The following is a 114,786-nucleotide window of genomic DNA, read 5'->3' on the forward strand; positions in this document are numbered from 1 at the left end:
CACGGAGGTGTCAAGCCCACCAGAGTATGCGAGTACGATTTTTTCAGTCATTCAAAGTTCCTCCTCATTGTTTCTTCATCAGGTGACAATAAAACTCATTATGCACGGTTCAGGGTTGAATTGGTAGTCTCACTGCCAGTGGCGCGTCTTTTGGGGGGCAGCGAGCGCGTGTGTCAGGGCAAAAGCGTGACCGTTGACAGTTTGTAGGATTAGTTGAAGCGGCGTTCCACCAGCCCCAGCACCCGCGTCAGCAGGAAGGTCATCGCAAAGTAGATCAGGGCGACGATCATCATTGGGAAGAACGGCTGGAACGAGGCGCCTTGAACGGTGGAGCCTTCAAACATCAGCTCGGTGGCGCCGATAACGGACAGCACGGAGGATTCCTTGATATCCGTCACGAACTCGTTGCCCAGCGCCGGCCAGATGTTTTTGACCGCCTGAGGGAGCACCACGTACTGCAAGGTCTTGTTGGCGGACAGGCCCAGGCTGCGGGCGGCTTCCGTCTGGCCTTCCGGCACAGAGTTCAGCCCGGAGCGGATGATCTCGGCAACGTATGCGCCGGAGTTGATGCCCATAGCGATCGCGCCGGCGGTGAAGGCGGAGAGGCTGATGCCCAGCACCTGGGTGCCGAAGAAGACGATGAACGCTTGCACCATCAGTGGGGTGCCACGGATGAACTCGATGTAAACCACGGCGATGGCCTTGAGCACCCAGAGCTTGGAGCGGCGCATCAGGGCCAGGAAGGTCCCGAGCACGGTGCCGGCGATGACGGTCAGCAGCGCGAAGACGAAGGTGTTGATGGCCCCTTTGATGAAGAAGCTGCCGTACTTGGCCCAAAAGCCGGTGCTTTGGTTCTGCAGTGTGTACGCTTCATCGAGGTACTTGGCCCACTGCTTCTTGGCCTTCATGTCCTTGATCGTGGCGTTGACCTGCGCGGTCAGCGCGGTGTCCCCTTTTGGCAGGGCGACCACGGTCGGGGAGGCTTCGGTGGCGAAGTGCGGGTCGATCATCATCAGGCTCTTGTTCTTTTGGACGTAAGCGCCAGCGATGATGCTGGACATGACGCCGGCGTCCAGCTTGTTGTAGGACACTTGCGCGACCACGTCATTGGCCTTTTGGAGGCTCGTGATCTTGGCGCCTGGCAGCTGGGCCTTGGCGATGGCCTCCTGCGTGGTCTGTTTCTGGGCGCCGACCGTGGCGCCGGAGAAGTCGGCGACGTTCTTGTACTTGCTCTTGTCGCTCTTGCGGATGACCACGATCTGCTTTTCGTACATGTACGGCTCGGAGAAGTTGACCTGCTTGGCCCGCTCCGGTGTCTTGCTCATGCCGGAAATGACCATGTCGACCTTGCCCGTTTTGAGCGCGCCGATCAGCGCATCGAAGCCCATTTCCTTGATCTGCAGCTTCACGCCGGCGTCTTTGGCGATTTTCTTGGCCAGGGACACGTCTGCGCCGACGATCGTGTCGTCGCCGTTGACGGTTGCGTGGAATTCCAGTGGGGCGTAGTCGGCAGACAGCCCGACAGTCAGGTAGCCCCGCTGCTTGATGGTGGTCAAGCGGCTGCTGTCAGCCGCCTGAACGTGGTGCGATTGTGCGGTGCCGACCGTGATGAGCGCGGCCAGGGCGAACAGCCATTTAACGATTTTCTTCATACCCTGCAACTCCCTGCAATTGAATTTTTAATGAATATAAACCCAATCCAAAGAATATGCAAGCTTTATTATTAAATATGCAAAAAATATTCAGACTGCCAGCGGTCGAATGAACGGCCAGATCAACGTGACGAAGACGCTGCCATCCTTGATGTAGCTGGAATGCGTGGCGCTCGGCACGATGACCACCCGGGCGTTGCGAATGCCGCGCGCGATCTTGCGCGTTTCCCCCAGCCGGATCACATCGTGCTGCCCGGCGAGCACTAGCGTGGGCACGTGAATATTATGCAACTGGTGCGCGGTCAGGTGCGGGTGGCGTAGCATCAGCCGCAACAGCGGATCGTGCGTCTTCCAGTATTCGACCCAGGTGGCCCCGTAGACCAGGGGCCGCATCCCGGTCGGCGTCAGGTTGGCCCCGGCAACGATCAGGCGGCGCACCAGCGTCGGCCAGGTCGCCGCCACATAAAGCGCCGTGATGCCGCCATCGGAGAAGCCGGTGAGGATGACAGGCGGCAAGCCGAGCGCTGCAATGAAGGCCGCCACGTCTTGGGCCATCAGCCGGTAGTTGCGCGGCACCGCGCCGCTGCTTTGCCCGTGGCCGCGGGTGTCCAGCGCGTACACCGTGAAGTGTGGCGCCAGGCGCGTGACGGTCGCGGCCCACAGACTGGCATCTTCCCCGTTGCCGTGTAGCAACAGGAGCGGTTGGCCGTGACCGGCCTGCGTGTAATGAAGGGTGACCCCGTTGACGGACAGTTCCATAGCAATCGCCTCCACGGTTATTGTAACGCCGCGGCTGGCCGCGGTGCACGCCCGGTTTTGCCCCGCCCGCACAAAACCGCTATAATATATAGTAACTACGGACTAATGGAGGCCAACTATGGCAAAAAAGATCCTTGTGGTGGACGATGAGAAGCCGATCTCAGACATTGTCAAATTCAACTTGACGAAGGAAGGCTACGACGTGGTCACCGCGTATGACGGTGAGGAAGCGCTAGCCAAAGTGACCGATGAAAACCCCGATTTGATTCTGCTCGACTTGATGCTCCCTAAGATCGACGGCTTGGAGGTGGCGCGCCAGGTACGCAAAGCCCGCGACACGCCGATCATCATGCTGACGGCGAAGGACTCGGAAATCGATAAGGTGCTGGGCCTGGAGCTTGGGGCCGATGATTACGTGACCAAACCGTTTTCCAACCGCGAGCTGGTGGCGCGCGTCAAGGCGAACCTGCGGCGCTCCGGCACCGCTGCCCCGGCCCCTGAGGTCGACGACGAGAACAAGGAGCTGACGGTGGGCGACTTGACGATCCACCCGGACGCCTACACGGTGACCAAGCGCGGTGACAAAATCGAGCTGACGCACCGCGAATTCGAGCTGCTGCACTACCTGGCCCGGCACCTCGGCCAGGTGATGACCCGGGAGCACCTGCTTCAGACGGTGTGGGGCTACGATTACTTCGGCGATGTGCGCACGGTGGACGTGACCGTGCGCCGGTTGCGCGAAAAAATCGAAGACAACCCCTCGCATCCGGAGTGGCTGGTGACCCGCCGCGGCGTCGGTTACTACCTGAAGAACCCTGATCAAGAATAGCGGCCGTGATGCGCCGGTTCACGCGGCGGGAGTTTTAGCATGAATAAGAAGATCCGCTTCTTTCAATCGATTCACTTCAAGATTGCGCTTGTTTTCATTCTGTTGCTCCTGGTAACAGTGGAAATCATCGGCGCGTATTTTGTGCGCTCACTGGAGTCACAAAACATCGAGACCTTCAAGACCAGCATCAACATCGACCCGTACCTGCAGGAGAAGCTGGCCTCGGACCTGATGAGTGCCAACACGGAAGCCGCCAACAGCAGCATGAAGACGACCATCAGCCAGGCCGACGTGGCGAACACGGCGACCGTGATCGTCGTGGACGCCAAGGGCACCGTGCGGGCCAACAGTAACGTGAACAACCAAAACGATGTGGGCCAAAAATCCTCGTCCAGCAATGTCAAATCGGTGCTGTACAACGGTCAGCTCTTCGAGGGCTACGAGTACGGCGCCAGCACGGGGTCTCAGTACACCAAGGTGATCCCGATCAAGAATCCCAACGCCACCGGGGACGGGAACGCGGTGGTCGGGGCCGTGGCCATCACAGCCTCAATGGAGTCGGTGTACGCCAACATCAACAAGATCGTCAAGATTTTCCTGATCGCCAGTCTGGTGGCTGGGCTGTTGGGGACGCTGATCTCCATCGTGATCTCCCGGGCCATCACCCGGCCGATCGATGAGATGAAAAAGCAGGCGATCCGCATGGCGCGTGGGGACTACTCCGGCCAGGTACGGATCTACGGGCAAGACGAGCTGGGCCAGCTGGCCGTGGCGGTCAACAACCTCAGTGTGCGCGTGGAAGAGGCCCAAGAGGCCAGCGAGGCGGAGCGCCGCCGGCTGGACTCGGTGCTGGCCCACATGACCGACGGGGTGATCGCCACCGACCGGCGCGGCAATGTCATCATCATCAACGAGACCGCGCTCGACTTTTTGAACACGCGCAACGAGGACGTGATCGGGGTCTCGATCCTAAAACTGCTGACGATCGACAAGGACTACACGCTGCGCGACTTGCTGGAGAACCAAAAGGAGCTCTTGCTCGACTTTTCCGAACAGCTGGACCATGAGCTGATCCTGCGCGTGGACTTTAGCCTGATCCAACGGGAAACGGGCTTCATCAGTGGGCTGGTCGCGGTGCTGCACGATGTCACCGAGCAACAGAAAAACGAGCGCGAGCGCCGCGAGTTCGTGTCCAACGTGTCACATGAGCTGCGCACCCCGCTGACCTCCATGCGCTCCTACATCGAGGCGCTGACGGACGGGGCCTGGCAGGACCCGGAGATCGCGCCACAGTTTTTGAAGGTGACGCAGGAGGAAACGGACCGCATGATCCGCATGATCAACGACCTGCTCAGCCTGTCGCGCATGGACTCCGGCACCAGCAAGATCGAGCTGGAGTACGTCAACCTCAACGAGTTCTTCAACTACATCCTCGACCGCTTCGACATGATGCTCAAAACCGACAACGAACACGCCAGCGCGGACAACAACACGCACAAGTCCGGGCTGCTGCCAGGAGCCGAGAAGAAGCATTACACGATTCGCCGGGAGATCACCAAGCGCGACTTGTGGGTCGAAATCGACCAGGATAAGTTCATGCAGGTGATCGACAACATCATGAACAATGCGATCAAGTACTCCCCAGACGGTGGCGTCATCACGGCCCGCCTGCTGGAGACGCACAACCACGTGATCCTGTCCGTGTCCGACCAGGGGCTTGGGATCCCGCGCAAGGACATCAACAAGGTGTTCGACCGCTTCTACCGGGTGGACAAGGCGCGCTCTCGTCAGCAAGGCGGCACCGGCTTAGGTCTCGCGATTTCCAAGGAAGTCGTCGAAGCCTTGGGTGGCCGCATTTGGGTGGACTCACAGGAAAACAAGGGCAGCACCTTCTACATTTCGCTGCCATACGCCACCATCACGGACGCGGGAGGTGATTGGGATGAAGCTTAGCGGATGGATCCTGCGCGCCAGCCTGATCGCCATGGTCGCCTTGAGCCTGGTGTTCTCCTTTCTGATCTGGCAAAACCCGTCACGGCTGGGGCGCTCGGACACCAGCGTGGCGGTCAAAACGACCAAGGACCCGAACGCCGCGGCGCAGGTCAGCAACGTGTTTGCGCCGACCACGGCGTACTATCAGCACGACGGGACCAAAACGATGCTGTTTGACCCTGAAACCAGCGTGGCGGACACGCTGCGCACGGCGATGAAGGAGTGGCAGATCCAGCGCATTGGAGCGGCCAAGAAGCTGACCAGCAGTGCCTACACGGCGCTGTTGGCCACGGATCAGTCCCTGCAGCTGCGTTACACCGGTGCGATGGCGTTCAAGCAGTTCAACCAGACCTTTTTGACCCAGCCGCTAAAATCACCGGGGGCGGACTTCCAGTTCGATCGCCTGCTGGTGGACCTGAGCGCCACGACCACGCGCCTGCAATTCGTCAACGACAAGACGCGCGCCGTGCGCACGGCCACGCTTGCGCACGCCGACGTGGCCAAAGTGCAGGCGGTGGTGGCCAAAACAACGGCCAGCGGCTTTGCGGTCACTGAAATGCGGCTGGGTAATCGCCAGGTGGCGACCTTCAACGCGCCCATTCAGGTGCCGCCGTACACGTTTTTGCTCGACCAGCAAAGCGCCAACCACTTCGTCTCGCTGCTGCTGCCGGCCGATTCGGCCAGCTCCGTGGACACGCGTGAAATTGGCACGGAAACGGTGTACACACTGGGCGCGAGTCAACGCCTGAGCCTGGATACGGACACCGGGGGGATGCAGTACGAGAATGCCGCCAAGGCCACTGCGGGCAGCGGGCTGACCACGAGCCTCCGCACCGGCTACGCGAGCTTGAGCAAGCTGGCGTTGCAGGGGCTGGGTACGGTGCGCTACTTCGACACCCAAAGCGACACCGGCACCGTGACGTTTCGCGCCTGCGCGTTGGGCCTGCCGATTTTTAATGCGGATGGCTACGGTGCCATTACGACGACCAACACCGCGTCGGGGGAACAGATGGGCTTTTCGACCTACAACCTGACCGTGGCGATCCCGACCACGCAGAGCCCGGTGACGCTGCCGAGTACCGCCACGGTGTTCGACCAGCTGCGCCATGCGGGTTATGATGTCAACGGGCTGACCGACATGACGCTGGGGTACTACTGGAAGGCGCAAACAGCAGACAGCCAAGTCGTCTCGCTGACGCCGACCTATTTTGTCAAAATCAACGGGGAATACCGCCGTTACACCCAGTGGGTCGATCCCACCGATGAGACGGCCAAGGACACTGTCACGCCAAGCAACGGAAGCGGCACGCAAACACTGGAATAGGAGGTGGCGCGCGTGGATTTTCGCCGAATCGAAATGATTTTTCTGATCGTCTTCGTCGGGCTCAACATCTTCTTGGGGATGAGCTTCTTTCAAAGCCAGCAGGTGGACCTTGCGACCGCCAGCAGCGGCACCAGTGAGGTGGTGGCGGACATTAAGCGCGACCAGATCAAGCTCCCCAAGCTGAGCACAAAGACGCCGACCGGGGGATACTTGGCCAGTGTTGGCACCGTGAGCCTTGCGGGGGAGGCCAACCAGTTGCAGCACCAGTTCACCCGCTTTGCCACGGCCGACTACACGACCATGACCAGTACGCTGGATACCACCGTGACCGTCAGGCGCGCCAGCGCGGTGACCACACTGACCAAATGGCTTCAAAACGCCAAGAACGTGCTGCACGGAGACGAATACGTCTACGCAGAAGGACTGTCGGGCACCGACAGCTACGTGTTCGCGCAACGCGTGGCCGGCCGGGTCATCTACGACCCTCGGGCTCAGATCACCTTCACCGTGGCCAATGGCCGCCTGACCGGCTACACGCAGACCTACCTGAAGTCCTTGGACGTGCTGCGCGCGGACGTGGCGCTGTGCAGCGCACAGGACGCCGTCGTGACCCTGTACCGGGAAAACGAGATCCCTAACAGCGCGACCGTGCGCTGGACGCAGCTCGCCTACACGTACCTGCTGGACGCCAAGGGGGCCACAGTGTACATCCCCGCGTGGTTCGTTGGGGTGGAAAGCCAAGGCTCCAAAAACGTGACGGTCAAGAAGGTCAACGCGATCAACAAGACCGTCCTCAAGGCGCGCGAGTGAGCGTCAGGACCGATGATGAAAGAGGCATAACAAACATGACGGAAGATTTTGGGATGCGCGTCTCGGTGCTGGCGTCAAGCAGCTCCGGCAACGCGACTTACATTGAGACCCCCGGCCACAAGGTGCTGGTCGATGCCGGTTTTTCGGGCAAAAAAATGACCGAGCTGATGACCAGCATCGGCCGCGACCTCAAGGATGTGGACAGCCTGTTCATCACCCATGAGCACACCGACCACTGCAAGGGCGTCGGGGTGCTGGCACGGCGCTACCCGAACCTGACCGTCTACGCGGATCAGGGGACCTTCGACGCGCTCCCGGCCACGCTGGGCAAGCTGCCCAAAGACCGGCTCAAGGTGTTTGAAACCGGGACCACGCAGAGCCTGGGCGACTTGGACGTTGAAAGCTTCGGCGTCTCGCACGACGCCGCAGCCCCGCAGTTTTACCAGTTCCACCACGCGGGCAAGCGCTTTGCCATTCTGACCGACACCGGCTACGTGTCCGACCGCATCGCCGGCACGATCCGCGACGCCGATGCCTACGTGATGGAGTGCAACCACGACCTGGAGATGCTGCGCATGGGCCCGTACCCGTGGTCGTTAAAGCAGCGCATCCTGAGCGACGTCGGGCACTTGAGTAATGAGGACGGCGCCAACGCCATCATGGACATCATCGGCCTGCGCACCAAGCGCGTGTACCTCGGTCACCTGTCGCCGCACAACAACGTCAAAGCGCTGGCCCACATCACCGTTGCCAACATGCTCAAGGAGCAGGGCCTGGGCGTCGGCTACGACTTTGATATTTTCGACACCGACCCGGCCGTTGCCGACCCGCTGTTTACCGTGGGGGCATAAGGGCGGCAGGGGCCGAGATATAATTAACGGCCCAAGAATGAGCCACGACTATTCTAGGACAGTACGAGACGAAAAGCGACGCCCTAGCCGTATACGCAAGGCCTCCCACAAAACCTAAGTTCGGGTTTTGCAGGAGGCCTTGCGTATACTCTGGGCTAAAACCGCTTTTCGTCTCAGCCTCGTTTATTTCTCCCCAGAACCATTGATCTAGTGGGATTTGGTTTGATGTGGCCCGTAGGTACGGGTGCGTCACGCTAAAATCAGGAGTTATTCATACTTTCGTCAAATCCCCTTAGTATGATTGATATTGTAAGCAAGGGCATCTCTTGATCGAAAGGAATGGTCTAAGATGGATAACAATCAGACAAATAATTTTGAAGAAACGCCGATGACGTCACCCACGCCGGAAAGCCCGAAGCCGAAGCGGCGCGGGCTGAGCCAGCTGGTGACCGTGATCGCCGTGTCGGCGATCGTCGGCGGTGGGGTCGGCGGTGGGGTCGCGTACTGGGCTGGCAGCCGCAACAGCAGCGCCAACCTCGGCGTGACCACCACCACCCAAAAGGCCGGCACCACCCAAGTCTCCAATGTGTCCGTGAACCAGAGCTCCGCCTCACAGGAAGCCTTCGCCAAGGTCGAAAAGGCGGTCGTGTCCGTCGTCAACCTCCAGAATGCGCAGCGAACCAGCAGCGGGTTGGATTCTTTTGGGGACATTTTCGGTTACGGCAACGACTCGGACTCGGACTCGGACAACAGCCAGTCTTCTGGCTCCGGTTCCAGCAGCTCGGCTGACCTGCAAGAGTATAGCGAAGGCTCCGGGGTCATTTACCAGAAAAAGGACGGCAAGGCCTACATCGTGACGAACAACCACGTGGTGGCTGACTCCGATGCGCTTGAAGTCATCATGAGCGATGGCACCAAGGTCATCGCCAAGCTGGTCGGGACCGATGCCGAAACCGATCTCGCCGTGCTGTCCATTGACGGGAGCAAGGTGACCACCGTGGCCAGCTTCGGCGACTCCAGCAAGATCGCCGCGGGTCAAACGGTCATGGCGATCGGCTCCCCACTGGGCTCGCAGTACGCGACCAGTGTGACCCAGGGGATCATTTCCGCGACGAGCCGCACCGTTGACGTGACCGATGAAACCACCGGCCAGACCACCGGCCAAGCGACCGTCATCCAAACCGATGCCGCTATCAACTCGGGGAACTCCGGGGGTCCGCTGATCAACCTAGCCGGCCAGGTCATCGGCATCAACTCGATGAAGCTCTCCGGCACCAGCAACTCCGAAGCGACCATCGAAGGGATGGGCTTTGCGATCCCAAGTGATGAAGTCGTGTCCATCATCAACCAGCTGGTGACCAATGGGAAGGTCGTGCGTCCCGCGCTTGGCGTGACCGTGCGTGATCTTTCCACCATTTCCGCCACGCAGCAGTCGTCCATCCTGAAGATCCCAAGCAGCGTGACCAGTGGTGTCGTGGTGGCTGGCTTCACCGACACCTCGGTGGCCAAGAAGGCCGGCCTCAGCCAGTACGATGTGATCGTCGGCATCGACGACACCGACGTGGCCAGTGTGGCCGAGCTGCACACGGCACTGTACAAGCACGCGGTGGGCGACACCGTCAAGGTCACCTACTACCACCAGGGCACCAAGAAAACCGCTGACGTGAAGCTGACGCAGACTACGGAGCAGCTGACCACCAGCAACAGCAACACCACGAATTAACCGGAATGACCGAAGCGGCCGCCATGTGCGGCCGCTTTTTTGCTGGTGCGCAGGCACAGCATACGCACCCGCGCGTGACAATGCGCGCCGGACATTGGCCGCAACTTGGCCGCAAACGTTCAGGTCACCGGTGTCAATGTGGATAGTGAATGGGGACAAACGTCCTATGTAACTGTGGATAACTCTGTGGATACTGTTTATAAGTGGGCTGAGCGGCTGTGGTCAAACTTGTCCACAGCTGGGGAGAATGGTGTGAATAAAAAAGTTTGATTGCTCACCAAACACCTGTACCCACTGATGCGAAAGGGTTCTTAACGCTTTCGCTCGTGAAATACCGGAATCCCCAGTTGTGGATAAGCATGGGGGCGAAAAAAATCACTTGCATTTTTCGCGCACGAAATCTGGTGTCAAAAATAAATCTGACCACCAGCGGTTGGGGGTGGAAACCTCGTGGTGTGGATAACTTGTGGGGATAGCCTGTGGTTGGTGTGGTCAACTGGCGAAGGAGGTGGTCAAAAAGGGGCCTCAGTTGACACAGCCACGAAAAATCCCCTATAATAGACGTGTAGTTAATTGCACACAACTTAAACGGGAGGCGCGCTTATGGAGATTACGATTAAACCTGACGCAAAGCAGTACTTGGCCCAAAAGGTACCGGCGGGGGCCCAGATCCTTTTGGCCTTGGACGATGGTAGCAGCAAGTATTCGAAGCTCGGGGGCTCCTGTGCGATCGGGAACAAGTTCCAGCTGGTCATCACCGAAGCGGGCGACCCGGATTACGCCGAACCAATTGACAACGATGCGGGGTTGACCCTGACGACGGGCCAGCCGGAGCTGATGTACCTGGGGCACGGCCTGATCCTCGACTACCGCCTGGGGATGCTGGCGTTGCGCGATGACAGCGGCGTCCTCGATGGCGCTGTGACGGTCACGGAAGCGGCCCCACTGAGCGAAGAAGACAAGAAGCGGCGTGAAGAAATGACCACCCTGGGTGGGAAGATCTGCTAGCCACGCAGCAGCGCGGTTCATAACCTGATCGCGACCAGTAAAGGGTGTCCATGCGGGCGCCCTTTTTGCTTGCCGGCGAGGGGCCGTGGGCAGTGCGAGTGAGAAATTTTTAGCACTCTATTGACATTTTTCCTAGTTGTACAAATAAAAGTAGAGGTGTTGATTCAAAAGGATTTAAGGTTGTACAAACTAGCACAAATGTGTGTATTTAACCTTTCAAATTAACCGGTGGGAGGGTCAAAAAGGCAGTCAGTAGCCCAATAAATGGTATTTTGATTAGAAGAAACTTGACAGATAAAGATAAAGATAACAGTGAACGCAATGGCAGGCAGTGATGCGCAACGGCTCTGGGCTAGTCCTAGGGCCTTTTTGTTTCACACGAAACCTTTTTGACTTCGTGGTGTACAAAGGTGATGCACCATGGTACACTATCTTTGTTGAGAGATGCAGAAAGCCAACATAGGGGGAATCACAATGACAATCGCGAAGGGTAAGACCCGCATCAACGCAACGCTTCCTGACAGCCTCATACAGGCCCTGGACGCAGCTGTGGATGGTAAGCGGGACGCAATTGCAGAGTTGACTGGTAAGCGCACAGAGGGCTCATTCAGCCGCTCAGACCTGATTCAGCAGGCCCTAGAGAGCTACCTAGCCGATGGTAAAACCGGTCAAAAACGGTCATAGTCAATCAGAGCATCTACCAGCCGGTGGGTGCTTTTTTGTTGTCTCTGCACACTGGGTTTATACAGCCTAGAGTAGCCCTGTGAGGCTCTGAAAGCCCCGTAGCGGCGTTTTAACTAGTGGGTAGTGTGATTATGCCTAGATAGGTAGAACGGCTGAGAAAGAGACATGAGAGAGCTGTATAGACTTAGGATGCTAGTAGGTGTATTCCTCACCACAACCCACTTAGACCTCATACAATAGCCATAGGAGGCCCTGAGAGCCCCGTAGCGGCGTTTTAACTAGTGGGTAGTGTGATTATGCCAGACAGAGTTAAACCCACCAGAAAGAGACCTGAGGGGAAGTTAAGTGTGTCTAGTGAACAAATTCACAAGCCACAAGGGAGTCATCCGTAGAAGCCATTGGAGGGGTGTAGTGGGGTATCTCAGGGCAGTTGGTTAGCGTGAGGGTATCTGGCGTATGCCAGTGTAAAACACGCTGTAGGATGCCCTGAAGCCCTCTAAAGCACCTTGTAGGAAGCCTAGAAGCCTAAAGCATCTTGTGGCAGACGGTTAGCATATTATCCGGCTTTCAGCCGAAAAATTGATGCTATGAATACTGCCACACTGTGTTAGCCAGGTAAGGCGAATGGAATGAGCCTTATAGGCGCTGTGTTATGAGGTTGTAGAAAGCTAGTTGTGTAGAAGAACTAGCCTAGCTATCCGGCTTACGCCGGAACCTATAGGCTAAAGGGCTACACATTGTGTAAAGGGTAGGGTTTTTAAGCCTGTTAAGGCTAAAGGTCTTTGGCTCGGATTGGTCTTTAATCCGAGGGCCTCAAGGCGCCTAGCCTTGTGGACAGCCCCGGTCTTGGGCTGGACATAGCCTTTGAACTTGGTCTTAGGGTCTTTGAGGTAAGCCTATCCCTGTACAACTAGCAACTGCCTTTGCTTTGTACAGAATGACTAGCCAATGAGTACCGGCGTAAGCCGGGACGGTAAGGCTTACTTGCTGTACAAGGTCAAAACCAAGTGCAAGGTCAAGTGCTATGTCCAGCCAAAGACCGGCTGTCCACCAAGCTGTCCGCTTGGATGGCACCTCTGCGCTTCGCTACGAGGTTACAGTAAAACCTTTGAGGGTCTTTACAAAGCATCGTTCTGAGCCGCGAGGGGGTGAGCGTGAGCGAGCCCAGGAGTCTCAGTAATCACCTTTGAGCTAGTCTGTGAATGTTTACCCGTAGATACTAAGTACATAGTAGGTAGAAAACAGGGGGTAAAATCGCTGTATCCCTTGCGGCTCTAAGGCTCAAGCAGGGGGGAATCTTCAAGGAAGAGTGCCCCCGTTTTTTTCAGGGAGCCAAAAGAGGACTAAAACGCTCAATCCTTACATCCACGTGGGTTACAGCCATCTACAGGCGTAAACGTCAGAAATAGGGTTCAAAGGTGATATAATTAAAGTATAAGTAATTAGGCTATCAGCTTGACTTAATGGTAGCCTATTCTTTTTGTCTAAAAATGGGTTCTGTGACACTAATGATACAACTTGTAACTAAATGTACTCAAAAACTCAAAAACAGCGAAAATCGGGTTCTGTTAGCTAGATTATAGCTGTCCAAATAAATGAAAGCATAAAAAGGGAGTAACAAAATGAAGTACAAGAACCAAGAACTGCTACGCGATTGGCAACACAATGATGAGGCTATGCAAGAGCTCACACAGCACTCACCAAGTAAGACAGCCAAAAAGGCCACCATTACAGCCATCCTCACGTCCACCAATTCTGAGCGCCTGTTGGGGTGCAAGGTCAAGAAGGTGGATAGTGCAAAAATGGTGTCTTCTACTACAACTCCAACACCACTCATGGCCGCGCTGGTAGAGGCTATGGGAGACAACGTTGTAAGCCTTCCTCAGTTACTCTCTACCTATTATCCTAACGTACCCCAGCGCGAGGACTACATAGAAGCTCTGAAGTTGGGGCTGACAAACATGGTTGAGTTAGAAGCCATAACCAAGAGCCACCACCGGCCAAAACGCCTCACACCCGTTCAGAAACTCTTCTACGTGTTGAGTAAAGACGATTTTCGGCGTGATGATAAGAGGGTTTTTGCAGATGTCACAAGAGCGATTGCGTTAGCCGCCTTCAATCGGGTGTCAGGACAGCCGCTGGTCAAGTCAGCAGGCAGGGGCTTGTACATCACCCATGACACCATCCGGAACTGTATGCAGAGACCCGCTGTAGCTACCGCTGACCAGATAGCTAACAGCCTTGTCCTGCTCAGAATTGCTGGATATGTGCGCTTAGCTCAGCCAGAAGAGTGGACTGAAGCGGGAAAGTTGCTGGCAGTGTCTCACGACGCGGCTGGCAAGGCGGTTGTATCCCACCACATCTATGTGCTTGGAAACTTCAGTGCGGCGAACTGGTCACTGATTACACAAAACTTTAACTTGGATTTACATACTAGCATTGGTCGAACAATGCTTATCCAGTTTCTAGGAGCTGATACTGTTCACAACTACTTCCCCGACCTGAGCGGTGGGGTTAGCCAGCCGACAATCAACTTTATGCTCACGCGCTCAGGTGAATCAGCCAGCAACTTTCCCGTGATGACCCTGAAGGCCGCGACGGACACAGTGCAAGCAATTGATGGGGTCGCAAAGTCAACTGCTGGCAAGTATGTAGACCAAGTGTTGCTAGTGAAGCCCATTCAGATGGCCAAGATGTCAGCCCGGGAGGCCCGCGAGAACGGATACAATCTTGATGAATGGCAAGCAGGTTCACCCGCGGAAAAGCTGCTTTTTTCGACATCACAAGATGCTCTGCTGATGTGCATTGAACGACTGAAGCATGCAAACAAAAAGGGCGTTCGGGTGAGCCAACTGCTGGAAGACTAGCAAAATGTTAAGGAAATATTAAGAAATGTAAGAATTTAGCTAAAATAGAGAAAATCGGGTTCTGTTAGCTAGATTATTAGTGTCCGAATAAATGAATAGTAAAAAAGGAGATATTTAAGATGAAACAACAATATGCTGAAAAAGTGAAGAGTATGACTGGTGAACAATTCATGGATACGCTCAACTCCGCAAAAACAGCGAATGCAGGAACCGCCCTGCTCATGGCCCGCGGTTGTGACCGGTTCTTTGACCTCAACGATATGGCCTCTATCCCGTCTGACCAACGTGGTGGAGCATTCACACCTAGCTCTGATATGGGCTGGAAGCGTTGCCAGCCACCCTATGATAAATATTTTGCTTCCTACGACGGGAAAATCAAAGGACCTCAGGGCGGCGTATTGGCAACTAGCGTAAACAACGCAGGATACGAGCTAGTTGGCGCGATTGTCAACGGTAATACAACTAGCACTACTGTCCACCGCTTGGTCGCCAGTGCTTGGTTGCCTAACCCTTCAGGATTATCAGACGTTGACCATGTGAGTGGCGATAGAACTTTGAACCGCGCAGACGCATTGCGCTGGATTTCACATAAAGACAATCTCGCACAAGCTCATCGCATGAAGCAGATGGCGGGCAACAAGGGCGCTAAAAATCGGGGTGTGGCAGTTATGAAAATTGATGCAGATGGTACCCGCACTGAATACCGTTCTCTCTCCGCCGCGGGTAGAGACAACGGGTTGTCCGCTGTGAGCGTGACTGGGAACGCCCGACACACACTGAAACTGGATAAGCCGTTCCACTTTGAGTTTTTGGATACCACAAAATGAAAAAGGACTATGAAAATGGGGGTATATAAATATGAAAGAAACTAAAAAAGGAACACTCAGCGGCGGCTTTAGCACCTTCAAGCTGGCATACGCAGTCGGGTGGGTGCTGGTGCTACTCAAGCTGGCGGGGGTGCTCAAACTCAGCTGGATGTCGGTGGCGAACTACTTCATCCTACTAGCGTTTGTGTCAGCGATTCTGTTCACGCTGGCGGCGTTGGTCGCATTGGTGATTGTGAAAGTAGGCGAGAAACACGAATAGAGAAACGGTGGAAGCAATCACCTCGTTCAGACAGTTTTCAGTAGAAACACACCGCTTAGCGAACACTTTGCACCTTTCAGACCCAGACGCAAAGCACCTATTAATGACTGAGTTAGTAGAGCACCGCTTAAATGGCATGAGTGATGAGCAGATTCAAAAAGCCATTGCTGACAATGACCCAACGTTTTCTTGGCGGGTCACTTACGCGAAACGCGATTGCTTGCGAGCTTATTACAAGGCTAAACGACAACAGCAACAAGCCGCCAACGGACTGGTCACCATGGTACAAGACAGCTACTCCATCATCGACATGGATAGGGCCACAAGGACACAGGACGATGTACAAGCCGCCATTGAGTTGTTACCTCAGATATTCGCCAACCGGTCAACCTGTGCATGGGTAGAATCAGTTTTGCGGGTGGGGGCTGAAGAAACACAGGCACGGTATCACCAATCACGCCGCCAATTTTCGCAAAAAACAAATCGCGTATGCAGATACGCAAGTCAACATAGAAAGAAGTTAATCGGAATTATGAGCAATCGCCAAGACGAAACAGAACTAAAGGAACTAGAAGCACTGACGCAATGGGCCGCAATGATGGCTAACGAAGATGTAACAGACAAACAGATACAGCACTTCCTTGACCAACACGGCTCACTGGTTGCGGATATTGTAGATACTCCAAAAATCAAGCATCAAGGGAAATTAGTAGCCGACTGGGCAAACGCTGACCATGCCGACCAGTACGCATTTTGCAATATCATGGCCGCGCGAAAAGAACGGCTAGAACAGTATTTAGTTTTGAGATAAATGTAACCGCTTAATTCGGAGGAACGATGGAACTAAACAAAATCTATAATCAGGAAGCCTTGGCCGGTATGGCTGAGATTGAGGCGGGAACGGTTGACATGATATTGACTGACCTGCCCTATGGAACGACTAGGAACAACTGGGATAGCATTATCCCATTAGATGCTATGTGGCAACAGTTTAACCGTGTCATAAAGCCAAATGGGGCAATTGTTTTAACCTCACAACAGCCATTTACAACACGGTTAATTAGTAGCAATCCCAAGCGGTTTCGCTACGAATGGATATGGCAGAAGTCGATTGCGACAGGTTTTCTCAATGCGCGTAGAATGCCGCTAAAGAAGCACGAAAATGTATTAGTGTTCTATCAACGCCTACCAACATATAACCCACAATACACGATGGGAAAGCCATATATGACAAGAACTAACAAGGCATCTAGCAACTATGGACACATGAAACCAACAGCAACGATAGCAACGGATGGTAAGCGATACCCAGTAGACGTGTTGAATATAAAAAGTGAAACAGGATTACACCCAACACAAAAACCAGTAGGATTGATGGCTTACATGATTAATACATATACGAATGCAGGTGAGACGGTGCTGGATTGTTGCATGGGTAGCGGAACTACAGCAATAGCCGCGATACAGACTGGGCGTAACTTTATTGGCTTTGAGTTAAACAAAGACTACTGCGACGTAGCAAACAAGCGCATATCCACATATCAATCACAAAAGTAGACCAAGCAGAATAAAGGGAGAAAACAATATGAACACAGTAAACTTAATCGGATTTCTAGCTACTGACCCAAAAGCCTCAGGGGACGCCGCAACGTTCCTCTTGGCAGTACGCCGCAACTATGAATCAAAGGATGGGGAGACCGCAGACTTTATCAATTGCATTGGCTGGGGTGGCTTGGCTACTAACATCCTGAAGCACTTGCACAAGGGGAGCAAGATAGCTCTCACCGGTTCAATCAAGACCAGCCACTATACAGACGCCGGTGGGTTCAACAGACTGGGCTGGCAGGTAGTAGCAGAACAGGTGACCTTCCTAGACCCTAAGCCGCAGAGTAAGACACCAGACTTAGACCAGCACAACCAACAGCAGTACTACGTTGCACCAGCCCGCAATCCTAAGCCGGATTTTTCGCAGTACATCAAACAACCGGAACCCACCCGCAACACGATTGAGGTAACGCCTGAGGTGGCTGAAGCTATCAAGCAACTACAGCAACTGTCAAAACAGCAGAGGGTGTTCTAGTGAGCAACTACAAGAAGCTACTCCATATCTGTGGGGAGCCGGGTTGTCAGGTAGTCATACAGGGGGATAAGCAGTACTGCGACAAGCACCAAGCCAAGCATGACGCTCAGTGGCAGAAGCAGAAGCAAGAGTACCGTAAGAGCAAACTAGCTCAGGCTATCCGCCAACAACAGACTAAGCACTATGACCTGTACGACAGGGACAAGGAAGCCTCAGCATTCTATCACTCCAAGCAGTGGCGGGCAGTGCGGGATTATGTGTATAGCAGAGATGGGGCACAATGCCAATCCTGTGGCAATATCCTAGACAATCGCAAAGTGTGTGACCACTTGCACCCACTGAAGTACTCACCAGCAGAGAAACTCAGTACATCTAATCTGTGGGTACTCTGCTACAAGTGTCATACCCGCAAGACCACCATTGAGCAGAAGATAGCAGAGCAACCGAATGGCCCAACTAAACTACAGCACCTAGACAAAGAGTGGTGGCTACGAACTCTATCAGAACAGCAGGGCCAGACAATCACAATGAAAGAGTGGCGCAATGACAACAAGTGAACAACAGCTGAGCGATGCAATAGAACGTCTACCAAGGTGGCTAGCACTGTCACTTATTCAAGGATTACTGGACGCAACCACAACAAGAAAGGAACACAACAATGAACAACACTAACAACAAACACAAGGTACATGAGGTAGCAGGGTATCGCAAGGGTATGTCTAAGACAGCATTGTGGGCTGGCATCTGTGCGGCATTAGGTTTATTCATCGGGGGCTTAGCGCTTCCCATCGCGGCCTTGGTATTGGGTATCATTGCCCTCACAAAGCAACCTACTAGCCATGACAAGTACTGGGCTATCAGCTCTATTGTCCTCGCGGGTATCTCAGTCCTGGGGTTCCTGATGTAACTGGCGCACTCCATACGTTATAGATAGTGAGGGAAGCAATGGACATATACAGTAGCCATGAGAACCAACAGGAAGCACTAGACAACATGGTAGCCAAGCTACTGAAGCTGATGAGGCAGACACTCAACCAAGCGATTGAGCAAGGCAAAGACCAAGCCGCATTAGATGTGAGCACGTACCACAAGCTGGTAGTAGAGCAAGCGGTAGCAACATGGCGGGAAGAGTACCCACTAGATGAGATGACACTCTTCTATATCAATGACAAGCCAGACGGTATCATTCTAAGATGGTGGGAAGCGGTTACAATTAGATAACGAGCAGACGCGGGATTAGACGAAACAGACACGCTAGAAACGCCGGCGTATCAACGTTTACCCCGCCCCTATCTGTGAAGAAATAACCGCGCATACTAAAATGGCTTTCCGTCAAAAAATATGTAGATATGTAAATAATGACATAATGGCCACCCTAGACTAGCCGCAAAGCTTAATAGGGCGGCTTTTTGTCAGCTCAAAAACAGCTTAAAGGGGCGCAAAAATTGTACATATATAAACTGATAAACCGCATAAGAGCGGGCATTGTAGCAGTAGTAAAGACGATAGGGGGCGCAACATGGTAGGACGCAAGCCAAAACTAACAACTGACCCAAGTGATAGGGCCGACCAGCGGGCTAGAACAGCCGCATTGATGAATGCCACGAAGAGTTATGACTGCTTGCAAGAAAGGGCGCCTAAGCATCTATCTGGGGTAGCACGTAGTACTTGGGAAAGCCTTGTGCCACAGCTTAATCGCCAAGGATTAGTCAAGCAGATAGATAAGCAGATAGTGACAGCACTGTGTGAACAAGTGCAGCTAGAGCGCATGGCATGGATTGAGATACAGGAAAACGGCGTGGTGATTGATGGCCGAAAGAATCCCGCGTGTCAGGTGCTGGACTCAGCCACAGCTAAAGTTAAAAGTTTATCCGACAGTCTGGGATTGAACCCGCAAGCACGTGCAAGCCTGATTACTGTAGAGAACAACAACCATGACGACGAAGAAGTAGACATTATCAGCAAGCTGAAAGGGAAAAGTGGTGACAATGATTGGTAGACCTAGAACGAATTGACCTGACCCAAGAAGACAGCACAGATAACGCCAATCTGTCAGTCGCCATCGACGAAGCATACTTAGCACGTAAAAATGAAAGCGCATACACTGCAATCTTTGAGCGATACCGTGACCCAGCCACGCGGTATAGTTTTGCCATCCTAGAAGGCGATGTAGTAGCGGGCGTTGACATGAAGCTATCCGCTTTTCGCCACTTGCAGGACCTTACTAGAATTGGCAGTGAGGACTTTCCTTACAGCTACGATTTAGCCAAATGCCATGAGGTGCTCAATTTTGCCGCGCTTTGCCCTGACCCAGATGCTGGGAAGCCGCTACCACTAGCTCTATGGCAACAAGCTATCTTGTGCTGGTCTCAAGGTTGGCGCAAGGGAGACGAACGCCGTTTTCATCGTGTGATTTTTTCCGTGGCGCGTACCAATGGTAAGACCTACTTAACCTGTATCCTATTGGCATACCAGTATATCTTAGGTAGCTCAGGACGGTATAACCAAGATATGGCATACATTGCCCCTGTCACCCAACAAAGCAAGAAGGGGTGGCGATACGTCAAGCTTACCTTTTCGCGATTGATGGAACTTAGAGCCTTTGCCAAGCTCTTTGTATCTCAGCAAACCAAGGCGGGTGAAGACGTTGTGAAGTCTAAGAAGACTCAAAACCAGCTCTTAAGACTGTCAGATGAAAGTGGGCAGTTTGACTCATATCATTTCTCTTTCGCCGTTCATGATGAGGCGGGCGACGATAGCCGTGTAGGTCTTATCCGTGAAAATAACGGTAAGATTACTTCTGGTCAGGTGCAGACAACAGACAGTCAAATGTGGACTATCTCAACAGCTTACCCAGACGCCACCAGCTCAATGTATACAGACGAAAAGATGGTACGTGAAGCCATGTGTAAGGACTTTGAGCGTACCTTAGACGATGTGTTGATGTTGAACTTTGCCCAAGACAGCGACGATGAAGTAAACACCCCTGATACTTGGATTAAGTCTAATCCTATTCTGGGCTTGAAGGGTGACACCATGTTAGCCTCGATGGTGGCGGAACGTGATACCAAGAAGGCAGACGGGACAGTTAGCGAATTTATCAACAAGAACCTTAACCGCTGGCTCTCTGTGAAGGAAAACCGGTACCTGAATCCGCACGACATAGAGGCCGCCCAGACAGACACGCCACCTATCAACATCACAGGCCAACCCGTATACATAGGCTTTGACTTGTCTAAGCTGTCTGATGATACCGCAGTGGCCTTTGTCTACCCGTACCAAGTGAAGGGCCAAACTCATTACTACATACAACAGCACTCATGGATACCCACGAACAAGACTGGTGGCAACATCGCGACTAAGGAAAAGGGCGACGGTATCAACTACCGGCAGGCTCAGGAACTAGGCTTTGCGACTATCGCCAAAAACCGCTGGGGATACATAGATGAGGACAGCGTGCTAGACTACCTTCTGGACTATGTAGAGACTAACCAGCTACAGGTACGGTTCTTTGTCTTTGACCGGTGGGGCACCTCAGATGTGACAGACAAGCTGACCGAGCTAGAGCCATTCCCACTGATGCCACTCAAGCAGACTGCCGACAAGCTAGACAAGCCTACCCATGAGCTTCAGAAGGCTTTCCGGGAAGGAAGGGTACATACAGACAAGGACCCACTACTGGCCTACGCGCTGACCAACGCCGTACTGGTAGGGAGCTCCGCTGGTATCAAAGTAGACAAGGAACGCGCCACCGCCAAGATTGATGCCGTGGATGCGATTGTAGATGCCATGAGCCGCGCTGTGTATGAGTTCGCTGATTTTGACCCGGATGTAGAAGAGCCTAAGAGCCTGTTCGCTGGCTGGACAGAAGACCAGAAGCACGACTATTTCACCAACTACTCATTTTAGAGAGGCTGTGCTATACTGTGAGTATAGAAAAAGGGCAACGTGCGCCAACACGTCACCCCATGAGCGCACCGCCTAGGCGGCCAGCCTCAGTTATCAGTCTGCAAGGACTTCAAACCGTCTGCTTAAGCCGCTGGACGGTTATTTTTGTCCGTTGTTGTTGATGATAGCGACAACTAACATTGCAAAAGCAATCATTAGCGTCAACACTTCAAAAGTGCTCACCACTAAACCCCGTTCAATAAATTCACCATAGGCATCACCTCAAATGCAACCAAGGCTTAGCCACCGCGCGACTTGCTCAACACACATAGTACCATGCCTTAGACCCCTAGTGGGTCTATTTTTTTGCCCTAAAGGTCAGAATAGGTCAAAAACGGCGCAGTGAAGACGTTATAGATAGCGAAAGACAAAACAGCCAAGAATGAGGTGACAACTATAGATAAACTACTTAGAATCCCGGCGATGATTACAGCCGCTCTGCCCCTGTTGTTATTTTTAGCAGGCATTGTGGCCTTTATCGTGGCGGGGTACCTAGTCAACGCGATTGTAGGGACGCTGGTGCTTGGCGTGGCTTGCATGGTCATTGGATGGGTGTTGTCACCTACGGCATCAAAGGGGGTGACTAAATGACAATAATTAATCCCTTTGCGAGGTTTCAGACTAGAAGCCAAGTGATACCATCGACTAACTTTGCACCTTTTGTGGTGAGTGGCGGGAAGGTGATACCTAACAACATGGTAGACGCCCGCTTTGCTCTTCAGAACTCAGATGTGTTTGCAGTCATCAACCTGCTTAGCTCCGACATCGCGAGTGCCACCATGAGTGCACCGGAACCGTTCCTAACTCTGCTTAGACGGCCTAACAACCTCATCTCTGGATACAACTTCTGGCAGAGCGTCGCGGCTCAACTGCTTTTGAGTGGTAACGCCTATGTGGCCTGTGAGAGAGACGCAAGCAATATCCCAACGCGCCTAGAGCTTGCACCTGCTGGTCAGATAGTAACCACACTGGCCGACAGCAACGCGGACATCTCTTACACCGTCAACTGGGGCGATGAACGGGGTAAGCGGAACTATCCAAATGCAAACATGCTTCACTTTAGACTGCTGGCGACTGGCTCCAATGAGTCCAACTTATATGTGGGTATCAGCCCACTGCAATCACTGGCAGAGTCAATCAACATGCAGGACTTTAGCAACCGCCTCACCCTGAGCTCACTCAAGCACGCATTGAACCCAAGCACAGTCCTGACTGCGGCTGAAGGGGCGCTGTCCAAAGACGAAAAAGAGGGCATCCGCGCTGGATGGGAAGCCGCCAATGAAGGCGAGAACGCTGGTAGAGCCATTGTGCTGGACCAAGCCGTCACCATGTCCTCTGTCAGCATCAATGCGGATGTGGCTAAGTTCCTCTCCACGCTAGACTTTGGCAAGACTCAGATAGCCAAGGCCTTTGGGGTACCAGACAGCTACCTGAACGGCCAAGGGGACCAGCAGTCATCAATTGAGATGACCAAGAGCCTGTACGCTAACACCCTCCGCCGCTACACAATGCCTATTGAATCGGAACTGTTCGCCAAGTTTGGGGTGACTGTAGAGCTGGACCAGAGCGCCGCCGTCGATGCAGATAACACGACATTGGTAAGCCAGATACAAGACCTATCAACGGGTCAGAATCCGGTCTTGTCGGCGACTGATGCAATGGCAATGCTACGCAAGAGGGGGGTGCTTTAGACCATGCAGAACTTAGATGTAAGAACATACGCAACCACTATCACGCGTGATACCTCAGATGATGGGGTCATGAAGATTAGTGGCTACGGCGCTGTCTTTAATCAACCGGCGCAAGCAGATAGCTTTGTTGAGTATATGAGACCAGAAGCGCTGGACGGGGTAGACCTATCTGGCGTTTTGCTTTTGTACGCTCACGACAGCAAGAATATTCTGGCCCGGGCTGACTCAGGTAACTTGAGCCTGAAAGTGGACAAGCAGGGGCTGGCCTTCACCGCCACCTTGCCGGATACCACACTGGGCCACGATACATACAGCAACATTCAAGCGGGCAACATCAAGGGTTGCTCTATCGGGTTCTCCATTACACCGGGTGGCGACAGCTGGGAGCAATTAGACGGCAAGACCACCCACATCATCAACAAGATTGACAAGGTGGTAGAGGTGAGCTTAACGCCTATCCCGGCCTACACAGAAACATCTGTCACGGTGCAGAGAGACCTAGAACATTTTGAAAGTGAGGAACACGCATTGGCAGAACCAGATAAAGCTGAAGAACCTGAAAAGGTAGCAGAGGCTGAAACGCCGGAACCCGAAAAGGCCCCGGATGAGAAAGTGCCGGAAACACGCGACGCTGAACCAGAAGCACCAGCAGAGCCAAAGCCTGATGAGTTGCAAGAGCTCCGGGCTGAGGTCTCTTCACTGACCGCAAAAATGAAAGCGCTTGCTAAAAAGGCTGATAAAGAGGAAGCCCCGGAACAGCGCGACATCGAAAACATTGAAGACAAGGGAGATAACACAATGGCAAAGACCATCACTGAACTGGACGAAAAGTCTGTAGAACAACGCGACTTGGAAGCGTTCTTGAAGACTGGCAAGGTTGAACACCGCGACGCTGAAGGCTTTACATCTGCTGAAGGTGAAGCCGTACTGCCGCTGGAAGTCCTGAACGTACTCAAGCAACCAGAAGACCCGGCACAGCTTTCCGGCTACGCGAACAAGGTGGCTGTCTCCGCGGCTACTGGTAAGCTCCCAGTGCTCAAGCGTGCAACCGCTCAGCTGGCGACTGCTGAAGAACTCGCGGAAAACCCGCAGATTGCAAATGCTTCTATCGAAAAGGTGACCTATGACGTGGCTACCTACCGTGGTCAACTGCCTATCTCTATGGAAATGGCTCAAGACTATGGCGACATTACTTCACTGTTAGCTCAATATGTGCAGACGGTCAAGAACCAAACTGAACAACACAAGATTGGCGCTGTGTTGGCAAAGGCTACCCCAGTAGCCGCTAAGTCCATTGATGACATCAAGGATGCCTACAACACCGGCCTGACCAACTATGGTGCCGACCGCATGTTTGTAATCTCTGAAGCCCTGTTCGCTGAACTGGACAAGGCCAAGGACAATGATGGCCGCTACCTGCTCCAAGACTCTATCGCTTCTGCGACAGGCAAGAGCTTGCTTGGTGCCCCGGTTGTGATTGTACCGGACGATGTGCTGGGCAAGGCTGGCGATAAGGTCGGCTTTGTAGGCTCTGTGAAGGCGTTCGTTCTGGAAGCTATCCGCGCTAACGTAACGCTGAACTGGGCCCGTAATGAGCAGTTTGAACAAATCTTGGGCGTTGCTTTCCGCGCTGACTTCAAGGTAGCCGACAAGGACGCGGGTAAGTTCATCACTTACAATGCCACGCCCAGTGAAGCCTAGTGAGGAAACGACTACCAGCACCACGACATCAACGGTAGCTCCAACAACCACTAGCACCACATCGACCACCAAAGCCCCGACTACCAGCACTACCACCACGACTGCCGCACCTGATGAGGGCGCGAGTAAATAAGGTAGGTACCGCGGTAGTGGGACAGGCGGTCCTATAAACCGGTAGTAAGTACACCATCGCCTAACGAATGACAACAATACCGCGATTAGCGGGGCGGTGATGTAGAGAGGGGTAAGCAGATGGATACAGAAGCATTGGCGGCTGAACTCTTGAATGAACTCAACTTGGATGACGCAGAGCTGACCACCCTGCAAGCCCAGATTGAATCAGCGATTGACATCACCAAGCGGTCCGCGGGCCAAGTCGATGAGACTAACCCCACCGCGATTAAAGCAGTGAAGACAATCGCCACTCAGTTGTACTATGACCGCACTTTATCAGAAGGCCTAAGCCGGGGCGTCATGATGATGCTCACACATCTACAGGCAGGTGCTCAGTATGCAGATAAAGCCTAGTGAGATGACCCGAAAAGTGCAACTAGGGCATGTTGGCAACGTGGTAGTGGGTGGCGTAAACAGAGACAAGTTTATCTCCGACTACTCACTGCACTACAAGGCTCAGAAGCGCACTTTGTCTCAGCAGTACCAACTTGTTGGAACACGCTTGGACGAAACACAAACCATCATCACAAGACACGACGCGAGAACAGAGACGGCCAAGCAGGCCCAGATAGGCCTTACCACCTACGACATCATCGACGTGTCCCCGGATGACGGCGGCGACTACATCCGCTACGACTATATCACCATCAAGGCGGTGTCCGGTCATGGCTGATATGGATGAGGTGCTGGAACAGTACCTGAAGAGCATCAAGCAGATAGCTGAGATGTCTGTGAAAGACAAGACCAAGATAACCTCAGCTGGGGCCAAGGTCATGGCCGACAAGCTCAAGCGGGCTACTGCGGTCAACCACCCAAACTACGGCGAGGGCGGCAACTACGGCCACCTGTCTGATGATGTAGGCTGGCAGGCCAAGAACGTCGATGGCAAGAAAGACGGTACCAGTACGGCGGGCTATGGTGACAAAGCCTTTGTAGCGCGTTTCCTCAACGACGGCACAAAGTTTATCCGCGGTGACCACTATGTAGAAGACGCTAGACAATCCGCACAGGGTGATGTCCTGAAAGCAGAGGCGGCAGAGTACAAGAAGCTCATCAAAAAGATAGAGGGTGGTAGCAAGTGACGATAGTAGAAGAGGCTCAAAACCTTTTGGACACGGCCGGTATCTCTGGCATAGACGACACTTACACCTACAATATCCCGTACTCCGAAAGCCCAGACACCAAGGTGACCCAAGTGCTCATCACAGACAATGGGAGCTCCGCTGAGTCCTATGGTAACGATGACTTTCACGCCTTTACCGGTGAGATAGAGCTACAGATATGGTACGCGGCTGTGGATGGCATCGACTACGACGCTACAGAAATGGCGATACTCAAGGCCTTCACGGCTCAGCACTGGCAGGTATCAGGATGGCGGCGGCGTGTGACTGACCCGGATACCAAGCAACTCAGCAACACAACATACATACGCAAGACACAAAACCTTAGGGGGAACTAATACATGGCAGTAGTAGGCGTAAAGTTAGTAAAGCTCGCGCTGGTCGATGATGAACAAAAGATTATCGCTGGTGAAGACGGCCTGTCTGAATCGGGTATTTACGAGATTGACAATAAGGACTTGGGTACCAAGTCGGCCAACATCACAGGGCTGGCTGGTACCATCACCAAGATTTATGGGAACAACACGGCTCAGGACGTAACGACTGGCGCGGCGGCACCAACCGTGGCTCTGGATGTCAACAACCTTGACTTCCTCATCTCTCAGAAGCTGAAGGGCTTTACCAGCGATGGTAAGGGCGGCTGGACTGATGAAAAGAAGAAGCAACACGTCGCAATGCTTATCCAGACGCAATCAATCGACCGCCAGCACAATGTGTACTTTGGCTTTGGTAACGGCCTCTGGACTGAATCTGAAAAGAACTTGCAGACTGATGATGCGGATGAGCACCGCGTAGACGATGCTTCGACGTACACGGCTCTGGATTGCATCGCCTTTGGGCATGTACCGTACAAGTTGTACTCCGACTTTGAAGAGACCTTTGAGGAAAGCGCAATGCTGGGCGAGGTTTTCGGCGGCTATAAGGCTGAGCCAGTGAGTAGTCCCAAGTAGCACCACCACAACAACCAAGGCCCCAACTACGACTAGCACCACTACCACTACAAAGGCAGAGTAGCTCAGCCGCAATTCTGAGGTGACTTGGAACGCTCAGACGCATAACTGGTCATCTACTTGCACCACAGCGCGCCTGACAACATACCGTAAATGACTGCATACTTACTACATAAAGGGAGCAATACGATGAAACTACAAATTAAGCAACTGGGCACCAAGCACTACGAGGTGAAGACCTCTAACCGCAACATGCGGGCTATGTTCGCCTTACAGCTCACCATGGCTAAGGCGGGTGACATCGACGGCTTGGACCCTGAAGAGCAAGTACAGCGGTCATACGAGATGCTGAATCAGGTACTGGACTTTATCCAAGGTGCGCTGAACCTCTCCGACAAGGACGCGGCTAAGCTAGATGACCTTGAGTTTGACCAGACTGTAGAGATTGCCAATTATGTCATTGCGAGAATGATGGGCATGTCTGATGAGGACATCGACTTGGCGCAGAAAAGCGACCAAAAAAGCCAAGACTAGCCCCGCGGAACTGGCCTTTGCCTATCAAAACCAGCTAGAAGATTTTGACCTGATGGCCCAAGATACGCTGGTGAACCTGCATTACACGCCTGAGCAGTTTGATGATACCGACTACTACCGGCTTTTGCAGATTATGGGCGCACGCTCCAAGGAAGACCGGCCAGTAGACCCCGCACAGCTTTACTCACAACTTACCAAGGGATAGACGACACACCAAAGTCGCCTGTCCCTTTTTTTATACAAGAAAGGAAGACGACTAAATGGCAAAGACAATACAGGCTGAGATGTCTACCAAGATTGCTCTGGACCTTGTAGAGGCTACTAAGTCAGTCAACGGCTTAACCTCAGCTGTCAAGGCCAGCCAGAATGCGTGGAAAGCCCAAGAGGCCATGTTGCGGTCCTCTGGCGATGCGCTCAAGGCTAGTCAGGCCAGATACGAGGGCTTAGGGAAGTCGATTGATGCCCAGCAGAAGAAAATCGACCTACTCAAGAAGCGCCAGTCAGAACTGCAAGGCAATACCAAGGAAACAGCAGAAGCCTACCTGAAGTACCAGAAGGACATCGACAGCGCTACTAAGCAACTGTCATCCATGCAGGCTCAGCAAGAGCGGGCCAAGTCTGCCATGTCCTATCAAGAGTCAGGGCTGGCTAAGCTACAGCAAGGCTACAAGCAGATGGGGGCTGTGTCTAAGTCCTACGTGGAACGACTCCAAGCTGAGGGCAAGACCCAAGAAGCCAACCAAGCCAAGATGAGCGGCTACAAGTCGGCTCTGTCTAACCTGAGTCAGCAACTGAAACTGCAAGAGGCGGAACTGGACCGGGTTGCAAGCTCTACGGGTAAGACCAGCTCTGAGTATGCCAAGCAAAAGGTACGCGTGAACGAAACGGCCACGGCTATCGCCAAGGCCAAGAACAGCATGGATGACCTGAACGATGAGATGAAGAAGGCCAGCCCGTCACCGTTCACCCGCATTAAAACCGCACTCTCCGGCCTGACCAAAGAAGGCGAAAAGACTCAATCTGTCTTTAAGTCCGTGTTCTCCGCCAACATCCTGTCTAGTGTGGTCACATCCGCATGGACTCACCTATCAGGATGGATTAGCTCTGCTACTGAGTCTGCTAAGGAATACTCTTTAGCACAGCAGACGATGAACGCCACTTGGACCACCTTAACGGGTAACGCCAAGAGCGGTCAGCAGATGGTTGACATGACCAACCAGATGGCGATTGCGGCCAACAATGCCACGGACATGGTGGACGGGATGAACCAAAAATTCTACGCCATAGCCAAGAACGCGGATGTCACCAAGGGCTTAACCAACTCTGTTCTGACTCTGCAAGATGCCTTTGGGCAGAGTGACGCGGCTGTAGAAAACTTCAGTACTCAGTTTGCCCAGATGATGTCTAACGGTAAGGTCGGCGCGCAGGACATGATGTCCTTTGTAAATACCTTCCCAGTGCTCAGAACCAACCTGCTGAAGGCAGAGCAGGCGCTGACTCACAACCACAAGCTGACCATGGCCCAGATGAACGACCTGATGAGCCAAGGTAAAATCAGCTCCGCGACGATGCAGAAGGTTCTGACTGATACCGCCAAGGAATACGGGGCCGCAACAGAGAACTTTGGTAAAACCATCCCGGGCATGATTAGAACCGTCAAGTCCCAGATGCCCGTGCTTCTGTCAGCAATCACCACACCGCTCACTACGGCGGCAAACCCCATCATTGGTACCATCTCCAACTGGGTATCCGACAGCAAGACCAAGGCCATGTTTACGCAAGTGGGCAAGACCTTTGCAGACGGGCTGAACAAGACCATCGCGGCGTTCGGCGGGGGAAGCAACTCCGCCACTAGTATGGTTGACTACCTCAATGCCGGGGTGCAGAAGCTCAATGACTTTATCGCTCGTACCTTTGACTATCTCGCAAAGCACGCGAGTGACATCAAGGGCGTGGCTAGTGACACTTGGACTATTGCAAAGACACTGGCCAGTGGTGTCTGGGAAGCCTTTAAGGGTGTACTGAGCACGATTGGTGATCTGCTGGGCGTAACTGGCAAGAACGGCAAGGCCGCTACTGACCCGCTGAAGACCCTGCACAGTATTCTGGACTGGATGGTTCAGCACAAGGCCCAAGTGAAGCTCTTTGGTGAGGTGCTGGCTGGTATCTGGATGACTAGCAAGGTATTGGCCTTCAGCAAGGCGATTGGCTCTGTACTTGGTACCCTCAAGAGTCTGGGCGATACCAAGCTGGCTACTTCTATCGGCAACACGTTCTCCAAGTTCACCTCAGGCACTAGCTTTGGTGGCTTTGGTCAGTCTATCAAGTCTGCTGGTGGTATCAAAGGTCTCACTACAGCGGGAAAAGTTGGTAACGGGCTGGCTATTGCTGGTGGTGCAATCGACGCCGGTATGAGCATCTACCAAGGTACCCAAGACAAGAAGGGCTCTACCAAGCAGTATGAAGACTATGGCACGGGTATTGGGACTGCCTTAGGTACTGGTATCGGTGCATTCTTTGGTGGCCCGCTGGGAGCCGCGATTGGTGCCAAGATTGGCGGATTTATCGGTAAGTGGGGCGGCCTAGGCGCTAAGAAGTTCATGACTGGCTGGGACTCCATCAAGGGTAAGAAGCCTGAGGACTTTCTGGGTAAGGTTGGCTACGATGCCCACAAGGCCGTCAACGGTGTAACCAAGTGGTGGCGCGATGTCCAAAAGGCCGACGCCAAGCAACAGAAGGCATTGGCTAAGCAACAGAAAGCCCAAAACAAGGCGATGGAAAAGGCTTGGGATGACTTCTGGACAGACACTAAGAACGGCTGGAACAAGTACTGGGACGGCGTAGGCGAAAAGGTGTCTAAGGGTGCATCCAAGCTCAAGAAGGATGCGACTAACGCGGCTGACACCATCCATGACAACTGGACGGGGTTCTGGTCTAGCGCCAAGAGCGGCTGGAACAACACAATGTCTAGCATCTCAAGCGCCGTATCCAAGAAGATGTCTAGTGCAAGGAACGCCGCGGGTGATGGGGTGAACTGGATTGTAAGTAAGTTCGGCTCATTCAGCTCTATTGGCTCTACGGTCAGCAAGGCCTTTAGCTCTATTGTCTCCGCAATCTCGCACCCCATCGAAACAGCTAAGTCTCTGGTAGACAAGGGCGTGTCCGCCATTAAGCGCATGTTCTCCGGCCTGCACATCAGCATCCCACATATCGACCTACCGCACTTTTCAATCTCCGGTAGCTTCAACCCACTTAAAGGCCAACTGCCGCATGTGGGTATCAAGTGGTATGCGAATGGTGGCATTTTGGACCAAGCTACTCTGCTGGGCATGTCGGCTAACACCGCCCATGTTGCTGGTGAAGCAGGGCCAGAAATGGTTATGCCGTTGTCTCAGGCTAAGGCCTCACGGGCATGGCAGTTGCTGGGCCAAGCAGTCGAACGTATCAACAAAAACCAGAGCACTAACAACGTTATAGGTGTAGAGAACAATAACACTTTGCTGGCTGAAAAGCTGGATAACATCGCGACACTGCTATCTAACTTGGCCTTTGCGGTGACCGTAGACCTTGACGGGGACGCAGTAGCACAGAAGCAAGCGCCTAAGGTTAAAGCAATCATAGATAACAGTAACCGGTTCAAAGACTACTGGCAGACGATATAGGAGGGTTCTAATGGCCGGAATAAGTGTAAAGTATAACGGAATCGACTTAGCACAGTGGATGGTGATACTGGACGTGCAACGCGGCGTAGGGGCCGTGCACCTGAACACCATGCAGAAGGTGGGCAAGTCAGATGGGCAGATGTGGCAGTATTCAAGCCTTGATGCCCGTACCATCACAGTCACGGGTCAGGTTAATAACAGCAACTTGGCAGTAGTAAGACGGGAACTGGGGGCGGCTCTGGAACATGACGGGCCAGCCCCTTTGATTTTAGGTGATGATGAAAGCGTTTACTACAATGCGTTGGTAGATGGGCAAGCAAGTATTGCAGAGGACTGGCGCAGTGGTACCGTTACAATCTCTTTCATCGTGCCGGACGGGGTGGCTCACTCAGTCACCACCACCAGCTTTAACAACCATGGTATGGACGGGCTGATGGGCCAGACGGTCAAGGTGACGAACAAGGGGAGCTATGCGGCTTACCCGGTCATCACAGCCAAGATGATTGGTGATAATGGGGTAGTGTCTTTGGTCAATTCTGAGGGTGGTGCCTTGCAGTTCGGTAACCCTGAAGAGATTGATGGAACAGAGGAACAACGCTCTGAACGGGCGTATCACTATACCTTTGACAGTGCACCAACAGACGTTGTGCTGAATAAGGGGACAATTGCCTTTCCATACTATGGTGGGGATACAAGGAACCATAATGAGCAAACTGGGCCGTTTGATTACACCACCTACCCGGGTACAGCAACACCCGCAAGTATCCGCACCAAAGATATGTTTTGGTCAGGCCCTTCTATGAGTGGCTCTTTGAAAGCAAACTCATCTGGCAAACTGAACGGTAATTTTCAGTGGGTTAACCGCTTTATGTTTGCAACTAACAAGAACTCTGTGGGGCGCTGTGAGTTTAACCTGACTAAGGGTGATAAAGTTGTAGCCTCACTGCTACTGTATGATTATTCTCCTTCTGCCGACATGCTCATGTTTGAGGGCACTGTGAACGACCAACACCTGTTTTTGGATAACTTACCCCGCAACTACTACAAAAACGGCGAGTATGATTTTGTTATCACTAAAATGTGAAACCAAGTTAACTTTAGGCTGGACCGTGTTGGGCTTGGTGGCGGTGGTAGTGAAACCCGGATAGTAGAGGGTTTTGATGCCTCAGAAATAGATGGCTGGACTGTCTGGTTAACAGGGTTCTCTGATACCAATGGTTGGACGCTAAAGTGGGAAGACAGCTATTTTGACTGGATAAATGTTAACCACTGGAACAACATACCCAACAGATACAAGGATGGCGACACACTGAAGATTGACGTAGCAAACAGAGCCGTTTACCTAAACGATGTTGAAACACCCAACTTGCATACGGTTGGCAATGACTGGGAAGGTTTTGCTCTAGCCCCAGGTGACACGACTATTGACCTTATAAGCAGTAGTTGGGCGGATATGTACGACTGCACTGTAGAGTTGAGGGAGGCATATGTATAGTGGACTTCTATTTTACTGATAGACAGTATAACGTTTTAGGCGTGGCCTCTACGGATTCTACGTCACCTCGGCGGGTTGCCAATGAGACTGAGCAACAGAGCACAGAAGCGGCTACTGTGGCACTCTCAGGCACCCTCTACTTTACTCGTGACAACCTAACTCAAGCGCGGTCCATGGCGGCCACTGGTAACTACATTTTATATAGAGATGACCAAGACCAAGACCAGTTTCTAACCATCCTTGAAAGCCACCTCAATGCCAGTACTCAGTCCATCAGCTTTGCCGGTGACTCTGCTGGTAATGACTTGCGTAATGAAACTGTGAACAGCTACACCGCAAGCAAGGCCATGACATTTGCTGAATACTTTGCACTATTTGCTACAGATTCAGGTTGGGAGGTTGGTGTAAATGAAGCGGCAAACAATACCCGTACTTTAAGCTGGGAAGGGGAAGAAACCGCCTATGAACGGCTTTTGTCTACTGCTACTGAGTTTGGTGTAAAAGTAGAGTTTAGCTTTACCATTCATGGAACGGACCCCGTGAAGCGCTATGTCAACATCCGCAACTCCATTGGGACGGATAGCTTTGTAACCCTACGCGTGGGCAAGGAACTGAACTCCATCACGGTTGATACTGACATGTACGACATGTATAACGCTGTCTATGCAACTGGCGGCACACCTGATGGTAGTGATACTGCAATTACCTTGAAAGGCTACAAGTGGACTGACCCTGAAGGCCGCTACATCTTAACAAGTGATGGTAGTTTACGAGATACTGAGTCTGTTAAAACGTGGTCAAGACTCAGAAGCAATGACAACCCAACACCGACAGACAGCTACCTTAACCATGTTAAGAACTATGAGGCTGTGACGCAAGATACACTCTTGCAGAGCGCCTTGGCTGACCTGAAGAAGTATAACCATCCGGCGGTCAACTACACCTTGGATGTGGCGAGACTGCCTAATAACGTGCATAAGGGCGATACCATCCACATTGAGGATGCAGAGCTGGGCTTATATCTCTCTGGTACCGTTCTGGACATCTCTAAGAGCTACAGCGAAAACAGCACCACGGCTACGGTGGGGGATTACAAGATTGAACCCAATAAAGTGGCCGCAAGCCTTAAAAACCTAGCAACCAACCTGAAAGCCTCAACTGCTAAAACAGATAAGGCTTTTTCTTATGCCTCTCAGGTGGGCGAGACAGCGGAACAGGCCATGACAGCGGCGGATGACGCCACAAAGAAGGCTGATGCGGCTCAGACAGCGGCGGATAATGCTCAGAATACCGCAGATACAGCTAACACTAATGCTGATAAGGCGCAGGACACTGCCAATGATGCTAAGAATACGGCTGATGACGCAAAGGACACTGCTAATAGCGCGGCGGCTGATGCAGATGAGGCCAAAAAGCAGGCGCAAGTGGCGACAGACTCGGCTGAAGCACTAGCCAATACTGTTAATACCATCAAGCCGGTTGTAGAGCAGGCTCAGGCAGATATAGCGGATGCAAAAGCCAACGCAGATACGGCTCTAGCCAATGCTCAGACGGCTATTGCTAACTCAGAGGGTAACAGCACTGCTATTGATACGGTTAGCAAGTCAGTTACTGACCTTACTGATGGTTTAGCGCTAAAGGCTGATAAAACCGGTGTAGATACCCTTAGTCAGACTGTGAAAGCACAGGGCACAACCCTGTCAGCAAACACTGAGGCTATTGAAGCTAAGGCCGAAAAGTCAGAAGTTGACGCACTGAACGATACTGTGACGGCTCAGCAGACCAGCATTAATGAAAATGCAGAGGCTATCAAGCTAAAGGCTGACCAGACTTCCATAGATGACCTAGGGTCTAGGGTAGACAACGCAGAACAGCAGATTACACCGGATGCTATCACCAACACTGTGCTTGGTTCTGAAGACTTCACCAGCTTTCAGGCGGCCAACGAGGAAGACAAGGCGGCTTTGCAGGATGCACTGGACGGTGTGGCGGATGACCAGCAGGTGTCTTTGCAACGTTTAGCCCAAGTTGAGCAGACGGCGGGGGCAGTGAAAACTACTGTATCTACCATGGCCTCTAAGGTTGATGACATGCAGACAGTCACTACGAACGTTGCTAACTATATGCAGTTCGACAGCAACGGGTTGAGCTTGGGGAAGTCAGACTCGCCACTAACTGTCACCGTTGATAACAAGCAACTCACATTCAAAGACGGTGGGAAGCAGGTGGCCTACGTCAACGGCCAAAAGATGTATATCTCTGACCTGCAAGTGCTGAACTCAATCAAACTTGGCTACCACAAAATCAGTAAATACAGCTCAGACGGCGAAACAACAGCAATCACGTTCGTGGGTGAGTAGGAAGGAAGTTTATAAATGGCATTATCAGGTTCTTATAGCTATGCGGTCACTGCTTCTGACACCATCGTAGTGGACTGGTCAGCTACTCAAAACATTGCGGCTAACCAGTCAAAGGTTACTGTCCATGTTAATCTGGTTCGTGGCTCTTATGGCCGGATTGACGCGCATAACGCACAGGCCGACTTATGGATTACTGGGGGTCACTGGACTAATGCCAGCGCGGTAATTGGCGGGGGAAACAACACCACAACTCTGCTGATTGCGGTAGACCAGACCATTAACCATAACGCTGATGGGACTGCATCATTCACCATTGGCTTTACCCAAGTGTTCAACATCAAATTTTCTGGCAGGTACATCGGGACGGTCAACCCCGGTGATAGAACTTTCACCCTGAACACTATCCCACGTGCCAGCTCATTTTCCTCTATCAGCAACATCACGCTAGGGCAGAACATTACTGTCAACATTGCTAACCATGCAAACTTTAGCCACAACATCGAAATGAAGTTGAATGGCACAACGATTCAGGGGTGGCAGGGGCTAGGCGGCGGGGTGAACACCCTCACACTGAATGATGTCGCAACTAACGCTCTGACTGCGGCTTTGGCTAACACAACCTCAGTTCCTATTTCATGGATTATGAGCACTAACTCGGGGAGTACCATGATAGGCGGGATTGCTAGTAGTAATTCTACGGTCTCTCTACCAGCTTCTGAGCTAACTCCCACGGTGGGCACCCTGACCATCGCAGAGGCTAACGCCACGGCGGCTAAGCAGTTCAAGGCAGGGAGTTACATTCAGGGTATCTCCCAGCTCAAGTTCACGGTGTCGGGTAGCTCCGCCACTCACGGTGCGACCATCAAGACCACTGCCATTAGCTTTGAGGGGTCAAACTACGAGAATGGTGCTACCAGTTCGGCTATCAGTACTTCTGGTGCGGTCAAGGCTACGGCTACTGTGACTGACTCACGTGGGGTCCAAGCCTCTACCTCAGTTACCATCAACGTCACAGCCTATCAAGCCCCACAGATTACCACAGCAATTGCTATGCGTAGTAACGCCAATGGGGGCTTTGTATCAGATGGACAGTATTGCACGGTTATTTACAAAGCATCATCTACAAACTTGCCACTAGCAAACGGAAAGAATGCAGTCAAGGTAGCCATTGATAGCCAACTGGCAAACGCTTCAAACTGGACGAACATTGAGACTATCCCTTATACAGGCACTTCCGCAGAGGATACCAAGGTTCTAGGCTCAGACTACGATGGAACCAAGCAGTATAACGTGCGACTTGTAGTCACAGATGCAGTAGGCGGTTCAACTCAAGTTGTTGTCACTCTTGATGTGGCCCACGTTCTGATGTCGTGGGGCAAGACCCAAGTTGGTATTGGGAAGGTGGCACAGCACGGCACTCTTGACATTCTGGGCGACACCTACATGGACGGCGAACTGAATGTCAACGGTAAAATCAGCTTGGCTGGTCCACTAGAAATGCAGGGACAACTCAGCCTATCTAGCCAAGATGGGGAAACGACATATACCGGTGTGCTTACGGCACAACTACTTGAGCAGTTAGACAACACAGAGAAAAAGGCTTGGGAAGGCGGTATCTATCCTTGGCACAGTGACAAAGCAATCATGTCCATACCACTCAGCAAGACGCTAACTGGTTGGCTACTTGTGTGGGACTACTATAAGGGCGGTATTGGGCAGAACGACAAGTACAACTACACGATTCTGCCAAAAGCCGCGCGGCAACTTCCTGTGGGCAGGATAGACGTTCCTCTGGGCATGAATAACGTCGGTAACATGGTGAAGGTTCTTTGGTTCTCTGACACAAATATTGAGGGCGATGACAAGAACGGCACAGACTTGAACGCTCAAGCTATACTGTGTCGTGTCTTTGCAATCTAGGAGGTAGCTATGGAAAAAGAAAAACTGGCCGTGCTGATGAACCTTGACACAGCGGGCTACATCATGGGATACCAGCAAGAGTTCTGGGATGGTGACACGTGGCAGACACCTTTTGATACCACTAACACTGTACTCCTGCCTCAGTCTGAAATAGACAAGATTTCTCTGGGGGCGACCAAGCTGGTTGACGGGCACTTGGTAGTTGACAAGGACAAACAAGCAGAACTTGAAGCCCAACAGCCAAGTATAGACGAGCCAGTAGACTATGGCGCAAAGATTGCCGACCTAGAAGCACAGCTTAAACAGGCTAACGATGCAACCTTGGAGCTGGCGGACATGATGCTAGGGGGTGACAGCGATGCAACTACCAGCACTGACTAGGATGTATGCAGACGCAGTACGAGCGGGTGAACGTACCTTGGACAAAGTACCCCCACGTATCAGACAAGATGTACAAACATTGTTGGAGAGTGAGGGAGAAGATGACACAGTGGATAGCAGTAATTAGTGCTGGCGTTGGCGCGCTTGGCACTATTTTTGTCGCCAAAATCAAACACGGCGACCATGAGGATGTCTACGCTGACCACACCGCAGAACTGTTCGACCGGCTGGATAAAATCACCCAAGAGCGCGATGAGCTCAAGGCTCAGGTGATTGCACTTCAGGGCAAGGTAGATGAGCAGACGCGGCAGATTGAGGCGTTGACTACGCAGATGAAAGCACTGACCAAGACAGTGAAGGGAGCAGAACATGAACAACTGGACTGAGTTAATCGTGAGCATTGCAGTGGCCGTTATCCCCGTCATTGGGGCGTTTGTCTCTAAGAGGCTAGTAGGCAATAAGCAGGCGGTCTCCCTCATCCAAGCTATTGAGCCACTGGCTCAGGCGGCGGTGACTGCGGCGGAACAGATGGGGGTTACTGACCAGTTGACCGGGGCCGCTAAGAAGTCAGGGGCGGTGCAGTCTGTGATGACTTCACTGGCTAAACTGGGGTTCACCAAGGCAGATGAGCAGATGGTAGGCGATGCGGTCGAAAAGGCGTTCGCTGACCTCAAGACCCAACTACATAGCACATATGGAAAGGACGGCAAGAATGAAGAAGACAAGTAAGCTAATGGTGGTACTGGCTGGGGCTGTGATGGCTCTGGCCTTTTCTACCTCAAGTATCGTATCCGCGGCTACTAGGGAGTATGGCGTTGACTGGTCCAAGTATCAGGGCAACTATGGTAAGTACGGCACGGCCAAGGACAAATTTGTGATTGCCCAAGTCGGGGGCACCTATAATGGGTACTATGTTGACCAAGCTACATACAATACCCAAGTGTCCTCTGCGATTGCGGCGGGTAAGTACGCGCATACCTACATCTGGTACCAAGTCGGCGGTAACACCACGGTGGCTAAGGCCGCGATGGACCGCTTTTTACCCCGCGTGCAGACGCCAAAGGGTTCTATTGTAGCGCTGGACTATGAGGCCGGTGCTTCAGGTGACAAGCAGGCGAACACGAACACTATCATCTACGGGTTGAACCGGGTCAAGGCGGCAGGCTACACACCTGTGCTGTACTCCGGTAAGTACTATCTGAATGACAACACTTACTACTCGCAGATTAACAAGGCCTTCCCCAACTCCCTCTGGATTGCAGGGTACCCGCTGAATGGGGTCCAAACAGAAGCCCCATTTAAGTACTTTCCAAGCTATGATGGTATCGCTATCTGGCAGTTCACCAGCTCATATGGCTCTGCGGGGCTAGATGGCAACGTGGACTTGCTGGGCATCACTCACAAGGGCTACGACGGCTCCCACAAGACAGATACGGGCAAGGTGGTTGTGACCCCAAACACATCTACTCCGGCTACCTCAGCAGGGCAGGCGGCCAACCACACGGCTAAGGCTGACATTAAGGCTGGTACCACGGTCAAGGTCAATCTGTCTGCTAGTCGATGGGCTACGGGGCAGAGTATCCCAAGTTACATCAAGGGTAAGACCTACACCGTGCGCCAAGTCTCAGGTGACCGCGTTCTGTTGGATGGGGTCATGAGCTGGGCCAAGAAGACTGATGTAGAGATTCTAGCCACCAGCACCGCTCAACCGGTGTCTAGCTTTGACTACGCCCAACGGGGCCTCTACCGGCCAAGCGTCACGGTCAATGTGCGCACCGGGGCAGGTACTCAGTACAAGGTAACCGGCCACCTTGGCTATGGTGACCACATCACCTATAACCATGTCTACGTCAAGAACGGCATGGTATGGGCACGGTACCAGAGCTACACTGGCGTCCGCTATGTCGCACTTGGTGTGATGGGTGGCAAGGCGTATGGGACACGCTCTGTATACTAGTCTCATTAGGGCCTCAGCAGATGCTGGGGTCTTTTTTTCGTGCCAAAATGATACCGCCTTTATGCTATTATAAATGCAGTGATAATAAGGGGGGACTGCACTTGGCAAAGTTCGCAGATGATTTCTACAGTAACATGGATGGGCAAGAACTGGACAAGTTGAAGCGAGTTATAGAATTGCTAGAGGAAAATGAAACCAGTGATACCCGGCAACTCCATGAAGGAAAAGAGCTAGAATGGCATTTTGCCCTGTGCAAGCCAATCCAAACATCTTTTACGCAAAAGAAGTATTCACGAGCAGTATTTATAAATGATTATTATTCCGCATATTTTCCGGCGTCAAGTAAACTAATTGATGAAAATGGGAAAGTAGACAAACTTGATAAGGTTATAATGGTTCCACACTCTGACTTAATGGAAAAAGGATACAGTGAAGGCCTTGGCAATTCAGTTACTATAACGTACCATCCATTTACTGTAACGTACAATCCAGTTGTACATATAATTAACAATCCAGTTCTGCGGGTTGATGAGCCCGGTGGTTACTCACGTGAAAATGTTAGGCGCGCTGTGGCTTACGTTGCCACCCGTCGCGATGAAGCTGAAAAGGTACAGGAGCAGAAGCAAGCAGAGGAACAGGCGGCGCAAGAACAGAAGCAGGCAGAGGAACAGAAAGCAATCACTGACCGCCGTAGTCGATTAAATGCCGCACCCGTTCAACCTGAGGAGGAGCCAGATATGGGAGAAGAACCCCGCACACGAGTAGGACGCAATGCTGGTGTACAACAGCATCGCCATGAACGCGTTGAGCAAGTAGAGGAGACCGTACAAGCCCCTGTAGAACCTGAACCAGCCCCAAGAAAGGCGCGCACCACTTCTGGTAACGCTAAGTTTTCGTTTGATACGGCTAAGTACATCATCAGTGTAAACACCATCCCGGATGGCTTTGTATTTCTGAAGCCTGCTTACTATGCGTATTCTGCAACCATGTCTTTAGGCTCTGTCTTTGGAAACGCGGGCAATGGATATGCCAAGGCGTACAACGCGGTACTGGCAGGCATTCAGGCTGAAATAGATAAAGGTGAGTTTGATGCCCTATTCAATATGCGGGTTATCACCAAAGACACCTCTGATTCTACTGAGTATGATTGTGTCATCTATGGGGACGCCTGCATAGTTGCTGAGTAGGGCAAAATAATAGACCTCAACCTTAGGCTGGGGCCTATTTTTGTCTACTCATTTTGCTGGTACTGTGACGGATACCATCTGCACAATTAGCCCCGGGTTGGCGGTCTTGACCTCTTCAAAGCTAGAAGGTGTTGGGTACTCCACATAGTCTGGTAGGGCGACTGCTAGGGCATTAGGGGCCGCCGTTAAGGCCTCTTCTAGTGTTGCGCCTTGGCTCACCGTGTCTGGGACATCCGGGAAGGTCACTGTATACTGTCCATCATTGTCTGCGTTGTCGAACACTGCCGGATACATCAGAGTTGCCGTGCTGTGCTTTTTCAGGGCGTGTAAACCCCAGATGCCAAGTCCCATTGCACCAACGCCAAACACAGTACCAAGTACAGCACCGCCACCAATGAGGCCTGCCACCACAGCACCGGGGCCACCAAGACTCTTCACTAAGTCACCTTTACCATAAAGCCCAAGGTTGTCTATTGGGTTATGTGCCATTTCTTTCACCTCATACCTTTTTGACTATACTATACAACGCCTGAGGCATCCATAGGATAGGGCTAAGGACTGAACTTGGAAAGCACACGCCACCACCCCTAAGACGCTCACACGGCTCTCTCAGGACGCTACAGGCCTATCACAGTGCCACCCCGGGGCTTGTGTAATTGCTGATAGTTACCCCCTTGCCAAAAAGGCAAACTGTGGGGGCTCATTGCCCCATTGCATACACAGCCCGTTATAGCAGATGGCGCTAAGCTCACCCGCAAACAGCACTCAATCTCTACCACAATTCTGCCCGTGGTACCACTGGTGGGAGTTTGAGGTTTATCTATCGTTAGAAGTGCGGTCGAACTCATGAAAACACCGCGATTACACCAAGTGGCTGAGCGTACCCCGTGACGTTTCCGCCACCAGAATGTCCACCCCTACAGTTTAGCTTTATAGTCGCAAGGCCGTAGACGCCAAGGTATGACGATGTAGCGGGTGACTGGTCTACTACACCGGCCCACTTTGATTGCGGCGGCTGGGCGGGCCATACGTTAACTAGACGATAATACCGGCACGTTGCATATACCGGAAACATAGCAATCCATGATATACTGTGGCTGTATCTTGGCTGATACACTGCATATCTACCTATTGGCGTAGGTGGGTTGCTTACAGATATTCAGTTATCTGGGCTACTTGGCGTTGGCGCGCTGAGTAGCTTTTTTGTCATCTTCTGCAAACTGTAGGAAGGCCCCGGCGGTGAAGGCAATCAAGAAGGTCAGGACTAAGGCGCATACAGTCTGCTGATGGGTGAGGAACCATAGTAGCAGGTCAAGCATTGGTATCACCTCGCATAACCTGTGTGAAGGCCTCAGGGTCTCCCAGTCCCGCATACCCTTCCTGAATGAGGCGAGTGCCTTGGATGAGGCGGGCTAAGGATAGGCTATCAACCACAGCCACGTTGGCGGGCGCACCCGGGGTATCCCATCTAACTTCTGCGCTCACGCCCAGCTCTGCGGCTAGGTCTCTCAGGCTCTGAGTCAAGCAGTCGGGTAGGTTGTCGCCGTTTGCATCTCTCAGGTCAGCTGGTAGGCTGTGGGTCAAGATGGCTAAGCCGGTGATGTAGTCGGCTACTGCGTTCTCATTAATCATGTGTTTGTCCTTTCTGTGGGTTGAGGCAGGTTGTGGTGCATTTATGCAGAAGCATTTAGGGTAGTGGTACGGCCACTGCCTGCCAGCGTGTGATTTTAGTAACTGTGTTGCATCAAGAACCCATCTAAGTCTGATTTACGGAACCGCGCTTGGGTGTTCACCTTGCTATACGCAAGACCCTGCTTAATCCAGTTGGACAGCGTGGTACGGCTGACACCAACGTACTCTGCCGCCAGCTTCCCATCCATCCATTCTGGATATTGCTTGGGGGCATCGCCCATGTGTTTCACTGCTTCCTGCATCAGCTCAGTCAGGTTATCAACCAACTGTTGCTGGTACTCTTCAGACAGTAGCGAGCTCAATGTGTTTTGTGCTACTTGAGTCATACATTCACCTCTTTCTTTTGTACAAGTTATGTGCTACCATCAACTTATACAAAAAGCATAACACGACTTTTTAGGAAGGTCAATACAAAACTTGGACATAATATGTACAAACTCAATGGGAGGTGTAGAATTGAGTGAAACTGGCGAACTAATCCGGTCCATGCGGGTAGCTAGACGCCTGAGCCAAAAGGACTTAGCTAACTTTTCTGGCGTGTCCTATTCATCTATTGTTGCCTACGAAAACAACAAGCGGGAGCCTAAGCGGCAAGCGCTAGATGCTATTATGTGGGCTCTCAACCAGTATGAAGAGACCAAGGGGCCTAAGATTAGTAGGCAAACAATACCCAAGCTAGACAGCACAGAAAAGCCAAAAATTGTAAGAGTGGTTGACCTAGCTTCAGATGATGTTGCTTATAGTTGGAAAGGGAAGGCCCTGACTGACCCGCAAGTAGCCACCGTGCGCGCCGTGGTGAAGTCATTAGTAGAACCACCGGAAAGCACTAACTAGCACCAAGCCATTAGATTTACCCAAGTCACTGCCTGCCAGCGTAGACAAGGGAGAAAATAAAATGGCAACTATTAAAGCATACACAACGAAAGACGGGAGCACTCAGTACTACTTTAAGATTTACAAAGGGGTGAACCCTGCAACAGGCAAGAAGGAAACAACCACCCGCCGGGGATTCAGCACTGAAAAGGCCGCACGCATGGCGGCTACTAAGATGCAGTCTGACATTGACGAACACAAGAACGTGCGCGAGCCCTCTAAGCTGACATTTAAGTATGTGGCAGAAAAGTATTGGGAAGAGCGCAAGCTAAACATGCGTGAGTCTACTAAGATTGATAGAAGGCTGGCAATCGAACAATACGTGTACCCATCTATTGGTCAGATGCGCATTGGCTACATCCGGCGGGAAGACATTGTAAAAGCCATAACCGGCTGGAAAAAGCGTTCTGAGTACCTAGCGAACGACGCACTGGGCTTCACCCGGGCCGTGTTCAAGTTTGCGATTGCATCACAGCTGGCTAAGGTAGACCCCACCAAAGGGCTGTCTGCACCAATCCCTCATCGCAAGGGACAGGATGAAGACCTTTTCTGGGACAAGGACCAGATGGATAAGTTCTTCAGTTGCATTGACCGTGATACCAACTTAAAGGACTACGCGATTTTCCGCACCTTGGCATACACGGGGTTACGGCATGGTGAGCTAATTGCCTTGCAGTGGGGTGATGTGGACTTGGTAGCTTGTGCTATCAAGGTGACCAAAACCCTGTCTAACAGTAGAGAGGTCAAAGGTGGCAAGATTGAACCACCTAAGACCCCAGCTGGTAACCGGGTGGTCCCATTAGATGGGGAGACTGTAAAGGTACTGAAGGACTGGAAAGAGCTACAGGCAAAAGAGCTCATCATCAAGGGCTGGAAAAATGAAGGCACTAAGCAGTATGTCTTTAATGGGCGACAAAACAAGCACATTGCTAAGGCCACCATCCCGTACCGCCTCAAGAAGATTATTGATGACAACAAGCTAAAGCCTGCTATCTCAATCCACAAGTTCCGACACAGCTATATCAGTAACATGCTTATCTCTGGCGCGAGTGTAAGCACCGTACAGCATCTGGTAGGCCATGAGTCCCCTGAGATTACACTGAGGGTCTACGCGCATATCAGTAAAGATGTAAAGACAGAGGCCGCGGATGCCTTTGCTAAGTACATGAAAGGCGATGAGCCGAAAACACCTGCTGGGAAGTCAGAAGGACGGTCAGCTGAAACCGCTCCCCAGCCGTCTAAGCCACGTAAGCCTCTCAAAACGCCGTCAGACCGGCCTGTACTTGAGTTCTACTAGCCGGTGGTAGAGAGGTGCAATTTTTCGTTAGCACTCGATTGACACGAGTGCTAAAAGCGACTACCATGTATTATGTAAACAAGGAAGGGCCAAGCGCCCCGAGTGAAAGGAAGTTATCGAGATGGCAACTGATATGATGCAACGCAGTGACTGGTTTGCGGATCCGTTCTTTGGTGCGTTCGGGCAGCCGTTTTTCACGGGGGCTCACGGCGCCAATGATCTGACCAGTGACATTGAGGAATCCACCACGGCGTATGTCGCGCGCATTGAGGTGCCTGGTCACACGAAGCAGGACGTGGCGCTGACTTACCACGACAATGTGCTGACCGTGGCCGTGAAGGCGACCGCTGCCCCGAAAGGCACGGCGCTGTTAGCTGAGCGCACGCATGACCCGCGTAGCCGCAGGTTCCGGTTACCGAACGTGGCCGCCAATGACATCAGCGCGACGCTTGAAAACGGGGTGCTGACCGTGACGCTGCCGAAGCTGACCGGCGCGGCCGGTGGTGACCACCAGATCGCCATCGACTGAGCGTCTGAGTTGCGTGGCGCGCTCGCACCTTGCTAGCATGAAGAAGGTAATTGTCACAGTTGTGAACCGCGCGTGCCTGCGCGGCGTGTCGGAAGGCGCGGCGGCCCAGGGCTGCCGTGTGGGAATGATAAGGAGGAATTGACGATGGCAAATGACTTAATGAATCGCAATGACTGGCTGACGGACCCGTTCTTTGGCATGCGGCACCTGAACGACCTGTTTGCCCCGGAGACGCGGGACAAGGTGCTCAAGACGGACATCAAGGAGACGGCGCATGATTACATCGCCAAGGTCGATGTGCCTGGCATTCAGAAAAATGATATTCAGCTGAACTACCAGGACAACATCTTGTCGATCAGCGTGCGCAAGGACGACTTCAGCGACCATGAGGACAAGGACGGCAACCTGCTGATGAGCGAGCGGCACTACGGCACGATGAGCCGCAGTTACCGCTTGCCAAACGTGGACGAGGCCAACATCAAGGCGGCGTACACGGATGGCGTGTTGACCATCACGCTGCCGAAGCTGACCGACCAGGCGAAGAATCCGCACACGATCGATATTGATTAGCCCGTTGTGACCGACGGACCAGCATCCCTTTGGGGGACGGCTGGTCCGTTTTTTTGCCTCGAATTAGGACACAGGCAAAACCAGTCGTTGCGGGAGGCGGCCGAGGCTAACCGCCGCACCACTCAAAACGGGATGAGAAGCACACTTGATGCGCCTGTGGGGGCTTTGATTCGGCTGAATATTATATAAATAATATTTAATTCGATTGGTGATTGCTGAATTTAAGATAAGGTTTCACGTGAAACGGTGGCTTCAATGATTAATGTGAAAACGAATCACTTTACTTTAATCGTCTCCTAATGTAGAGTAACGCTAATCTACTTTAGGAGGCGTAACTTATGCGTGCAAAACGATATGGATTAGCGAGTCTGATGCTCCTGGTTGCCATACTTCTGGTGGCCTGTGGCGGCCAAGGCAGTTCAACGGCGCAACCCAGCAGCACCTGGCGCCGAATGGCGGCGGATGTGCTGAGCACGATGGATCCGTCGCTGAACACGGACACGATCGGTGGGCAAACGCTGGTCGATACGATGGAGGGGCTGTACCGTTACAAAGGGCAGCGGCTGGCCAATGGGTTGGCCACCAGTGTGGACGTGAACGCAGCGGGGACGACCTACACGTTTCACCTGCGCAAGTCCACTTGGTCTGACGGCACGGCGGTGACGGCCAGCGACTTTGTGTTCGGCTGGAAGCGGACGGTGGATCCCGCCACCAAGTCCGAATACGCGTACCTGTTCTCGGGGATCCAAAACGCGGATGAAATCATGGCGGGGCAGGCCCCGGCGTCAAGCCTCGGCGTCAGTGCGCCGAACGCGACTACGCTGACGGTCACCCTTGCCCACGCGATCCCGTATTTTCAGAAGATGCTTGTGAACCCCGCCTTCTTCCCGCAAAGTGAAGCGGCGGTGAAGCGGTACGGGAAGACCTATGGGACAAAGGCCACCGCGATTTTGACGAACGGGCCGTACACGCTGAAGAAGTGGACCGGCACAGAGAACACGTGGACCGAGGTGCGCAATCCGAAGTTTTGGGATGCCAAGAACGTGCACCTGCAGACGATCACAACGCAGGTGGTGAAGGATTCCAGTACGGCGCTGAACCTGTACAACACTAGCAAGCTGGATGATGTGTCGCTGACGGGGCAACAGGCCGCCAGCGCGAAGACGAACAAGGATTTTCACGCGCAGAAGCAGTCGTCGGTGTTCTACCTTGAATTGAATCAAAAGAAGGTCGCGGCGTTCGCCAATGTCAAGCTGCGCCAGGCCATTTCGATGGCGATCGACCGGCAGTCCTTTATCACCAAGGTGCTGGGGGACAGCTCGCTGCCCGCCACCGCGCTGACGTCCTCCGGGCTGGCGACGGCGCCGGGCAACGGCAACGATTTTGTGCAAGCTGCTTCGGCCGGGGTGACCCAGTACACGGCCTTTGACCTGGCCCGCGCGAAGACGCTGTGGGCGGCCGGGCTGAAGGAGCTGGGGCAGACCAGCGTGACCGTTGAGCTGCTGAGCGACGACACCTCAGCAGCCAAGGCCACGGCGGAGTACCTTCAGAGTGCGCTGCAGGAGTTGCCTGGCATGACGGTGACGATCGCGTCGGTGCCGTTCAAGACGCGCTTGGCACGGTCGCAGGCGCGCGACTTTGAACTTGTGATGGGCGGCTGGGGGGCTGACTTCCCAGACCCGATCACCTTCCTTGACCTGTACGTGACCGGGCAAAGCTACAACAACGGCCAGTGGTCTAACGCGCAGTACGATGCCGCCATTGCGGCCTCGAAAACCACGGATGCCACCGATCCGGCGAAGCGGTGGGCCGACCTTGTGGCCGCGCAGAAGATCCTGACGGAACAGATGGGGCTTGTGCCGCTGTATCAGCGGGTGCAGGCGCACTTGACCAACCCCAAGCTCAAAGGCTTGCAATATAGTCCCACGGGCACCTATAACTACATTGGCGCCACCGTGACCGATTAACCAACTGACATGCCACGAACGAAAGGAAAGGTGGGATCTTGATGGGGCGTTATCTCCTCAAACGGCTTGGCTACCTGGTTTTGACCCTGTTTATCGTCGCGAGCCTCACCTTCTTTTTGATGAAGGGCCTGCCCGGGACGCCGTTCAATAACCCCAAGCTGCCCGCAGAACAGATTGCTTTGCTCAAAACGCAGTACGGACTGGATCAGCCAGTGTGGCGGCAGTACCTTCAATACCTCGGCGGGCTGATGCGCGGCGACTTCGGGACGTCCTACCAGTTCGTGGGGCAACCCGTCAGCTACCTGATCGCCAGCCGGCTGGGGCCGTCGCTGCAGATCGGGCTGCAGGCGATGATCGTGGGGACGAGTCTCGGCATCTTGCTGGGCGCCATCGCCGCGATTCGCCAGAACACTTGGGTGGACGCGGTGGCCACGATTTTTGCCATCATCGGGCGCTCGATCCCGAACTTCGTGTTTGCGGCGCTACTGCAATTCTTGCTGGCGTACCAGATGCACCTGTTCCCGGTGGCACTGTGGGATGACGGCTGGGCGTCCAGTATCTTGCCGACGCTTGCGCTGGCGATGGCGCCGTTGGCCAACACCGCGCGCTTCATGCGCACGGAGATGGTCGATGTGCTGAACACGGATTACATTGAGCTGGCGCGGGCCAAGGGCGATTCGCAGTGGCAGGCCGTGGCGCGCCACGCGCTGCGCAACTCGCTGATCCCGATCGTGACCATCATCGGTCCGATGACCGTCGACCTGATGACCGGCTCGCTGGTGGTGGAAAACGTGTTTGCGATCCCCGGGATCGGCGAGCAATTCGTCAAGTCGATCACGACCAACGACTATCCGGTGATCATGGGCCTGACCCTCATGTACAGTTTTGCCCTGACCGTGGTGATCTTGATCGTCGACATCCTCTACGGTCTGATCGATCCGCGCATTCGCTTGACTGGGGAGGTGGCCTGATGACCGCGACAAAGCTTGGCCCGGACGCGTTCAAGCCCGTCCGCGTGGCCGCAACGGAAAAGGAAAAAATCGCGGCGCCCACCCTGACGTTTACGCAGGACGCACTGCGGCGGTTGCGCCAGAACAAAGCGGCGCTGCTGTCGCTGTGGGTGTTGCTGGTGATCGTGGTGCTGGCTGTGGTCACGCAGTGGTGGTCGCCGGCCGACCCCAACGCGCAGAACCTGGCGTACGCCTACCTGCCCCCCAAGTGGGGGCAGTGGCACATCCCGGGGTTTGACGGGCGCCTGAACGGGGTGGACCTGTACGCGCAAAATCGGGTGCCCAAGGCCGTTTACTTTTTGCTGGGCACCGATGAGTACGGGCGTGACCTGCTGTCCCGCATCTTCGTGGGGACGCGCGTCTCGCTTCAGATCGGCTTCATCGCCACATTCTTTGATCTGGTGATCGGGGTCAGCTACGGGCTGTTGTCCGGCTGGCTAGGCGGGCGCGTCGACCTTTTGATGCAGCGCGTGATCGAGATCATCTCAAGTGTGCCGAGCCTGGTCGTGGTGATCCTGATGCTGCTGGTGTTCCGCCCGGGGATGCTGTCCATTATCCTCGCGATCGCCGTGACCGGCTGGATCACAATGGCGCGGCTGGTGCGCGCGCAGACGTTACAGCTCAAGCGCCTGGAGTACGTGCTGGCGGCGCAAACACTCGGGGAGCCCGGCTTGGCGATCGCGTGGCGGCACCTGCTGCCTAACCTCAGTTCCACGGTCATCATTCAGACGATGTTCACGATTCCCACCGCGATTTTCTTCGAGGCGTTTCTCAGCTACATCGGGATCGGGATCCCGGCCCCGGCGGCCAGCCTCGGGACACTGCTCGCCAACGGCCAGCAGTCGCTGCAAACGCAGCCGTACCTGCTGATTTTTCCCGGTATCGTGATCGTGGTGCTGATGCTGGCATTCAATCTGCTGGGAGACGGCCTACGCGACGCGTTTGATCCGCGCACGGACCGCTGAGCGGCAGGGGTGAAAAGGGAGGAATTGCGATGACACCACTTTTAACGGTCGATCAGTTGACCATCGATTTTCAGACCTTTGCGGGGCCTGTGCATGCGGTGCGAGGGGTCAGCTTTGACTTGGCGCCGGGCGAAACGCTGGCGATCGTGGGCGAATCCGGCTCCGGCAAGTCGGTGACGGTGCGCGCGCTCATGGGGCTGTTGGCCGCCAATGCGACGGTGGTGGCCGGCCAGATCCACCTCGGGACGACGGATGTGCTGCGGCAGTCGGCGCAGGCCTTCAACGCCATGCGTGGCAATGAGGTCGCCATGATTTTTCAAGACCCCATGACCAGCCTGGACCCGACCATGCCGATCGGCAAACAGGTCGCAGAGCCTTTGCGCTTGCACCACAAGATCTCGCGCAAGGCCGCCTTGGCGGAGGCGGTGCGGGTGCTGGAGCTGGTCGGCATTCACGATGCCGCCCGCCGGCTGAAGGACTACCCGCACCAGTTCTCAGGGGGGCAGCGGCAGCGGATCGTGATCGCGATCGCCATCATCAACCGGCCGAAGGTGCTGATCGCCGATGAACCGACCACCGCACTGGATGTGACGATCCAGGCGCAGATCATTCAGTTGCTCAAGGCCATTCAGGAGAAGCTGGACACGGCCATCATTTTCATCACCCATGACCTCGGGGTGGTGGCTGGGATCGCAGACCGCGTGGCGGTGATGTACGCCGGGCGCATCGTTGAGTACGGGACGGTGGATGAGCTCTTCTACCACCCGCAGCACCCCTACACCTGGGGGTTGCTGGAGGCGATGCCGACGCTTAACACGAAGTCGAAGCGGCTGTTCGCCATTCCGGGCACGCCGCCGGATCTGCTGGCGCCGCCGGTGGGGGATGCCTTTGCACCGCGCAATCCGTACGCCATGGCGATCGACTTGGTCGAAGCACCGCCGTTTTTCCCGGTGTCCGAGACGCACGCGGCGGCCACGTGGCTGCTGCATCCGGACGCCCCTGCGGTCACCCCGCCGCCGGAGATCCAGCGCCGGTACGCGCAGTGGGCAGCGCACGAGTTGGGAGGGGACGCGAATGACTGAGCCAACTGTGCTGGTGGCAGTGCGCCACCTCGTGCAGACCTTCAACGCCGGTCGGGCGGATGAGGTGCGCGCGATCCAAGATATCAGTTTTGACCTGTATGAAGGCGAGACGCTGGGGCTGGTCGGCGAGTCCGGTTCGGGCAAAACCACCACCGGCCGCAGCCTGATCCGCCTGTATCAGCCGACCGGCGGGACGATCCAGTTCGCAGGTCAAGACATCGCGGGCCTGCGCGAAGGTAGTGCGGCGATGCGCGCGTTTCGGCGCCAGGCCCAGATGATTTTTCAGGATCCTTACGCGAGCCTGGACCCGCGCATGAAAGTCGCCGACATCATCGCGGAGGGGCTGGACAGTTACCACTTGGTGCCCGATCGCGCCGCGCGCACGGCCCGCATCAATGAACTGCTGGCGATGGTGGGGTTGAACGCCGACCACGCGACGCGCTACCCGCATGAATTTTCCGGGGGCAGCGTCAGCGCATCGGCATTGCCCGCGCCCTGGCGCTGGCGCCGAAGTTCATCATTGCGGATGAGCCGATCTCGGCCCTGGATGTGTCGATTCAGGCGCAGGTGGTCAATTTGCTCAAGGACATTCAGGCCAAGCAGGGGCTCACCTTCCTGTTCATCGCGCACGACCTGTCGATGGTCAAGTACATTTCGGATCGCATCGCCGTGATGCACGACGGGCGCATCGTGGAGCTGGCCGCGGCGGAAGAACTCTATGCGCACCCGCTGCACCCGTACACGCAGGGGCTACTGGCGGCCATTCCGGTGCCGGACCCGGCCCACGAGCGCACGCGGCCGGCCCCGCCAACCGCCCCCATTGCCGATGATCAGCCGCGCGAAATGGTCGAAGTCAGGCCGCGGCACTTTGTCCTGGCCACGGCGGCAGAGGCCGCGGCGTACAGGGCGGACGCGTAGCCAACGACACATCTCTAAGCAAGCGCCGACACGCACCAATCCGACATCGGGTTGGTGCGTGCCGGCGCTTTTTGGGTTGTGAGGGCCCGCGCGCGCTTTTGCCCGCGCACAGCCTGACGAATACGGTATAGTTAAGGGAGCACGATAATGGAGGCATGAATGTGAAACAAGTGACGCCGCGGCAGTCGGTTCAACTGCCCAAGGACGTGTGCGACCAGCTGGGGCTGACGGCGGGGACGCCGATGCAGTTGGTGGTGAAAAATAACGGGTTAGTGATCCGCCCGGAACCCGCGGTGCGGCTGCGCAACCGGCGGCTGTTCATGCTGTGGCCGCTGGCGGTCGCGGTGCTGATGACGCTCGGGGTGTATGTGTACTGGGTGCTCCAGGGGGCGACCAGCATGAGCCTGACCGGGGGCACGGACTCGGTGGCGAGCTTCGTGATCGGCTGCGGGTTGCTGGCTGGGGTGGCGCTGTTTGCCGGCTTTTTCATCAAAACGCGGCATGACCCGGACAACCAGTTTTCCCCGCGCATCTACTGGCGGAACTTCCCGGTCATTCTCGTGGCCTTCACCGTGATTCTCGGGGTCGCGCTGCTCGGGCTGTTCTGGGTGTTCGGTCAGATGTTTCCCGGCGCGCGGTTTGACCTGGTGACAGCCAGCCTACTGTTCTTGGTGTTCACGCTCCTGACCAACGCTTTCATGGTGACCGCGGCGTTATCGATCAACGGGGCGACGCTGAGCACACTGCTGACGATCGTGGTCATTGCCGGGGTGGTCATTTCGATGGCCGCCAACGGGGAGCGGCGCTGGTGGCAGTACAACCTAAGTTTCTTGGGCACCCGCATGGCCAGCAACGCGTGGTCGTTCAACCTGACGCTGATGATGTCGGCGCTGTTGATGATTGCGCTGGTCGACTACCTGTTCGTGCAGCTGCATGAACAATACCCGCGTAACTGGCGGCTGACGACGTTGCGCTGGTTGTTGATCCTGGTGGCGGTTGACCTTGGGCTGGTGGGGGTGTTCCCCAACGACGCGGCTTCGCACGCCTTGCACGATGAGGCCGCGGGGATGCTGGTCACACTCATCACGCTCCTGATCATCGGCGTGCGCTGGCTGTTGCCCGGGGTCACCCGGGAATTTCTTGCCGGGTCATACGTCGTGGCGGTGGCGCTGTTGCTGCTGAACTTCGGCTTTCGGCTGTTTCGCTACCCGTCGTTGACCGCGTTTGAAATCCAGGGCTTTGCGCTAGCGTTCGGCTGGTTGCTGCTGCTGTTCAGCCGCATTCGCGCGCTGGCGGCGGAAGGAACCGCGGCTTGGCCGATCACGATCACCCACGGGATTGACGGCTCAGATTAGAATGGTTATAATTAAAAGATAAGAGCTGAGGAAAGGTGGGATTCTGATGCGAGATTATCGTCGCTTGTGGGAGGTTTTGACGGTGGGGGCCGTGGCGCTGCTGTGCGCATTTGGCCTCCAGCAACCCCTGTGGGCCCAAGGCATCATCACGGTGATGGGGGCCTTGATCGCGCTGTTGATGTTTCTCGATATGATCCAAACGCTGCGGGCGGGGTCGTTTGGCGTGGACCTGCTGGCCATCACGGCGGTGGTGGCGACGCTGGCCGTGGGAGAATATTGGGCGGCGCTGATCGTGCTGCTAATGCTGACCGGGGGTGATGCGCTGGAGGACTACGCGGCGCATGTGGCCAACCGCGATCTGAAGCAGTTGCTCGACAACACGCCAACAACGGCGCACCGATTGGTTGGCGAGCAGCTGGTCAGTGTGGCGGTCGAAACCGTGGCAGTGGGCGAGACTATCGTGGTCAAGCCCGGGGAGCTGGTGCCGGTGGACGGCGTGGTCGTGGCCGGTGAAAGCCTTGTCGATGAAGCCAGCCTGACCGGCGAATCCCGCCCGGTCGCCAAGCAGCCGGGTAGTGACCTGATGAGTGGGACGGTCAATGGCGACGCGGCCCTGACCGTGCGCGTCAGTCAAACGGCCGCCGACAGCCAGTACCAGGGGATCGTGCGGCTGGTGCAGGAGTCCGAAGCCCGGCCGGCCCATTTTGTTCGCATGGCCGACCGTTACGCCGTGCCGTTCACCTTGGTGGCCTATGCGATCGCCGGCGCGGCCTGGGCGCTGTCCGGCGACCCCGTGCGGCTGGCAGAGGTGCTGGTGGTCGCCAGTCCCTGTCCACTGATCTTGGCCGCCCCGGTGGCACTGGTGTCGGGCATGAGCCGTACCAGCCGCGCCGGCATCATCGTCAAGTCCGGCACTGCCATCGAGAAGCTGGCGACCGCGCGCACCGTGGCGTTCGACAAAACCGGCACCATTACCCAAGGTGTGCTGGCTGTGGATCAGGTGCAGCCGGTGGCCGGACGCACGCCCGAGGCGCTGTTGCAGCTGGCGGCCAGCGCGGAGCAGCAGTCCACACACATTTTGGCCCGCTCGCTGGTGACGGCGGTGGGCGCCCAAAAGCTACTGCCGGCCACGGCGGTGCAGGAGGCCACGAGCTTCGGTGTGTCGGCCACGGTGGCAGGTCTTGCCGTGCGCGTCGGCAAGGCCAGCTACGTGGGGGCCCCAGCGCCAGTCGACGCGACCGCTGTTTACGTCAGCGTGGCCGATCAGTACGCCGGCGTCATCACCTTCACCGACCGCACCCGCCCTGAAGCGGCGCGGACGATTCAGACGCTGCACGCGCTGGGGGTGCAAGACACGCTGATGATTTCCGGTGACGCGCAGCCGATCGCGGCCCAGGTCGCCCAAGCAGTCGGGATCGACCACGTCTACGCTGAGCAGCTGCCGGCGGACAAAATCGCCGTGCTCGACGGCCTGCAACCCGCTGCCCGGCCCGTCATCATGGTTGGCGACGGGGTCAACGACGCGCCGTCCTTAGCGGTGGCCGACGTCGGCATCGCGATGGGCGCGCACGGTGCCACCGCCGCCTCCGAGTCCGCCGATGCGGTGGTGCTACGCGATGACCTGACCAAGGTCGCCAGCGCCGTCTTGATCGCCCAGGACACCATGCGCATCGCCAAGGAAGCGGTGTGGATCGGCATTCTCATCTGCACGGGACTGATGCTGATCGCGAGCTTCGGGGTGATCCCGGCCATCATCGGCGCGATGTTCCAAGAAGTCGTCGATACCGTCTCCATCCTTTATGCGCTACGGGCGCGCAAGGGGCGGCGGGACGCGACGCTAGCCTGAGCAGTCATCCGGTGACACCAAAAACAGGTGCTTCCTGCCCTTGTGGCAACGGAAGCACCTGTTTTTTGCGGGCCGATCACCCCAGATCTGCCCCATTGGAGGCAAACACCTGCTTGAACCACCCGAAGGACTTCTTCGGGATGCGGGCCAGGTCGCGGACTTCGCTGTTGGTGCGGTTGACGTACACAGCCCCGTAGCGCTTGTCCATGTTGCCGCTAGAGGCGGGGATGTCGATCAGACCCCAGCCGAGGTAGCCGAGGACGGTGACGCCGTCTTCGAAGATCGCGTCCTTCATCGCCTGGATGTGCTGGCGGTGGTAGTCGATGCGGTAGTCGTCTTGGATCTGCTCGGTGGTGTCTGGCTCGCGGACACCGATCCCGTTTTCGATCGGGAACAGCGGCAGGCCGTACGCGTTGTAGACCTTGGTCATGATGTCGCGAAAACCGCGCGGGTCGATGTTCCAATTCCATTCATTGTAGCGGGTGTAGATGTTGCGCGTGTTGCCGTAGTCGAGGTAGCGCAGGGGGCTGGTGTTGACCGGCACAAGGCCGGAATCGATCAGGTCGCTGCGGTAGTACGAGAAGGCGATGTAGTCGCTGTACAGGTCATCGAACGCGGCCTGATCGGCTTCGGTGAAGTCCATGTCGATCTTGTGGTTGGCCAGGTAGGTCAGCACTTCGTTGGAGTAGTGGCCGCGCACGAACACATCCAGCAGGTTGCGGTTCATGAACTCGTCGAGCTGGCGGGCGTACTGGTTGTCCAGCGGATTGCTGGTGGCTGGGTACACTTCCTCGTAGGCGAGCATGCCGCCAATTTTGGCCTCGGTGTGGGCATGCAGGTAGTTGGCGACTTGCGCGTGCGCGCTCATCACGTGGTTGGTGATGGTGAAGATCTCGGCGTCGGATTCGCCGCCTTCCAGGCACCCGGCGTAGACGCGTGAGTAGCTGGTCGAGTAGAGGTTCTGCTCGTTGAAGGTGAGCCAGTACGGCACGAGGTCGGCAAACTCATCCACCATGCGCTTGCCGAAGCGCACGAAGGCGTCGACTACGTGGCGGCTGAGGAAGCCGTTGTATTTTTCCGCCAAGGCCAGCGGCATGTCAAAGTGGTACAGACAGATCATCGGCGTGATGCCGCGGGCGATCAGCGCCTTGATCTGGCCGCGGTAAAAGTCGATGCCAGCCTGATTGAAATCGCCGTCACCGGTGGGGCACACGCGGCTCCAGCCGATCTGGAACCGGTAGCAGGTCATGCCCATCTGCTGCATCAGGTCGTAGTCTTCTTCATAGCGGTGGTACTCGTCAATGGTGGTCGACCAGTCCATGTTGTTCGGGCCGGCCGGGCGCGGGTCGTACACCGATGGGCCGCGGCCGCCCTCTTTTTGACCGCCCTCGGTCTGCATACTGGATGTGGAATTGCCCCATAGGAACCCGGTTGGTAGTGCTTGACTCATTGCGTCTCCTCCTAGTCGTAAGCGTTCACATTTTGACCCTGAGATCAGTTGCTGCTGAGGTGGGCCGAGTGGAAGTAAAAACTGAAGCCTGGGTAGGCGTAAACCGAGCGCGAGAAGTTGAAAATCACGTTGTTGCGCATGTAGTTGATCTGCGCCAAGGACAGCATGGCGGTGCCGGGCTTCAGGTCCATCAGGTCGGCCTTATCGGGGCCGAGCGTGACCAGGGACATGAAGTCGTCACTGGAGTATGGGTCGATGTCGTAGGTGTCCTTGAGAAAGTCGAACACGGAGGTCTCCAGCGCCTCGGTGGACAAGAACGGGACCACATCGCGCATGTAGTACGCCTCTTCCAGACAGTATAGCGTCCCGTTGAGGTAGCGCAGGCGGATGATCCGCCACAGGTCCTCATCGGGAGAGATCTTCATGGTTTGCGCCAGCGGTATCTCTGCGGCATTGACCTTATCGAAGGTGACCACCTTCGACTGCAGGGGCCCGTGTTTGACCAGCGACTTGCCCGCGCCGATGGACAAATTGACCGTCATCTTGCCCTGCAGCTGCAATTCGTTGACGTAGTAGCCGCTGCCCTGGACGCGGCGCAACAGCCCATGTTGGTACACCACGTCGATCGCCCGCCGAATGGTGTTGCGACTGACCTGGTACTGAGTCATCAATTGCTGCTCCGTGGGCAGCTTGGTTGTGAACTGCCCCGCCTCGATGGCCTGGATCAGTTCCTCTGCGATTTCGTGATACATACGCGCCCCTCCACAAAATTCCTAATCACAGGTACTTGTTTTATTGGTACCCACGTATTATTATAGCATTGTAATGAAAGCGGTTAAACATCGCCGCGAAAAAAATATTTGAGCCAAGGGAGAGGTTAATTATGGCAGAAAAGACGATTATGCTTGTGTGCTCCGCGGGGATGTCCACGAGTCTCTTAGTATCAAAGATGCAAAAGGCTGCCGCCGCTGATGGCGTTGACGCTGAAATTTTTGCAACCGCTTCATCCGATGCTGACCACATGCTGGCCGAAAAGCACCCGGATATCTTAATGCTCGGCCCTCAAGTGCGCTACATGCTCAGCCAGTTCCAGAAGAAAGTTGAGATCCCAGTTGAAGTCATCAACATGCAGGACTACGGCATGATGAACGGCGAAAAGGTGCTGAAAGAAGCCCTGACCTCGATCGAAAAGGCTGAAGGCTAACACCCAAAAACTGCGACTGACGCATTAATCTAAAGGAGTAATCATGGCTGAAGAAGAAGAACAGAACATGGAAACCATCATGGGGCTCATCATTAACGGCGGGAACGCCAAGAGCTCCGCGTTCGAGGCGATCGCCGCCGCCAAGGAAGGCGACTTCGACAAGGCTGACGCCAAGCTGAAGGAAGCGGACGGCTTCTTGGTTGAAGCACACAACTCGCAGACCAAGATGCTGACGGCTGAAGCCAACGGCGACCACGCCAAGGTCACGTTGCTGATGGTTCACTCGCAAGACCACTTGATGACCAGCTTGACGTTCCGCGACCTCGCAGGCGAGATCGTTGACCTCTACAAGCGCCTGGCCGAAAAGTAACTTGCCACACATTGCCGGGGCAGTCGCTGCCCCGGCTTTTGTTTTGACTGGGGCTCGTGGCGCTCAGCGGGGCCGAATCTCCGGCTCTGGCAGGCCAGGGCTGGGGGTGCCCGGGGACAGTGGGCGCCGTGGGCTCGGGCGTGGAACGGAGTGGCGCCACCTCCAACACCATAACCCGGTGTTTTCGGCTAGAATTGATGCCGAGTGTTCGCTTCGCTCGCGTACTCGTCATCAATTCTGCGCGCATCAGCTTGCGCTGATGCCTTCACCCCTGACGCCCAGCCCACTCTGCCCACTGTCCCCGGGCACGCCCCGACGTAACTGATACCAGTCACTCGTGCCTGTCGCTGTGACGTTATGCTGCGATAAGCGTGCCAATGTCACTCCGACACCATGTATGATTTGAGACACGGAGATGAGGATTTGTGGCATACTGAGACACTGTCTCGTGGGCGTTGTGGTGTTCTCCGGCCGGGCCGCATCGTAGGCGGCGGCAGGTCAGGGCTCAGCCACGAAATTCTTGTTAGCGGCTTGCCGCTTACAAGAAGGCCGAGCTTGAAGACGGCGCGCACTTGGCGCTGGCTTCAAGTCGTGCCCGTAGCGTTCCAGCCCTGACCTGCCAGAGCCGAAGATTCGGCCCGGCCGGAGCACGACCCCAACCGTGCAATGCGGTGGGGGGATTTAGTATGATGAATGAAGAGGCAAAAGCCGCTGGTGTGCCGGGGGGCGCGCGGCGGTAAAATGAGAAGGAGCGTTAGACAATGACAAAAGGATATCAGATGCCAGACGGATTTTTGTGGGGCGGCGCCACGGCGGCGCACCAGGTGGAAGGCGGCTGGCAGGAAGGCGGCAAGGGCCTGTCCATCGCCGACGTGATGCGCGCCGGGTCCAAGGACGTGAAACGCGTCGAGGATCCCGCCGTGTTGCCCGGGCAAGTGTACCCGAACCACTGGGGCGTGGAATTTTACACGCACTACAAGGAAGACATCAAGCTGTTTGCCGAAATGGGCTTCAAGTGCTTCCGCCTATCCATTGCGTGGACGCGGATCTTCCCGAACGGCGACGAGGCGACCCCGAACGAGGCCGGTTTGGCGTTTTACGATGACGTGTTCGACACGTGCTTGGCGTATGGGATCCAGCCGATCGTCACGCTGTCGCACTTTGAGTTGCCGCTGAAGCTGGTGACCGAGTACGGGGGCTTCCGCAATCGGCAAGTGGTGGACTTTTTCACCAAATTCGCTGAGGTCTGCTTCCGGCGCTATCACGACAAGGTGCGCTACTGGATGACGTTCAACGAGATCAACAACCAGACGAACTGGCACGATTCGCATCCCCTGCTGCAAAATTCCGGGCTCGTGCTTGACGACTCGGATAACTGGGAAGAAGCGATGTTCCAGGCCGCGCACCTGGAGTTGGTGGCCAGCGCGCAGGCGGTGCAGATCGCGCACGCCATCGACCCGAATCTGATGGTTGGGGACATGATCGCCATGGGCCCGATCTACCCGCTGACCGCCAAGCCCAAAGACGTGATGATGGCCGAGCGGGCGATGCGCTACCGCTACTACTACGGGGATGTGCACGCCTTGGGGGCCTACCCAGTATGGCTGGAACGCTACTGGGCCAAGAAGGACATCCACGTGGACGTGACCGACGCGGACCGCGCCATTTTGAAGGCGGGCGCCGTGGATTACGTCGGCTTCAGCTACTACAACTCAAGCGTCGTCGAGTTCAAGGACGATAACCCGGACATGGACTACGACGAATCCGTCTCCACCGTCCGCAACCCGTACGTGCCGCGCTCCGACTGGGGCTGGCAGATCGACCCAGTCGGCCTGCGCTACGCCATGAACTGGATGCAGGCGCGCTGGCACAAGCCGATGTTCATCGTTGAAAACGGCTTTGGCGCCTACGACAAGGTGGAAGCCGATGGCAGCGTCCACGACGATTACCGCATCGACTACCTGAGCGACCATGTGCTGCAAATGGAAAAAGCGGTGGTGGAAGACGGTTGCGACCTGATCGGTTACACCCCGTGGAGCGCGATCGACATCGTCAGTGCCTCCACCGGTGAGATGAAGAAGCGCTACGGCTTGATCTTCGTCGATGCCAACGATGAAGGCGAAGGGAGCTTCGCCCGCAGTCGCAAGGACTCGTTCTACTGGTACCAAAAAGTGATTCAAAGCAACGGGGAAATCCTGTAACGCGCAAAAGCTGCCGTGTCTCTGAGACGCGGCAGTTTTTTTGACTTGGGGCGTTATGAACGCGAGGGCGGCGTCGGTTTGCCGCGGCGCAAGTACAGCAGCAGGAAAACGAAGAGCCCGGCTGTGGCCAAGAAAACCAGGTGGTAACCCGCGATGGTGGTGTGGGTGCGGTTGACCATCAGCGTGGCCAGGACGCCTAGGCTGGTGATCATGAAGCTTTGTCCCAGCGTGCGGCACAGGGTGATGAAGCCTGAGACGGTGCCAAGGTTGGTCGCATCGGCGAAGCGCTGCGCTTCGATGACGCTGATGGTGACGCCGGTTCCGAGGCTGAACCCGAGGACGCTTGAAAGCGCGAGGAGGGCCCAGTAGGGAGTGCTTGGGGGCAGCATGCTGAGCAGCAGAAACACCCCGAGCCCGAGGCGCAGGCTGGCCCGCAGCAGGGGCAGGCGCCCGACCCGCGCCGCAAGCTGGGTGGCAACGGCCGCGCTGAGGATAAACAGTAGCGAGGACGGTAACAGGGCCAGGCCCGCTGCGGTGGCGGTGAGGTGCCGCTCGGTTTGCACCCAAAGCGGCAGGTAGACTTGAAAGCCGATCAGCGCCCCGTTGATCAGCAAAATGCAGCTGGTGTATTGGCGAAACGCGGGGTGGTGCAGCAGCGCCACCGGCATGACGGCGTGGGCTTGGCGCTGTTGGGTTCGAGCGAACCAGACCAGGCCACCGAGGCCGAGGCCGATGAGCAGGAGGCCCGTCAGCGGTTGCGTGCCGAGCCCCTGAACGCCGCTGAGCAGAACGAACAGCCCAAGCGTCAGGCCGGCAAACTGCCGCAGCACTTGGGTATCCATGGCTTGCGCAGGCTGGGGGTCCTGGTAGGCGAACTGAATGATGTCGAGCACCAACACAATGAGCGGTACGTTGAGGAAAAACAGCCAGTGCCACGAGAAGCGCTGGAGGATCAGCCCGCCTAGTAGCGGCGCGACCAGGGAGGCCAGCCCCCAGGCGGAGTTGTTGAGGCCCATGAGGCGACCCCGCGCTTGCAGGGAAAAGCACTCCCCGATCAAGGCGAACACCATGGGCATGATGGCGCCGGCGCCCGCGCCTTGAACGACGCGGGCGCTCAGGAGGACGCCACCGTTTTGCGCCAGTCCGCAGGCCACGGTGCCGATGAGAAACAGCAGCAGGCCACCTTGGAACAGGCGCTTCTTGCCCCAAGCATCCGACAGGTGTCCCGCGATCGGTGTCACGAGGGCGCTGGCGAATAGGTAGGTGGCAAATAGCAGGGACGTGACGCGCCGCTCCCCCAGCCCAATGGCGATCGCGTGCGTAGCGGTGACGACGATGGTGGATTCAATGGCGGTGATAAGCGTTGCGAGGTACAAGGCAACGACTAGCCAGCCGCGGCGTTGTGAATTCATACGGTGACCTCCAAGATTAGATTTGACAGCAGTCAGTATATCGGTTATTATTTGCTTGCGCAAGCAAATAAATTAATTAAAGAGGTGGCGCATGACGACAGGTGCGAATGACATTGATTTTTTGAAGGACTTGCCGGCGCTCAGCCGGCGGTATGTGCAGATCCTGGACCAGACCCTGGCGCGGTATGACCTGTCGGGGAGCTTGTACTACTACTTGATCAAGCTGCACGAGTTTGGCGATCTGCCGCAGGAGCGGCTGGTGCAGCTGACCGGCGTGAACGCCAGTAACGTGACGCGCGCGGTTCAACGCCTCACGGGCTTGGGCTACCTGACCAAAAAGGCCAACCCCAAAGATCGGCGGGGCTTCGTGTTGTCGCTGACGCCACAGGGCACGACGCTGTATCCTGTGGTGCTGGAGTGCCTCCAGACGGCGCAGGCGCAGTTCCTTGCCCCGCTGACAGCGGCCGAGCGGCAGCAGTTTCAACTGATTCTTCAGCGGCTGGCCCAATAACCAAAGGAGTTGACACAGATGAAACAGGAGGATGTCATGCGGGCATTAGTCCCCTTTCCAGCAGATTTTCGGTTAGTGACGCAGACGCAGGAGCGCCGCAATGATCAGCTTGTGACGATTTTTCGGTTTCAGGCTGACGGTGTGTACCAGTACAACGGGCCGCGCATCATTGGCGTATTTTACCGCGAGCGCCTCCTCAGTCTCAAAAATCTGACGCACGTGCCCCAAGCGGCGCACCTGAGCCAGACGCAGGCGCGGACGCAAGCGACTCAGGTAATGACGACCGTTGATGCGGCGTACGCCCGGGGGCTGAACTTTATGCGGATCGAGTCGCAGCGGCGGGACTTTATCACCGCCGCCGGTCAGTCGGTTGCGTTTCCCGTGTACTGGGTCAAGTTTGGCCACCAAAACGGCAGCTACAACTGGGTCACACTGGGCCTGGACGGCACGCTGGTGGAGATGGAGTGCGAGTCGCGGTGGGACTATTTTGGCGGTCGCCGCGCCACCGAAATGTGGGATAACGATGATTGGGTGCTGGCGCGCAACGGAGCCGGGCCGCAGCTGGACCCACCGAATGCGCGCGCTTAAGAAAGGCGGTGCGCAGTGGCACAGATGACACATGAAGCGTTGGTGCGGCAGCTCGGGGCGTTGCGCCAGCGACTGACGCAGCTTGAAGACGTGGACTATATGACGGCGTACTACAAAGGCTACAGTGCCAGCGGCGATGATCTCGCCGCGGTGCAGGCCGAAATCGAAACGGTGACGGCGCGAATCGCGCGCCTAGAAGCACGGTTAGCCGCCATTGATTGGGCCGACTGAGACGCGCCGGGCCGGTGACCGCCCAAGCATGGCCGGGGGCCTTGGCGGGCGAAGTGAGTGATCTGGTTTGACACCGGTTTCAGTCCTTGTTAAAATAACACTGCGTTGAGATGTGATTGCCACGGGTAAGCATGCGCAGGCGCATTGACATAAGAACGGTATAAGGTGTTATCAAGAGATTGAGCATGACTTATCCACGCCAGATCATTGACGGGGACAAGTCTTTTTTTTGCGTTAAGGGGTCGCGTCAGGGTGGTGCGCCGCGTGAGCGCCAGTGCGTCATGAGCGTGCACCGCCACCCAGACACGCGCGACCCGAACAGGAGGTGTTCGAGCTGATTATCAAACGCGTTCTGAACAGTAATGCCGCCATTGTGACGAATCCGGATGGGCTGGATGTGTTGGTTATGGGCGCCGGCGTCGCGTTTGGCCGGCGGCGCGGTCAAGAACTGGCGATGGCCAAGGTGGAAAAAACGTTTGTCCTCAAGGATCGCGAGACGCTGAATCGGTTCACCAACCTGGTGATCGAGGTGCCGATGAGCGAGATCGAGGTGGCCGAGCGGGTCATCAACTACGCCAAGATCAAACTGGGCAAGCCGCTCAACGAGATCATCTACGTGAACCTGACGGATCATCTCAACATGGCCGTGAAGCGCGCCAAGGCGGCGATCGTGCTGGTCAACCCGCTGAAATGGGACATTGCGCGGGCCTACCCCGAGGAGTATGCCGTGGGGCGAAAGGCTGTCCAGGTGCTCAACGCAGCGGAGCAGATCAATCTGGGAGATGATGAGGCCGCGTTTATCGCGGAGCATTTTATCAATGCGGAAAGCGCACCCGGGCCGGATCAGCAGGTGGCCTGCGAGGCGGCGCAAATCGTCAGCCGCTGCGAGGCGCTGGTGAGGGATTACTTTCACACCGAGTTTGACGAGAATTCGTTGAATTACCACCGTTTCATCACGCACCTGCACTTCTTCGCCCTGCGTATCCTCCAACGGCAGCATTACGATGAGGAAGATGAGGCCGTGCTGGCGGTGGTCCAACGCCGTGCGCCCAAGGCGTACGCGTGCACCAAAGAAATCGCGCGCTTTGTGGCGGACCGGTACGAGTTCACCATCAGTAGTGCGGAGCGGCTGGCGTTGACGCTGCACATCAGCCGCTTAGTCAAAAATTTATGAGTTGTTGGGGTGTTATCACTTGGAGCATGACCCAGTTCGCGTGTTTGTCGCGGACTGGGTCTTTTTAGTTGAAAGGGGCAGTTCAAAAATGAGTGTAAAAACGTCGAGTCAGCAGATCTACGATGCCGTGGGCGGGGCGGGCAACATTACGCGCCTGACTCACTGCGTCACGCGGCTTCGGTTCTAGCTGCGCAACGAGCGGCAAGTGTCGGACGCACAAGTGCAGGCGATTCCCGGGGTCGTCGGCGTCAACCGGCAATCGGGCCAGTATCAAGTCATTATCGGCAACGCGGTGTCGGATTATTACCGCGAGATCATGAAGTTGGGGGACCTCGCCCCGGCGAGTGCGGCGACCGCTGCACAGCCGGTGACCGGGAACCTGCTGGATCGCTTCACCAACTTCATCTCGGCCTGCATGTCGCCGTTGATTCCGGCGCTGATCGGCGGCGGGATGATCAAGGTGCTCCTGATCGTGTTGACCGGGCTGAATTGGCTTGCCGCCAGTAGCCAAACCTACACGGTGTTGAGCGTGCTGGGGGACGCCCCGTTTTACTTCCTGCCGATCGAATTAGCCATCACGGCGGCAAAGTACTTCCGGGTCAATCAGATGATGGCGGTAATGATGGCCGGGATCATGATTCACCCGAGCCTGATCGCGCTGGTCGGTGCGGGGCGGCCCATCCATGTTATGGGGCTGCCCATGACCGCCGCGAATTACGCCAGCTCGGTGATCCCGATCCTGTTGGTGGTTTGGTTCATGCAACCCTTTGAGGGGCTGCTGGACCGTGCGGTGCCCGCGAGTCTCAAAAGTATTCTGAAGCCGCTCGTGGAGATTTTTGTGGTGGCACTGGTGGCGTTGTTCATCATTGGCTCGCTGGGGACCTGGGCCGGGCAGGGACTCTCGTTTGTGGTGCGCTTTGCACAAGCACGGGCGGCCTGGCTCGCGATGCCGCTTTTGGCTGCAGGGATGCCCCTGATCGTGATGACAGGGATGCACTGGGCGTTCGCACCGCTTTTCTTGGCTGCCTCGGTGGCGACGCCAGACGCCTTGATCATGCCCGCCATGCTGGCCTCCAACCTGGCGCAGGGGGCGGCAAGCCTCGCGGTTGCGCTGCGCACCAAGCACGCGGACACGCGGCAGGTGGCCACGGCAGCGGCCGTTTCCGCACTTGTCGCTGGCGTCACGGAGCCGGCGATGTACGGGGTCACACTGAAGTATAAGCGGCCGATGATCGCGGCGATGATCGCCGGTGGGGTGGCCGGCCTGTATATGGGGCTGGTGCACCTGCGGGCGTTCGCGTTTGCGGTCCCATCGCTGATTTCCCTTCCGCAGTTCATGAATGCGCGCGTGCCGAGCAACCTGATCAACGCGGGCATCGTGGCCGCCATCGCCATCGTCTTATCGTTTGGGCTGACGCTTTTGTTTGGCGGCGACCAGGTGGCGGATGAAACGCCTGCCTCAGCGACGCCAGCGGCTTCGTCGACGCCGGCCGCGCCAGCAGCGGCGGTGACCCCAGAAGCGCCGCTGGTCTCGGCGACGCCGGTGACCGCCACCGGTGCGGCGCGCGTGACGCCCCCAGTGGAGGTGTACGGGCCGATGAGCGGGACGGTGGTGCCCTTGAATGAGGTGGCCGACCCGGCGTTCCAAACCGGCATGATCGGGGCCGGGGTGGCGGTGGTGCCCAGCGATGGGCAAGTGGTCGCCCCGTTTGACGGGGTGGTCGAGATGGTGTTTGAAACAAAGCACGCCATCGGCCTCAAGGGCGATAACGGCGTTGAGCTCTTGATTCACATTGGCCTCGACACGGTTGAGCTTAACGGCGCGCCGTTTCAGGCGTTTGTGCACCAGGGCCAGCGCGTGGCGCGCGGCGATCTGCTGATCCAGGCGGACTTGGCCGCGATTCGCGCCGCGGGTCGTGATGTCACCACGCCGATCATCGTGACGAACACCAAGGCTTTTGCCGCGATCAGCCCGACCACGAAGCGGCAGGTCACCCCCAACGATGTCTTGCTGACACTGGGTTAGCGAAAGGAGTGCGTATGTCAATTTTTCCCGAACAGTTCCTTTGGGGTGGCGCAACGGCCGCCAACCAGATCGAAGGGGCCTACCTAGAAGACGGCAAGGGCCTATCAGTTGCCGATGTCTTCCCCGGCGGCCCGCACCGGCTGGCGCTCATCAATGCGCCGCAGTTTGATTGGGCCATCAACCGAGGGAAGTACGATTACCCAAATCAGCGCGGCATCGATTTTTACCACTACTATGCGACGGACATTGCGCTTTTGGCGGAGATGGGGTTCAAGTGCTACCGCTTCTCCATCGCGTGGAGCCGCATTTTCCCCAACGGGGATGACGCCACACCGAACGAGGCGGGGCTGGCGTTTTATGACCGGGTGATCGATGAGTGCTTGAAGTACGGCATTCAGCCGGTGGTGACGATGAGCCACTACGAGATGCCGCTACACCTGGTCACGGTGTATGGCGGTTGGAAAAACCGGCAGCTGATCGACTTCTTTGAAAACTACGCGCGCACCATCCTGACGCGCTACGCCGACCGCGTGCGCTACTGGATGACGTTCAATGAGATCAACGCAGCCCTGCATTTTCCGGCGATGAGTCAGGGGCTCCCTAAGCGGCCTGGGGCAAGCGGAATGCGCGCCATTTACCAGGCGTGGCACAATCAGTTCGTGGCGGCGGCCCGGGCCACGGCGCTGGGCCACGCGCTGCGCGAGGACTTGCAGATCGGGTGCATGATTTTGTACGCCACGACCTATGCCTATGACGCCAATCCGGTCAATCAGCTGATGGCGCTACAAGAGGACCAGGCCTTCAATTATTTCTGCAGCGATGTGCAGGTGCGGGGGGCCTATCCGAGCTACACCGCGGCAATGATGGCCCGTGGTGGGGTGGCCTTTGAAACCCTGGCGATCACCGCCGAGGACTTGGCCACCTTACGCGCCAATCCCGCGGACTACATCGGGTTTTCGTACTACATGTCGCGCACGCTGAGCAATCAGTGGATCGAGATGGCATCCGGCAATCTGGCGTCCGGGGTGCACAACCCGTTTTTGCAAGACTCGGACTGGGGCTGGCCGATCGACCCGACTGGGCTGCGCATTGCGCTGAATGCGCTTAACGACCGCTACCAAAAACCCGTCTTCATTGTTGAAAATGGGCTCGGGGCAGTCGACCATCCGACCCCGGACCATGTGGTGGCGGATGACTACCGCATCAGCTACTTGAAGGCGCACATTCACGCGCTGGCGAGCGCGCTTCAAGACGGGGTGCAGGCCATCGGCTACACGCCGTGGGGCTGCATCGACTTGGTGTCGGCGTCAACGGGCCAGATGAGCAAGCGCTACGGGTTCATCTACGTGGCGCTGGATGACTTGGGTAAAGGCAGCGGACGCCGAGACCGAAAGGCGTCGTTTGAGTGGTACAAGCGCGTGATCGCGTCTAACGGCGAAGTGCTGTAAGTCGCGGCTCTGGCGGCAACGCGCATGAAAGGAGGGGGCGCCCGCGTGTACGGGACAATTTTCAAACAAATTCGGTTGGATCATCACCTCACCCAACGCGAGGTGGCCGCGGGGCTGGTGTCCGGCGCGGCGCTGTCACGTTTTGAGCGCGGGCAGGCGGACCTGCCGTTGGGCCTGCTGAGTCAGCTGCTGCGCCGGATGGGGGTCACCCTGCCGGAATACATCGCGATGACGGACCAGTCGGCGAGCGCGCAGACGCAATTCGCGGCGCAGCTGGACCAGCGCTACCGGGCGCGCGATGCGCCGGCGCTGGCGGCGCTGTGTCAGCGCGCACTGCATGATTACCACGTCACCCACGAGGCGCGCGATTTGGTGCGAGCGGCCTTTGCGGCGAGTCACTATTTTGATCTCACGGGCCAAGTGTTGCTCAAACCGGGAGACGTGGCGGCGCTGGTGGACAAGCTCGCCGCCGCCACCCACTGGTACTTGCCGGCCCTGCAGACCGTGGCCAACGTGGCCACCATCCTGCCGCCGACCCGGGCGCTGGCCATCGCCAAGCTGATCGTGGCGGATCTCCCTGCGATTCATGCCTTGGGGCGCGGGAGTTTTGAAGGGGCCGTTGACGCGCTGCTCAGCGTTCATCGGGCCTTGATCATCCGAGAGTTACCGCTAGCGGCGGTCAGCGAGAACTTGCTTCAAGCGCTCAGCCTGCCGCCGACTATGCTCACGTTGCGGCTGCGGCGCCGGTTCTTGAGCCTGCTATTCAGTTACGTTCAAGGGGACGCGCAGGCCGTGGCCCGGCTGGAACAGCTGCTCGAGCTACTGCGGCGCACCGATAACGCGGCTGTTGCCGACGAGCTGGCGATTGCGTTCACTCACATTCACCGGCGGCCAGGGCCAAAGGTGACCTAGCGCCAGCCGGTCCGCGTGCGGCGACTGAGCCCAGCACATTAGACAGCGCCCCTGCCATTCCTCACTTGGGGGTGACAGGGGCGCTGTCGGTTTGGCCTGAGCTGGACGCATCGTGGTGCGACCGCAGTCCCGGAAAAAAGCGTGGGGGTTACTGAGCTGAAAACCCACCCCCGCGGGGGTGCCACCAGCGGCTACAATGGTCGTGAAGTCGCACCGATGAACCTGACACCCAAAAAGGAGGCCCCAATGGCTGCCAACTTGTTAGCCCCCATCGTATTATGCGGGGCGATCGTGCTGATGATGGTGATCGCACTTGATGACCAACAGCCGCGCGCCCAACGCTGGCGCCCGGTTGAACTCATTGCGGTCATCGGCCTGGTGATCGGCTACGTCATTTTGATGCTGATCTGAGGGCTTGCCGCGGTGTGCCAAGGATCGACCGCGGCAAAAAAAGCGGTCACTGCGCGCGGCAGTGATCGCTCTTGGGTCGTGAAGGAGATCGTCGAAGCTGGTGCTTGGTGGGGCGGCACCCAGATATTCGTCAAACACGAAAGAATCGGAGGCATTCCGGCTGATGAACGCGCGCGGTGTCGCTGCGGTGGTGGCTTAGGCGCGGCAAGATGATGTGGGGTCACCCTGCCGGGCTGTTCAGTGCGGCACCACCGAGTGGCCTACCCGACGTGGGGGAAGGCGCCTGCAGGTCGCAACACCAAACACTTCAATCGCGTGGCAGGCACACGACGACGCAGCTGGTGGCGGGTCGACGATCCAAGGTCATCATAGCAGACCGCCGCGCCGGGCGAACCGGATTTACGTCGCTGCAAATTTGCCCGGACTTTTTCTTGCGCCGGTTGACGGTGGGGGAAAACAAGTTGACTCGATCGGGCGGGGGGCACCATCGCGTGCGGCGATTCGAAGTGGCGTAGGTGACAGGGGGTTAGAATGGCCAACAAGCGACCAATATGCCTATAATGTGGTGAAACCGCATTCATACAGACGGCGGTAGCGCCCGGCAGACGCGGCAAAGTGAGGAAAATCAATGGGGCAAATCAACACAGCGTTTCACCACGCGCGGGTCGCCCGCGGGTTATCGTTGCAGGCGGTCGCGGGGGTGAAGAACGCCTCAGCGCTGAATCGATTCGAGACGGGGAAGACCACGCTGGGGACACAGCGCATGCTGGCGCTGATGGAGAGTCTGGGGCTGAACTTCTTAGATGTGCGCGGTTCGGCTGGCATTTTTTTGCCCCCGTGGCAGTTCACCTACGAGGCGATGCTGACGGCCCAACGCCGTGTGCAGCCGAGTCACGCTGCGGCGTTGGGGGCGGCGTATCTGACCGCGCCCACAGAGGTGCCAGCGCCCTTGGCAGACATGCTCCGCTGCCTGATCCTGGCGACGACGGGGGAACCGCTGACCGCGAGCCAGCAAGCACGGGTCGCAACGCACCTGGTCGAGATGACCGAGTGGTTTTACTTGGAGTTTCAACTTGTGCAACAGGTCGTGCCGCAATTAGACGACGTGAGAACCGAGCGGGTGTTGCAGGCGTTGCTCGCGGTGGCAACACCGGCGCGCTTGCATGATCCCCATTATCTGTACCGCGCTGAGTACTTCAAGGCGCTGGTCGTGATTCTTCGGCACGTGGTGCTTAGTGGGAATGAGCGGCTTTGGCAGCTGGCGTGGCCGCAACTCGCGGCAATTCAGATGAACGCGTCAGCAAACATGGCACTGATCTGGCAGAAAAAGGTGCTTCAGGCGGGGCACACGAGCGTCCAACAGGGGCAGCCAACCGCGGCATTGACGCAACTTTTAAGACTTCCGGCCGAGATCGGGGCACCGGCACTTGCGCAAGAATGGCAAGCGTGGGCGACGCAGATTGGAGGAGCAGATGGCACAGGACAAGTTGAATGACGCACTGCGCCAAGTTCGGCGGCTGCGGCACTTGCGCTTGGCAGATGTCGGGACGCCGCCGCTGTCAAGCGCGGCGGTGTCGCGATTCGAAAAACACGGGGCGCAGCTGGCGGGGGAGCAGCTACCGCAGCTGATCGAACGGCTGGGATTGAGCAGCCATGATCTGTCCGCGCTGCGTTTTGGGATGCAGGAGGCCGCGAGCCTGCGGGTGACGACCGCCGTTGCGCACGCACTGGCGGGAGAACAATTTGCCGAAGCCATGGCGGCGATCGATGATTACGAACACCGCGCCGCGGCGACCGAGGCCACGACCCCGTTACCCTTAGCGCCGATCCTTGCTCAGGCGCTTCGCGTGCGGGTGGCGCATCGTGCCCACCAGCCGGTAACGACCGGGATGCTGGCACCGGTGGTGGCACATCTGACCACCAGCACACCGTGGTACGACCTTGAGTACGAGATGTTCGCGTACACGGGTAGCGCCATGACCGAGCCGCAGGTGACCGCGTGCCTGACTGTGGCTGAGCAGGAAGTGGCAGCCAGTGAGTTGTACGCCCCGAGTTTTCTGTTTTGCGCGCGCAATCTTTTGGAGGCACAGCTGATGCACCTGCGTTGGTCGGCTGTCCCGCGGTTGATCGATGATCTGGCGGCGCTGGACTTACGCGAGCCGCAGGGCTTCGACCCCATGACGCTGGCGTTTACGCGCGCGCTGGCCGTGGCCACGGGCCAGTGGGCGGTTCAGCGGCGGCAGTCGTTGACCCCACGCCTCCAACAACTGCTTGAATGCCAACAGGCGTTTGATTCGCCGACACGGGTGACCTTGTACCACCGGCTGATCGAGGCCTGTCGCGCAGCGTTTCGGGAATCGGGGTCAATCGAATCGTGAATCACTGCTTGCTTTAGAGAATGCTTTTTGTTTTAATTGAGTCAGATATATATCGAAAAAAAGTCGGCCGACTTGATTCGGGATAGCAAAGATCAAATGAAATTGCAGATATGCAATGACTTTGGTCTAAAGAATCCCTGAGTTCCAAAAATCGGCCGACTTTTTATTGTTCTATCAATTCTTCCGTGTAAATTATAACGATAGGTGTGTTTTGGCTAGGCATGAGGCGATTGTTGCTGTGCATTGACGGCACGTTATAGCTATTCGCGTTCGCGGCTGATCGGGGGAGCCGCGCGGACCCGGCAGATGAAGCGGCGTCGGGTTCAAACTTGATTGTTGATTTTGAGGAGGAGAAAATATGATGACAAAAACTTTTGGGCTTAAGCGGACGCTTTACACGTCCATGACTGCTGTTGCGCTGCTTGGTGCTGGGGCAGCAGTTACCGCAGCAGGGGCTAACACTCAGCCACAGACCGTCAGCGCCGCTGAGAATACCCGCGTAGGGACCACGGCAGAAGGCACCCCGATTGTTAAGGGCTCTGATGGCTGGTACTATCCTGAGAACGACTTGAATGACGAATCTGACCGCTACGCTGTGGTAACTCTGATTATTGAAGATGAAAACGGTAAGACAGTGCAGACCACCAAGAAGGTTGTCTCCATTAACCGGGGTAACTACATCCCAATTGAGGGTGGTATCCCCAATCGTATCTTTAACAAGGAAGTTTCTATATCTTTTGATTATAAAGACGCTAATGCAAACGCCACCGACAGTGTGTGGTTTGAAAATATCTCCAAGGGTGATACCACTATTATCGCAACCCTTGCTAAGATTGACATGGGTGAAGACGCAGACCCGAACAGCGTCAATGAAGAGGTTCATGTTGACGTTCCTACCGAAGACACCGATGAAAGCGGCAACCCGATCAAGGGCAACACGGATCAGGGTGGTGATGACACTACCGCGCCTGGCACAGGCACAGGTGAAGAAACGACACCAATGGACCCTACGGAAGGTGGGTCTGAAGGCACTGACGTTACTCCTGGTGGGGACAGCGGGGAAGTAATCGCCCCGGAAGATAACACTGGCAAGGAAGACACCAAGGAGCCAGAAGAGACCACGGACACTGATGACGATGTAGATCAGACTGATGAAACCCCGGAGGTTACTACGACGACCTCTATCGATGTTGTAATTGTACAGGTTAAAGAAGACGGTACGCCCAATATTTTGGTAAGTCAGACGCTTGCTGGAGAACCTGGTAAGACGATCGATGTCGCTTCTCTCATCCCGGACGGCTATGTCGCGAATAATCCTGACCCTCTGGCAACGACGTTTATTTTCCCGGCACTTCATACGCCCGATGAAGGTCCCGCGATCCTCTACGTTCACAAGGTCGGTGATAAGGCGACAGACCCAGTGGATAACACCACTTCCACCCCAGAAGATACTTCTGACACCGATTCTTCCACAGGCGCCGAGGACGATAAAAACACCTCGAATGGCGACACAACGGGCACAGAGGAGCACCCCAACGGGACTGGCAACGTTAAGGGCGGCACACAGGGGCCTTCAACGGGCGCGGACAACAGCTCAGCCAAGACTAAGACTACCCCTAAGACCAACGGTGAAGCCAAGGACAAGCGAGCCTTACCATAAACGGGCGAGACCCGTTCTAGTCTTGGGATCGCCGGCATGGCGGTGCTCGCACTGACTGCGCTGCTAGGGATCAACTACAAAAAGCAACACAATTAAGCCGTCATCTCCTGGTTCCAGATTCTAGTGCACGCAAAGACGCGTTGAGCGCAAACTCAACGCGTCTTTGCGTGCTAACGATTCTGGTCACCCATTCCGACTGATCAGAAATAAGGTGTATCCGATAATGGCGAGGGGAAATAGGAACAGCAGCAGGCCGCTGTAAGGAATGTGCTGCCTGAACAGGAGCAGCAGCGTGTCAAGTACGGCCAGGCCGAGGTAGACGGAGACGGTCCCTTTCTTTTGCATCGGTTACTTCCTCCTGATATGAGGCAACTAGTCCGCTGCCCGGTGTGGCTTGAACGCCATGGTGGCGGCGACGGCCTGCTGCCAGCCGGCGTAGAGGTCCTCGCGGCGCGCGGCCGGCATGCTCGGCGTGAAGCGGCGGCCGATGGTGGCCAGGGCCTTGAGGTCATCAGGACTGTCCCAGAACCCGACGGCCAGGCCGGCGAGGAAGGCGGCGCCCATTGCGGTGGTTTCGAGGTTGGCGGCGCGCTCGATCGGCGTGTCGAGCAGGTCGGCCTGGAACTGCATGAGGTAGTTGTTGTTGGCCGCGCCGCCGTCCACGCGCAGGGCGGGGATCGCGATGCCGGTATCCTTGTACATCGTGTCCACAACGTCGCGGGTCTGGTAGGCCAGCGCCTGCAGGGTCGCTTTGACAAAATCATCCCGGGTCGTGCCGCGCGTCAGGCCAAAAACCGCGCCGCGCGCGTCAGCCGCCCAGTACGGCGCGCCGAGGCCCGTGAAGGCGGGTACCACGTAGACCTCGTCCTGGCTCTTGGAGCGCTCGGCCATTTCCTCCGAGTCGCTGGCGTGCACCAGCAGCTGCATCGCGTCGCGCAGCCACTGCATGGCGCTGCCGGAGACGAACACGGAGCCTTCCAGCGCGTAGGTGACCTTGCCGTTCAGCCCGTAGCCGATGGTGGTCAGCAGGTTGTTGGCGGACATCGTCGGCTTTTCCCCGGTGTTCATGACGATGAAGGAGCCGGTGCCGTAAGTGTTTTTGACCATGCCCGGCTCAAGCGCTAGCTGGCCGAACAACGCGGCCTGCTGGTCCCCGGCCATACCGGCGATCGGCACCGCGCTGCCGTAAAAATGGTAGCTAGCCGTGTAGCCATAGATCTCGGAATTGCTGCGCACCTCCGGCAGCATCACGCGGGGGATGTTCAGCAGTTTCAGAATGTCTGCGTCCCACTTCAGGTCGTGGATGTTGTACAGCATCGTGCGGCTGGCGTTGGTGTAGTCGGTGACATGGATCGCACCACCCGACAGCTTCCACGCCAGCCAGGTGTCGATCGTGCCGAACAGCAGCTCGCCGCGCTCGGCCCGTTCCTGCGCGCCGGGCACCTGGTCGAGTAGCCAGCGGATCTTGGTCGCGGAAAAATACGCATCGATCAAAAGGCCCGTTTTGGCGTGGATCAGGTCCTCATGGCCGGCCGCCTTCAAGTCCGCCGCGATGGCGTTGGTCTGGCGCGACTGCCACACGATGGCGTTGTGGATCGGCAGGCCGGTGTCCTTGTCCCAGATGAGGGTCGTTTCGCGCTGGTTGGTGATGCCGATGCCGGCGATCTGCTTGGGCTGCAGGCCGCTTTGGCTGAACACGCGCGCAATGGTGGCGAGGACCGCCTGCCAGATCTCGTTGGGGTCGTGCTCGACCCAGCCGGGTTGCGGGAAGTACTGCGTGAATTCCTGCTGCGCGTCGGCGCGGATGGTGCCGGCGTGGTCAATGATCAGCGCACGCGTCGAGGTGGTGCCTTCGTCAATGGCGAGGATGTAGTTGTCTGCCATAAGTCGCTCCTTGTGAAAACCGTTTGCTCTCATGTTAGCGCATTCAAGTAGTTGGAACAACCAAGTCTGACCAAAGCCGCAGCGCCTTTTCGGTCCCGCGGCCGAGGCTGGGGACCGTTTGCCTTGGTACGCTAGAGCAAAAGGGGGCTGGGGCGATGAAACGGTGGGGCATGAATCTGATCGGGCTAGTGGTGATCGTGGGGGCACTGTTGGCCGCCACGCCGTTGGTGACCCGCGACCAGACCACGCCAGGGGCTGCCATTTTGGATCAGCTCAACCCGCTGGTGCCCACGCGCACGGTGTACGTGCGCACGGACTGCCCCAGCGTCGAGTGGACGACCAACGCCCATGGCGGCCGCGACTACCGCTACCGGCTGGTGAGCTACACGGCCACCGGCGCCCGCCGGCGGCTACTGTTGACGGTCACGGACGCCCCGCTGGCCAAGAACCAGCTGTTGGCGGTGCGCGCCAAAGGGCAAACCGTGATCGGCTGGCACAAAACGACTTATGCGCACCTGCCGCGGGCGGTGCAGCATCGGTTGCGCTGACGCCGGTTTGGCAAAAGGAGCGGCAAAGACGTTAATGATGCGAACAAGATTGTTCGTATCGCGCTGAAGTTTGTTACCGTTGCAATAAGTGTAAATGGTATTCAGAGAAGAGCCCGAGCAGTGTAGCTTGGGTTTTTTTCGCGCCGCAGTGGATTGCAGAAGTGAGCGGTTGAATCGGTTTGAATTATACGTTCAACGCCAACTGTTTTGTTCATGTCACGCGCTTTCTCCAATGAATTCGAAAAATGTTATATTTTTACAAAAAAGGTAAGCGGTTACAATGCAGTCATGAAAGGAGTGAATTTAAGTGAAATATGGGAAACTTTTATTGACTGTCGGGGCAGGTCTACTTCTGGCGGGATCACTTGCTGCTTGTGGTGGGAAAACTGCTTCTAGTTCAGAAACTACGATCGATAAGAAAGAGCTTAAACCGTACGGGAAGTATTCTGAACCAGTAAGCTTTACGATTGGTAAGCAGACTCGTCCTCTAGATACGCTGTACAAGGGCGATACACTTAAGAATAACCCAGCAACACGGTACTTAAAGAAAGAAACTAATATTTCGGTGAAAACTGAGTGGACCACATCCGACTTTAACCAAAAAGTAGCCTTGGCGCTTTCGACAGGTGAGATTCCGGATGTGATGTCGGTTTATCAAGATCAATTCAATCAGCTTCTGGATAATGATCTGATTGAGGATTTGACAACGGTGTACAAGAAAGGTGCTTCGAAACGTGTTAAAGATGCTATTTCTTCGTATGATCAAGATCTTTTAGGGATTTCTAGTCGTGATGGCAAGTTAATGGCAATTCCGCAACCGTATCCCTACTTTGAGGAAAACATAACCTGGATTCGCAAGGATTGGTTAGATAAGCTTCACTTAGACACGCCAGAAACGTTGGCAGACTTGGAAAACGTTGCGAAGCAGTTTGTTGAAAAAGATGCTAGTGGCACGGGTAAGACATTAGGCATTACGCTTCGCAGTGATTTAAACGGTTTTGATGGAACACAGATGGATGCCGGAATCTTTTTTAACCAGTTTGGTGCGTTTCCACGGAGCTTTGTTAAAAAGGACGGCAAGGTGGTTTATGGCAGTATCGAGCCAGAAACAAAGGATGGGCTCGCAATGCTTCGTCGTTGGTATAAAGAGGGTATTATCGATAAAGAGTTTGCAACGCGCACCGACGATGAAAAAAAATCTGACTTAGCAGATCGCATGGGAATCTATGTTGGTCCATTCTGGGGCACTGACATGGTAAATTCTTACGACAAGGATAAGAACGCCAACTGGATAGCCGTAACTGGGCCGGTTAAGGAGAAAGGTGACAAGTTTATCACTACCCGGAACACGCCGGTATTCCGCTATATCGTTGTTCGCAAAGGCTTTAAGCACCCAGAAATGGTTATGCGCGCCATCAATTCGATGGTTGATTTTAACCAAGGCGTCGGTTCCGCAAAGGCTTACCGCAAAGCTGAGGCAAAGAAACATAATCAGACTGCATTGCCACTTAGCTGGGCACTTGCACCGATTGACGTTAACATCGAACGTTCTGACAAGACACCACTTGGTCTCGCAGACATTGAAAATGCGTTGAAGACAGGCGACACTTCCAAACTTTCCGACAAGAATGAAGCATCCTTTGCACATGTTCGCGATTATCCAAAGACTAAAGATAAGTCTGCACTTGAAGACTACTTGTATTACCATACTGGAATTCAAGCAGCAACCAACACCGATAAGATTAAGTTCGTTGATAAGGCCTACTATGGAGACACGCCATCGATGGTTAAGATGAACGCTAACTTGATTAAGTTGGAAAACGAGACTTTCATTAAGATCATCATGGGTCAAAGTCCGCTGAGTGATTTCGATAAATTTGTTACGCAGTGGAAGGCTCAAGGTGGGGACACAATTCTTAAAGAAGTTAACGCGGCTGTTGATAAAGGTGAAGTTCAGTAGGATGATTGCTTAATCACAGTTTTCTTAAGAAAGACGGAAAATGAATGTATCGCGCACTTATGATTGCTGACAAGACCTAGACGATACTCGTAGTCATAAATGGCGATAAGTAGGAAGAGTGGTTGAAGGCAAATTCAACCACTCTTTACTTATAGAGGTGATAGAAGATGAGCATTGCAAGATTTAATAGCAAGTACTTTTCCAAGCGTCAAATGCCGTACCACCTAATGATGCTCCCGGGTATGATACTTTTGTTTTTATTTAACATTCTGCCTATGTTCGGAATCATTATGGCCTTTCAGGACTTTGTGCCAGCTAAAGGATTCTTCGGGTCACCCTTTGTTGGGCTTGCCCACTTCAGATATATGTTTTCACTGCCAGATAGCTTCGCAATTTTTCGAAACACAATAGTCATCGCGTTTGGCAAGATCCTTCTCGGCATGATCGTCCCAGTCATCTTCGCTTTGTTATTGAATGAAGTGCGAGTAAAGAAATTTAAGGAGTTCGTTCAAACGATTGTCTATCTGCCAAACTTTCTGTCATGGGTTGTTCTCGGGTCCGTTTTCACGATGATCTTCTCGGGGTCTGGAATATTTAACAACTTTTTGGGCATGCTGGGGCTCAAGCCAGTGCTTCTGTTGGCCAGCAACAAGTGGTTCCAACCGCTAATAATTTTAACGGATGTGTGGAAGGGCTACGGATATGGGACGATTATTTATCTGGCGGCAATGACCAGTATTGATCCGTCCCTATACGAATCGGCGTCAATGGATGGCGCTAACCGTTGGAAGCAGGTACTGCATATTACGCTGCCTGGCATTCTTCCGATGATCATACTGGTGGGGACCTTAAACCTGGGCAATATCTTAAACGCTGGATTTGATCAGATTTACAACATGTACAATCCGATTGTTTATCAAACTGGCGATATCATTGATACCTATGTTTACCGTATGGGCTTACAAGGCGCGCAGTTCTCATTCGGGGCTGCGGTAGGTTTGTTGAAGTCTGTTATCAGCCTGTTGCTCATCGTCATTTCTTATAAATTGGCCGATAAGTTTGCAGATTACAAGCTGTTCTAGAAGGAGTGACAAGTATGGTTCAATCTAAATCTTTTGCCAATCGACTTGCAACGGCCTTGATTGTTATCGTGATGATCTTGGCTGTGGCATTGGCGTTAATGCCGATTATTAACACTATCGCAATCTCCTTTAGTACTGGGACGGCCGCTTCATCAGGTAAGGTGGCGTTTTGGCCTGTTGACTTTACGCTTTCTGCTTATCAGAAAATTTTGAAAGATGGGGCTTTCTGGAGCGCATTCATGGTCTCTATTGCGCGTGTCGTTATCGGTGGGGGCTTGAGCATCGCGTTAACTGTCCTGATGGCATTTCCAATGTCACGAAAGACTTCGCAGTTTGCTTCACGCAACATCTATATGTGGACTTTAGTCTTTGCAATGTTGTTCAACGGTGGGATGATTCCTACTTACATGGTTGTTTACAAGCTAGGACTGATCAACTCTTTTTGGTCCTTGGTATTGCCAACTGCAATCAATGTCATGAATATTATCCTGATGATGAATTTCTTCAAGGGTATTCCGTCCTCACTGGAAGAGGCTGCCGTTATTGACGGTGCCTCACCATATCGGATTTTGTTCTCAATTGTCCTTCCAATATCGTTACCCTCTATTGCGACTATTACGCTGTTTACTGTTGTCAATTACTGGAACGAGTTCTTCAACGGGTTGATTTACATTAATGATCAGACCAAAATTCCATTGCAAACCTACTTACAGCAGTTGGCGCTTCAGCAGCAGAATATGACGCAGTTATCTAAAGAGGAAATTATGGCCATGTCACAGATTTCCTCCCTATCTCTCAATTCAGCAAAGATTCTGGTTTCAATGATTCCGGTTTTGATCATCTATCCATTACTACAGAAATTCTTGGTCAAAGGGCTTGTCCTAGGCGCAGTAAAGGAGTGATGAAAGCGCTATACTTGTAATTGGATAAATGGTATGGGGTGAGCGGGAATGAAGAACGTGTTGCTGGTGGATGATAACAGATTCGAACGGACTGCGATTAAGAAGTTACTGAAGACAACGTACAACAACGTGACTGTGTTCGACACTGATTCGGGAAGTGAAGCGCTCGAAATTCTCAAGAGTAACCCAATTGCGGTTCTCGTGACAGACATCAAGATGCCATTAATCAACGGAATCGAGCTAATCAAGCGCGTTCGTGACTTAGATGATAGTCTTGCTATTTTGGTTATTAGCGGGTATGACGATTTTGATTATGCGCGCAAACTACTTCCGTATCATGTGGAGAACTATCTGCTCAAGCCAGTAAACATTTTGGAGTTGAAAGACTCCCTTGAATCAGTTCTGTCTGATAAGTCTGTTGAGGGCGAGGGTAATTCTGTAGTTGCGCAAGTGATTGATATTGTTAGGAATGAATACGCCAACAACCTAACCTTGGAAGAAATTTCCGAACGGGTTTACTTATCTCCCGCGTATCTTGGCGTGCAGTTCAAGAAAGCTACAGACAAGAGTTTCTCCCATTACTTAACCGATGTTCGATTGGAGCGTGCCGCGGAGCTATTAGCAAACAGTAACCTACGAATTGCTAATGTGGCTTCGTTCGTTGGTATTAATGACCCGTCATATTTTAACAAGATATTTAAAAAACACTATGACATGACTCCTGCTGCGTATCGACGCGAAAAGTGGGAGACTTCTGAACGATGAAAGCTGAAAAGTGGTGGCAGCAAAGCTCTCTGAGCGTGAAGTTGATTGTTTCGATGACGCTGGTGGCAGTGCCGGCCCTGATTCTTCTTGGGGTTATCTCATATGTTCAAGCTCGAAAAATAGACTATAATACGGAACAAAATTACATCCAAAGCACTGTCAGGCAGAACGTTGGATAGATCGAAGAAAAGATCAGTCGTGGCAACAGCGCGATCACGAGCCTGTCTCTTAACTCTGCGATTGCAACAGGCATGAGTCTCGGGAACGAAACGGCTGCTGATATTTATTCGAGATATTTGTTCTTTCGCGATGACTTTGATCCAACAACGGACACGCTGAGAGAAGCAAGCGGAAATATCGAATCAATCGATTTTTACACTAACTCGCCAATGGCAGGAAGTCGGAACAACATTCATCGATTGACAATGAATGGAGCACCGAAATTTCTCAAGGAATTTGGGTATACGTTGCGCCCGCGTTGGTTCAGCGATACTAGTTACGTATACGGGGCTCAAGCAATACCGCAAACAATTGCATCGGATTATTATACCGTGGTAGTAGTTTCTTACAATAAGACAAAGTTCTTTGAGTCACTAAGTGCAAGCGATAAAACACTAACAACGGAGATTCGTAGCGCAAATAAACGGCAGGTCTTTCAGGGGACTCGATGGGATGATATTGAGTTTACTAGGCAAAAGAGACAGTATGACATCTCAGGTACTGATTGGAGAATGGCAGTGCAGGTAAATGGCCGTAATCATCTGAGTAATCGAATTGTCTACTACACTACTTTTGGGATTGCTGTTAGCTTGATTACGGTTGGGTTGCTAACTAATTTCTTTATTCGAAAAATCAGTACTAGTTTCCATGATTTGCGCGATCGGATTCAAAGCGTAATTACGGGTAAGCAAGTTGACGTTTCTTTTAAGACTGATCAACAGGATGAGTTCGGTCAGTTGAGTAACGAAATCGGTACGATGTTAGCAACGCTTGATAGAATGACAACCAAAATATACAGAGCTGAGCTTGACCAGCAGAGCAGTAAGTACGATGCGCTGGTCAACCAGATTAATTCGCACTTTCTGTACAACACACTGTCAATGATTAACTGGCAGGCCATTGACAGTGGGGAGCCACAGATCAGTATAGCGGTACAGGAGTTGTCTAAGTTCTACCGCACAACGTTGAACCATGGTAAGAGTGCGACTACTTTAAGAAGCGAAATTGAAAATATTAAGGCATATATCACCCTGCAGCTGATGTTGGATGATCGCTTTCAGGTGTCTTATGACGTCGACTCAGATGTTATGGAGGCAACCGTTATAAACCTAATGATTCAGCCAATCGTTGAAAACGCGATTGAGCATGGTTTTGTGGAACGAAAAGTTGAGAATGAAATTGCAATTTCAGCACACCACGTCAAGGATAACCTAGTGATTCAGATTGTGGATAACGGCATTGGTATGGCGACAGTACTGCCTAAGCATATTCTGGAAAATGGCGAGAAGGGTTACGGATTGCGGAATGTTGATCAGCGCATCAAGTTTTATTTTGGTCATCAGTATGGCTTGAAAATTGAGACGCGTGTGGGGGTTGGTACGTCGGTAACTATTACGCTCCCGTACGGTGTTGGGAAGGGTTTTAAAGATGGATATGATACGTAGAGTTAATGAGTTGATGGAGGTAGTTCTAAAAATCCTTTTTATTCAATTATTGTTGGTTGCAACTAACATCCCCCTGTTCTTTTCGCTTGCGTTTGTGAGGCTAACAGCAGGGACACTTCTGGTGTTTGTGGCGCTTTCAGTTGGTGTTTTCCCAACATTGACCAGCATCTTCACGCTCCTGAGAGTGATGAAGAAAAGCGACACAGTGAAAGATTGGCTGCATATTTTTGGACAGTACTATGCGCGTGATTGGAAAAAAGCATGGAGTTTAGCTGTTAGTGGAACGGTACTACTGTTGGTTTTGACGTATGACTTTCTGTACGTGAACGCCCTTCACATTTCTTCAGTCTTCTTGTATGCCACGGCCATTGCGATTGTCATTCTGATTGGGCTGATGATGCTGTCGTCATACGTGCTGTCATTGTATGACCTGACACTGCGTAGTATTGTCTGGGATTCAGTCTACCTGTTTATTGGACATATTCCACGAATGGCGCTGATTGTGGCAGTGAACTTGGGAATCATTGCGTTGACAAAGGGGACTAACTGGCCGATTTTGCAGTTGACCTTTGTCGGTATTGACGTATTTTTTTCCTACTACCTATTAAAACCGCTGACGCATCAGAAATTTGTGGATGAGAAAGGGAGTGTGACGCATGATTAGAATTAACGTAAGTGGCGACTGTGAAGTTCTTCTTGGTAATTTGGACTTTCTTGCTGAACTCGGATTTGAAAATACTGCAGATGGAGCACCACTTGTTTTCCGCCGAACTGAGCATGGAGAGCTACGGATTGAACGTGATGAAAAAAGTTTGATTGAGTATAGCAACTCCGCCCATGTGATTCGCGCTCTTCTTGAATGGTCAAAACTAACAGTTGGCGAAACCAAACACATACCAGTAAATTTTGAACGAATCGGACCGATGCTTGATGTGTCACGAGATGCCGTAATGACACCAGACGCATTAAGGAACTTTTTACGCCGGCAGGCACGTCTGGGACTCGACACCTGCATGCTGTACATGGAAGATGTTTACGAAGTACCGGAGTATCCATACTTTGGCTATATGCGTGGGCGATACTCCATATCGGAATTACAAGCGCTGGATAACTATGCCGCAGGCCTTGGAATTGAACTGATACCGGCGATTCAGACGTTGGCGCATCTTTTATTGCCACTTAAATGGGGATTCGCTAAGAATATTAAAGATACGGATAATATTCTGCTGGTTGACGAAGAAGAGACTTATAAATTCATTGATCACCTGCTCGCTTCGATTGCTAAATCTTTCCACGGCCGAAAGATTCATATCGGCATGGATGAGGCGTGGACGCTGGGGTCAGGGAACTACTTACGGCGCAATGGATACCATACACAATTTGAGATTATGACTCGTCACTTAAGGCGTGTCCTCGCGCTAACCGACAAGTACAACTTTAAGCCAATGATTTGGAGTGATATGTTTTTCCGTGCGAACTCTGACACTGCTGACTATTATGATGAGAAGGTTGAATTCACGCAGGAAATGGTTGATCAAGTCCCGGATGTTGAGTTGACATATTGGGATTACTATCATCACGATACTAAGGACTATGAGCGGCTTTTGGTGCAACATCAGAAACTGTCAGATCGCATCTCCTTTGCGGGCGGTGTCTGGACCTGGAACGGATTGGCACCGAATTATGGGAAAACTCTTGCCACGACCGTTGCGGGACTTGAAGCTTGCAAGAAATATAGAATCACGGACATTTATGCGACGCTCTGGGGTGATGATGGACAAGAAACCTCGATTGATACAGCGTGGTATGGTTTAGCTCTGTTTGCACATTATCAGTTTAGCGATAATCCGACACTTGAGGGAGCAGCCAAAGATTTGTCTGATTTGCTGGGTGAGAATGCTGGAGATTACATAATTCTTTCTCAGTTTGACGAAATCCCGAATATTACCCCGGGGAATCCTGGTGCGGCCAGTCCAAGTAAGGCGTTGCTTTATCAAGATTTAATGATGCCGATGTTTGACGAAAATTTTAGAGGTATCGATCTTGTTACACACTATGGCCAACTGGCGGAAAAACTGCGCAAAACCGACAACGTTTCATTGATGTATCAGTTTTATATCAGACTAGCTGATTTTCTGACGAAAAAAATTCCTTTGAGTGGTGAGATTCGGCGCGCCTATGAGGCTCACGATACAGTTGCGATGGCCAGACAGATTGGCAAAATTCAAGAACTGATTGAGATGATTACTGATCTTAAAGTGAGTCATTGGCAACTATGGCGAAAGAACTACCGGTCCTTTGGCTGGGAAGTTCTTGACATTCGTTATGGGGCTTTGCGAAGTCGATACGAAACCACGATCTCTGTTCTTGATGAATGGATTGCAACTCTTTCTCGCACGATTGACACCCTAGACGAGAAGTTGTTGCCATACGATAACGGAATGGCGTTTGGAGATGATGTTGTCGCCAATGCCTATTTTGGCAAAATCATCACGCCAAGTGAACTATCAGGGGTTTAAGCGGGTAAGTGAGCATGAAGCTAAAGTATCTAGGAACAGGGGCAGCTGAACGTATCCCAGCACTTTTTTGTGATTGTGATGTATGCAAGAGCGCCCGTCTTTTAGGTGGTCGAGATATTCGCACACAACATCAATGCGTTTTGGGCGATGGAGATCTAATAATCGATTTTCCGGGGGACAGCTATCATCACATGTTGGAATATGATCTTTCATATAATAATTATCACGAGTTGCTGATCACACATTGGCACTCCGATCACTTCTATGGTGAGGACTTGGCCTATCGTATGGGTGGCTATGCCCAGGGACTATCCGACAAGTTGAATGTTTATGGAAATGCGTTTGTCTATGGCTTCTACGAACGGGCCTTTGCGTTAGAAGGAAGGCACGACAACGGCAGCCTTGACTATCACCTGCTCCATGCACACGTAAAGGCTAGTGTTGGCCGTTATGATGTATATCCGATTCCTGCGCAACATGGCCTGTTTCACGAGGATTGCTTCATTTTTGCAATTGCAGACCACCATACGGGCGAGAGTCTGCTGTATACACATGACACGGGGATGCTACCGGATCAGGAGTTTGAGTACCTGGACAGTATTGGTCTGGTATATGACCTTGTGTCATTGGATTGTACAGGTCAATGTAATCGTGATGGCGGTGCGGCACATATGTCATTATCCCAAAACGTGGTATTCGTCCAAAAGCTACGTAAACTGGGCTTGATTACAGGGCAGACCAAGCTAGTTGCGAGCCATTTTTCGCATAATGGTAATCTCACTTATCAGCAGATGGCTGAAGCGTCAGAAGAGTTTGGCATCATGACGGCGTATGATGGCTTGGAAATCGAAGTGCAGAGGCGAGTGAAATGAATATTAAGGTAGCAACGTTTAACCTTGCGGCGGGAGAGCATCCTGACTGCTCAGCAATAAATCGGCTATGTGTTGAAAGCGGAATTCAAATTCTCGGAGCGCAGGAGCTAGATCGCTTTAGTAGGCGTTTACCATTTGATATGCCCGCACTCGTTGCCGGCAGTAAATATCGAGTTGCATATGCGCCGGTGATGCCGCTGATGGGGGGCGAGTATGGCATTGCTTTGCTTGCTGATCAACAGCTCGAAGCACCATCCGTCTATCCGTACACCGTGTTCGGCGAGGAGCCAAGGGTGTTTCAGCATGCGAATTATGATAATGGAAGAGTGCGACTTTCTGTCTATAATACGCACCTTTCTTTTGAAACTATGGCGATCCGCCAGCAACAGGCCCGTGAGCTATTAACTGCTATTAGAGAAGACTCGGCGGCTAACATTGTTGTGTTTGGCGATTTTAATATGGATCAGTCGCATGATGAGTGGCAGGTATTTAACAAGAGCCTAACGCGGCTTAATGGTGGTGATGGCCAGTGGTTCAATAGCTTCGTAGGACGCGATGAAGCTATGAAAGTCTATGAAATTGACAATATTATGGTGTCTAGTAACATTCGTGTTGTTTCGCGGGAACTCGTTCCGACGCTATTATCTGATCACCGAATGTTCGCAGCAGAACTGGAAGTCCCGGAATACTAATACCGATAATGTTATCGGCGGAACACGATTTGGTCGCAGGTATGAGCGGCCATTTTTTGTTTGATGGGAGGAATAATAGTGAAGTTTGAAGTGAGAGACGCGTTCTTAGTAGATGGAGCGCCGACAAAGTTAATTTCTGGTGCCGTTCACTATTTTCGAATTGCCCCCTGCAAATGGTACCAAAGTCTGGCTAATCTCAAGGCAATGGGCGGAAACACGGTTGAGACGTATATCCCGTGGAATTTTCATGAGCCCAAGCGGAGTGTTTTTGACTTTAGTGGGTGGCACGACCTCAATCGATTCTTAATAGAAGCTGAGGAACTGGGCTTGATGGTTATTATTCGGCCTTCGCCCTACATTTGCGCAGAATGGGAATTCGGCGGGTTGCCAGCGTGGTTATTGCGGCGGCCAGTTCGTATTCGCACCACTGATATCAATTACATGGAAGCAGTGACAGCATATTATCAGCATCTGATGCCAATACTGGTGCCACACCAGGTAACACAAGGGGGTGGGGTCATCATGATGCAAGTTGAAAATGAGTATGGGTCTTATGGATCAGACCAGAAATATATCAAGGCGCTGACTAATCTGATGAGAGCGCAGGGCGTTGACGTACCGCTGTTCACGGCAGATGGTGGCTGGCAGGCAGCACTTGAAGCTGGTGGTGCGCCAGACCTGGGACTGATTCCAACGGTGAATTTTGGAAGTGAACCGGACCTTAACTTTGACGCATTGCAGACCTTTCATCGACGAAATCGACTTCGCTATCCACTGATGTGTATGGAGTTCTGGGACGGATGGTTCAATCAGTGGGGTAATTCCGTGATTCGACGCAGCCCTAAGGAAACCTTGGCCACCGTGAAGGCAGTCTTATCACGAGGTAGCATCAACTTCTATATGTTTCATGGTGGCACTAATTTTGGGTTCATGAACGGGGCAAATGACTCAACGGAAGATGGATACCAACCACAGGTCACTTCCTACGACTATGATGGCTTATTGACAGAGCAAGGTAACCCCACCCTAAAGTATCAAGTAATCAGAGACTACTTAGAAGAACAACTTCATAGGGAGCTTCCACAGCCGATTGTGTCTCAAGCTAGGGATTATGGGGTGCTTCGGCCAAAGCAGCGAACTAGTCTGTTTGCCAACTTGAACAACTTAACAGCTCCCCGGGTTTCTAATAGTCCGCTGACAATGACTGAGTTGGATCAAGATTATGGATGTGTTGTGTACCAACGGAGGGAACCTTTGGAGGAAAATACAGCACACTTTCAACTCATTGATACAGCGGATCGAGCCCAAGTCTTTCTTGATGGTACAAGAATCGCGATTAGAACACGTGCTAATATGGAAGATAGCTTTTTCTCGAGTGAATCTGTTGTGGGTAGACGTTTGACAGTTCTGGTGGAGAACACCGGACGAACGAATTACGGTCCGCGTATGGGCCAAGTTTATCAGTCTAAGGGTATGCGAGGTGGTATTAGGCAAAATCTAGCGTTTTTGTATGATTGGAATCAATATGTGCTTGATTTTAGGGATATTAGCAAACTAGATTATGACTTGCCTGAGGTCCCGGGGACACCAACTGTTACTAAGTTTGAGTTGTTTATTGATCAGCCGCAGGAAACCTTCATTAATATGACCAAGTGGGGGCGTGGTATTGTTTTGATAAATGGCCTTAACCTGGGCCGATTCTGGGATATTGGGCCGTATGTCACGCTATTTGCACCTGCCGACGTTTTTCAAATCGGTGTGAATCAGATCGAGGTGGTTCAGTTGGAAGGAAGGATGATTCAGAAGCTGCAGTTCTCGGAAAAGCCGGTGGAGATCTAACAAGCTACGATAATGTAGTGTGAGCGTCCCGCGATGTAGGGCCCGAGTAACCAATTGTTCGGTCAACTATTCAAAGATCCGCGGTCTCCTCTTGAGACTACGGATCTTTATTTCCACTAAAGTGTGTGCATACGTAATCCGTGTCACCTAGGTAGACGATGTGTCTAGAATGTGATGGGATTGAGTTCACCTTATATGCAAGAATGTATTGTGTGGCCCTTTTTAACTTGTTAAGTCACGTGGAATAGGTGCGCCCTTAAACAGACTAACCTCTTTTTGGCCGCCTCTGGTTGGTAATGCAACCATTGCGTAATGAAGGCTCTTGGCACCCTTAGCGATTTTCCTTTGGAGAGTCGCTAAGGGTGCCAAGAGCCTACGCCAACTTTATCTATACTATAATTACAGCAGGATGTTACAGGGCTTTTGCTCAAAGCAAGGTGATGAGATAAATTCGATCAAGTGCTCGCTTCTATCAGTAAGGAGGCATATGATAGGTCAGTACCAGTAAGCTTTTAGCTAATTGAGGTGCTGGCCATTGCTAGTAAAAACTTGTTTGAACCAGTTGAAGGATTTTTTCGGAATGCGTCGCAGATCTCGGACTTCTTGATTTGTACGGTTGACGTAGACGGCACCGTATCGCTTGTCCATGTTGCCGCTGGAACTTGGAATATCAATCAACCCCCAAGCTAAGTAACCAAGTACTTGGACGCCATCTTTAAAAATAGCGTCTTTCATAGATTGCAAATGCTGGCGATGATAGTCGATACGGTAGTCGTCCTGAATTTCCTCATCGGTATCTGGTTCGCGAATACCGAGACCATTCTCGATTGGGAACAGGGGCAGACCATAAGCGTTGTAGACTTTGGTGAGAATGTCGCGGAAGCCGATAGGGTCGACATTCCAGTGCCATTCATTAGATCTAGTATACGGGTTACGTACGTTGCCGAAGTCCAGGTAACGTAGGGGGCTAGTGTTAATAGGGACTAAACTGCTGTCGATTAAGTCGCTACGATAATAGGAGAAGGCGATGTAGTCACTGGTCAGTTGTGTAAAGGCAGCTTTGTCTTGTTCAGTTAAGTCTATATCGAGGCGGTTATTTTTCACGTAGGTCATCACTTCGTTGGAGTAGCGGCCACGAACGAATACATCCATTAGGTTTCGATTGGAAAATTCATCAATCTTGCGCGCATATTGGTTGTCAAGCGGGTTTGCCGTTGACGCATAGACTTCCTCATATGCAAGCATACCGCCAATCTTAGCTTTAGTGGTGTTGTGGAGATAGTTTGCAATTTGTGCGTGCGCACTCATTACGTGATTGGTGATGGTGAGAATTTCTTCGTCAGAAGTACCCCCTTCGAGGCAGCCGGCATAAATACGAGCATTACTTGTGGTATAGAGATTTTGCTCGTTGAACGTAATCCAGTACGGAACGATAGGAGCAAATTCGTCAACCATACGCTTGCCAAAGCGAACAAAGGCATCGACGACATGGCGGCTCAGAAATCCATTGTACTTCTGAGCCAAGGCCAGCGGCATATCGAAGTGATATAGGCAGATCATTGGTGTAATATCTCGATCTAGTAGCGCCTCGATCAGGTGTTGATAAAAAGCGATGCCTTCTGGGTTAAAGTTGCCGTCACCAGTGGGGCAGACGCGACTCCACCCAATTTGGAACCGATAGCAGGTGACGCCCATCTCGTGCATTAGGTCGAAGTCTTCTTCATAACGATGGTATTCGTCAATTGCGGTTGACCAGTCCATATTGCTTGGTCCAGCTGATCGTTGATCATAGATTGATGGTCCGCGACCGCCTAAGTTTTGACCACCTTCAGTTTGCATACTTGAAGTTGAGTTACCCCACAGAAAGGTCGTGGGAAGCTGATTGGTCATTGTGTTCCTCCTTAGGTGACATGGGTATTGGTAGGTGAGACAACGGCACTTCAGCGAACGTAAGCGCCGAAATGCCGAGGTTGGTGTAACAATCTATGGGATTTGGATAAACTTATTAGGGTGAAACTAACGAGATCGCCATCGTTGTAAGGCGTTCAGGGTAAACGTGTACAGTAAGATAAAGATTAAGCCGGCTAGAAATGACTGCCAACCGAATTGCCAGGCTCCAATAACGAGGACGGTAATATTAATTAGCTGAAGGCTAAATGAAACGCTGATATTTGGCCAGTGTTTGTTAACAATCAGAGCGAACACGTCAAGCCCAGCGGTTGAGGCGTGGTGGGAGATACAGAGGAAGTAACCTGCTCCAATTGCTAGACCGGCCAGGGGGAGAACCAGCCAAAGCGGGAGGTCAATGGCGGGTTGAAAGGTCTGTGCAACAGAAAACCAAATCATGTATGCAACGCTGGATACAATAGAGTTGAGAAAAGTGCGTGTGCCTAGCAGTAGTAAAGCTGCAAGCAGGCAGCTTAGTGTAATTGTGTTTGTCCAGAAGGTGGTAGACAACGGTGTAAGTCGGCCCATAATCATGCCACTGGCGGTAACGCCACCAGAGATAATGTTTGCCTTAACAAGGAGCCAAGAGTAGGCAAAGGCCGTGATGCCATTGCCTAGAGCGACCCATAAGATGTCGAGCGTCATTTCTTTATGTGAGTTTTTTTGTGTAATATTAGTCAAGCGTTGGCTCCTTGCTTTATGTCTAAGACGGACCGGATAACTTATAACGTATATAGGCTACCCTAAGTGACATATCAGGTATGCTTCATCAAGAATTAGAATTTTTCGTTGATGGTAGTGAAGTGGGATTAGCGAATGTAAAAGATTTAGTTCAGATGAGCTAAAGGGCTGCTTCTTCACTGTAGCCGTTGTAGTTTTTAGAAAAGGAAGTTTCCGGTAGACTGCGGTTAGTTACAAGCCAGGTAGTGCGTTCTTCACTGGATTGGAAGCCGTGCCAGTTACCCAAACCACCATGGTCGGTTGTGAGAATAATCAACCAGTCCTCTTTTTTATAGGACGGCCGGTTATAGATTGTTTGAAGGAGCTGGTAAGCAATTTCGTCAACATCTCGGAAGCCGTTGGTATAGCGATAATTCTTGTTGCCAAAGCCGGTAATGTGTCCGTTGGAATCTGCACCCTCAAGGGTACAGAAGACGATATCACGTTCCATATCGGATCCTTCAGTCAGCGCTTGTTTCATTGTGTTGTAGGTGTCCAAGTCGTCAGAACATTCAATATACTTCATCGGAATGTCTGGATTTTCTTCTAAGTAACTGATTTCATCAACATAGTTAACGTGGAAGTGATCTGGCCACGATGCTGTGAAGAGACTTTTTGATCCGTATTTTTCGGCTGCTCGTAACATGAAGGTCTTGACGTTAATGTTCTTGGACACTCCATTGTCGTTCATACCATGATCATTAGACCATTTCCCGGTTGTAATTGAGGCCCAACCTGGTGCAGTGCTGGTGTGTTGCTCGCTTGGGGTGCCTTTCAAGCCACCTGCATAGGATATGTAGAGCTCGGCGGAGTCTGCGAGTAGAGTACGAATGCCACTACATACGGAATCGGGGAAATGACCGCTAACGAAGCCACTTTGATCGTAAGGGTCCTCATTTGGGTGTGAGGCTAATAGGTTGACGAGAAGGTCTGCACGAGCGCCATCATAGCCAATGACAGCCACTTTTTTATTTTTTTCACCCGGTGTTGCCAAGAAGTTCATCACTTGATCGGAAACAACGGTCTGAGGAAGTGAAGTTTTAAGTGAGTTTTGCCAAAAGTGATAAGAATCGACTGCTGCAAGATATTGTGTGCCAGCAGAGTAGCTATCTTTATAGACTTCAATTTTTGATCGCAAAAGAAACCTCCTAGACTATTTATTGCGGATGTTGTATGCGCTTACGTTTGGAATTATAAGGAGTGTAGTTTCAAAAGTCTATGCGATTGAAAGAATGTCATATGAATTCGAAGATATTACCAGAACAAGTATTTTTATCAAACTCAAACTTATGGGACGTATAATTAATATCACTCTTAAACCTGGTGCACGTTCAGAAAGAAATCTGTTTAGAAACCTTCCGACTTTGGGAGAACCATCAAGAGAATTTTGGACAAGAGGAAATCGTCATCAGAGCGGGTATGTGCGTTGGTGCTAGGATTCATGCACTGTCCTCGCTAAGCGGATTCAGTACGACTGATACGTGCTAACTTTGCTTGCGCCGTGGGCCGCATTATGCGACACTAACCCCACTGACGAAAAAGGGGGTTGCGTGATGACAACGGATCATCTGGACGAACAATGGGACTTGTACGATGCCGCCCTTCAGGTGGTGGGCACGCAGCGGCGCGGGGATCCGATGCCGGCCGGCCGCTTCCACCTGACCGTGGCGGCGGTGCTGTTCGACGAAAACGGTCACGTCCTGCTTCAGCGGCGCAGTCGCGCTAAGCTGAACCACCCAGACGAGTGGGAGGTGTCTGCCGGCGGGTCCGCCTTGCGAGGGGAGGACGGCCTGGCCGCCATTCACCGCGAGGTGCAAGAGGAGCTCGGGCTGGCGCTGGCGTTCACCGCGGCTAATCGCTTCGCGCAGGTGTCGCACGCCACGTGGATCGAGCAATGGTTCGTGGCCACGGTGTCGACCGCCTTGCGCGCCACCGTTCACCGCCAAACCAGCGAGGTGCAGACAATTGAGTGGTTGCCGCTGGCGACGGCGCAGGCCCGCTTGCAGGCCCAGGGACATGCGGATTACGCGGCTCAGCTGGCGGCTGCGGCCGCGTGGCTGAAGTGATCCGACAAAACCAACGAGGCTGAGACAAAAAGCGGTTTTAGCCCAGAGCATAAGAGCGGCTCCCTGCAAAACCCGAACTTAGGTTTTGTAGGGAGCCGCTCTTATACGGCCTGCTCTGCTCGTTTGAACACAGTGAGTTACGAGCAGACATACGTTAGGAAAGGCGTCGCTTTTTGTTTCGTACTATCCCGGAATAGTTGTGATTCATTCTTGGACCGTTAATTATGTCTCAGACTCGTTGGTTTTTGGTGTGATCAAAGGTGTAGGAGGCTCAGTAGCAGCAGCGCGGTCCCGGTTTGCAACCCACCGACACCCAGCCCGTACAGCAGAAACTTGCGCCCCTGCTGCATGAACTTAGCGAAGTCCAGCCGCAAGCCGATGGCGGCCAGCGCGATGGTTTCGAACCAGCCGGAAACGCTGTGCGCCGCAGTGGCCAGCACGGCCGGCAGTGGCAGGAACGAGTTGGCGACGCACAGCAACAGGAAGCCGAGCACGTACCAGGGGATCGGCAGGCGGTGGTGGATCGGGGCGACTGACGCGGTGCCGCTGTGCTGGACCTTGCGGGTGAACAGGGTGACCACAACGACCAGCATGATGATGCGGGTGATCTTGAACAGCATGGCGTAGTTGACGGTGGCCTGGCTCAGCAGGCTGGCGCCGGCGACCACCTGGCCGACGGACTGCAGGGTGCCGCCGAGCAGGGCGCTTTTGGCCAGCAGGTTGTCGCCGAACACGGCGACGCCGAGGAAGGGCAGCGTCAGCATCATCACGGTGCCGAGCAGGTTGACAAGGGTGATGATCTCGCCTTTCTCCTCATCATCGGCGCCGATGGCCGGGGCGATGGCCCCGATCGCGCTGGACCCGCACACGGCGTTGCCCCCGGCCATCATCAGGCTGGCTTTTTCACCAAAGCCGAGGCGCCGGCCCAGCCAGTACGCGCCGGTGATCACCGCGGTCATCATCAGCAGGACGTACACGAGCCCGCGCCAGCCCATCTGGCCGATGGTCTGAAATGTGACGGTCAGCCCCAGCAGCACGACCGAGTACTCCAGCAGCCGGCTTTCGGCAAACTTGGTGCCCCGGTTGAGCCCCGGCGCCTTGGCGATGGTGTTGCCCAGCAGGATGCCCAGCAAAATGGCGAGCGTGGGCGCTCCGAGCTGCGGGAGCAGGCGCCCGAGGCCCTTGGCGAGCAGCGCAACGAGGAAGGCGAGGCCAAGCCCCGGGAGGCTGCGGCGAACCGCGTGGGTGTCAAAATTCATTGATCAGGCTCCTTCAAACAGAATAGTCTGAGTATACCGGAAGCCTGCAATCAATGGGATTGATTGCTATAATAATAGCGATTCGAAAACGTGATAATAAGGGGCTGTTCCACATGAAACACCTGGAGACATTCAAAATGGTCTACGAGACCCGCAGCTTCTCGCGCGCCGCCACGCTATTATTCATCGCCCAACCCACCGTGTCCGCGCAGATCAAGGCGCTGGAAACGGAGTTCGGTGTGACCTTGTTCGTGCGCAACGGCCGCGGGGCGCTAGGCGTGACGCCGGCGGCCACCCAGTTGTATGAGCAGGTGACCACGATGCTGGCGACGTGGGCCGAGCTGCACGCCACGCTGGACCAGACGCCAATGACGTCGCAGTGTCACATTGCGGCCTCCCACACGTTCGCCACTGCGCTGCTGCCCCAACTTTTGCCGCGGCTGTACCGCCAGTTCACGCACACGCGGTTTGTGGTCACCATGCAGAACTCGCAGGCTGTGGCGCAGGCGGTGCAGCGCCACGAGGCCGACCTCGGCGTGATCGAGAAGCCGCTGGCGGTCGGCGGCCTGACGCGAACGCCGCTGCAGGCCGACCAGCTGGTGCGCGTAGGAACGACGGGGCCGTGGCTGGTGCGCGAGCCCGACTCCGGGGTGGCGTATTACACCCGGCGGTATCTGGCCGAGCAAAACGAGCAGGGGCCGCAGCTCCTAGTGGCAAGCAATGCCATCATCGTGGCCTTGTTGCACCAAGGCTTTGGCCAGTCGATCGTGGCCAAGCGCACCGTGGTCGACCTGCCGTGTGAGGACCTCGGCCCACGGTACCGGCGGCAGTTTTTCCTGCTGACGCGGACCAACGATGCGGCGCACGCGACGCTTGCGCAGGCGGTCACCCGCTGGGCCACGGCCTAGTTGCTTGCCACGCCTGACCGAAGCTCGTATGCTTAAGGCAAAGGGGGCTGAATCATGAAACGACTCTTGAAGGGGCTCGCCGCACTTGTGGGCCTGCTTATCCTCGCGGTTGGCGGCTATGTCGCCTACCTATTCCTGAGCTATCACCGGTTGCCGGACGATCAGGCACTCAAGCCGGTGCACCACGCGGCCACGACCACGCTGGCGCCGAACACCACTTACACTGCCATGACCTACAACATCGGCTACGGGTCATACCCGCCGAGTTACAGCTTCTTCATGTCCGGCGGCAAGTACTCGCGGGCGTACAGCGCGGCCGCGGTGCGCGCGAGCCTGGCCGGGGTGGTCGCCACCACCGAACAGGTGGCGCCGGATGTGGCGTTTTATCAGGAAGTTGATGTGGCCAGCGACCGCGCGCGCCAGGTCAACGAGGTCAACCTGCTGGGGCAGGGATTGCCGCAGTACAGCCGCGTTTTTGGCCAAAACTATGACTCCGCGTACCTGTTTTACCCGTTCACTCGGCCGATCGGACGCGCGACCTCGGGCCTGATGACGCTGAGCCGCGCACAGGTGCTGAGCGCGCGGCGCTACCAGCTGGCGGTCGACTCGGATTACAACAAGCTGATGGACCTGGACCGCGCCTTCACCGTGACACGAACACCGGTGCAAAACGGCAAGCAGTTGGTGCTCGTCAACATCCACATGTCCGCCTTCACGCCGAACAAGGCCGTGCACGCCGCGCAGTTCAAGAAGCTGTTTGCGGCCATCGAAGCCGAGTACGCCAAGGGCAACTACGTGATGGTCGGCGGCGACTACAACCACCGGCTGCTGAAAAACGCGGCGCAGGTCTTCGACACCAAGGCGCAAAATGAAACCTGGACTCAGCCGTTTCCGTTCGCGGACCTGCCGGCCGGCTTCCACGTGCCGACCGCTGGCCTGGCCGCGGCCGCGGTGCCGTCCGCGCGTGAGCTGGACGCCCCGTACCGTAAGGGGAAGACCTTCGTGACCCTGATCGATGGCTTCATCCTGTCGCCGAACATCGAGGCCCACCAAGTCAAGGTGGTAGATACCGGCTTCACGTACTCCGACCATAACCCGGTGCGGTTGACGTTTAGTTTGAAGCCGTAACGCAAAAAAAGTCGCCAACTGGCGGCTTTTTGCGTGTTCATCCGGGCAGTGTGCTCAACACCGAGAGCCCGCGCTGAAAGTCTTCCCACGCGTACTGCGTGGCGACCTGAAACTCGCGCCAGTCGGCTGCCTGCGTCGCATTTTTCTACCCAAAGTCAACAGAAACATTGACGTGTAGCCATTTGTGTCGTTCTATTCTGGCATCGTCGTGGTTCCCTATTGGACCGTTAGTTATGGCCTGATTCCTGTTTTTCAAGGTCTGCTCCAACGATTGGTCATCACAACGCAAAAAGCCGCCGAAATCCGGCGGCTCAGATTGTCTTGCAATTAGTAAACAAAATCGAGGATCAGCCAGCCCATCACGCCCAGCACCAGCAGGCCGATGAGGTTGAGGCCGAAGAAGCCGAGGAAGAACTTGCCGGAGTGATGCCGGCCGAAGTTCGTGTATTCCTTGTAGACCAGCAGGTTGTTCATCGAGCCGATAATCGTGCCCAGCCCCCCGATGTTGGAGCCGAGGAACAAGGCGGCCGCGAGGTTGGTGAATTTCCCAATCAAAACGGTGGACGGCACATTGCTGATGACTTGGCTTGAGAGGATCGAGGTCAGGTAAACGGAGTGCTCGGTGCTCATCAGCCCGGAGATCAGGGTGACGACCCACGGGATCTGCTGCAGGACGCTGACGATCACGAAGAAGCCGGCGAAGGTCAAGACGATCGCGTAGTCCACCTTGCCCATGATCTTCGGCGAGAACGCGAAGGCCAGGGCCATCGCGGCGATCGCGCCGACCCATGAAGGCAGCACATCGAACACGCCGGCAAAGATCACCAGGGCCACGATGCACGTGATGATGGTCGGCCGCTTCTGAATGCGGATGTCGCGCACCGGCACAGTCGGGATCGGCTGCTTTTTGACAAACAGCGTGAACAGCACCAAGAGCAAGACACTCGCGACCAGCAGCGGAATCGACCAACTGAAGAACCGCGCACCGTTGATGTGGTAGTGGTTCATCAGGAAGATGTTGTGCGTGTTCCCGAACGGGGTGAACGCGCTCCCGAAGTTGGCGGCCATGCCGATCAGCGTGACCGGCAGGATCTCCGGCAGGTGATAGCGCTTGGCCACCCGCAGGTACAGCGGCACCAAGGTGATAACGGTGACGTCGTTGGTGAGAAACATCCCAGCGACGGTCGCCAGTGCCACGAACAACCACGTCAGCTCGCGCGTGTTTTCGGCGTGGCTGGTCAGCCGGTAGGCGAAGTAATCGAGGATATGTAGGTATTCAAAGATCTGGATAATCGTCATCATGGCCATGATGGACCACAATGTCGAGAAGTTGATGTCAGCGAGCCGCGGCTTGGCAAAGAACAGGCTGATCACTGCAATGGCAACCGTGATCTGCAGGACCCGGTCTTTTGCAATGTTTTTGATAACGGTCATATTCACACTCTCCACAGATGAGGCAACACTCCTATTTTGCGCCAAGGTGCGCGTGTTGACAACGGGTGCCGTGTAAAACTCTCGTAAATTGATAATGGGGTTAATCATGGGCGAATACACGGAAAAACGCGCAAGAAATGGCAACTAAATCGCGTTAAATCGGCATTTATAAAATTAACGTCAGAAACTGTCACCGATTTTACAACAGTCGATGTTGTGTAAAAACGGTGTAATAAGTTGTTACGTTGTCACTTAATCATGGACAGAAAAACTGGAGATTTGAGTTGCCACAAAATGATAGCGCTTACTTTTTCGGACGGAAAAGATAACAGAACTTGTCGCTGGGGCCCACGCAAAAAGCAGTCGGTGATAATTAACGACCCAAGAGTGATCGCGACGATTCCAGATTAGGACGACCCAAATGCGACGCTCTACCCACATAAGCCAGCCGCCCCGCAAAACCCAAGCGCGGGTTTTTGCGAGGCGGCTGGCTTATACGCTGGGCTAGAGTGTGTTTAAAAAAATCCTCGTAGCACGTATTTCAATACTTGTTCGTTCGCAAACGTAACAATTTAAGCGAATGTCTGAGTTGTTCATAATCGGAGGACGGAGGTTCAGCCTCTTCCTTACGCGGTTGGTTTGACCACGACGAGCAACATCTGAAACCCCTCGACCGCGTACAGGGAGTGGCGTGCGTTGGCGGGGATCACGATGGATTCGCCGGCGCGGACGGTGAAGGTCTGCGCCTCGATGGTGATCTCGGCCACCCCGCTCAGAATGTTGACCAGGGCGTCCCCAACCGCGGCGTGCCCCCCGATCTCCTGCTCCGTGGCAACGGAGAACAGCGTCATCCCGAGGTCGGGCCGCTGCACCAGCGTCCGGCTGTTGACTTGGTCTGCGTCTAACGGGATCTGCTCGCGCAGGTTCAGGACCTGCGCCTGGTTGATCTTCTCAATATATGCCATGTTGACCTCACTTTGTTTCCATCTGAATGAATTTGCACCGCTCGACCGCGCGCAGCTCGTGCAGCGTGTTGGCCGGGACGACTAGCAGCTGGCCGGTGTGAACCGTGGTCGCCACATCGGTGACCACGGTCAGGGTGCCCGCCACGACCTGGATCAGCCGCGTCAGCGTGGACTGCTCGTGGCTGATGCTTTCGCCTGCGTCCAGGGCGTAGGCGACGAACGGCAAGGCAATGCCGAGCTTGCGGCCAAACGAGCGGCTGGCGATCGAATGCTCGCGGTACTGGATCGTGTCGGCGAGGGTTAATAAGTCCATTGTCAAATGTCAAACCTCCAATCTGTTCCCTCTAGTTCTACCGTGCTGAAGCGGCAATTACAAGAACCGACACAAAAGGGTTGCAAACAACTTAACGACTGTTTATACTTACTTTTAATAAGTTAACCAGGAGGCATCAACATGACAGACAAACAGTACACGTTCGGTTTAGACACATTCGGGGACGTGGCGTTCCACGATGATGGCACGCAGATGACGGCTGCCGAGTCGCTGCGTCAGGTGGTGGCGGAGGCCAAGCTGGCCGATGACCTCGGCATCGACCTGATCGCGCTGGGTGAGCACCACCGCTCGGAGTTTGCCATTTCCAGTCCCGAGATCGTGCTGGGGGCCATGGCCGCCGTGACCAAGCGCATCAAGCTGGGCACAGCCGTGACGGTGCTGAGCTCCGATGACCCGGTGCGCGTGTTCGAACGCTTCAGTACCTTGCACGCGCTGTCCAACGGGCGTGAGCAGATCATGCTGGGCCGTGGCTCGTTCACCGAGTCGTTTCCGCTGTACGGGTTTGACCTCGAGAACTACGATGGCCTGTTCGAGGAAAAAATCGCGATGTGGGCGGACCTCCTGAAGGGCAAGCCGATGAACTGGGAAGGTAAGTTCACCCAGAAGCTGACCGACACCACGGTGTACCCACAGCTGCCGGCCGGTGAAACCATCGACACGACCGTTGGCGTCGGCGGTTCGCCGGAGTCGATCATTCGCGCCGTTTACTACGGGTTTCCCGTGGTGATCGCCATCATCGGCGGCGAGCCGGTGCGCTTCAAGCCGTACGTCGACCTGTACCACAAGGCCACGCAGCAGTTCAACAAGCCGGACCTGCCGCTGGGGATGCACGCCCATGGCATCATCTTGGACGACGCTGCCGAGGCCACGGCCGTTGGCTGGGAATACATCAAGGCCGAGATGGACCGCATCGGGATCGACCGCGGCTGGGCCCCGATGAGCCGCGACCGCTTCGAGTTTGAGATCGATAAGGGTTCCTACTACGTCGGCACCCCGGAGCAGGTCGCCCAGAAAATCGCCAAGAACATGAAGACGCTCGACATGTCGCGCTTTGATCTTGTGTACGGCACCGGCGGCCAGCTGGAACACCAGCGCTTGGCCACCATTCGCAACTACGGCGAGCGCGTGATCCCACGCGTCAAGGAGCTGTTGGGAGGTGGCGCCAATGACTGAACCGATCATCGGGATCCTCGGCGCGGGTAAGCTCGGCACCACGCTGGCCCGTCTGTCCGTGCAGGCCGGCTACCGCACGCTGATCGCCAACCGCCACGCCGTCACCGAGCTGAAGTGGGTGATCGATACCATGGCCCCGGGCGCCGTCACGGTCAGTGCAGCCGACCTCGTGGCGCAGGCGAATGTCATCATCCTGGCGATTCCGCTGAGCCACGTGGCCGCGCTTGACGCCAAGACTTTTGCCGGCAAAATCGTCTTAGATGCGACCAACTACTGGAAGGAAGTTGATGGCACCGTCAACACGATCTCCAGCTTTACCCAGTCCTCTTCCGAAGTGGTCGCCGCCCACCTGAGCCAGGCGCGGGTCGCCAAGGCCTTCAACCACATGGGCTACCATGACCTGGAGATCGAAGTGGACCGCCACCCCGAAGCGCGGCGCGCCATGGCCTTTGCCACCGATGACGATACGATTCGCCCCACGGTCCGCACCGTGTTGACCGGGTTTGGGTTTGATCCCTTCGACCTCGGCCCGCTGCGCTTTGGCCTGATGCTGGAGCCCGGCAGCCCGTTGTTCGGTGAGGCGATCACCACGCCGGAGTTTCAGGCAAAGATCGATACGCTGTACGACACCCCATTTGGCCGTAAAATCGTGGCGGCGCGCGGGGAGCGGATTCGATAACCCACAAGGGGGCACACATGCTTAACCGGTCAAACCAAATTCGGCTCACCGATGCCGGCGAAACCTCAGCCGCAGACTTGCTCCGCGAAGTGCTCGCAGACCGCCGCATGACGCCAAACGAGTTGGCGCAACGGATCGGGGTCGCACAGCCGCTTCTTGCGCGGATACTCGGCCAAAAGACGTTCATGACGGCCGAAGTGGCTCGTGCCATTGAGAACGAGACTGGCGTGCCTGCTAAAGTTTTCTTGCGACTGGATGCACGCTATCGGCGCAAGCGCCTGGGGACGCCAGACTAACGCATCATCGGACACGAAACGCCCTCGACGGCTTCACTATTTAGTGAAGTTGCCGAGGGCGTTTTTGCGTCCCGTCATGCTAGTTGAAGTGATGGCGCAGCGCGCGCCACACGCAGACGCGGGGACGGGGTCTTGTTTGATTTCTTGAGCGAGGCGGTAAAGCATGTAGAAGCGGTCGCCGTTCTCGAAGAACATGATCAGCGTCAGAAAAGGGACGAGAATGATGGCGGCCAGAGGCAGATGACGAAACGCATGCAGGTCATCTCAGGTGATGTCGGGACGATTGGGCGACCCGAGCATAATCAGTTGGGGCGAAAAACCTAGTCGTTTGCCTCGCTGCGATGCAAGCAAAATGTTTCAGCTAAGATTCATCGTCAGACCAAGCCGGCGCGTTTCACCTGGCCCTGAGTATAAGCGGAGCCTGCTGTAAAACCTGAACTTGGGTTTTGTCGCAGGCTTTTTTTGTTAACGAACCTAATGACAGCCCCAGCGTATCGGGCAAAACGCGTGAAGGGGTACAAGCTTGTACGGCGGGCGAGGATGTTCACGTTGTTCAACATGCTGTGAACTTTATACGGTCAATGCGGCCAATGATTGTAAGCGGTTTTTGCTATAGACTGAAACTATAGAAGCGCTTCTAAGAAGATTGTTGAAGGTGGCAGAATATGACAAGTGAACAGATGTGGACGTATATCAGGGAGACACCTGAGGTCGCCCACCGACTATTGCATGAGTTTGACTCGAACTATGCGGATATCCATTTTTCAGACGTGAAGAATGTCGTATTCGTTGGTTCTGGCAGTTCTCTTAACATTGCAACCGTGGTGACCAATTTTTATGAAAATAGGCTCGGCCTGTCCGTCAAGACCTATCATCCCGATGCGTTCTTGAATCTGAATCAGGTGAATTTGCCGAAAGAGAGCACCGTCGTTGTGGGTATTTCACAGACGGGGACGAGTGCTGGCTCGGTGGCGGCATTGCAACGAGCGAAAGAATTGGACTTCTTAACGGTAGCCATTACTGAGCGGCGACAGACGCCACTGGCAGAAGTTGGACATTTTTATTTTAACTTCGGATCCGGTGAAGAGGCATGCAACGCCAAAACAAAGGGGTACACTAATAGTCTAATCCTTTTGTACTTGCTTGGCGTCAAGTTGGCGGGAGAGCGCCTGCCAGCAGCAACACGCGCAAGTGTCTACGCGGAACTTGAGGCGGCGGTCGATGAGATCGACGGCACCATTCAGCGGACGCAAGACTGGTTTGATCAGAATCGTGACTGGGTTCGAGTCGAGAGCCTGCTACTGATTGGGGCTTCTGAGTATTTGGGAGCCATCAGCGAAGGTTCGTTGAAAACTTCTGAGACAACGCTGGTACCTGGTGCGTTCGTGACAGTTGGCGAGTTCTCTCACGGGATCCATCGAACGCTTAATGGCAACACCAACGTCATCTTAGTGAACAGTCCAGATGATCCATTGGAAGAGACGTACATCTATCTGAAGGATAAGGTTAACCGGGTCGCTATCATCGATACGACTGGGCGGCTTGACTCAGGGCTAGCCGTTGAGAACCGATTATACGGTATTTCGGCCGTCAATGTGGGGGTTGTGTTCCAGGTCTTGGCGTACTGGTTACCCGCGTATATCGGCAACGATCCAAATCTCGTCATTAATCATGATTATGAGCTACTCGTGCATAACAGAATTTAGCGGAGGCGAATTGAGTGGAGAGAACAGCATTTATTGTGAAGCAGTTGATTCAGGCTGATGACTATCTCTCCACTGAATTGATTGCGCGACGGTTGAGGGTGTCAAGCAAAACCGTGCGAAGTGACCTCGAAGAGCTTGAGGGTGAGCTAGCAGAATACGGCATGCGAATTTTGCGAAAACCTGGTAAGGGCGTTCGCATCGAGGGTCAGCCCGATGCCAAACGGCGGCTGCTGCGCAAAATCGATCACTATGGCAACAGCGAGACGACAGACCTTCTTTCCCGCCAGATTGATCTTGTGTTACGTGTGATCGGTCGATCGGCACCGGTTTACATTAAAGATATTGCGGTGGACTTTTTCGTCAGTCGAGCAACAGTGAATCGTGATATTGCGTTGCTAAACAGGGAATTCCTGAGTGACTTTGGCCTTTCTTTGGAGAACGGGGCTGATGGCCTTACCGTTATTGGGGAGGAAACAAGCAAGCGTTCGGCGATGACGCGGCTGATCACAATGAAATGCGATGCTAAACTGCAGTCTATGGCTGTTGAGGATGATGAGTTCATCGTCTATCTGCAGCAGCTTATTGGCATCGATATCACCAGCCTGATTCGATTGTTGAATCGTGTTGAGCGGGACTTTAGAAGTCAGATGACGATTGCCGCACAACGGAACTTCTTGATCCATGTTGCGGTTGCGATTACGCGAATTCGCAACCGGAAGACTGTGCCGACAGCCCCTAATCTTGACCAACAGATCGATGCGCACACTGATGAGATGCAGCAACTTAAGCGTGCTGTGAGCGAAGTTGAGCGATTTTATTCGGTTAACTTTGACCGTCAGGAGCTGTATCTTCTGTTATTACACGTCATCAGTTCCGAGAATCTAGAAGTCGGCGAACAGACGGGTATTCCAACGGACTTTGAAATTCAGGTTAAAGCGCTGATTCAACGAGTTTCAAAAGAGGCCGGACGAGATTTTACGCATGATGACGAGCTAGAGAAGTCGTTGATTCTTCATCTGAGAATTGCGCTGAAGCGGGTCGAGTTTGGCATGCGGATCGAGAATCCATTCTTAGCGTATGTGATCGAGCACAATTTTGATTTGTTTGTTGCCGTTAAGAACAATATCAAGACGGTGTTTGCGAGTGGCGTTGTCCCAGATGCTGAAATCGCCTATATCACCATTCACTTCATGGCTTCAACAGAACGAATTCAAAAGAAGCCGCGCGTGATGGTGCTGTGCGCCAGTGGCTTAGGGGTCTCGCAGCTCTTACTGGAACGAATCAAGCGTTACTTTCCTAATTATGATGTCAAAGGGGTCATTCGACTCGATGATCTGCAAACGCTAACGCCTAAAGATGTTGACCTAATCATTTCAACGGTTGAGATTAAAACACGCACAGAGATCGCGTTCGTTGTGATCGATCCGATGGAGGACTTAGGGGACATCAAGAATGAGGTTTACCAAGACACAGTGCGGGTTGAAGGCACCCGGGCGCCATTTGAATTTCGCGCGGATGGGGTGCTACAGCTGGACGACTTTGCGACGAAAGAGGAGCTCCTCGATCGCGTCTCTGATTGGCTAATCGCCAGGGATTGTGCAACGCCTGATTACAAGAAAGCGCTACTGGATCGTGAGGCGATTGGCTCCACCTACATCGGGAAAGGAATCGCGCTGATTCACGGACGCTATAACAGCGCACAGGGGCGCCCATCGTTAAATGTCGTGCGTCTGGGGCATCATATTTTGTGGGATCGGAAGAATGAGGTTGACTTGCTGTTCAACTTTATTCCGACAGAATCCTCCCGTCAGGATTTTGCCCTGTTGTTCAGAAGAATGGGCAGAACCATTGATAACGGGACGTTTTGGAAGCAAATAAAACAAGTCGAGCCGCAAAAAATGGTCGACCTGCTTAATAAGGAGTTTGGTTTATGAATATCGACAGTCGCCTAATTTTTCTGAATGTAGATTTTTCAGATAAATTTGAGTTGATTGATTTCTTAACACAGAAACTGCAAGAGGCGGATTACGTGGTGGCGCCTGAGAAGGACTTCAAGGCCCATATCTTACAACGGGAGGCAGACACGTCGACAGACATGGGCAATGATATTGCGATTCCGCACGCAAAATCAAAAGACATTCGTAAGCCATTTGTCGCGTATGCCAGATTACAGGAATCAATCGTTTGGAATGAGAAGCAAGGGAGTCGGGTCAGCATGGTCTTCATGCTGGGGGTGCCAGATCAGTCTGAAAATGGCGTACACCTTCAGATGCTTTCCAGCTTGGCGCGTAAGCTGATTGACAATGATTTTCTGCTGACGATCAAGCAAGAAGATGATCCGACGAAAGTTGCGCAATTATTAGCAGAGTAGAATGGGGAATCCAGATGAATATTTTGAAAAGAGAGATCAACCGAATTAAGGAGTCTCTGATGACGGGCGTTGGCTATATGATTCCGTTCGTTGTGTTCGGCGGGATTTGTATTGCCTCGACGATCGCGTTGAGTGACATGTCTTCTAAAGGCGTCAATATCACCAACCCGATTCTAAAAGTGATCAACGATTTTGGGTCACAGTCGATGGGGATGATGGTGCCGATTTTGGCGGCCTTTATTGCGTTTGGGTTTGCAGATCGTGCTGCCATTATGCCAGGGTTTCTTGGTGGGCTGATTGCGGTTAACGGGCAGGCCGGCTTCTTGGGCGGTCTGGTTGCAGGAATCCTTGCGGGATATATTGTGATGGGTATCAAGAAGATCCATGTGCCGGCAACATTGCGAGCACTGGTGCCGATCTTCATTATTCCGCTTATCGGGGGCTTGGCCGTTGCGATTATTATGCAGTACGTTGTGGTGGCGCCGATTGGCGGGCTGATGAAGACCATGACTGCTTTCTTGAAGGGCATGCAAGGGGGTAACGTGATTCTCCTTGCCGCGATTCTTGGCTTTATGACCGCCTTTGATATGGGCGGTCCGGTGAACGTCGTTGCGTGTCTGTTTGCTTGGTCGTTCTTTGCGGACAACATCTATACGTTGTCTGCCCCGGTTGCCGTTGCGATTGCAACGCCACCATTGGGGATGGGCTTAGCAACCCTGCTGGCGCGACACCGCTATGATGAGATGGACCGAGAAGCAGGTAAGGCTGCATTGGTCATGGGCATGATTGGTATTTCAGAAGGCGCAATTCCGTTTGCGGCAAAGGATCCACTTCGGGTTATTCCGGCTAACTGTATCGGTGGTATGGTTGGGGCAGTGATTGCGATGCTCGCTGGGGTCAACGAATACGCGCCTCATGGCGGGCCAATCGTGGCATTGGTTGCAACGAACAAATTGATGTATTTACTGGCAATCGCGGTTGGTGCATTGGTCACCGCGTTGGTGGCTAACTTCTTGAAGTTTGGCCTCAAACCAAAAGATAAGGCGTCGGTCACCGAAAAAGCTGCTTAATGAGAGGATGAATATGATGACAATTGTTGGGGTAACATCGTGCTCAACGGGAATCGCGCACACGTACATGGCCGCAGAGGCGATTAAGAAGGCGGCCAAGAAGCTGGGCTATAAGGCCAAAATTGAAACGCAGGGATCAGTCGGCACTGATGATCGGCTGAGCGCATCGGACATTGCGGATGCTGACCTGGTGGTGATTGCCTCTGACGTGTCGATATCTGGTAGTGATCGTTTTGAAGGGCTAGATAAGGTTTATCGTTCAGGCTCTGAGCGGTTCATTGTCGATGCTGAAAAGTCGCTGCGGGAAGCGTTCAACGAGATCGGCAAGCCGATTGCTTAATAGTATCGGGCTGAGGTGCACGCGTTAAAAGTAGCACGCAAGCTGGGGCAATCGAATAATTAAACGAACAAGGCCACAATGCAGGAAATCGTATTGTGGCCTTGTTTGAGTTTGAGACAAGCGAGTTGTAGCGGTCATCTTGTGAGACTTGGGCCAGAACCGAAACTGCTTTTGCTCAGTCGAGGCGCATCGTCAGACCAAACTGCCGCGTTTCACCCGGCGCAGCGATCATGTTGCCGGCCTTTTGATACCAGTTGGTCGGGGCACCGATTTGATCCGGTAGACCGTTGAAGGGTTCCAGGCAGACGAATGGGGCCAACAGATCCGCCGGGCTCCAGATGGCGAGGTAGGGGAAATCGGTGAGGCTCAGTGTCAGCGACTCCTTGCCGTCTGTGCGGGCCAGTGTGACCCCGGTCGCCTCGGGCGCATCGATCAGAATCAGCCCGTGGTTCAGGCGTTCATGGGTCAATGCAAGCTGGGCGCCGTCTGCTTCCTTCAACGGCTCGATCTCACCGTTGCGAAACGGTAGCGGGCCGACCCCAAACTTATGTAGGGGCAGGGTCGCGTTGTGCAGCGTCACGGTGTACGCATCCATCGGCTGCGTCAGCGTGAATGCCGGGTGAAACCCGAGCGCAAATGGCATCGGCCGCCGGTCATGGTTCACCACGGCGTAAGTGATCTGAAGACCTGTCGTGGTCAGGTGGTAGGTGATGGTCAGCGCAAAATCAAACGGGTACTGCGCGTTGGTTGCGTCGGTTGCGTGCAGCGTTAGCGCAACCGTGTCGTCAGTATCCTGGGTGATGGTCTGAAAACGCATATCGCGCGCAAACCCGTGCTGGCGCATGGGATAGACGGTGCCATCGAGGGTGTACTGATCCTGATTGGAGCGGCCGATGACGGGGAAAAGAACGGGCGCATGGCGCTGCCAGTACTGACCCGTCTCATCCGTCCAAATTACTTGACGCTTGTCCGCCTTGCGAGACAGCGTGGTCAACTCCGCGCCATCAGCGCTGATGGTGGCGGTGAACTGTGAATTTTCGAGTGTGATCATGCTTCCACCTCCTGAAGGGGAGTGATGCGCACGAGCTCACCGATCACGCCGACTTGAGCGCCCTGGGCGATCTTATCGGTGCGCGAAGCATGCACCACTTGAAACTTGTTTTGCTTGACGATAAGGGAGTTGTCGCTGTGAAAGTCGGCCGGTAGCGGTTGGTTGGAACCGCGAAGTAGCATCACAACGAACTTGAAGCCCGCGGTCGTAACTTCACACGGGCTGTAATGCAGGGTGTCGCTGAAAAATTCAACGACAGTGCCGGCGGGAACGTAGAAGAGTTGGGCGTCCTGGGCGGCATTGAACTGGCCGGCGTGCATCTGGCTGCGCTTGCCCAGCACCATCACGACTGGGGTGCTGAAGATGTTCAGTTCGCTTCCTTGATGGTACTCAACGGCGGTCAGTGCCGTACTGTGGCCGGCACACTCGCCGGCTTCGATGGGCAGGCCGGCGAAGACATCCGCACCGATGGTTTGGATGATGGGGAGGCGCTCCATTGCCGGGTTGGTGGGCGTGTAAACGTTGGCGCCGGCAGGAATCGAAATGGTGGCCATGAATTGGTCGAGTTCATGGAGGGGGTATTGGGCATACACGAGGCCGAAACGCGCAAATTCGGGCTCATCGAGCGTGCGAATTTGCCGGTCTGGGTTGAGCTGACGTAGCTGTTCAAGTTGATTCATGATAACCTCCTTTTGCGGTGTGGTGACGGGGACTTTGCCCCAACGGTTTGAAAAAAGCCGCGCCCAGAAGTGGGGAACGGCTTAGTGGGGGGACACGGCGAATTAGGTCGCGGTCGGGCGACTCATCGGTTAGTCGTGGTAGACGCCTTCGTTCCACTTCTCGATTTCCTCATCAAAGAAGTGGGGGTTGTCCTTTTGGTCGGGGTTCGGCGTTGCGAGGTGATCGATCTTGTCGATGATGGCCTTGTTGGCGTCATCGGCCTTGTAGGTGGCGTTGAGAAAGGCCTTCACGATGTCTTCAGCCAAGTGCTCACCCGTGGTCGCACCGCCGAAGCCGATGACATTGGCATTCAGCTGCTCGCGGGCGTAAACCGCGCTGGTCACATCGCCAACCAATGCGGCGCGAATGCCTTCATTCTTGTTCGCCGCGGTGGAGATGCCAATGCCTGTGCCGCACAGGACAACACCGAGATCAGCGCGGCCATCTGCGACATCCTCCGCCACCTTTTTCCCATAAATCGGGTAGTGCGTGCGGTGCGTGTCGTAGGTGCCTTCATCAATCACGTCATACCCCAAGTCCTTGAGCATGTTCGAAATCTGGATCTTAACGTCTGTCACAATGTGATCGTTCCCGATGGCAATAATCATTTGAGTGCTTCCTTTCTGATGGCCTAGATCATCTTTTCGAGCATGTCGAGCCGAACCTGATGCCGGCCGCCGGCGTACTCTGTGTCCAGATAGCGTTGGATCATCGTCAGTGCCTTGTCGAGGCCGATGATGCCGGTGCCGATCGAAATGGCCTTGGCACCGTTGTGCTCCGCCGTCATGTGGGCGGTGTTTTCTTCGGTGACGTTCGCGGTCACCATGCCCTTCAGCTTGTTGGACGCCATCGCCGAGCCCACGCCGTAACGGTCGAACATGATTGCCTTGTGCGCGGCACCGCTCAAAATTTTTTCAGCCACGGCAACGGAAGAATCAACGAAGTCCGAAGCGGGTTCGGGCGTCACATCGATCACCCGATATTCGTGCGCGATTAAGTATTGCTTGACGGCTTCCTTCATCGCAAAACCGTCTGTATCTGCGCCAATAACTACATCCATAATGAAATCTCCTCCGTGTTGAGTTAGGCCGTCGTCATGACGGTCGTGTATTTGCTGTAAGTTGCGACATCGTTGCGATTGATGGCAGGATTGGTGATCAATCGATCCACCTGGCTCAAATCGTAAAAGGAATAGAAGTCTTGCTTGTTGAGCTTGCTGAGGTCAGCAACAACATACCGGTGCGCCGTATTGTCTAAGGCGATGCGCTGCGTCTGACCTTCCTCGGGGTTGGCGTTGCTGATGGCGTTGTCCTTCACCCCGTTCACGCTGATGAACGCTTTAGTGGTTCGCAGGTGAGAGAGGACATCGTTGGCCAGGCTACCGATGAAGGCCCCAGAGCGGGCGCGATAGCTGCCACCAATCAGTTGAAGTTGAAACTGGTCGGCACGCTCCTGAAAACTTTCGAACACAGGTAGACTATTCGTGATCATACGAACATCGCCGACCAACAGGTGTGCCGCGATCAGTTCGTTGGTTGTGCCTGGGCCGAGGTAAACGATATCGCCTGGTTGAATCAGACTGGCCGCAATTTGCGCGACCTCGTCTTTCTCGGAAACGTTGAGATTGCGCTTCTGGATCCGGGAAAGCTCGGGTAACGCCTTCATGGTTAAGCTTTGTGCACCACCATGAACTCTGAGCAACGCATGATGCGTGTCGAGAACTTCCAGGTCACGCCGGACGGTCATTGGCGAGACGCTGAGCGCTTCCCCGATCTCGTTGACGGAAGCGGCGCCGCGCTGGTTGACGAGTTTCTGGATCAACAGCTGACGTTCGTGCTTGAGCATTTGCTCACCCCTTTCGTGTTCATAAATGTTCAACTTTGTTCACGTGCACAGATTAGCATCCTGCTGCCCCCTCGTCAAGGGGTTTAATTGAATTTCGGTTCAGTTATGGACAGCTAACCTGAGTTACGGGGTGCCGCTTGGGCTGGCAGAATTGCCATTGAGTCGGGCGCCTGTACTATATCAAAAAATTTTTCTGTATCGAAAACAGGCTGTTCACCTGGTGGGTGAACAGCCTGTTTTGGGGCGAATTGTGAAAAAGTTACGTTATTTTATGCCAGGATCAACTTCACGTTTTTTGAATAGAAGTCGATAAAGTGTTCATCTAATTGCGAATTTGTGATGAGATGGTCGTCTGGCTTCATCTGGTAAAACTCGAAGAACGCGCGCTGCCCCATTTTAAACAAGTCACTGATGATGTAGCGCTCGCGGCTATTTGAGAGCGCAAGCCCCTGAAGTTCCGCGGCGTTACTATTGAACGTGGTGAGCGAGAGCTGGTCGATCCCGCGAACGCTGATGAACGACTTGTCAAACTGCATCGGTTGGAGCATACGTTCCGCTAGATTACCGTTCACAGAATCAGACTTGGCATCATACAGCCCACCAACCAGGATCAAGGTTGGCGAGTTGGGCATGGTGGTCATCTTGTTAAAGGCCGCAATGTTGGAGGTGACGACTTGGATGTCCGTGGTGGGGAGGTAGTCAACGATGAGTTCGTTGGTTGTCCCCGGCCCCAAGTAGATGAAGTCACCGGGTTCAATCGTTGAAGCTGCCTTGGCCGCAATCGCGGATTTTTCATCGAAGTGGAGCATCTGGTTATCTTTGAACGAACTCGATTGGCTGATGTCGAAGTCGATGCTTGTGACGCCGCCGTAGATTCGCTTGATCAGGTTACCTGCGGTCAGTTCCTCAAGGTCCCTGCGAATCGTCATGCCCGAAACGCCAAGCGCATCTTCGAGTGATCTAACGGACATGACTTGGTTTTTTTTAATTAGCTCAAGCTCCATCGCCTGGCGTTCATGTTTTAACAATTGACTGTGCCTCCTGAATAACAAAACTACCCAAAAATTAACAAAGATGAACATTTACTGTTGACCCCTGTTGCTTCGCGGGTGTATTCTGCTGTTGTTAAAGACGAATGCGTTTACAAAGAAAGGGGAGATTCTGATTGCAGTATATCCTAGTTAGTCACGGCCCACTCGCTTCAGGGGTGCTTGGCAGCGCCGAGATGATCTTGGGCCCTCAGGACAACGTGAGAACGTTATCAGTTGTGAATGATACCACGTTGGAGGGCATGACAGCACAAATTGAGGCGGCCTATGATGAATCGGGACAGGCAGATACGGTGATTCTGTGCGACATTTTGGGCGGAACGCCATCAAATGCAAGTATGCGATTTATTGTCGGTAAAAGCAACGTGCGAATTCTAACTGGATTAAACCTACCGATGGTCATCGAGATGTTCATGGCAGCTGATAAATCACTGGATGAACTCGTTGAGATCGGGAAACAGTCCTATACAAAGGGATTGAATAGTTTCAAGCCGGAAGATTTGGTACAGCGTGAGTCCGAAGAAGACTTTGCACTCTAAGGAGGATCACCATGGCAATAGAACTTGTAAGAATTGATGATCGTTTGATTCACGGCCAGGTTGCCACAACTTGGACCAAGAACTATGAGATTGAACAGATTTTGATTATTGACGACAAGACAAAGAACGATCCCGTCGCTCAGTCTGTCGCGAATTTTGCCGTGCCGGAAGGGGTCAAGGTCATGATCTTTGGCGTCGAGCAGTTCGGCAAGGTGATGAAGAAGAATCCGATTAAGAAACGGACGATGCTATTATTTACGAACCCAATTGATATTCTGTACCTCGTGAATGAGGGCTTAGACATTAAGGAAGTCAATGCAGGTGGGATGCGCTACAACGAAAAGCGCGAACGCGTACATAAGGCAATTTCGGTCACTCCGGAAGAAGATGCAGCGTTCAAGTCACTCGAAGAAAAAGGCGTGTTCATCAATGTTCAGATGGTGCCAAAGGATCCGCGTGTGGATTATGCCACATTGCGTGTCTGATTGCGTCTGCTAGCTCACGCTGGCACGCGAAATAGGAGGAGAAGATATGCTACTTCAGTCGATTATCATTTCGATATGGGCTGGCTTGTGTGCATTGGATCAATTCGGCCCCCACTTAGGGTTCCGGCGTCCGCTGCTGGCGGGGGTCGTGGTTGGTCTGATTCTAGGCGATCCGGTTCAAGGGTTGATTATTGCAGGGACCTTGGAACTTATGTGGCTAGGCACGAACAATGTGGGCGCCTATCAGCCGCCTGATGTCATCTCGGGTGCGGTCGTTGGGACTGCGATCGGGATCATGTCTGGTAAAGGAACGGCTGCGGGCGTGGCGGTTGCGATTCCCGTTGCCTTGTTGGTTCAACAGCTCAGTATGATCATCATGACCTTTAACGTGGTCTTAGTTCACCGGGCAGATAAGGTCGTTGAATCCGGTGAGTTTTACAAGATCGATAAGTTACAGTGGCTTGGCGCATTAACGTTCTTCCTCAGTCGGTTTGTACCGGTCTTTATCGCGGTTTATCTTGGCGCAGGCGCCATCAAGACCGTGTTGGCGATGGTGCCCGCGTGGGTAATGACCGGGTTGACGGTTTCGTCTAAGATCATCCCAGCAGTTGGGCTTGGGATGTTGCTGTCGATGATGATGAAGAAGGATATGTGGATTTTCCTGACGCTTGGCTTTGCGTTTGCGGCATGGATGCAGCTGCCAACGATGGCAATTGCCGCGATCGCACTGTGCTTTGCGGCGATCTACGACATGATTCAAAACCGTGAAGGGGCCGTTGAAACGTCCGATCAGGAAAGCGACACGTCCAAGGTCACCGTGGCAGATGATGATGAAGGGAGCTATGACCTATGACCGAAGTCACGCAAGAGAATAAGCTGACGAAGAAAGATCTCTTCAAAATGTTTTGGCGCGCTTCCTGGACCATCCAGTTCTCGCATAACTATGAACGGATGCAGAGTCTGGGGACACTGTATGCCCTGCAACCGGTTTTGAGCCGCTTGTACAAGGGCAAGCCAAAGGAGCAACGTGTCGCGGCGCAAAAACGTCACTTGGAATTCTTCAACAGTCACCCCGCGCTGAATCCATTTATTCTCGGGATCACGGCTGCGATGGAAGAAAACACGGCTGAAGACGAAAAAGACTCTGTCATCGCGGTTAAGACGAGTTTGATGGGCCCGCTTGCTGGGCTCGGGGATAGCATGCTGAACTTCACCTGGACGCCGATTGCAGGCTCGATTGGGGCATCGTTCGCAATTCAGGGGAACTTCCTGGGCGTCATCCTGATGTTCCTGATGATCAATGGGCTGTATTGGCCGTTGAAGTACTATGGCACGATGTGGGGCTACAATCAGGGCCGTTCGCTGCTGACTTCCGCCAATGGGAAGAAGATCCTCGATCGTATCAGTACCGGGGCCAATGTTCTCGGGGTGATGGTCACCGGCGCGTTGATCACGTCAACCGTGACGTTAAAAACCGGCCTTAAATACGGGAGCGGGAAGACGGCAATTGATGTTCAATCGATGTTGGACAAGGTGGTCCCGTTTGTTCTCCCACTGTTGATTACGTTACTCTGCCTGTACCTGATCAAGAAGTGGAACGGCAAGCACGTTGTGGCTTTGATTTTTGGCATTATCATCGTCGCAATTGCCCTTTCCGCCTTTGGTATCATTGCCTGACGTTAAGAAAGGAAGGTCATTATGCGCGCAGTTCTGGTATTGATGGATACCCTGAGAAAAGATGCGCTGAGTTGTTACAATCCGGACACGCCGATCAAAACGCCAAACCTGGATGCGTTTGCGAAAGAATCATTAGTGTTTGATAGCCACTACATTGGGTCGACGCCTTGCATGCCTGCACGGCGAGACCTGATGACGGGGCGGTTGAATTTTCTGGAACGGTCGTGGGGGCCGATTGAGCCATACGATGTGACGTTCCCCAAGATGCTTCAGCAAGCGGACGTTTTTACCCATCTGACGACTGATCACTGCCATTATTTCCGGCAGGGCGGAGAAGATTATATCAACCAGTTTACGACTTGGGACATGCATCGCGGTCAAGAAGGTGATCCTTGGGTCTCAACGATCAAGGATCCAGAGTGGATGCCGGAGGACTACTATGGTCGGCTTCGGCGTCAGTATCAGGCCAATCGGACTAAGTGGTACGAGAACGAGGATGAATACCCGACGCCGCGCACATTTCGTTCAGCGTGTGACTGGCTGGATCAAAACCAAGGGGAAGATAACTTCTTTCTCCAGTGTGAAGTATTTGATCCCCATGAGCCGTTCGATGTTCCAAGCAAATATATGAAGCAGTACGATCCGAATTACGATGGGCCGTACTTCGAGACCCCCGTGTACGGTAAAGTGGACGTGCCTAAGCGGGCCGAGGAATACATTCGCAACCGTTATTCAGCGCTGGTGACGATGACCGACCACCACTTTGGTCAGCTAATTGCCAAGCTCAAGGCGCTGAATATGTACGATGACACGCTCATTATCGTGACCTCTGATCACGGGTACTTCCTCGGCGATCGTGGCTTGTTCGGCAAGAACTATATGCATAACTTCAACGAACTGGCAGCCCTGCCGCTGATGGTGCACGATCCCCGGGGGCGGCGGAACGGTGAACGAACCCAGAATCTGTCGCAGAACATTGATGTGATGCCAACGATCTTGGATTACTTCAACGTTCCAATCCCGCCGGATGTTCGCGGCAAGTCATGGGCGCCGCTCTTTGACACCAGCGTGGCCGAACCGACCAATGGTAAGCAGTACGCCATTTATGGCGCACACGGCATCACGGTCAACATCACAGATGGTCATAAGACCTACTTCCGTGCCCCTAAAGCAGATAACAAGCCACTGTTCGAATATGCCGGGATCCCGACAACGATTCGACACTGGTTAGGGGAAGCCAATCCTCAGGACATTCAGATGGGCCGATTCCTGAAGCGGACGCAGTATCCCGTCTACAGAGTGCCCGTGTTGTCGCCTGCAATTCTCGACGGCTTGGGTGACATGAGTGCCTTCACTCGGGACAGTCTGCTGTTTGACTTGGATACCGATCCGGGCCAGCGCCAGCCGATCACCGATGAGAACCTAACGACACGGTATAAGCGAGCCTTGGTTCGTGAGATGATTGCAAATG

At 54.2% G+C, this 114,786-nt stretch carries 118 protein-coding genes and 1 pseudogene (2 of these 119 only partly in view); 93 read left to right on the forward strand and 26 right to left on the reverse strand.

The window, feature by feature from the left end:
- From EKM88_RS01325 to EKM88_RS01335, 3 genes are all read right to left on the reverse strand, one after another.
- Positions 1-51, reverse strand: partial view of an argininosuccinate synthase gene (locus EKM88_RS01325; RefSeq protein ID WP_125702380.1) — the start only. It extends 1,167 nt beyond the left edge of the window; only the first 51 of its 1,218 coding nucleotides appear in the window; it begins with the start codon at positions 49-51; its stop codon lies off the left edge, out of view.
- A gap of 158 nt (positions 52-209) precedes the next feature.
- The gene (locus tag EKM88_RS01330) at positions 210-1,652 is read right to left on the reverse strand and encodes an ABC transporter substrate-binding protein/permease (RefSeq protein ID WP_125702381.1); all 1,443 of its coding nucleotides are present in this window, start codon (positions 1,650-1,652) and stop codon (positions 210-212) included.
- Between the two features lie 90 nt (positions 1,653-1,742).
- Complete coding sequence (locus EKM88_RS01335; RefSeq protein WP_125702382.1) at positions 1,743-2,411, reverse strand: alpha/beta fold hydrolase; 669 nt, start codon at positions 2,409-2,411, stop codon at positions 1,743-1,745.
- Between the two features lie 118 nt (positions 2,412-2,529).
- Here EKM88_RS01335 and yycF point away from each other — a divergent pair, with 118 nt between their 5' ends.
- The 18 genes from yycF (at position 2,530) to EKM88_RS01425 (ending at position 21,574) form a co-directional block, all read left to right on the forward strand.
- Entirely contained in the window at positions 2,530-3,240 is a 711-nt protein-coding gene (gene yycF / locus EKM88_RS01340; protein WP_125702383.1) for a response regulator YycF, read from the forward strand.
- Between the two features lie 39 nt (positions 3,241-3,279).
- Positions 3,280-5,193 carry a cell wall metabolism sensor histidine kinase WalK gene (gene walK, locus EKM88_RS01345; protein ID WP_125702384.1) on the forward strand — a complete coding sequence of 638 codons (1,914 nt, stop codon included), beginning with the start codon at positions 3,280-3,282 and terminating at the stop codon, positions 5,191-5,193.
- Complete coding sequence (locus EKM88_RS01350) at positions 5,183-6,556, forward strand: YycH family regulatory protein (RefSeq protein ID WP_125702385.1); 1,374 nt, start codon at positions 5,183-5,185, stop codon at positions 6,554-6,556. The genes walK and EKM88_RS01350 overlap by 11 nt, the downstream gene beginning before the upstream one ends.
- Positions 6,557-6,568: 12 nt before the next feature.
- Complete coding sequence (locus EKM88_RS01355; RefSeq protein ID WP_125702386.1) at positions 6,569-7,366, forward strand: two-component system regulatory protein YycI; 798 nt, start codon at positions 6,569-6,571, stop codon at positions 7,364-7,366.
- Between the two features lie 35 nt (positions 7,367-7,401).
- A complete protein-coding gene (locus EKM88_RS01360) occupies positions 7,402-8,217 on the forward strand; it encodes an MBL fold metallo-hydrolase (RefSeq protein ID WP_164511960.1) in 816 nt (271 codons plus the stop codon).
- Between the two features lie 349 nt (positions 8,218-8,566).
- Positions 8,567-9,940, forward strand: a complete 1,374-nt coding sequence (locus tag EKM88_RS01365; protein ID WP_125702387.1) for a S1C family serine protease — start codon at positions 8,567-8,569, stop codon at positions 9,938-9,940.
- A gap of 603 nt (positions 9,941-10,543) precedes the next feature.
- On the forward strand, positions 10,544-10,948 hold the full coding sequence (locus EKM88_RS01370; protein WP_125702388.1) for an iron-sulfur cluster biosynthesis family protein: 405 nt from the start codon (positions 10,544-10,546) through the stop codon (positions 10,946-10,948).
- 474 nt (positions 10,949-11,422) lie between these two features.
- Entirely contained in the window at positions 11,423-11,632 is a 210-nt protein-coding gene (locus tag EKM88_RS01375; RefSeq protein WP_125702389.1) for a ribbon-helix-helix domain-containing protein, read from the forward strand.
- Positions 11,633-13,254: 1,622 nt separating this feature from the next.
- Complete coding sequence (locus EKM88_RS01380) at positions 13,255-14,499, forward strand: hypothetical protein (RefSeq protein WP_125702390.1); 1,245 nt, start codon at positions 13,255-13,257, stop codon at positions 14,497-14,499.
- 119 nt (positions 14,500-14,618) lie between these two features.
- Positions 14,619-15,326 (forward strand): HNH endonuclease family protein, encoded by a 708-nt coding sequence (locus EKM88_RS01385; protein WP_125702391.1) that lies wholly within the window; start codon positions 14,619-14,621, stop codon positions 15,324-15,326.
- Between the two features lie 31 nt (positions 15,327-15,357).
- A complete protein-coding gene (locus EKM88_RS01390; protein ID WP_125702392.1) occupies positions 15,358-15,585 on the forward strand; it encodes a hypothetical protein in 228 nt (75 codons plus the stop codon).
- 103 nt (positions 15,586-15,688) lie between these two features.
- Positions 15,689-16,396 (forward strand): hypothetical protein, encoded by a 708-nt coding sequence (locus EKM88_RS01395; RefSeq protein WP_164511961.1) that lies wholly within the window; start codon positions 15,689-15,691, stop codon positions 16,394-16,396.
- Between the two features lie 26 nt (positions 16,397-16,422).
- Positions 16,423-17,142 (forward strand): DNA-methyltransferase, encoded by a 720-nt coding sequence (locus EKM88_RS01400; protein ID WP_125702394.1) that lies wholly within the window; start codon positions 16,423-16,425, stop codon positions 17,140-17,142.
- Positions 17,143-17,170: 28 nt separating this feature from the next.
- Positions 17,171-17,665, forward strand: coding sequence for a single-stranded DNA-binding protein (locus tag EKM88_RS01405; RefSeq protein ID WP_125702395.1), 495 nt, complete (start codon positions 17,171-17,173; stop codon positions 17,663-17,665).
- Between the two features lie 257 nt (positions 17,666-17,922).
- The gene (locus tag EKM88_RS13450) at positions 17,923-18,222 is read left to right on the forward strand and encodes an HNH endonuclease (RefSeq protein WP_225418417.1); all 300 of its coding nucleotides are present in this window, start codon (positions 17,923-17,925) and stop codon (positions 18,220-18,222) included.
- Positions 18,223-18,610: 388 nt separating this feature from the next.
- A complete protein-coding gene (locus tag EKM88_RS01415) occupies positions 18,611-18,886 on the forward strand; it encodes a hypothetical protein (protein ID WP_125702397.1) in 276 nt (91 codons plus the stop codon).
- Positions 18,887-19,184: 298 nt separating this feature from the next.
- Complete coding sequence (locus EKM88_RS01420) at positions 19,185-19,664, forward strand: phage terminase small subunit P27 family (RefSeq protein ID WP_125702398.1); 480 nt, start codon at positions 19,185-19,187, stop codon at positions 19,662-19,664.
- Positions 19,658-21,574 (forward strand): terminase TerL endonuclease subunit, encoded by a 1,917-nt coding sequence (locus EKM88_RS01425; protein ID WP_225418399.1) that lies wholly within the window; start codon positions 19,658-19,660, stop codon positions 21,572-21,574. The genes EKM88_RS01420 and EKM88_RS01425 overlap by 7 nt, the downstream gene beginning before the upstream one ends.
- Positions 21,575-21,712: 138 nt before the next feature.
- Here EKM88_RS01425 and EKM88_RS13455 read toward each other — a convergent pair whose 3' ends face one another.
- Positions 21,713-21,799 (reverse strand): putative holin-like toxin, encoded by an 87-nt coding sequence (locus EKM88_RS13455; protein ID WP_318530862.1) that lies wholly within the window; start codon positions 21,797-21,799, stop codon positions 21,713-21,715.
- A gap of 401 nt (positions 21,800-22,200) precedes the next feature.
- Between EKM88_RS13455 and EKM88_RS01430 the strand changes: the two genes are divergently transcribed.
- From EKM88_RS01430 to EKM88_RS01510, 20 genes are all read left to right on the forward strand, one after another.
- Positions 22,201-23,304, forward strand: a complete 1,104-nt coding sequence (locus tag EKM88_RS01430) for a phage portal protein (RefSeq protein ID WP_125702399.1) — start codon at positions 22,201-22,203, stop codon at positions 23,302-23,304.
- Between the two features lie 3 nt (positions 23,305-23,307).
- Positions 23,308-25,005, forward strand: a complete 1,698-nt coding sequence (locus EKM88_RS01435; protein ID WP_125702400.1) for a phage major capsid protein — start codon at positions 23,308-23,310, stop codon at positions 25,003-25,005.
- A gap of 252 nt (positions 25,006-25,257) precedes the next feature.
- Positions 25,258-25,533 carry a hypothetical protein gene (locus EKM88_RS01440; RefSeq protein WP_125702401.1) on the forward strand — a complete coding sequence of 92 codons (276 nt, stop codon included), beginning with the start codon at positions 25,258-25,260 and terminating at the stop codon, positions 25,531-25,533.
- A gap of 4 nt (positions 25,534-25,537) precedes the next feature.
- Positions 25,538-25,852 carry a phage head closure protein gene (locus tag EKM88_RS01445; RefSeq protein ID WP_225418400.1) on the forward strand — a complete coding sequence of 105 codons (315 nt, stop codon included), beginning with the start codon at positions 25,538-25,540 and terminating at the stop codon, positions 25,850-25,852.
- Positions 25,845-26,261, forward strand: a complete 417-nt coding sequence (locus tag EKM88_RS01450) for an HK97-gp10 family putative phage morphogenesis protein (protein ID WP_225418401.1) — start codon at positions 25,845-25,847, stop codon at positions 26,259-26,261. Before EKM88_RS01445 ends, EKM88_RS01450 begins: the two co-directional genes overlap by 8 nt.
- The gene (locus EKM88_RS01455) at positions 26,258-26,638 is read left to right on the forward strand and encodes a DUF806 family protein (protein ID WP_125702403.1); all 381 of its coding nucleotides are present in this window, start codon (positions 26,258-26,260) and stop codon (positions 26,636-26,638) included. The genes EKM88_RS01450 and EKM88_RS01455 overlap by 4 nt, the downstream gene beginning before the upstream one ends.
- Before the next feature lie 3 nt (positions 26,639-26,641).
- Positions 26,642-27,250, forward strand: coding sequence for a phage tail protein (locus tag EKM88_RS01460; protein WP_125702404.1), 609 nt, complete (start codon positions 26,642-26,644; stop codon positions 27,248-27,250).
- 189 nt (positions 27,251-27,439) lie between these two features.
- Positions 27,440-27,784 (forward strand): phage tail tube assembly chaperone, encoded by a 345-nt coding sequence (locus EKM88_RS01465; protein WP_125702405.1) that lies wholly within the window; start codon positions 27,440-27,442, stop codon positions 27,782-27,784.
- A 52-nt stretch (positions 27,785-27,836) separates the two neighbouring features.
- On the forward strand, positions 27,837-27,989 hold the full coding sequence (locus tag EKM88_RS13195) for a hypothetical protein (protein ID WP_164511962.1): 153 nt from the start codon (positions 27,837-27,839) through the stop codon (positions 27,987-27,989).
- Between the two features lie 55 nt (positions 27,990-28,044).
- Entirely contained in the window at positions 28,045-31,446 is a 3,402-nt protein-coding gene (locus EKM88_RS01470) for a tape measure protein (RefSeq protein WP_125702406.1), read from the forward strand.
- Between the two features lie 10 nt (positions 31,447-31,456).
- Positions 31,457-32,530 carry a distal tail protein Dit gene (locus tag EKM88_RS01475; RefSeq protein WP_225418402.1) on the forward strand — a complete coding sequence of 358 codons (1,074 nt, stop codon included), beginning with the start codon at positions 31,457-31,459 and terminating at the stop codon, positions 32,528-32,530.
- A 195-nt stretch (positions 32,531-32,725) separates the two neighbouring features.
- Positions 32,726-32,941 (forward strand): phage distal tail protein, encoded by a 216-nt coding sequence (locus EKM88_RS13460; protein ID WP_404819953.1) that lies wholly within the window; start codon positions 32,726-32,728, stop codon positions 32,939-32,941.
- Positions 32,941-35,301 (forward strand): phage tail protein, encoded by a 2,361-nt coding sequence (locus EKM88_RS01480; RefSeq protein WP_125702407.1) that lies wholly within the window; start codon positions 32,941-32,943, stop codon positions 35,299-35,301. Before EKM88_RS13460 ends, EKM88_RS01480 begins: the two co-directional genes overlap by 1 nt.
- 15 nt (positions 35,302-35,316) lie before the next feature.
- A complete protein-coding gene (locus tag EKM88_RS01485) occupies positions 35,317-37,221 on the forward strand; it encodes a DUF859 family phage minor structural protein (RefSeq protein ID WP_125702408.1) in 1,905 nt (634 codons plus the stop codon).
- A 9-nt stretch (positions 37,222-37,230) separates the two neighbouring features.
- Positions 37,231-37,602, forward strand: coding sequence for a phage infection protein (locus tag EKM88_RS01490; RefSeq protein WP_125702409.1), 372 nt, complete (start codon positions 37,231-37,233; stop codon positions 37,600-37,602).
- A gap of 1 nt (position 37,603) precedes the next feature.
- Positions 37,604-37,729 (forward strand): CD1375 family protein, encoded by a 126-nt coding sequence (locus EKM88_RS13655; RefSeq protein ID WP_404819954.1) that lies wholly within the window; start codon positions 37,604-37,606, stop codon positions 37,727-37,729.
- On the forward strand, positions 37,704-37,988 hold the full coding sequence (locus EKM88_RS01495) for a hypothetical protein (RefSeq protein ID WP_125702410.1): 285 nt from the start codon (positions 37,704-37,706) through the stop codon (positions 37,986-37,988). Before EKM88_RS13655 ends, EKM88_RS01495 begins: the two co-directional genes overlap by 26 nt.
- On the forward strand, positions 37,972-38,331 hold the full coding sequence (locus EKM88_RS01500; RefSeq protein ID WP_125702411.1) for a phage holin: 360 nt from the start codon (positions 37,972-37,974) through the stop codon (positions 38,329-38,331). The genes EKM88_RS01495 and EKM88_RS01500 overlap by 17 nt, the downstream gene beginning before the upstream one ends.
- A complete protein-coding gene (locus tag EKM88_RS01505) occupies positions 38,315-39,559 on the forward strand; it encodes a GH25 family lysozyme (RefSeq protein ID WP_125702412.1) in 1,245 nt (414 codons plus the stop codon). Before EKM88_RS01500 ends, EKM88_RS01505 begins: the two co-directional genes overlap by 17 nt.
- A 101-nt stretch (positions 39,560-39,660) precedes the next feature.
- Entirely contained in the window at positions 39,661-40,746 is a 1,086-nt protein-coding gene (locus EKM88_RS01510) for a hypothetical protein (RefSeq protein WP_125702413.1), read from the forward strand.
- 48 nt (positions 40,747-40,794) lie between these two features.
- Here EKM88_RS01510 and EKM88_RS13465 read toward each other — a convergent pair whose 3' ends face one another.
- From EKM88_RS13465 to EKM88_RS01525, 4 genes are all read right to left on the reverse strand, one after another.
- Positions 40,795-41,235, reverse strand: coding sequence for a type II toxin-antitoxin system HicB family antitoxin (locus EKM88_RS13465; RefSeq protein WP_225418403.1), 441 nt, complete (start codon positions 41,233-41,235; stop codon positions 40,795-40,797).
- Between the two features lie 683 nt (positions 41,236-41,918).
- Entirely contained in the window at positions 41,919-42,065 is a 147-nt protein-coding gene (locus tag EKM88_RS13200) for a hypothetical protein (protein WP_164511963.1), read from the reverse strand.
- Positions 42,058-42,378 carry a hypothetical protein gene (locus tag EKM88_RS01520; RefSeq protein WP_125702414.1) on the reverse strand — a complete coding sequence of 107 codons (321 nt, stop codon included), beginning with the start codon at positions 42,376-42,378 and terminating at the stop codon, positions 42,058-42,060. The genes EKM88_RS13200 and EKM88_RS01520 overlap by 8 nt, the downstream gene beginning before the upstream one ends.
- A 95-nt stretch (positions 42,379-42,473) precedes the next feature.
- Complete coding sequence (locus EKM88_RS01525; protein ID WP_125702415.1) at positions 42,474-42,764, reverse strand: helix-turn-helix domain-containing protein; 291 nt, start codon at positions 42,762-42,764, stop codon at positions 42,474-42,476.
- Positions 42,765-42,894: 130 nt separating this feature from the next.
- On the opposite strand from EKM88_RS01525, the gene EKM88_RS01530 reads away from it, so the two are divergent.
- The 11 genes and pseudogenes from EKM88_RS01530 to EKM88_RS01580 all read left to right on the forward strand — a co-directional run bounded on the left by EKM88_RS01530 (position 42,895) and on the right by EKM88_RS01580 (position 54,850).
- A complete protein-coding gene (locus EKM88_RS01530; RefSeq protein ID WP_164511964.1) occupies positions 42,895-43,272 on the forward strand; it encodes a helix-turn-helix domain-containing protein in 378 nt (125 codons plus the stop codon).
- Between the two features lie 61 nt (positions 43,273-43,333).
- Positions 43,334-44,608, forward strand: a complete 1,275-nt coding sequence (locus EKM88_RS01535; RefSeq protein ID WP_125702417.1) for a site-specific integrase — start codon at positions 43,334-43,336, stop codon at positions 44,606-44,608.
- A 121-nt stretch (positions 44,609-44,729) separates the two neighbouring features.
- Positions 44,730-45,137 (forward strand): Hsp20/alpha crystallin family protein, encoded by a 408-nt coding sequence (locus EKM88_RS01540; RefSeq protein ID WP_125702418.1) that lies wholly within the window; start codon positions 44,730-44,732, stop codon positions 45,135-45,137.
- A gap of 144 nt (positions 45,138-45,281) precedes the next feature.
- A complete protein-coding gene (locus EKM88_RS01545) occupies positions 45,282-45,707 on the forward strand; it encodes an Hsp20/alpha crystallin family protein (protein WP_125702419.1) in 426 nt (141 codons plus the stop codon).
- 338 nt (positions 45,708-46,045) lie between these two features.
- Positions 46,046-47,674 carry a peptide ABC transporter substrate-binding protein gene (locus tag EKM88_RS01550; protein ID WP_125702420.1) on the forward strand — a complete coding sequence of 543 codons (1,629 nt, stop codon included), beginning with the start codon at positions 46,046-46,048 and terminating at the stop codon, positions 47,672-47,674.
- 41 nt (positions 47,675-47,715) lie between these two features.
- Entirely contained in the window at positions 47,716-48,645 is a 930-nt protein-coding gene (gene opp3b, locus EKM88_RS01555; RefSeq protein WP_125702421.1) for an oligopeptide ABC transporter permease, read from the forward strand.
- Positions 48,645-49,649, forward strand: coding sequence for an ABC transporter permease (locus EKM88_RS01560; RefSeq protein WP_125702422.1), 1,005 nt, complete (start codon positions 48,645-48,647; stop codon positions 49,647-49,649). The genes opp3b and EKM88_RS01560 overlap by 1 nt, the downstream gene beginning before the upstream one ends.
- 29 nt (positions 49,650-49,678) lie before the next feature.
- Entirely contained in the window at positions 49,679-50,731 is a 1,053-nt protein-coding gene (locus tag EKM88_RS01565; protein WP_125702423.1) for an ABC transporter ATP-binding protein, read from the forward strand.
- Positions 50,724-51,649: pseudogene (locus EKM88_RS01570) on the forward strand (ABC transporter ATP-binding protein). The gene EKM88_RS01565 and the pseudogene EKM88_RS01570 overlap by 8 nt, the downstream one beginning before the upstream one ends.
- A 161-nt stretch (positions 51,650-51,810) precedes the next feature.
- A complete protein-coding gene (locus EKM88_RS01575) occupies positions 51,811-53,004 on the forward strand; it encodes a DUF998 domain-containing protein (protein WP_225418404.1) in 1,194 nt (397 codons plus the stop codon).
- Positions 53,005-53,050: 46 nt separating this feature from the next.
- Positions 53,051-54,850 carry a heavy metal translocating P-type ATPase gene (locus EKM88_RS01580; protein WP_125702425.1) on the forward strand — a complete coding sequence of 600 codons (1,800 nt, stop codon included), beginning with the start codon at positions 53,051-53,053 and terminating at the stop codon, positions 54,848-54,850.
- A 76-nt stretch (positions 54,851-54,926) separates the two neighbouring features.
- On the opposite strand, the gene EKM88_RS01585 is transcribed toward EKM88_RS01580, so the two are convergent.
- Both EKM88_RS01585 and EKM88_RS01590 read right to left on the reverse strand, forming a co-directional pair.
- Positions 54,927-56,300: a glycoside hydrolase family 1 protein gene (locus EKM88_RS01585; protein ID WP_125702426.1), complete on the reverse strand. Its 1,374-nt coding sequence runs from the start codon at positions 56,298-56,300 to the stop codon at positions 54,927-54,929.
- 44 nt (positions 56,301-56,344) lie between these two features.
- On the reverse strand, positions 56,345-57,052 hold the full coding sequence (locus EKM88_RS01590; RefSeq protein ID WP_125702427.1) for a GntR family transcriptional regulator: 708 nt from the start codon (positions 57,050-57,052) through the stop codon (positions 56,345-56,347).
- A 131-nt stretch (positions 57,053-57,183) separates the two neighbouring features.
- Between EKM88_RS01590 and EKM88_RS01595 the strand changes: the two genes are divergently transcribed.
- The 3 genes from EKM88_RS01595 (at position 57,184) to EKM88_RS01605 (ending at position 60,075) form a co-directional block, all read left to right on the forward strand.
- The gene (locus EKM88_RS01595; RefSeq protein ID WP_125702428.1) at positions 57,184-57,504 is read left to right on the forward strand and encodes a PTS sugar transporter subunit IIB; all 321 of its coding nucleotides are present in this window, start codon (positions 57,184-57,186) and stop codon (positions 57,502-57,504) included.
- 43 nt (positions 57,505-57,547) lie between these two features.
- Positions 57,548-57,874: a PTS lactose/cellobiose transporter subunit IIA gene (locus EKM88_RS01600; protein ID WP_125702429.1), complete on the forward strand. Its 327-nt coding sequence runs from the start codon at positions 57,548-57,550 to the stop codon at positions 57,872-57,874.
- Between the two features lie 761 nt (positions 57,875-58,635).
- A complete protein-coding gene (locus tag EKM88_RS01605; RefSeq protein WP_125702430.1) occupies positions 58,636-60,075 on the forward strand; it encodes a 6-phospho-beta-glucosidase in 1,440 nt (479 codons plus the stop codon).
- A gap of 53 nt (positions 60,076-60,128) precedes the next feature.
- Here EKM88_RS01605 and EKM88_RS01610 read toward each other — a convergent pair whose 3' ends face one another.
- Complete coding sequence (locus EKM88_RS01610; RefSeq protein WP_125702431.1) at positions 60,129-61,487, reverse strand: MFS transporter; 1,359 nt, start codon at positions 61,485-61,487, stop codon at positions 60,129-60,131.
- Positions 61,488-61,578: 91 nt separating this feature from the next.
- Between EKM88_RS01610 and EKM88_RS01615 the strand changes: the two genes are divergently transcribed.
- The 12 genes from EKM88_RS01615 (at position 61,579) to EKM88_RS01660 (ending at position 72,826) form a co-directional block, all read left to right on the forward strand.
- A complete protein-coding gene (locus tag EKM88_RS01615; protein WP_125702432.1) occupies positions 61,579-61,998 on the forward strand; it encodes a MarR family winged helix-turn-helix transcriptional regulator in 420 nt (139 codons plus the stop codon).
- Positions 61,999-62,034: 36 nt separating this feature from the next.
- Positions 62,035-62,586: a hypothetical protein gene (locus tag EKM88_RS01620; protein ID WP_225418405.1), complete on the forward strand. Its 552-nt coding sequence runs from the start codon at positions 62,035-62,037 to the stop codon at positions 62,584-62,586.
- Positions 62,587-62,610: 24 nt separating this feature from the next.
- Positions 62,611-62,817, forward strand: coding sequence for a hypothetical protein (locus tag EKM88_RS01625; RefSeq protein WP_125702646.1), 207 nt, complete (start codon positions 62,611-62,613; stop codon positions 62,815-62,817).
- A gap of 325 nt (positions 62,818-63,142) precedes the next feature.
- Positions 63,143-63,991 (forward strand): BglG family transcription antiterminator LicT, encoded by an 849-nt coding sequence (licT, locus tag EKM88_RS01630; protein WP_318530861.1) that lies wholly within the window; start codon positions 63,143-63,145, stop codon positions 63,989-63,991.
- 88 nt (positions 63,992-64,079) lie between these two features.
- Positions 64,080-64,178 (forward strand): PTS transporter subunit EIIB, encoded by a 99-nt coding sequence (locus tag EKM88_RS13470; protein WP_225418406.1) that lies wholly within the window; start codon positions 64,080-64,082, stop codon positions 64,176-64,178.
- Positions 64,179-66,017, forward strand: coding sequence for a beta-glucoside-specific PTS transporter subunit IIABC (locus tag EKM88_RS01635; protein ID WP_263853022.1), 1,839 nt, complete (start codon positions 64,179-64,181; stop codon positions 66,015-66,017).
- Between the two features lie 14 nt (positions 66,018-66,031).
- Positions 66,032-67,465 carry a glycoside hydrolase family 1 protein gene (locus EKM88_RS01640; RefSeq protein ID WP_125702434.1) on the forward strand — a complete coding sequence of 478 codons (1,434 nt, stop codon included), beginning with the start codon at positions 66,032-66,034 and terminating at the stop codon, positions 67,463-67,465.
- Between the two features lie 24 nt (positions 67,466-67,489).
- The gene (locus tag EKM88_RS01645; RefSeq protein WP_125702435.1) at positions 67,490-68,377 is read left to right on the forward strand and encodes a helix-turn-helix domain-containing protein; all 888 of its coding nucleotides are present in this window, start codon (positions 67,490-67,492) and stop codon (positions 68,375-68,377) included.
- Positions 68,378-68,623: 246 nt separating this feature from the next.
- Positions 68,624-68,788, forward strand: a complete 165-nt coding sequence (locus tag EKM88_RS13205) for a hypothetical protein (protein ID WP_164511965.1) — start codon at positions 68,624-68,626, stop codon at positions 68,786-68,788.
- 628 nt (positions 68,789-69,416) lie between these two features.
- A complete protein-coding gene (locus tag EKM88_RS01650) occupies positions 69,417-70,283 on the forward strand; it encodes a helix-turn-helix domain-containing protein (RefSeq protein ID WP_125702436.1) in 867 nt (288 codons plus the stop codon).
- Positions 70,261-71,166, forward strand: a complete 906-nt coding sequence (locus EKM88_RS01655) for a hypothetical protein (RefSeq protein ID WP_125702437.1) — start codon at positions 70,261-70,263, stop codon at positions 71,164-71,166. Before EKM88_RS01650 ends, EKM88_RS01655 begins: the two co-directional genes overlap by 23 nt.
- A 358-nt stretch (positions 71,167-71,524) precedes the next feature.
- Positions 71,525-72,826 carry a hypothetical protein gene (locus EKM88_RS01660; RefSeq protein ID WP_125702438.1) on the forward strand — a complete coding sequence of 434 codons (1,302 nt, stop codon included), beginning with the start codon at positions 71,525-71,527 and terminating at the stop codon, positions 72,824-72,826.
- Positions 72,827-73,009: 183 nt separating this feature from the next.
- Here EKM88_RS01660 and EKM88_RS13210 read toward each other — a convergent pair whose 3' ends face one another.
- Entirely contained in the window at positions 73,010-73,171 is a 162-nt protein-coding gene (locus EKM88_RS13210) for a hypothetical protein (protein ID WP_164511966.1), read from the reverse strand.
- A 27-nt stretch (positions 73,172-73,198) separates the two neighbouring features.
- A complete protein-coding gene (glpK, locus tag EKM88_RS01665) occupies positions 73,199-74,710 on the reverse strand; it encodes a glycerol kinase GlpK (protein WP_125702440.1) in 1,512 nt (503 codons plus the stop codon).
- A gap of 155 nt (positions 74,711-74,865) precedes the next feature.
- Between glpK and EKM88_RS01670 the strand changes: the two genes are divergently transcribed.
- The 12 genes from EKM88_RS01670 (at position 74,866) to EKM88_RS01725 (ending at position 87,553) form a co-directional block, all read left to right on the forward strand.
- A complete protein-coding gene (locus tag EKM88_RS01670) occupies positions 74,866-75,258 on the forward strand; it encodes a DUF1093 domain-containing protein (protein WP_125702442.1) in 393 nt (130 codons plus the stop codon).
- A 307-nt stretch (positions 75,259-75,565) separates the two neighbouring features.
- Positions 75,566-77,218, forward strand: a complete 1,653-nt coding sequence (locus tag EKM88_RS01675) for an extracellular solute-binding protein (protein ID WP_125702444.1) — start codon at positions 75,566-75,568, stop codon at positions 77,216-77,218.
- Positions 77,219-77,493: 275 nt separating this feature from the next.
- Entirely contained in the window at positions 77,494-78,300 is an 807-nt protein-coding gene (locus tag EKM88_RS01680) for an ABC transporter permease (protein ID WP_225418408.1), read from the forward strand.
- 14 nt (positions 78,301-78,314) lie between these two features.
- The gene (locus EKM88_RS01685) at positions 78,315-79,202 is read left to right on the forward strand and encodes a carbohydrate ABC transporter permease (protein ID WP_125702448.1); all 888 of its coding nucleotides are present in this window, start codon (positions 78,315-78,317) and stop codon (positions 79,200-79,202) included.
- A 48-nt stretch (positions 79,203-79,250) separates the two neighbouring features.
- Positions 79,251-79,967 carry a response regulator transcription factor gene (locus tag EKM88_RS01690; RefSeq protein ID WP_125702450.1) on the forward strand — a complete coding sequence of 239 codons (717 nt, stop codon included), beginning with the start codon at positions 79,251-79,253 and terminating at the stop codon, positions 79,965-79,967.
- On the forward strand, positions 79,964-80,146 hold the full coding sequence (locus EKM88_RS01695) for a hypothetical protein (protein WP_125702452.1): 183 nt from the start codon (positions 79,964-79,966) through the stop codon (positions 80,144-80,146). The genes EKM88_RS01690 and EKM88_RS01695 overlap by 4 nt, the downstream gene beginning before the upstream one ends.
- A 72-nt stretch (positions 80,147-80,218) precedes the next feature.
- On the forward strand, positions 80,219-81,631 hold the full coding sequence (locus EKM88_RS01700; protein WP_125702454.1) for a sensor histidine kinase: 1,413 nt from the start codon (positions 80,219-80,221) through the stop codon (positions 81,629-81,631).
- 10 nt (positions 81,632-81,641) lie between these two features.
- Positions 81,642-82,295: a hypothetical protein gene (locus EKM88_RS01705; protein WP_125702457.1), complete on the forward strand. Its 654-nt coding sequence runs from the start codon at positions 81,642-81,644 to the stop codon at positions 82,293-82,295.
- Positions 82,288-84,150 (forward strand): beta-N-acetylhexosaminidase, encoded by a 1,863-nt coding sequence (locus EKM88_RS01710; RefSeq protein ID WP_125702459.1) that lies wholly within the window; start codon positions 82,288-82,290, stop codon positions 84,148-84,150. The genes EKM88_RS01705 and EKM88_RS01710 overlap by 8 nt, the downstream gene beginning before the upstream one ends.
- Before the next feature lie 14 nt (positions 84,151-84,164).
- Positions 84,165-85,022: an MBL fold metallo-hydrolase gene (locus EKM88_RS01715; RefSeq protein ID WP_125702461.1), complete on the forward strand. Its 858-nt coding sequence runs from the start codon at positions 84,165-84,167 to the stop codon at positions 85,020-85,022.
- Positions 85,019-85,714, forward strand: a complete 696-nt coding sequence (locus EKM88_RS01720) for an endonuclease/exonuclease/phosphatase family protein (RefSeq protein WP_125702463.1) — start codon at positions 85,019-85,021, stop codon at positions 85,712-85,714. The genes EKM88_RS01715 and EKM88_RS01720 overlap by 4 nt, the downstream gene beginning before the upstream one ends.
- Positions 85,715-85,792: 78 nt before the next feature.
- Positions 85,793-87,553, forward strand: a complete 1,761-nt coding sequence (locus EKM88_RS01725; RefSeq protein ID WP_164511967.1) for a glycoside hydrolase family 35 protein — start codon at positions 85,793-85,795, stop codon at positions 87,551-87,553.
- A gap of 516 nt (positions 87,554-88,069) precedes the next feature.
- Here EKM88_RS01725 and EKM88_RS01730 read toward each other — a convergent pair.
- From EKM88_RS01730 to EKM88_RS01740, 3 genes are all read right to left on the reverse strand, one after another.
- Positions 88,070-89,443, reverse strand: a complete 1,374-nt coding sequence (locus EKM88_RS01730; RefSeq protein WP_125702467.1) for a glycoside hydrolase family 1 protein — start codon at positions 89,441-89,443, stop codon at positions 88,070-88,072.
- 126 nt (positions 89,444-89,569) lie between these two features.
- Positions 89,570-90,181 (reverse strand): YitT family protein, encoded by a 612-nt coding sequence (locus tag EKM88_RS01735; RefSeq protein ID WP_125702469.1) that lies wholly within the window; start codon positions 90,179-90,181, stop codon positions 89,570-89,572.
- Positions 90,182-90,341: 160 nt separating this feature from the next.
- Positions 90,342-91,358: an alkaline phosphatase family protein gene (locus tag EKM88_RS01740; protein WP_125702471.1), complete on the reverse strand. Its 1,017-nt coding sequence runs from the start codon at positions 91,356-91,358 to the stop codon at positions 90,342-90,344.
- 415 nt (positions 91,359-91,773) lie between these two features.
- Here EKM88_RS01740 and EKM88_RS01745 point away from each other — a divergent pair, with 415 nt between their 5' ends.
- Positions 91,774-92,286, forward strand: coding sequence for an NUDIX domain-containing protein (locus tag EKM88_RS01745; RefSeq protein WP_125702473.1), 513 nt, complete (start codon positions 91,774-91,776; stop codon positions 92,284-92,286).
- Positions 92,287-92,540: 254 nt separating this feature from the next.
- On the opposite strand, the gene EKM88_RS01750 is transcribed toward EKM88_RS01745, so the two are convergent.
- Positions 92,541-93,545, reverse strand: coding sequence for a YeiH family protein (locus EKM88_RS01750; RefSeq protein ID WP_125702475.1), 1,005 nt, complete (start codon positions 93,543-93,545; stop codon positions 92,541-92,543).
- Between the two features lie 113 nt (positions 93,546-93,658).
- Here EKM88_RS01750 and EKM88_RS01755 point away from each other — a divergent pair, with 113 nt between their 5' ends.
- Positions 93,659-94,453, forward strand: a complete 795-nt coding sequence (locus EKM88_RS01755; protein ID WP_125702477.1) for a LysR family transcriptional regulator — start codon at positions 93,659-93,661, stop codon at positions 94,451-94,453.
- 54 nt (positions 94,454-94,507) lie between these two features.
- Positions 94,508-95,581 (forward strand): endonuclease/exonuclease/phosphatase family protein, encoded by a 1,074-nt coding sequence (locus EKM88_RS01760; RefSeq protein ID WP_125702479.1) that lies wholly within the window; start codon positions 94,508-94,510, stop codon positions 95,579-95,581.
- 327 nt (positions 95,582-95,908) lie between these two features.
- On the opposite strand, the gene EKM88_RS01765 is transcribed toward EKM88_RS01760, so the two are convergent.
- The 3 genes from EKM88_RS01765 to EKM88_RS01775 all read right to left on the reverse strand — a co-directional run bounded on the left by EKM88_RS01765 (position 95,909) and on the right by EKM88_RS01775 (position 98,293).
- Positions 95,909-97,015, reverse strand: coding sequence for an SLC13 family permease (locus tag EKM88_RS01765; RefSeq protein WP_125702481.1), 1,107 nt, complete (start codon positions 97,013-97,015; stop codon positions 95,909-95,911).
- Positions 97,016-97,641: 626 nt separating this feature from the next.
- The gene (locus EKM88_RS01770; protein ID WP_125702483.1) at positions 97,642-97,980 is read right to left on the reverse strand and encodes a cupin domain-containing protein; all 339 of its coding nucleotides are present in this window, start codon (positions 97,978-97,980) and stop codon (positions 97,642-97,644) included.
- A gap of 7 nt (positions 97,981-97,987) precedes the next feature.
- Positions 97,988-98,293, reverse strand: a complete 306-nt coding sequence (locus tag EKM88_RS01775; protein WP_125702485.1) for a cupin domain-containing protein — start codon at positions 98,291-98,293, stop codon at positions 97,988-97,990.
- A 141-nt stretch (positions 98,294-98,434) separates the two neighbouring features.
- Here EKM88_RS01775 and EKM88_RS01780 point away from each other — a divergent pair, with 141 nt between their 5' ends.
- The 9 genes from EKM88_RS01780 to EKM88_RS01820 all read left to right on the forward strand — a co-directional run bounded on the left by EKM88_RS01780 (position 98,435) and on the right by EKM88_RS01820 (position 105,949).
- Positions 98,435-99,487: an LLM class flavin-dependent oxidoreductase gene (locus EKM88_RS01780; RefSeq protein WP_125702487.1), complete on the forward strand. Its 1,053-nt coding sequence runs from the start codon at positions 98,435-98,437 to the stop codon at positions 99,485-99,487.
- Positions 99,480-100,166 carry an NADPH-dependent F420 reductase gene (locus EKM88_RS01785; RefSeq protein ID WP_125702489.1) on the forward strand — a complete coding sequence of 229 codons (687 nt, stop codon included), beginning with the start codon at positions 99,480-99,482 and terminating at the stop codon, positions 100,164-100,166. Before EKM88_RS01780 ends, EKM88_RS01785 begins: the two co-directional genes overlap by 8 nt.
- A gap of 17 nt (positions 100,167-100,183) precedes the next feature.
- Positions 100,184-100,462: a helix-turn-helix transcriptional regulator gene (locus EKM88_RS01790; protein ID WP_125702491.1), complete on the forward strand. Its 279-nt coding sequence runs from the start codon at positions 100,184-100,186 to the stop codon at positions 100,460-100,462.
- 132 nt (positions 100,463-100,594) lie between these two features.
- Positions 100,595-100,786, forward strand: coding sequence for a hypothetical protein (locus EKM88_RS01795; RefSeq protein WP_125702493.1), 192 nt, complete (start codon positions 100,595-100,597; stop codon positions 100,784-100,786).
- Between the two features lie 341 nt (positions 100,787-101,127).
- Positions 101,128-102,168 carry an SIS domain-containing protein gene (locus EKM88_RS01800; protein WP_125702495.1) on the forward strand — a complete coding sequence of 347 codons (1,041 nt, stop codon included), beginning with the start codon at positions 101,128-101,130 and terminating at the stop codon, positions 102,166-102,168.
- 14 nt (positions 102,169-102,182) lie between these two features.
- Positions 102,183-104,102 (forward strand): BglG family transcription antiterminator, encoded by a 1,920-nt coding sequence (locus EKM88_RS01805; protein ID WP_125702497.1) that lies wholly within the window; start codon positions 102,183-102,185, stop codon positions 104,100-104,102.
- A complete protein-coding gene (locus EKM88_RS01810; RefSeq protein ID WP_125702499.1) occupies positions 104,099-104,539 on the forward strand; it encodes a PTS sugar transporter subunit IIA in 441 nt (146 codons plus the stop codon). The genes EKM88_RS01805 and EKM88_RS01810 overlap by 4 nt, the downstream gene beginning before the upstream one ends.
- Positions 104,540-104,553: 14 nt before the next feature.
- A complete protein-coding gene (locus EKM88_RS01815; RefSeq protein ID WP_225418409.1) occupies positions 104,554-105,609 on the forward strand; it encodes a PTS fructose transporter subunit IIC in 1,056 nt (351 codons plus the stop codon).
- A 13-nt stretch (positions 105,610-105,622) separates the two neighbouring features.
- Positions 105,623-105,949 carry a PTS fructose transporter subunit IIB gene (locus EKM88_RS01820; RefSeq protein ID WP_225418410.1) on the forward strand — a complete coding sequence of 109 codons (327 nt, stop codon included), beginning with the start codon at positions 105,623-105,625 and terminating at the stop codon, positions 105,947-105,949.
- Positions 105,950-106,124: 175 nt separating this feature from the next.
- On the opposite strand, the gene EKM88_RS01825 is transcribed toward EKM88_RS01820, so the two are convergent.
- From EKM88_RS01825 to EKM88_RS01850, 6 genes are all read right to left on the reverse strand, one after another.
- A complete protein-coding gene (locus tag EKM88_RS01825) occupies positions 106,125-107,000 on the reverse strand; it encodes an aldose 1-epimerase family protein (RefSeq protein WP_125702500.1) in 876 nt (291 codons plus the stop codon).
- Complete coding sequence (locus tag EKM88_RS01830; protein ID WP_125702502.1) at positions 106,997-107,680, reverse strand: DUF4867 family protein; 684 nt, start codon at positions 107,678-107,680, stop codon at positions 106,997-106,999. The genes EKM88_RS01825 and EKM88_RS01830 overlap by 4 nt, the downstream gene beginning before the upstream one ends.
- A 129-nt stretch (positions 107,681-107,809) precedes the next feature.
- Positions 107,810-108,328 (reverse strand): galactose-6-phosphate isomerase subunit LacB, encoded by a 519-nt coding sequence (gene lacB / locus EKM88_RS01835; protein ID WP_125702504.1) that lies wholly within the window; start codon positions 108,326-108,328, stop codon positions 107,810-107,812.
- 23 nt (positions 108,329-108,351) lie between these two features.
- Entirely contained in the window at positions 108,352-108,780 is a 429-nt protein-coding gene (gene lacA, locus EKM88_RS01840) for a galactose-6-phosphate isomerase subunit LacA (protein ID WP_125702506.1), read from the reverse strand.
- 23 nt (positions 108,781-108,803) lie between these two features.
- A complete protein-coding gene (locus EKM88_RS01845; protein WP_125702509.1) occupies positions 108,804-109,565 on the reverse strand; it encodes a DeoR/GlpR family DNA-binding transcription regulator in 762 nt (253 codons plus the stop codon).
- 269 nt (positions 109,566-109,834) lie between these two features.
- Entirely contained in the window at positions 109,835-110,593 is a 759-nt protein-coding gene (locus EKM88_RS01850; RefSeq protein WP_164511968.1) for a DeoR/GlpR family DNA-binding transcription regulator, read from the reverse strand.
- Positions 110,594-110,730: 137 nt separating this feature from the next.
- On the opposite strand from EKM88_RS01850, the gene EKM88_RS01855 reads away from it, so the two are divergent.
- The 5 genes in view from EKM88_RS01855 to EKM88_RS01875 are tightly spaced (at most 46 nt apart) and all read left to right on the forward strand, a layout consistent with a single transcriptional unit that may run on beyond the window.
- On the forward strand, positions 110,731-111,153 hold the full coding sequence (locus EKM88_RS01855) for a PTS sugar transporter subunit IIA (protein ID WP_125702512.1): 423 nt from the start codon (positions 110,731-110,733) through the stop codon (positions 111,151-111,153).
- 11 nt (positions 111,154-111,164) lie between these two features.
- Positions 111,165-111,638 carry a PTS system mannose/fructose/N-acetylgalactosamine-transporter subunit IIB gene (locus EKM88_RS01860; protein ID WP_125702514.1) on the forward strand — a complete coding sequence of 158 codons (474 nt, stop codon included), beginning with the start codon at positions 111,165-111,167 and terminating at the stop codon, positions 111,636-111,638.
- A gap of 46 nt (positions 111,639-111,684) precedes the next feature.
- On the forward strand, positions 111,685-112,491 hold the full coding sequence (locus EKM88_RS01865; protein ID WP_125702516.1) for a PTS mannose/fructose/sorbose/N-acetylgalactosamine transporter subunit IIC: 807 nt from the start codon (positions 111,685-111,687) through the stop codon (positions 112,489-112,491).
- Positions 112,488-113,315, forward strand: a complete 828-nt coding sequence (locus EKM88_RS01870) for a PTS system mannose/fructose/sorbose family transporter subunit IID (protein WP_125702518.1) — start codon at positions 112,488-112,490, stop codon at positions 113,313-113,315. The genes EKM88_RS01865 and EKM88_RS01870 overlap by 4 nt, the downstream gene beginning before the upstream one ends.
- A gap of 21 nt (positions 113,316-113,336) precedes the next feature.
- A protein-coding gene (locus EKM88_RS01875; protein ID WP_125702520.1) for a sulfatase crosses the window boundary here: on the forward strand, positions 113,337-114,786 show its 5' portion. The gene runs 65 nt beyond the window's last position; 1,450 of the gene's 1,515 nt are visible here — the first part of the coding sequence; the start codon lies at positions 113,337-113,339; the stop codon falls past the right edge of the window.

The sequence above is a fragment of the Lacticaseibacillus daqingensis genome, from assembly GCF_003946115.1.
Classification (GTDB): Bacteria; Bacillota; Bacilli; order Lactobacillales; family Lactobacillaceae; genus Lacticaseibacillus; species Lacticaseibacillus daqingensis.

What these genes read in the sequence shown, in the direction of transcription:
- EKM88_RS01435 (WP_125702400.1), top strand. Translation starts at nt 23,308, where the DNA reads ATGCAGAACTTAGATGTAAGAACATACGCAACCACTATCACGCGTGAT.
- EKM88_RS13465 (WP_225418403.1), bottom strand. Translation starts at nt 41,235, where the DNA reads ATGGCACATAACCCAATAGACAACCTTGGGCTTTATGGTAAAGGTGAC.
- EKM88_RS01755 (WP_125702477.1), top strand. Translation starts at nt 93,659, where the DNA reads ATGAAACACCTGGAGACATTCAAAATGGTCTACGAGACCCGCAGCTTC.
- EKM88_RS01760 (WP_125702479.1), top strand. Translation starts at nt 94,508, where the DNA reads ATGAAACGACTCTTGAAGGGGCTCGCCGCACTTGTGGGCCTGCTTATC.
- EKM88_RS01365 (WP_125702387.1), top strand. Translation starts at nt 8,567, where the DNA reads ATGGATAACAATCAGACAAATAATTTTGAAGAAACGCCGATGACGTCA.
- EKM88_RS01560 (WP_125702422.1), top strand. Translation starts at nt 48,645, where the DNA reads ATGACCGCGACAAAGCTTGGCCCGGACGCGTTCAAGCCCGTCCGCGTG.
- EKM88_RS13200 (WP_164511963.1), bottom strand. Translation starts at nt 42,065, where the DNA reads ATGCTTGACCTGCTACTATGGTTCCTCACCCATCAGCAGACTGTATGC.
- EKM88_RS01780 (WP_125702487.1), top strand. Translation starts at nt 98,435, where the DNA reads ATGACAGACAAACAGTACACGTTCGGTTTAGACACATTCGGGGACGTG.
- EKM88_RS01470 (WP_125702406.1), top strand. Translation starts at nt 28,045, where the DNA reads ATGGCAAAGACAATACAGGCTGAGATGTCTACCAAGATTGCTCTGGAC.
- EKM88_RS13195 (WP_164511962.1), top strand. Translation starts at nt 27,837, where the DNA reads ATGGCCCAAGATACGCTGGTGAACCTGCATTACACGCCTGAGCAGTTT.
- EKM88_RS01450 (WP_225418401.1), top strand. Translation starts at nt 25,845, where the DNA reads ATGGCTGATATGGATGAGGTGCTGGAACAGTACCTGAAGAGCATCAAG.
- EKM88_RS01395 (WP_164511961.1), top strand. Translation starts at nt 15,689, where the DNA reads ATGACTGAGTTAGTAGAGCACCGCTTAAATGGCATGAGTGATGAGCAG.
- EKM88_RS01645 (WP_125702435.1), top strand. Translation starts at nt 67,490, where the DNA reads ATGAAAGGAGGGGGCGCCCGCGTGTACGGGACAATTTTCAAACAAATT.
- EKM88_RS01700 (WP_125702454.1), top strand. Translation starts at nt 80,219, where the DNA reads ATGAGTCTCGGGAACGAAACGGCTGCTGATATTTATTCGAGATATTTG.
- EKM88_RS01650 (WP_125702436.1), top strand. Translation starts at nt 69,417, where the DNA reads ATGGGGCAAATCAACACAGCGTTTCACCACGCGCGGGTCGCCCGCGGG.
- EKM88_RS01655 (WP_125702437.1), top strand. Translation starts at nt 70,261, where the DNA reads ATGGCACAGGACAAGTTGAATGACGCACTGCGCCAAGTTCGGCGGCTG.
- EKM88_RS01800 (WP_125702495.1), top strand. Translation starts at nt 101,128, where the DNA reads ATGACAAGTGAACAGATGTGGACGTATATCAGGGAGACACCTGAGGTC.
- yycF (WP_125702383.1), top strand. Translation starts at nt 2,530, where the DNA reads ATGGCAAAAAAGATCCTTGTGGTGGACGATGAGAAGCCGATCTCAGAC.
- EKM88_RS01860 (WP_125702514.1), top strand. Translation starts at nt 111,165, where the DNA reads ATGGCAATAGAACTTGTAAGAATTGATGATCGTTTGATTCACGGCCAG.
- EKM88_RS01500 (WP_125702411.1), top strand. Translation starts at nt 37,972, where the DNA reads ATGAACAACTGGACTGAGTTAATCGTGAGCATTGCAGTGGCCGTTATC.
- EKM88_RS01600 (WP_125702429.1), top strand. Translation starts at nt 57,548, where the DNA reads ATGGCTGAAGAAGAAGAACAGAACATGGAAACCATCATGGGGCTCATC.
- glpK (WP_125702440.1), bottom strand. Translation starts at nt 74,710, where the DNA reads ATGGCAGACAACTACATCCTCGCCATTGACGAAGGCACCACCTCGACG.
- EKM88_RS01490 (WP_125702409.1), top strand. Translation starts at nt 37,231, where the DNA reads ATGGAAAAAGAAAAACTGGCCGTGCTGATGAACCTTGACACAGCGGGC.
- EKM88_RS01770 (WP_125702483.1), bottom strand. Translation starts at nt 97,980, where the DNA reads ATGGCATATATTGAGAAGATCAACCAGGCGCAGGTCCTGAACCTGCGC.
- EKM88_RS01430 (WP_125702399.1), top strand. Translation starts at nt 22,201, where the DNA reads ATGACAATAATTAATCCCTTTGCGAGGTTTCAGACTAGAAGCCAAGTG.
- EKM88_RS01715 (WP_125702461.1), top strand. Translation starts at nt 84,165, where the DNA reads ATGAAGCTAAAGTATCTAGGAACAGGGGCAGCTGAACGTATCCCAGCA.
- EKM88_RS01870 (WP_125702518.1), top strand. Translation starts at nt 112,488, where the DNA reads ATGACCGAAGTCACGCAAGAGAATAAGCTGACGAAGAAAGATCTCTTC.
- EKM88_RS01765 (WP_125702481.1), bottom strand. Translation starts at nt 97,015, where the DNA reads ATGACCGTTATCAAAAACATTGCAAAAGACCGGGTCCTGCAGATCACG.
- EKM88_RS01825 (WP_125702500.1), bottom strand. Translation starts at nt 107,000, where the DNA reads ATGATCACACTCGAAAATTCACAGTTCACCGCCACCATCAGCGCTGAT.
- EKM88_RS01460 (WP_125702404.1), top strand. Translation starts at nt 26,642, where the DNA reads ATGGCAGTAGTAGGCGTAAAGTTAGTAAAGCTCGCGCTGGTCGATGAT.
- EKM88_RS01585 (WP_125702426.1), bottom strand. Translation starts at nt 56,300, where the DNA reads ATGAGTCAAGCACTACCAACCGGGTTCCTATGGGGCAATTCCACATCC.
- walK (WP_125702384.1), top strand. Translation starts at nt 3,280, where the DNA reads ATGAATAAGAAGATCCGCTTCTTTCAATCGATTCACTTCAAGATTGCG.
- EKM88_RS01785 (WP_125702489.1), top strand. Translation starts at nt 99,480, where the DNA reads ATGACTGAACCGATCATCGGGATCCTCGGCGCGGGTAAGCTCGGCACC.
- EKM88_RS01385 (WP_125702391.1), top strand. Translation starts at nt 14,619, where the DNA reads ATGAAACAACAATATGCTGAAAAAGTGAAGAGTATGACTGGTGAACAA.
- EKM88_RS01730 (WP_125702467.1), bottom strand. Translation starts at nt 89,443, where the DNA reads ATGACCAATCAGCTTCCCACGACCTTTCTGTGGGGTAACTCAACTTCA.
- EKM88_RS01830 (WP_125702502.1), bottom strand. Translation starts at nt 107,680, where the DNA reads ATGAATCAACTTGAACAGCTACGTCAGCTCAACCCAGACCGGCAAATT.
- EKM88_RS01525 (WP_125702415.1), bottom strand. Translation starts at nt 42,764, where the DNA reads ATGACTCAAGTAGCACAAAACACATTGAGCTCGCTACTGTCTGAAGAG.
- EKM88_RS01865 (WP_125702516.1), top strand. Translation starts at nt 111,685, where the DNA reads ATGCTACTTCAGTCGATTATCATTTCGATATGGGCTGGCTTGTGTGCA.
- EKM88_RS01505 (WP_125702412.1), top strand. Translation starts at nt 38,315, where the DNA reads ATGAAGAAGACAAGTAAGCTAATGGTGGTACTGGCTGGGGCTGTGATG.
- EKM88_RS01360 (WP_164511960.1), top strand. Translation starts at nt 7,402, where the DNA reads ATGACGGAAGATTTTGGGATGCGCGTCTCGGTGCTGGCGTCAAGCAGC.
- EKM88_RS01745 (WP_125702473.1), top strand. Translation starts at nt 91,774, where the DNA reads ATGACAACGGATCATCTGGACGAACAATGGGACTTGTACGATGCCGCC.
- EKM88_RS01820 (WP_225418410.1), top strand. Translation starts at nt 105,623, where the DNA reads ATGATGACAATTGTTGGGGTAACATCGTGCTCAACGGGAATCGCGCAC.
- EKM88_RS01845 (WP_125702509.1), bottom strand. Translation starts at nt 109,565, where the DNA reads ATGCTCAAGCACGAACGTCAGCTGTTGATCCAGAAACTCGTCAACCAG.
- EKM88_RS01540 (WP_125702418.1), top strand. Translation starts at nt 44,730, where the DNA reads ATGGCAACTGATATGATGCAACGCAGTGACTGGTTTGCGGATCCGTTC.
- EKM88_RS01520 (WP_125702414.1), bottom strand. Translation starts at nt 42,378, where the DNA reads ATGATTAATGAGAACGCAGTAGCCGACTACATCACCGGCTTAGCCATC.
- EKM88_RS01680 (WP_225418408.1), top strand. Translation starts at nt 77,494, where the DNA reads ATGTTCGGAATCATTATGGCCTTTCAGGACTTTGTGCCAGCTAAAGGA.
- EKM88_RS01420 (WP_125702398.1), top strand. Translation starts at nt 19,185, where the DNA reads ATGGTAGGACGCAAGCCAAAACTAACAACTGACCCAAGTGATAGGGCC.
- EKM88_RS01775 (WP_125702485.1), bottom strand. Translation starts at nt 98,293, where the DNA reads ATGGACTTATTAACCCTCGCCGACACGATCCAGTACCGCGAGCATTCG.
- EKM88_RS01370 (WP_125702388.1), top strand. Translation starts at nt 10,544, where the DNA reads ATGGAGATTACGATTAAACCTGACGCAAAGCAGTACTTGGCCCAAAAG.
- EKM88_RS01685 (WP_125702448.1), top strand. Translation starts at nt 78,315, where the DNA reads ATGGTTCAATCTAAATCTTTTGCCAATCGACTTGCAACGGCCTTGATT.
- EKM88_RS01640 (WP_125702434.1), top strand. Translation starts at nt 66,032, where the DNA reads ATGTCAATTTTTCCCGAACAGTTCCTTTGGGGTGGCGCAACGGCCGCC.
- EKM88_RS01580 (WP_125702425.1), top strand. Translation starts at nt 53,051, where the DNA reads ATGCGAGATTATCGTCGCTTGTGGGAGGTTTTGACGGTGGGGGCCGTG.
- EKM88_RS01465 (WP_125702405.1), top strand. Translation starts at nt 27,440, where the DNA reads ATGAAACTACAAATTAAGCAACTGGGCACCAAGCACTACGAGGTGAAG.
- EKM88_RS13210 (WP_164511966.1), bottom strand. Translation starts at nt 73,171, where the DNA reads ATGCAAAAGAAAGGGACCGTCTCCGTCTACCTCGGCCTGGCCGTACTT.
- EKM88_RS01815 (WP_225418409.1), top strand. Translation starts at nt 104,554, where the DNA reads ATGAATATTTTGAAAAGAGAGATCAACCGAATTAAGGAGTCTCTGATG.
- EKM88_RS01440 (WP_125702401.1), top strand. Translation starts at nt 25,258, where the DNA reads ATGGATACAGAAGCATTGGCGGCTGAACTCTTGAATGAACTCAACTTG.
- EKM88_RS01445 (WP_225418400.1), top strand. Translation starts at nt 25,538, where the DNA reads ATGACCCGAAAAGTGCAACTAGGGCATGTTGGCAACGTGGTAGTGGGT.
- EKM88_RS01330 (WP_125702381.1), bottom strand. Translation starts at nt 1,652, where the DNA reads ATGAAGAAAATCGTTAAATGGCTGTTCGCCCTGGCCGCGCTCATCACG.
- EKM88_RS13655 (WP_404819954.1), top strand. Translation starts at nt 37,604, where the DNA reads ATGTATGCAGACGCAGTACGAGCGGGTGAACGTACCTTGGACAAAGTA.
- EKM88_RS01485 (WP_125702408.1), top strand. Translation starts at nt 35,317, where the DNA reads ATGGCATTATCAGGTTCTTATAGCTATGCGGTCACTGCTTCTGACACC.
- EKM88_RS01375 (WP_125702389.1), top strand. Translation starts at nt 11,423, where the DNA reads ATGACAATCGCGAAGGGTAAGACCCGCATCAACGCAACGCTTCCTGAC.
- opp3b (WP_125702421.1), top strand. Translation starts at nt 47,716, where the DNA reads ATGGGGCGTTATCTCCTCAAACGGCTTGGCTACCTGGTTTTGACCCTG.
- EKM88_RS01565 (WP_125702423.1), top strand. Translation starts at nt 49,679, where the DNA reads ATGACACCACTTTTAACGGTCGATCAGTTGACCATCGATTTTCAGACC.
- EKM88_RS01380 (WP_125702390.1), top strand. Translation starts at nt 13,255, where the DNA reads ATGAAGTACAAGAACCAAGAACTGCTACGCGATTGGCAACACAATGAT.
- EKM88_RS01710 (WP_125702459.1), top strand. Translation starts at nt 82,288, where the DNA reads ATGATTAGAATTAACGTAAGTGGCGACTGTGAAGTTCTTCTTGGTAAT.
- EKM88_RS01810 (WP_125702499.1), top strand. Translation starts at nt 104,099, where the DNA reads ATGAATATCGACAGTCGCCTAATTTTTCTGAATGTAGATTTTTCAGAT.
- EKM88_RS01690 (WP_125702450.1), top strand. Translation starts at nt 79,251, where the DNA reads ATGAAGAACGTGTTGCTGGTGGATGATAACAGATTCGAACGGACTGCG.
- EKM88_RS01550 (WP_125702420.1), top strand. Translation starts at nt 46,046, where the DNA reads ATGCGTGCAAAACGATATGGATTAGCGAGTCTGATGCTCCTGGTTGCC.
- EKM88_RS01590 (WP_125702427.1), bottom strand. Translation starts at nt 57,052, where the DNA reads ATGTATCACGAAATCGCAGAGGAACTGATCCAGGCCATCGAGGCGGGG.
- EKM88_RS01545 (WP_125702419.1), top strand. Translation starts at nt 45,282, where the DNA reads ATGGCAAATGACTTAATGAATCGCAATGACTGGCTGACGGACCCGTTC.
- lacB (WP_125702504.1), bottom strand. Translation starts at nt 108,328, where the DNA reads ATGATTATTGCCATCGGGAACGATCACATTGTGACAGACGTTAAGATC.
- EKM88_RS01610 (WP_125702431.1), bottom strand. Translation starts at nt 61,487, where the DNA reads ATGAATTCACAACGCCGCGGCTGGCTAGTCGTTGCCTTGTACCTCGCA.
- EKM88_RS01400 (WP_125702394.1), top strand. Translation starts at nt 16,423, where the DNA reads ATGGAACTAAACAAAATCTATAATCAGGAAGCCTTGGCCGGTATGGCT.
- EKM88_RS01790 (WP_125702491.1), top strand. Translation starts at nt 100,184, where the DNA reads ATGCTTAACCGGTCAAACCAAATTCGGCTCACCGATGCCGGCGAAACC.
- EKM88_RS01615 (WP_125702432.1), top strand. Translation starts at nt 61,579, where the DNA reads ATGACGACAGGTGCGAATGACATTGATTTTTTGAAGGACTTGCCGGCG.
- EKM88_RS01750 (WP_125702475.1), bottom strand. Translation starts at nt 93,545, where the DNA reads ATGAATTTTGACACCCACGCGGTTCGCCGCAGCCTCCCGGGGCTTGGC.
- lacA (WP_125702506.1), bottom strand. Translation starts at nt 108,780, where the DNA reads ATGGATGTAGTTATTGGCGCAGATACAGACGGTTTTGCGATGAAGGAA.
- EKM88_RS01475 (WP_225418402.1), top strand. Translation starts at nt 31,457, where the DNA reads ATGGCCGGAATAAGTGTAAAGTATAACGGAATCGACTTAGCACAGTGG.
- EKM88_RS01620 (WP_225418405.1), top strand. Translation starts at nt 62,035, where the DNA reads ATGCGGGCATTAGTCCCCTTTCCAGCAGATTTTCGGTTAGTGACGCAG.
- EKM88_RS01670 (WP_125702442.1), top strand. Translation starts at nt 74,866, where the DNA reads ATGAAACGGTGGGGCATGAATCTGATCGGGCTAGTGGTGATCGTGGGG.
- EKM88_RS01720 (WP_125702463.1), top strand. Translation starts at nt 85,019, where the DNA reads ATGAATATTAAGGTAGCAACGTTTAACCTTGCGGCGGGAGAGCATCCT.
- EKM88_RS01390 (WP_125702392.1), top strand. Translation starts at nt 15,358, where the DNA reads ATGAAAGAAACTAAAAAAGGAACACTCAGCGGCGGCTTTAGCACCTTC.
- EKM88_RS01535 (WP_125702417.1), top strand. Translation starts at nt 43,334, where the DNA reads ATGGCAACTATTAAAGCATACACAACGAAAGACGGGAGCACTCAGTAC.
- EKM88_RS13205 (WP_164511965.1), top strand. Translation starts at nt 68,624, where the DNA reads ATGGCTGCCAACTTGTTAGCCCCCATCGTATTATGCGGGGCGATCGTG.
- EKM88_RS01625 (WP_125702646.1), top strand. Translation starts at nt 62,611, where the DNA reads ATGACACATGAAGCGTTGGTGCGGCAGCTCGGGGCGTTGCGCCAGCGA.
- EKM88_RS01415 (WP_125702397.1), top strand. Translation starts at nt 18,611, where the DNA reads ATGGACATATACAGTAGCCATGAGAACCAACAGGAAGCACTAGACAAC.
- EKM88_RS13470 (WP_225418406.1), top strand. Translation starts at nt 64,080, where the DNA reads ATGAGTGTAAAAACGTCGAGTCAGCAGATCTACGATGCCGTGGGCGGG.
- EKM88_RS01595 (WP_125702428.1), top strand. Translation starts at nt 57,184, where the DNA reads ATGGCAGAAAAGACGATTATGCTTGTGTGCTCCGCGGGGATGTCCACG.
- EKM88_RS01350 (WP_125702385.1), top strand. Translation starts at nt 5,183, where the DNA reads ATGAAGCTTAGCGGATGGATCCTGCGCGCCAGCCTGATCGCCATGGTC.
- EKM88_RS01405 (WP_125702395.1), top strand. Translation starts at nt 17,171, where the DNA reads ATGAACACAGTAAACTTAATCGGATTTCTAGCTACTGACCCAAAAGCC.
- EKM88_RS01495 (WP_125702410.1), top strand. Translation starts at nt 37,704, where the DNA reads ATGACACAGTGGATAGCAGTAATTAGTGCTGGCGTTGGCGCGCTTGGC.
- EKM88_RS01695 (WP_125702452.1), top strand. Translation starts at nt 79,964, where the DNA reads ATGAAAGCTGAAAAGTGGTGGCAGCAAAGCTCTCTGAGCGTGAAGTTG.
- EKM88_RS01335 (WP_125702382.1), bottom strand. Translation starts at nt 2,411, where the DNA reads ATGGAACTGTCCGTCAACGGGGTCACCCTTCATTACACGCAGGCCGGT.
- EKM88_RS01605 (WP_125702430.1), top strand. Translation starts at nt 58,636, where the DNA reads ATGACAAAAGGATATCAGATGCCAGACGGATTTTTGTGGGGCGGCGCC.
- EKM88_RS01660 (WP_125702438.1), top strand. Translation starts at nt 71,525, where the DNA reads ATGATGACAAAAACTTTTGGGCTTAAGCGGACGCTTTACACGTCCATG.